Annotated in this window: 119 protein-coding genes, 2 tRNA genes and 1 riboswitch (1 of these 122 running past the window's edge); of the genes, 59 read left to right on the forward strand and 62 right to left on the reverse strand. The window is 69.7% G+C overall.

The features are described from left to right. The 13 genes from ACK4K7_RS00925 to ACK4K7_RS00985 all read right to left on the reverse strand — a co-directional run. Positions 1-517, reverse strand: partial view of a glycosyltransferase family 2 protein gene (locus ACK4K7_RS00925; RefSeq protein ID WP_431863250.1) — the 5' portion only. The gene continues 437 nt to the left of window position 1, outside the view; the window shows 517 of its 954 coding nt (coding positions 1-517); its start codon is at positions 515-517; its stop codon lies off the left edge, out of view. Further along, a complete protein-coding gene (gene rfbD, locus ACK4K7_RS00930) occupies positions 514-1,407 on the reverse strand; it encodes a dTDP-4-dehydrorhamnose reductase (RefSeq protein WP_431863251.1) in 894 nt (297 codons plus the stop codon). Before rfbD ends, ACK4K7_RS00925 begins: the two co-directional genes overlap by 4 nt. An 8-nt stretch (positions 1,408-1,415) precedes the next feature. After that, a complete protein-coding gene (locus ACK4K7_RS00935) occupies positions 1,416-2,480 on the reverse strand; it encodes a hypothetical protein (RefSeq protein ID WP_431863253.1) in 1,065 nt (354 codons plus the stop codon). Continuing rightward, positions 2,477-3,349, reverse strand: coding sequence for an NAD-dependent epimerase/dehydratase family protein (locus ACK4K7_RS00940; protein WP_431863255.1), 873 nt, complete (start codon positions 3,347-3,349; stop codon positions 2,477-2,479). The genes ACK4K7_RS00935 and ACK4K7_RS00940 overlap by 4 nt, the downstream gene beginning before the upstream one ends. Further along, positions 3,349-4,578, reverse strand: a complete 1,230-nt coding sequence (locus ACK4K7_RS00945) for a methyltransferase domain-containing protein (protein WP_431863256.1) — start codon at positions 4,576-4,578, stop codon at positions 3,349-3,351. The genes ACK4K7_RS00940 and ACK4K7_RS00945 overlap by 1 nt, the downstream gene beginning before the upstream one ends. After that, positions 4,575-5,120, reverse strand: a complete 546-nt coding sequence (gene rfbC / locus ACK4K7_RS00950) for a dTDP-4-dehydrorhamnose 3,5-epimerase (RefSeq protein ID WP_431863257.1) — start codon at positions 5,118-5,120, stop codon at positions 4,575-4,577. Before rfbC ends, ACK4K7_RS00945 begins: the two co-directional genes overlap by 4 nt. Positions 5,121-5,124: 4 nt before the next feature. After that, on the reverse strand, positions 5,125-6,189 hold the full coding sequence (gene rfbG / locus ACK4K7_RS00955) for a CDP-glucose 4,6-dehydratase (protein WP_431863258.1): 1,065 nt from the start codon (positions 6,187-6,189) through the stop codon (positions 5,125-5,127). Next, a complete protein-coding gene (locus tag ACK4K7_RS00960; protein ID WP_431863259.1) occupies positions 6,186-6,986 on the reverse strand; it encodes a sugar phosphate nucleotidyltransferase in 801 nt (266 codons plus the stop codon). The genes rfbG and ACK4K7_RS00960 overlap by 4 nt, the downstream gene beginning before the upstream one ends. A 115-nt stretch (positions 6,987-7,101) precedes the next feature. Continuing rightward, entirely contained in the window at positions 7,102-8,304 is a 1,203-nt protein-coding gene (locus tag ACK4K7_RS00965) for a glycosyltransferase (protein WP_431863260.1), read from the reverse strand. A gap of 94 nt (positions 8,305-8,398) precedes the next feature. Continuing rightward, positions 8,399-9,790 (reverse strand): O-antigen ligase family protein, encoded by a 1,392-nt coding sequence (locus tag ACK4K7_RS00970; protein ID WP_431863261.1) that lies wholly within the window; start codon positions 9,788-9,790, stop codon positions 8,399-8,401. Next, entirely contained in the window at positions 9,780-11,006 is a 1,227-nt protein-coding gene (locus ACK4K7_RS00975; protein ID WP_431863262.1) for a tetratricopeptide repeat protein, read from the reverse strand. Before ACK4K7_RS00975 ends, ACK4K7_RS00970 begins: the two co-directional genes overlap by 11 nt. Beyond that, positions 11,003-13,234, reverse strand: a complete 2,232-nt coding sequence (locus tag ACK4K7_RS00980) for a GumC family protein (RefSeq protein ID WP_431863263.1) — start codon at positions 13,232-13,234, stop codon at positions 11,003-11,005. The genes ACK4K7_RS00975 and ACK4K7_RS00980 overlap by 4 nt, the downstream gene beginning before the upstream one ends. A 36-nt stretch (positions 13,235-13,270) precedes the next feature. Next, positions 13,271-13,882 (reverse strand): polysaccharide biosynthesis/export family protein, encoded by a 612-nt coding sequence (locus tag ACK4K7_RS00985; protein ID WP_431863264.1) that lies wholly within the window; start codon positions 13,880-13,882, stop codon positions 13,271-13,273. 335 nt (positions 13,883-14,217) lie between these two features. Between ACK4K7_RS00985 and ACK4K7_RS00990 the strand changes: the two genes are divergently transcribed. From ACK4K7_RS00990 to ACK4K7_RS01010, 5 genes are all read left to right on the forward strand, one after another. Further along, positions 14,218-14,997, forward strand: a complete 780-nt coding sequence (locus tag ACK4K7_RS00990) for a metallophosphoesterase family protein (protein ID WP_431863265.1) — start codon at positions 14,218-14,220, stop codon at positions 14,995-14,997. A 78-nt stretch (positions 14,998-15,075) separates the two neighbouring features. Continuing rightward, positions 15,076-16,074, forward strand: a complete 999-nt coding sequence (locus ACK4K7_RS00995; RefSeq protein WP_431863266.1) for an SDR family NAD(P)-dependent oxidoreductase — start codon at positions 15,076-15,078, stop codon at positions 16,072-16,074. Positions 16,075-16,187: 113 nt separating this feature from the next. Beyond that, complete coding sequence (locus tag ACK4K7_RS01000; RefSeq protein ID WP_431863267.1) at positions 16,188-16,712, forward strand: DUF2062 domain-containing protein; 525 nt, start codon at positions 16,188-16,190, stop codon at positions 16,710-16,712. Positions 16,713-16,745: 33 nt separating this feature from the next. Then, entirely contained in the window at positions 16,746-18,005 is a 1,260-nt protein-coding gene (gene serS, locus ACK4K7_RS01005; protein WP_431863268.1) for a serine--tRNA ligase, read from the forward strand. Positions 18,006-18,036: 31 nt separating this feature from the next. Next, a complete protein-coding gene (locus ACK4K7_RS01010) occupies positions 18,037-18,696 on the forward strand; it encodes an alpha/beta fold hydrolase (protein ID WP_431863270.1) in 660 nt (219 codons plus the stop codon). Positions 18,697-18,705: 9 nt separating this feature from the next. Here the strand turns inward: ACK4K7_RS01010 and ACK4K7_RS01015 are convergent, their stop codons facing one another. Beyond that, positions 18,706-19,095: an acyl-CoA thioesterase gene (locus ACK4K7_RS01015; RefSeq protein WP_431863271.1), complete on the reverse strand. Its 390-nt coding sequence runs from the start codon at positions 19,093-19,095 to the stop codon at positions 18,706-18,708. Positions 19,096-19,217: 122 nt separating this feature from the next. Between ACK4K7_RS01015 and ACK4K7_RS01020 the strand changes: the two genes are divergently transcribed. Genes ACK4K7_RS01020 through ACK4K7_RS01035 form a run of 4 tightly spaced genes read left to right on the forward strand, consistent with a single transcriptional unit; the run spans position 19,218 to position 22,919 of the window. Further along, the gene (locus ACK4K7_RS01020) at positions 19,218-19,976 is read left to right on the forward strand and encodes an NUDIX hydrolase (protein ID WP_431863273.1); all 759 of its coding nucleotides are present in this window, start codon (positions 19,218-19,220) and stop codon (positions 19,974-19,976) included. Between the two features lie 39 nt (positions 19,977-20,015). Continuing rightward, a complete protein-coding gene (locus tag ACK4K7_RS01025; RefSeq protein ID WP_431863274.1) occupies positions 20,016-20,744 on the forward strand; it encodes an extensin family protein in 729 nt (242 codons plus the stop codon). A gap of 25 nt (positions 20,745-20,769) precedes the next feature. Beyond that, on the forward strand, positions 20,770-22,125 hold the full coding sequence (locus ACK4K7_RS01030) for an NfeD family protein (RefSeq protein ID WP_431863275.1): 1,356 nt from the start codon (positions 20,770-20,772) through the stop codon (positions 22,123-22,125). A gap of 11 nt (positions 22,126-22,136) precedes the next feature. Further along, complete coding sequence (locus tag ACK4K7_RS01035; RefSeq protein ID WP_431863276.1) at positions 22,137-22,919, forward strand: slipin family protein; 783 nt, start codon at positions 22,137-22,139, stop codon at positions 22,917-22,919. Positions 22,920-22,922: 3 nt separating this feature from the next. On the opposite strand, the gene ACK4K7_RS01040 is transcribed toward ACK4K7_RS01035, so the two are convergent. Then, positions 22,923-24,257: a methyltransferase family protein gene (locus ACK4K7_RS01040; RefSeq protein WP_431863277.1), complete on the reverse strand. Its 1,335-nt coding sequence runs from the start codon at positions 24,255-24,257 to the stop codon at positions 22,923-22,925. 82 nt (positions 24,258-24,339) lie between these two features. Here ACK4K7_RS01040 and ACK4K7_RS01045 point away from each other — a divergent pair, with 82 nt between their 5' ends. Continuing rightward, positions 24,340-24,759, forward strand: a complete 420-nt coding sequence (locus ACK4K7_RS01045; RefSeq protein ID WP_431863278.1) for a hypothetical protein — start codon at positions 24,340-24,342, stop codon at positions 24,757-24,759. Positions 24,760-24,765: 6 nt separating this feature from the next. On the opposite strand, the gene ACK4K7_RS01050 is transcribed toward ACK4K7_RS01045, so the two are convergent. After that, positions 24,766-25,179: an Hpt domain-containing protein gene (locus ACK4K7_RS01050; protein ID WP_431863279.1), complete on the reverse strand. Its 414-nt coding sequence runs from the start codon at positions 25,177-25,179 to the stop codon at positions 24,766-24,768. A gap of 55 nt (positions 25,180-25,234) precedes the next feature. Then, a complete protein-coding gene (der, locus tag ACK4K7_RS01055; RefSeq protein WP_431863280.1) occupies positions 25,235-26,602 on the reverse strand; it encodes a ribosome biogenesis GTPase Der in 1,368 nt (455 codons plus the stop codon). Positions 26,603-26,721: 119 nt separating this feature from the next. Between der and ACK4K7_RS01060 the strand changes: the two genes are divergently transcribed. Then, complete coding sequence (locus ACK4K7_RS01060; protein ID WP_431863281.1) at positions 26,722-27,186, forward strand: DUF2721 domain-containing protein; 465 nt, start codon at positions 26,722-26,724, stop codon at positions 27,184-27,186. A 55-nt stretch (positions 27,187-27,241) separates the two neighbouring features. After that, a complete protein-coding gene (locus tag ACK4K7_RS01065) occupies positions 27,242-27,874 on the forward strand; it encodes a YbhB/YbcL family Raf kinase inhibitor-like protein (protein ID WP_431863282.1) in 633 nt (210 codons plus the stop codon). Here the strand turns inward: ACK4K7_RS01065 and ACK4K7_RS01070 are convergent, their stop codons facing one another. Together ACK4K7_RS01070 and ACK4K7_RS01075 are read right to left on the reverse strand one after the other, a co-directional pair. Beyond that, a complete protein-coding gene (locus ACK4K7_RS01070; protein ID WP_431863283.1) occupies positions 27,875-28,300 on the reverse strand; it encodes an META domain-containing protein in 426 nt (141 codons plus the stop codon). Positions 28,301-28,488: 188 nt separating this feature from the next. Next, positions 28,489-28,677, reverse strand: a complete 189-nt coding sequence (locus ACK4K7_RS01075; RefSeq protein WP_431863284.1) for a PspC domain-containing protein — start codon at positions 28,675-28,677, stop codon at positions 28,489-28,491. 449 nt (positions 28,678-29,126) lie between these two features. Between ACK4K7_RS01075 and ACK4K7_RS01080 the strand changes: the two genes are divergently transcribed. After that, positions 29,127-30,446 carry an APC family permease gene (locus tag ACK4K7_RS01080; RefSeq protein WP_431863285.1) on the forward strand — a complete coding sequence of 440 codons (1,320 nt, stop codon included), beginning with the start codon at positions 29,127-29,129 and terminating at the stop codon, positions 30,444-30,446. Here ACK4K7_RS01080 and mnmA read toward each other — a convergent pair. Next, positions 30,365-31,480, reverse strand: a complete 1,116-nt coding sequence (mnmA, locus tag ACK4K7_RS01085) for a tRNA 2-thiouridine(34) synthase MnmA (protein WP_431863286.1) — start codon at positions 31,478-31,480, stop codon at positions 30,365-30,367. The two genes, ACK4K7_RS01080 and mnmA, sit on opposite strands and share 82 nt — an antisense overlap. Positions 31,481-31,572: 92 nt before the next feature. Here mnmA and ACK4K7_RS01090 point away from each other — a divergent pair, with 92 nt between their 5' ends. From ACK4K7_RS01090 to ACK4K7_RS01100, 3 genes are all read left to right on the forward strand, one after another. Beyond that, on the forward strand, positions 31,573-31,848 hold the full coding sequence (locus ACK4K7_RS01090; RefSeq protein WP_431863287.1) for a hypothetical protein: 276 nt from the start codon (positions 31,573-31,575) through the stop codon (positions 31,846-31,848). A 96-nt stretch (positions 31,849-31,944) separates the two neighbouring features. Then, on the forward strand, positions 31,945-32,244 hold the full coding sequence (locus ACK4K7_RS01095) for a DUF1153 domain-containing protein (protein ID WP_431863288.1): 300 nt from the start codon (positions 31,945-31,947) through the stop codon (positions 32,242-32,244). 153 nt (positions 32,245-32,397) lie between these two features. Continuing rightward, positions 32,398-32,652: a GlsB/YeaQ/YmgE family stress response membrane protein gene (locus tag ACK4K7_RS01100; RefSeq protein ID WP_431863617.1), complete on the forward strand. Its 255-nt coding sequence runs from the start codon at positions 32,398-32,400 to the stop codon at positions 32,650-32,652. A 73-nt stretch (positions 32,653-32,725) separates the two neighbouring features. Here ACK4K7_RS01100 and ACK4K7_RS01105 read toward each other — a convergent pair whose 3' ends face one another. The 5 genes from ACK4K7_RS01105 to ACK4K7_RS01125 form a co-directional block, all read right to left on the reverse strand. Continuing rightward, positions 32,726-34,492 (reverse strand): hypothetical protein, encoded by a 1,767-nt coding sequence (locus tag ACK4K7_RS01105; RefSeq protein ID WP_431863289.1) that lies wholly within the window; start codon positions 34,490-34,492, stop codon positions 32,726-32,728. A gap of 53 nt (positions 34,493-34,545) precedes the next feature. Then, complete coding sequence (locus tag ACK4K7_RS01110) at positions 34,546-35,274, reverse strand: SIMPL domain-containing protein (protein ID WP_431863290.1); 729 nt, start codon at positions 35,272-35,274, stop codon at positions 34,546-34,548. Positions 35,275-35,404: 130 nt separating this feature from the next. After that, positions 35,405-36,067: a sigma-70 family RNA polymerase sigma factor gene (locus ACK4K7_RS01115; RefSeq protein ID WP_431863291.1), complete on the reverse strand. Its 663-nt coding sequence runs from the start codon at positions 36,065-36,067 to the stop codon at positions 35,405-35,407. A gap of 94 nt (positions 36,068-36,161) precedes the next feature. Then, positions 36,162-36,302: a hypothetical protein gene (locus ACK4K7_RS01120; RefSeq protein WP_431863292.1), complete on the reverse strand. Its 141-nt coding sequence runs from the start codon at positions 36,300-36,302 to the stop codon at positions 36,162-36,164. Positions 36,303-36,374: 72 nt separating this feature from the next. After that, entirely contained in the window at positions 36,375-37,172 is a 798-nt protein-coding gene (locus ACK4K7_RS01125; protein WP_431863293.1) for a response regulator, read from the reverse strand. A gap of 300 nt (positions 37,173-37,472) precedes the next feature. Between ACK4K7_RS01125 and ACK4K7_RS01130 the strand changes: the two genes are divergently transcribed. Together ACK4K7_RS01130 and ACK4K7_RS01135 are read left to right on the forward strand one after the other, a co-directional pair. Further along, positions 37,473-37,679, forward strand: a complete 207-nt coding sequence (locus ACK4K7_RS01130; RefSeq protein ID WP_431863295.1) for a NepR family anti-sigma factor — start codon at positions 37,473-37,475, stop codon at positions 37,677-37,679. A 29-nt stretch (positions 37,680-37,708) separates the two neighbouring features. Continuing rightward, on the forward strand, positions 37,709-39,289 hold the full coding sequence (locus ACK4K7_RS01135) for a sensor histidine kinase (RefSeq protein ID WP_431863296.1): 1,581 nt from the start codon (positions 37,709-37,711) through the stop codon (positions 39,287-39,289). Positions 39,290-39,301: 12 nt separating this feature from the next. Here the strand turns inward: ACK4K7_RS01135 and ACK4K7_RS01140 are convergent, their stop codons facing one another. Next, the gene (locus ACK4K7_RS01140; protein WP_431863297.1) at positions 39,302-39,490 is read right to left on the reverse strand and encodes a hypothetical protein; all 189 of its coding nucleotides are present in this window, start codon (positions 39,488-39,490) and stop codon (positions 39,302-39,304) included. Between the two features lie 353 nt (positions 39,491-39,843). Between ACK4K7_RS01140 and ACK4K7_RS01145 the strand changes: the two genes are divergently transcribed. Beyond that, a complete protein-coding gene (locus ACK4K7_RS01145) occupies positions 39,844-39,972 on the forward strand; it encodes an entericidin A/B family lipoprotein (protein ID WP_431863298.1) in 129 nt (42 codons plus the stop codon). Positions 39,973-40,044: 72 nt separating this feature from the next. On the opposite strand, the gene ubiG is transcribed toward ACK4K7_RS01145, so the two are convergent. After that, a complete protein-coding gene (gene ubiG, locus ACK4K7_RS01150; protein WP_431863299.1) occupies positions 40,045-40,779 on the reverse strand; it encodes a bifunctional 2-polyprenyl-6-hydroxyphenol methylase/3-demethylubiquinol 3-O-methyltransferase UbiG in 735 nt (244 codons plus the stop codon). 62 nt (positions 40,780-40,841) lie between these two features. Between ubiG and ACK4K7_RS01155 the strand changes: the two genes are divergently transcribed. The 5 genes from ACK4K7_RS01155 (at position 40,842) to ACK4K7_RS01175 (ending at position 47,399) form a co-directional block, all read left to right on the forward strand. Next, positions 40,842-42,083: an aspartate kinase gene (locus tag ACK4K7_RS01155; protein ID WP_431863300.1), complete on the forward strand. Its 1,242-nt coding sequence runs from the start codon at positions 40,842-40,844 to the stop codon at positions 42,081-42,083. Then, positions 42,080-43,114, forward strand: coding sequence for an NAD(P)H-dependent flavin oxidoreductase (locus ACK4K7_RS01160; protein ID WP_431863301.1), 1,035 nt, complete (start codon positions 42,080-42,082; stop codon positions 43,112-43,114). Before ACK4K7_RS01155 ends, ACK4K7_RS01160 begins: the two co-directional genes overlap by 4 nt. Before the next feature lie 76 nt (positions 43,115-43,190). Further along, a complete protein-coding gene (gene ptsP / locus ACK4K7_RS01165; protein WP_431863302.1) occupies positions 43,191-45,464 on the forward strand; it encodes a phosphoenolpyruvate--protein phosphotransferase in 2,274 nt (757 codons plus the stop codon). A 92-nt stretch (positions 45,465-45,556) separates the two neighbouring features. Continuing rightward, a complete protein-coding gene (locus ACK4K7_RS01170; protein WP_431863303.1) occupies positions 45,557-46,411 on the forward strand; it encodes a helix-turn-helix domain-containing protein in 855 nt (284 codons plus the stop codon). 70 nt (positions 46,412-46,481) lie between these two features. Continuing rightward, positions 46,482-47,399, forward strand: coding sequence for a YbgF trimerization domain-containing protein (locus tag ACK4K7_RS01175; protein ID WP_431863304.1), 918 nt, complete (start codon positions 46,482-46,484; stop codon positions 47,397-47,399). A gap of 4 nt (positions 47,400-47,403) precedes the next feature. Here ACK4K7_RS01175 and ACK4K7_RS01180 read toward each other — a convergent pair whose 3' ends face one another. The 3 genes from ACK4K7_RS01180 to nagZ form a co-directional block, all read right to left on the reverse strand. Continuing rightward, positions 47,404-48,216 carry an ion transporter gene (locus ACK4K7_RS01180; protein ID WP_431863305.1) on the reverse strand — a complete coding sequence of 271 codons (813 nt, stop codon included), beginning with the start codon at positions 48,214-48,216 and terminating at the stop codon, positions 47,404-47,406. An 86-nt stretch (positions 48,217-48,302) separates the two neighbouring features. Further along, a complete protein-coding gene (locus tag ACK4K7_RS01185) occupies positions 48,303-48,947 on the reverse strand; it encodes a J domain-containing protein (protein WP_431863306.1) in 645 nt (214 codons plus the stop codon). A gap of 61 nt (positions 48,948-49,008) precedes the next feature. Further along, on the reverse strand, positions 49,009-50,007 hold the full coding sequence (gene nagZ, locus ACK4K7_RS01190; protein WP_431863308.1) for a beta-N-acetylhexosaminidase: 999 nt from the start codon (positions 50,005-50,007) through the stop codon (positions 49,009-49,011). A gap of 136 nt (positions 50,008-50,143) precedes the next feature. Here nagZ and ACK4K7_RS01195 point away from each other — a divergent pair, with 136 nt between their 5' ends. Continuing rightward, positions 50,144-50,773: a PilZ domain-containing protein gene (locus ACK4K7_RS01195; protein WP_431863309.1), complete on the forward strand. Its 630-nt coding sequence runs from the start codon at positions 50,144-50,146 to the stop codon at positions 50,771-50,773. 366 nt (positions 50,774-51,139) lie between these two features. Then, positions 51,140-51,733, forward strand: a complete 594-nt coding sequence (locus tag ACK4K7_RS01200; protein WP_431863310.1) for a hypothetical protein — start codon at positions 51,140-51,142, stop codon at positions 51,731-51,733. Between the two features lie 161 nt (positions 51,734-51,894). Here ACK4K7_RS01200 and ACK4K7_RS01205 read toward each other — a convergent pair. Further along, a tRNA-Gly gene (locus ACK4K7_RS01205) sits at positions 51,895-51,968 on the reverse strand. A 200-nt stretch (positions 51,969-52,168) separates the two neighbouring features. Here ACK4K7_RS01205 and ACK4K7_RS01210 point away from each other — a divergent pair. Then, on the forward strand, positions 52,169-52,726 hold the full coding sequence (locus ACK4K7_RS01210) for a hypothetical protein (protein WP_431863311.1): 558 nt from the start codon (positions 52,169-52,171) through the stop codon (positions 52,724-52,726). Next, entirely contained in the window at positions 52,719-53,033 is a 315-nt protein-coding gene (locus ACK4K7_RS01215) for a hypothetical protein (RefSeq protein WP_431863312.1), read from the forward strand. Before ACK4K7_RS01210 ends, ACK4K7_RS01215 begins: the two co-directional genes overlap by 8 nt. Positions 53,034-53,113: 80 nt before the next feature. Here ACK4K7_RS01215 and ACK4K7_RS01220 read toward each other — a convergent pair whose 3' ends face one another. After that, positions 53,114-54,844, reverse strand: coding sequence for a hypothetical protein (locus tag ACK4K7_RS01220; protein ID WP_431863313.1), 1,731 nt, complete (start codon positions 54,842-54,844; stop codon positions 53,114-53,116). A 274-nt stretch (positions 54,845-55,118) separates the two neighbouring features. Between ACK4K7_RS01220 and ACK4K7_RS01225 the strand changes: the two genes are divergently transcribed. The 4 genes from ACK4K7_RS01225 (at position 55,119) to ACK4K7_RS01240 (ending at position 59,124) form a co-directional block, all read left to right on the forward strand. Beyond that, the gene (locus ACK4K7_RS01225; RefSeq protein WP_431863314.1) at positions 55,119-56,054 is read left to right on the forward strand and encodes a lysylphosphatidylglycerol synthase transmembrane domain-containing protein; all 936 of its coding nucleotides are present in this window, start codon (positions 55,119-55,121) and stop codon (positions 56,052-56,054) included. A 66-nt stretch (positions 56,055-56,120) separates the two neighbouring features. Next, positions 56,121-57,059, forward strand: a complete 939-nt coding sequence (locus ACK4K7_RS01230) for a glycosyltransferase (protein ID WP_431863315.1) — start codon at positions 56,121-56,123, stop codon at positions 57,057-57,059. Then, positions 57,056-58,396 (forward strand): FAD-binding protein, encoded by a 1,341-nt coding sequence (locus tag ACK4K7_RS01235; protein WP_431863316.1) that lies wholly within the window; start codon positions 57,056-57,058, stop codon positions 58,394-58,396. Before ACK4K7_RS01230 ends, ACK4K7_RS01235 begins: the two co-directional genes overlap by 4 nt. Next, entirely contained in the window at positions 58,393-59,124 is a 732-nt protein-coding gene (locus ACK4K7_RS01240) for an SDR family NAD(P)-dependent oxidoreductase (RefSeq protein ID WP_431863317.1), read from the forward strand. Before ACK4K7_RS01235 ends, ACK4K7_RS01240 begins: the two co-directional genes overlap by 4 nt. Before the next feature lie 58 nt (positions 59,125-59,182). On the opposite strand, the gene ACK4K7_RS01245 is transcribed toward ACK4K7_RS01240, so the two are convergent. Genes ACK4K7_RS01245 through htpX form a run of 4 tightly spaced genes read right to left on the reverse strand, consistent with a single transcriptional unit; the run spans position 59,183 to position 63,846 of the window. Further along, on the reverse strand, positions 59,183-60,925 hold the full coding sequence (locus ACK4K7_RS01245; RefSeq protein ID WP_431863318.1) for a heparinase II/III family protein: 1,743 nt from the start codon (positions 60,923-60,925) through the stop codon (positions 59,183-59,185). Then, a complete protein-coding gene (gene rpe, locus ACK4K7_RS01250; RefSeq protein WP_431863319.1) occupies positions 60,922-61,584 on the reverse strand; it encodes a ribulose-phosphate 3-epimerase in 663 nt (220 codons plus the stop codon). The genes ACK4K7_RS01245 and rpe overlap by 4 nt, the downstream gene beginning before the upstream one ends. A 49-nt stretch (positions 61,585-61,633) precedes the next feature. After that, positions 61,634-62,899 (reverse strand): RsmB/NOP family class I SAM-dependent RNA methyltransferase, encoded by a 1,266-nt coding sequence (locus ACK4K7_RS01255; RefSeq protein ID WP_431863618.1) that lies wholly within the window; start codon positions 62,897-62,899, stop codon positions 61,634-61,636. After that, entirely contained in the window at positions 62,896-63,846 is a 951-nt protein-coding gene (gene htpX / locus ACK4K7_RS01260; protein ID WP_431863320.1) for a zinc metalloprotease HtpX, read from the reverse strand. Before htpX ends, ACK4K7_RS01255 begins: the two co-directional genes overlap by 4 nt. Positions 63,847-63,914: 68 nt before the next feature. On the opposite strand from htpX, the gene ACK4K7_RS01265 reads away from it, so the two are divergent. Then, a complete protein-coding gene (locus tag ACK4K7_RS01265) occupies positions 63,915-64,088 on the forward strand; it encodes a DUF1674 domain-containing protein (protein WP_431863321.1) in 174 nt (57 codons plus the stop codon). 106 nt (positions 64,089-64,194) lie between these two features. Here the strand turns inward: ACK4K7_RS01265 and ACK4K7_RS01270 are convergent, their stop codons facing one another. Together ACK4K7_RS01270 and tsaD are read right to left on the reverse strand one after the other, a co-directional pair. Continuing rightward, positions 64,195-65,172 (reverse strand): NAD(P)H-dependent glycerol-3-phosphate dehydrogenase, encoded by a 978-nt coding sequence (locus ACK4K7_RS01270; RefSeq protein WP_431863322.1) that lies wholly within the window; start codon positions 65,170-65,172, stop codon positions 64,195-64,197. Then, positions 65,169-66,203, reverse strand: coding sequence for a tRNA (adenosine(37)-N6)-threonylcarbamoyltransferase complex transferase subunit TsaD (tsaD, locus tag ACK4K7_RS01275; RefSeq protein ID WP_431863323.1), 1,035 nt, complete (start codon positions 66,201-66,203; stop codon positions 65,169-65,171). The genes ACK4K7_RS01270 and tsaD overlap by 4 nt, the downstream gene beginning before the upstream one ends. Before the next feature lie 45 nt (positions 66,204-66,248). Here tsaD and hemC point away from each other — a divergent pair, with 45 nt between their 5' ends. The 3 genes from hemC to ACK4K7_RS01290 are packed head-to-tail and all read left to right on the forward strand — an operon-like array spanning position 66,249 to position 68,772. Beyond that, the gene (hemC, locus tag ACK4K7_RS01280) at positions 66,249-67,160 is read left to right on the forward strand and encodes a hydroxymethylbilane synthase (RefSeq protein ID WP_431863324.1); all 912 of its coding nucleotides are present in this window, start codon (positions 66,249-66,251) and stop codon (positions 67,158-67,160) included. After that, positions 67,157-67,849, forward strand: coding sequence for a uroporphyrinogen-III synthase (locus ACK4K7_RS01285; RefSeq protein ID WP_431863325.1), 693 nt, complete (start codon positions 67,157-67,159; stop codon positions 67,847-67,849). The genes hemC and ACK4K7_RS01285 overlap by 4 nt, the downstream gene beginning before the upstream one ends. Next, the gene (locus ACK4K7_RS01290; protein WP_431863326.1) at positions 67,846-68,772 is read left to right on the forward strand and encodes a hypothetical protein; all 927 of its coding nucleotides are present in this window, start codon (positions 67,846-67,848) and stop codon (positions 68,770-68,772) included. The genes ACK4K7_RS01285 and ACK4K7_RS01290 overlap by 4 nt, the downstream gene beginning before the upstream one ends. A gap of 338 nt (positions 68,773-69,110) precedes the next feature. On the opposite strand, the gene ACK4K7_RS01295 is transcribed toward ACK4K7_RS01290, so the two are convergent. Then, entirely contained in the window at positions 69,111-69,839 is a 729-nt protein-coding gene (locus ACK4K7_RS01295) for a metallophosphoesterase family protein (RefSeq protein WP_431863327.1), read from the reverse strand. Next, positions 69,823-70,611 carry a hypothetical protein gene (locus tag ACK4K7_RS01300; RefSeq protein WP_431863328.1) on the reverse strand — a complete coding sequence of 263 codons (789 nt, stop codon included), beginning with the start codon at positions 70,609-70,611 and terminating at the stop codon, positions 69,823-69,825. The genes ACK4K7_RS01295 and ACK4K7_RS01300 overlap by 17 nt, the downstream gene beginning before the upstream one ends. A gap of 82 nt (positions 70,612-70,693) precedes the next feature. On the opposite strand from ACK4K7_RS01300, the gene dinB reads away from it, so the two are divergent. After that, positions 70,694-71,779 carry a DNA polymerase IV gene (dinB, locus tag ACK4K7_RS01305; RefSeq protein ID WP_431863329.1) on the forward strand — a complete coding sequence of 362 codons (1,086 nt, stop codon included), beginning with the start codon at positions 70,694-70,696 and terminating at the stop codon, positions 71,777-71,779. A 71-nt stretch (positions 71,780-71,850) separates the two neighbouring features. Continuing rightward, positions 71,851-72,756: an oxygenase MpaB family protein gene (locus tag ACK4K7_RS01310; protein WP_431863331.1), complete on the forward strand. Its 906-nt coding sequence runs from the start codon at positions 71,851-71,853 to the stop codon at positions 72,754-72,756. A gap of 6 nt (positions 72,757-72,762) precedes the next feature. On the opposite strand, the gene ACK4K7_RS01315 is transcribed toward ACK4K7_RS01310, so the two are convergent. Continuing rightward, on the reverse strand, positions 72,763-73,071 hold the full coding sequence (locus ACK4K7_RS01315; RefSeq protein WP_431863332.1) for a hypothetical protein: 309 nt from the start codon (positions 73,069-73,071) through the stop codon (positions 72,763-72,765). A 57-nt stretch (positions 73,072-73,128) separates the two neighbouring features. Continuing rightward, positions 73,129-73,217, forward strand: a riboswitch (TPP riboswitch). 45 nt (positions 73,218-73,262) lie between these two features. Here ACK4K7_RS01315 and thiC point away from each other — a divergent pair. The 10 genes from thiC (at position 73,263) to ACK4K7_RS01365 (ending at position 80,911) form a co-directional block, all read left to right on the forward strand. Further along, entirely contained in the window at positions 73,263-75,167 is a 1,905-nt protein-coding gene (thiC, locus tag ACK4K7_RS01320) for a phosphomethylpyrimidine synthase ThiC (protein ID WP_431863333.1), read from the forward strand. 34 nt (positions 75,168-75,201) lie between these two features. Further along, positions 75,202-75,612 (forward strand): hypothetical protein, encoded by a 411-nt coding sequence (locus ACK4K7_RS01325; RefSeq protein ID WP_431863334.1) that lies wholly within the window; start codon positions 75,202-75,204, stop codon positions 75,610-75,612. A 72-nt stretch (positions 75,613-75,684) separates the two neighbouring features. Further along, complete coding sequence (locus tag ACK4K7_RS01330; protein WP_431863335.1) at positions 75,685-76,125, forward strand: hypothetical protein; 441 nt, start codon at positions 75,685-75,687, stop codon at positions 76,123-76,125. Positions 76,126-76,128: 3 nt separating this feature from the next. Beyond that, entirely contained in the window at positions 76,129-76,506 is a 378-nt protein-coding gene (locus ACK4K7_RS01335; RefSeq protein ID WP_431863336.1) for a hypothetical protein, read from the forward strand. Positions 76,507-76,672: 166 nt separating this feature from the next. After that, the gene (arr, locus tag ACK4K7_RS01340; RefSeq protein WP_431863337.1) at positions 76,673-77,083 is read left to right on the forward strand and encodes an NAD(+)--rifampin ADP-ribosyltransferase; all 411 of its coding nucleotides are present in this window, start codon (positions 76,673-76,675) and stop codon (positions 77,081-77,083) included. Between the two features lie 40 nt (positions 77,084-77,123). Next, complete coding sequence (locus ACK4K7_RS01345; RefSeq protein ID WP_431863338.1) at positions 77,124-77,621, forward strand: GNAT family N-acetyltransferase; 498 nt, start codon at positions 77,124-77,126, stop codon at positions 77,619-77,621. 128 nt (positions 77,622-77,749) lie between these two features. Further along, a complete protein-coding gene (locus tag ACK4K7_RS01350; protein ID WP_431863339.1) occupies positions 77,750-78,190 on the forward strand; it encodes a hypothetical protein in 441 nt (146 codons plus the stop codon). 278 nt (positions 78,191-78,468) lie between these two features. Then, positions 78,469-79,281 (forward strand): SPFH domain-containing protein, encoded by an 813-nt coding sequence (locus ACK4K7_RS01355; RefSeq protein WP_431863340.1) that lies wholly within the window; start codon positions 78,469-78,471, stop codon positions 79,279-79,281. Positions 79,282-79,343: 62 nt separating this feature from the next. Beyond that, on the forward strand, positions 79,344-79,907 hold the full coding sequence (locus ACK4K7_RS01360; RefSeq protein WP_431863341.1) for a hypothetical protein: 564 nt from the start codon (positions 79,344-79,346) through the stop codon (positions 79,905-79,907). Positions 79,908-80,005: 98 nt separating this feature from the next. Beyond that, complete coding sequence (locus ACK4K7_RS01365; protein ID WP_431863342.1) at positions 80,006-80,911, forward strand: hypothetical protein; 906 nt, start codon at positions 80,006-80,008, stop codon at positions 80,909-80,911. Positions 80,912-80,945: 34 nt separating this feature from the next. On the opposite strand, the gene ACK4K7_RS01370 is transcribed toward ACK4K7_RS01365, so the two are convergent. Next, positions 80,946-81,140, reverse strand: coding sequence for a DUF4170 domain-containing protein (locus tag ACK4K7_RS01370; protein ID WP_431863343.1), 195 nt, complete (start codon positions 81,138-81,140; stop codon positions 80,946-80,948). Between the two features lie 20 nt (positions 81,141-81,160). Then, positions 81,161-82,447 carry an isocitrate lyase gene (aceA, locus tag ACK4K7_RS01375; RefSeq protein ID WP_431863344.1) on the reverse strand — a complete coding sequence of 429 codons (1,287 nt, stop codon included), beginning with the start codon at positions 82,445-82,447 and terminating at the stop codon, positions 81,161-81,163. A 131-nt stretch (positions 82,448-82,578) separates the two neighbouring features. Between aceA and ACK4K7_RS01380 the strand changes: the two genes are divergently transcribed. From ACK4K7_RS01380 to pheT, 5 genes are all read left to right on the forward strand, one after another. Further along, positions 82,579-83,982, forward strand: a complete 1,404-nt coding sequence (locus ACK4K7_RS01380; RefSeq protein ID WP_431863345.1) for a helix-turn-helix domain-containing protein — start codon at positions 82,579-82,581, stop codon at positions 83,980-83,982. Positions 83,983-84,020: 38 nt separating this feature from the next. After that, complete coding sequence (locus ACK4K7_RS01385; protein ID WP_431863346.1) at positions 84,021-84,212, forward strand: type II toxin-antitoxin system VapB family antitoxin; 192 nt, start codon at positions 84,021-84,023, stop codon at positions 84,210-84,212. Continuing rightward, positions 84,213-84,614, forward strand: coding sequence for a type II toxin-antitoxin system VapC family toxin (gene vapC / locus ACK4K7_RS01390; protein WP_431863348.1), 402 nt, complete (start codon positions 84,213-84,215; stop codon positions 84,612-84,614). A 63-nt stretch (positions 84,615-84,677) separates the two neighbouring features. Further along, complete coding sequence (pheS, locus tag ACK4K7_RS01395) at positions 84,678-85,781, forward strand: phenylalanine--tRNA ligase subunit alpha (protein ID WP_431863349.1); 1,104 nt, start codon at positions 84,678-84,680, stop codon at positions 85,779-85,781. Beyond that, complete coding sequence (gene pheT, locus ACK4K7_RS01400) at positions 85,778-88,156, forward strand: phenylalanine--tRNA ligase subunit beta (RefSeq protein ID WP_431863350.1); 2,379 nt, start codon at positions 85,778-85,780, stop codon at positions 88,154-88,156. Before pheS ends, pheT begins: the two co-directional genes overlap by 4 nt. 1 nt (position 88,157) lies before the next feature. Here the strand turns inward: pheT and ACK4K7_RS01405 are convergent, their stop codons facing one another. Genes ACK4K7_RS01405 through ftsE form a run of 5 tightly spaced genes read right to left on the reverse strand, consistent with a single transcriptional unit; the run spans position 88,158 to position 92,052 of the window. After that, entirely contained in the window at positions 88,158-89,219 is a 1,062-nt protein-coding gene (locus ACK4K7_RS01405) for a beta-N-acetylglucosaminidase domain-containing protein (RefSeq protein ID WP_431863351.1), read from the reverse strand. Further along, a complete protein-coding gene (locus tag ACK4K7_RS01410) occupies positions 89,209-89,904 on the reverse strand; it encodes a lysophospholipid acyltransferase family protein (protein ID WP_431863352.1) in 696 nt (231 codons plus the stop codon). The genes ACK4K7_RS01405 and ACK4K7_RS01410 overlap by 11 nt, the downstream gene beginning before the upstream one ends. Then, positions 89,904-90,443, reverse strand: a complete 540-nt coding sequence (locus tag ACK4K7_RS01415; protein ID WP_431863353.1) for a YdcF family protein — start codon at positions 90,441-90,443, stop codon at positions 89,904-89,906. Before ACK4K7_RS01415 ends, ACK4K7_RS01410 begins: the two co-directional genes overlap by 1 nt. After that, on the reverse strand, positions 90,440-91,339 hold the full coding sequence (locus ACK4K7_RS01420; protein ID WP_431863354.1) for a cell division protein FtsX: 900 nt from the start codon (positions 91,337-91,339) through the stop codon (positions 90,440-90,442). The genes ACK4K7_RS01415 and ACK4K7_RS01420 overlap by 4 nt, the downstream gene beginning before the upstream one ends. Further along, positions 91,336-92,052 (reverse strand): cell division ATP-binding protein FtsE, encoded by a 717-nt coding sequence (ftsE, locus tag ACK4K7_RS01425; protein ID WP_431863619.1) that lies wholly within the window; start codon positions 92,050-92,052, stop codon positions 91,336-91,338. Before ftsE ends, ACK4K7_RS01420 begins: the two co-directional genes overlap by 4 nt. A gap of 155 nt (positions 92,053-92,207) precedes the next feature. Between ftsE and ACK4K7_RS01430 the strand changes: the two genes are divergently transcribed. Then, complete coding sequence (locus ACK4K7_RS01430) at positions 92,208-92,969, forward strand: MJ0042-type zinc finger domain-containing protein (protein WP_431863356.1); 762 nt, start codon at positions 92,208-92,210, stop codon at positions 92,967-92,969. On the opposite strand, the gene ACK4K7_RS01435 is transcribed toward ACK4K7_RS01430, so the two are convergent. Next, the gene (locus ACK4K7_RS01435; protein WP_431863357.1) at positions 92,950-94,323 is read right to left on the reverse strand and encodes an MATE family efflux transporter; all 1,374 of its coding nucleotides are present in this window, start codon (positions 94,321-94,323) and stop codon (positions 92,950-92,952) included. The genes ACK4K7_RS01430 and ACK4K7_RS01435 overlap by 20 nt on opposite strands. Positions 94,324-94,373: 50 nt before the next feature. Between ACK4K7_RS01435 and ACK4K7_RS01440 the strand changes: the two genes are divergently transcribed. The 4 genes from ACK4K7_RS01440 to ACK4K7_RS01455 all read left to right on the forward strand — a co-directional run bounded on the left by ACK4K7_RS01440 (position 94,374) and on the right by ACK4K7_RS01455 (position 98,464). Next, on the forward strand, positions 94,374-95,477 hold the full coding sequence (locus tag ACK4K7_RS01440; protein WP_431863358.1) for a 6-phosphofructokinase: 1,104 nt from the start codon (positions 94,374-94,376) through the stop codon (positions 95,475-95,477). Between the two features lie 118 nt (positions 95,478-95,595). Next, positions 95,596-95,682, forward strand: a tRNA-Leu gene (locus ACK4K7_RS01445). Between the two features lie 132 nt (positions 95,683-95,814). Then, complete coding sequence (gene msrB / locus ACK4K7_RS01450) at positions 95,815-96,210, forward strand: peptide-methionine (R)-S-oxide reductase MsrB (protein ID WP_431863359.1); 396 nt, start codon at positions 95,815-95,817, stop codon at positions 96,208-96,210. A 64-nt stretch (positions 96,211-96,274) separates the two neighbouring features. Then, complete coding sequence (locus ACK4K7_RS01455) at positions 96,275-98,464, forward strand: transglycosylase domain-containing protein (RefSeq protein ID WP_431863361.1); 2,190 nt, start codon at positions 96,275-96,277, stop codon at positions 98,462-98,464. A gap of 3 nt (positions 98,465-98,467) precedes the next feature. Here the strand turns inward: ACK4K7_RS01455 and ACK4K7_RS01460 are convergent, their stop codons facing one another. From ACK4K7_RS01460 to ACK4K7_RS01470, 3 genes are read right to left on the reverse strand one after another with little or no spacing between them, the layout of a single operon-like run. Next, positions 98,468-99,205 (reverse strand): M48 family metallopeptidase, encoded by a 738-nt coding sequence (locus ACK4K7_RS01460; protein WP_431863362.1) that lies wholly within the window; start codon positions 99,203-99,205, stop codon positions 98,468-98,470. Further along, positions 99,162-99,590 (reverse strand): YcgN family cysteine cluster protein, encoded by a 429-nt coding sequence (locus ACK4K7_RS01465; protein WP_431863363.1) that lies wholly within the window; start codon positions 99,588-99,590, stop codon positions 99,162-99,164. Before ACK4K7_RS01465 ends, ACK4K7_RS01460 begins: the two co-directional genes overlap by 44 nt. Continuing rightward, positions 99,587-100,195, reverse strand: coding sequence for an SCO family protein (locus ACK4K7_RS01470; protein ID WP_431863364.1), 609 nt, complete (start codon positions 100,193-100,195; stop codon positions 99,587-99,589). Before ACK4K7_RS01470 ends, ACK4K7_RS01465 begins: the two co-directional genes overlap by 4 nt. A gap of 64 nt (positions 100,196-100,259) precedes the next feature. Between ACK4K7_RS01470 and ACK4K7_RS01475 the strand changes: the two genes are divergently transcribed. Further along, positions 100,260-100,856 carry an ankyrin repeat domain-containing protein gene (locus ACK4K7_RS01475; RefSeq protein WP_431863365.1) on the forward strand — a complete coding sequence of 199 codons (597 nt, stop codon included), beginning with the start codon at positions 100,260-100,262 and terminating at the stop codon, positions 100,854-100,856. A gap of 98 nt (positions 100,857-100,954) precedes the next feature. Here ACK4K7_RS01475 and ACK4K7_RS01480 read toward each other — a convergent pair whose 3' ends face one another. The 10 genes from ACK4K7_RS01480 to ACK4K7_RS01525 form a co-directional block, all read right to left on the reverse strand. Continuing rightward, complete coding sequence (locus ACK4K7_RS01480) at positions 100,955-101,449, reverse strand: MmcB family DNA repair protein (RefSeq protein WP_431863366.1); 495 nt, start codon at positions 101,447-101,449, stop codon at positions 100,955-100,957. 105 nt (positions 101,450-101,554) lie between these two features. Continuing rightward, positions 101,555-102,274, reverse strand: coding sequence for a cell wall hydrolase (locus ACK4K7_RS01485; protein WP_431863367.1), 720 nt, complete (start codon positions 102,272-102,274; stop codon positions 101,555-101,557). 162 nt (positions 102,275-102,436) lie between these two features. Further along, the gene (locus tag ACK4K7_RS01490) at positions 102,437-102,781 is read right to left on the reverse strand and encodes a DUF1491 family protein (RefSeq protein WP_431863368.1); all 345 of its coding nucleotides are present in this window, start codon (positions 102,779-102,781) and stop codon (positions 102,437-102,439) included. Continuing rightward, complete coding sequence (locus ACK4K7_RS01495; protein ID WP_431863369.1) at positions 102,778-103,245, reverse strand: PaaI family thioesterase; 468 nt, start codon at positions 103,243-103,245, stop codon at positions 102,778-102,780. Before ACK4K7_RS01495 ends, ACK4K7_RS01490 begins: the two co-directional genes overlap by 4 nt. Beyond that, on the reverse strand, positions 103,235-103,702 hold the full coding sequence (locus ACK4K7_RS01500; RefSeq protein WP_431863370.1) for a PTS sugar transporter subunit IIA: 468 nt from the start codon (positions 103,700-103,702) through the stop codon (positions 103,235-103,237). Before ACK4K7_RS01500 ends, ACK4K7_RS01495 begins: the two co-directional genes overlap by 11 nt. A gap of 69 nt (positions 103,703-103,771) precedes the next feature. Beyond that, complete coding sequence (gene hpf, locus ACK4K7_RS01505; protein ID WP_431863371.1) at positions 103,772-104,353, reverse strand: ribosome hibernation-promoting factor, HPF/YfiA family; 582 nt, start codon at positions 104,351-104,353, stop codon at positions 103,772-103,774. A gap of 51 nt (positions 104,354-104,404) precedes the next feature. After that, entirely contained in the window at positions 104,405-105,112 is a 708-nt protein-coding gene (gene dnaQ, locus ACK4K7_RS01510) for a DNA polymerase III subunit epsilon (RefSeq protein WP_431863372.1), read from the reverse strand. 7 nt (positions 105,113-105,119) lie between these two features. Continuing rightward, positions 105,120-105,716, reverse strand: coding sequence for a dephospho-CoA kinase (gene coaE / locus ACK4K7_RS01515; protein ID WP_431863373.1), 597 nt, complete (start codon positions 105,714-105,716; stop codon positions 105,120-105,122). Further along, positions 105,713-106,516: a shikimate dehydrogenase family protein gene (locus ACK4K7_RS01520; protein WP_431863374.1), complete on the reverse strand. Its 804-nt coding sequence runs from the start codon at positions 106,514-106,516 to the stop codon at positions 105,713-105,715. The genes coaE and ACK4K7_RS01520 overlap by 4 nt, the downstream gene beginning before the upstream one ends. Continuing rightward, on the reverse strand, positions 106,513-107,064 hold the full coding sequence (locus tag ACK4K7_RS01525) for a Maf family protein (RefSeq protein WP_431863620.1): 552 nt from the start codon (positions 107,062-107,064) through the stop codon (positions 106,513-106,515). Before ACK4K7_RS01525 ends, ACK4K7_RS01520 begins: the two co-directional genes overlap by 4 nt. Positions 107,065-107,089: the final 25 nt, after the last annotated feature.

The raw sequence follows: 107,089 nt of genomic DNA on the forward strand, positions 1-107,089 counted from the left end.
AGCCGCCGATCTCCCGCAGGAAGCAGGTGCGCCACATCACGGCGGACGGATTGACGAACCGTCCCTCGGCCATCCAGTCGACGAACAGTTCGGCCGGCCGTTCGGACCGCATGATGACGGTCGGCCCGCGGGCGCCGGTGCTTTCAAACAGCGTCTGCATCGGGCCGAAGCCCAGGTCCGCCCGCTTCTCCGACAGCGCCTCGGCCAGGCCGGCGAGCAGGCGCCCTTCGACGAAATCGTCGGCGTCGAGGAACATGACATATTCGTCCGCCACCTCAGCGAGGCCGCGGTTGCGGGTGAATTGCACGCCGCGATTCTCGTCGTTGACAAGCAGCACGACCGGCGCGTCCGCATAGTCTTGCTTCACGATATTGCGGGTGTCGTCGAGGTCGCCGTCGACGACCACGATGACGGTGGACTCGCAACCCTCTTGGGCAAGGACGCTGTCGATGGCGCGCCGGATCGTCCGCTCCGCCTTGTAAGCGGGTATGACGACGGAGATTTTCGGCGCGGTCATACTGCCCCCCTATCCGCAAGACGGGCGACCGTGGTATTTGCAGAGGCCCGCCAATTTGGAGCTTCGTAGCCGAAGTCCCTCCGGAATTTGACGCAGGAGAGCCGCGAGTTGCGAGGACGGACGGCCTTGGTCGGATAAGCTTCGGTTCCGATCGGCCGGGCGGTCGCCGACGGCAGCCCGTTCCGCTCGCACGCGTCGAAAACGGCCTGCGCAAAGCCGCACCAGCTCGTCTCACCGGTGCCGGCGAGATGATAGGTTCCGCCGAGCCCGGCGCCCGGCCGAGTCCGCCAGGTTCGAAGCAGGGCCAGCAATCCGTCCGCCACGTCCAGCGCGGAGGACGGGTTGCCGTGCTGATCGTCGACCACGCTTACTTCGTCGCGATCCGCGGCGAGGCGCATCATCGTCTTGAGGAAGTTCTTGCCGAACGGGCTGTAGACCCATGCGGTACGCACGATCACATGTTCGGGGTTGGCGCCGCGCACGCGCATCTCGCCGTCGAGCTTTGACTGGCCGTAGACGCCGAGCGGGTTCACCTGCGCGGATTCGTCATAAGCCGCGTCAGAACGGCCGTCGTACACATAATCGGTGGATATCTGGATGATGCGGGCACCGGCCTCCCGCGCGGCGAGGGCGATTTCGCCCGCCGCCGCGCCGTTGATGCGGAACGCGCGGTCCGGCTCGTCCTCCGCCTGGTCGACGGCCGTATAGGCGGCCGCGTTGATCACCACGTCGGGGCACATGTCGCGCACGGCCCGAAAGATGCTCTCGCCGTCTTCCAGATCCAGCGCCGGTCGCCCGAGAGTCGCGAGGCGAAGATCCACTTGGCCCGCCGCGCGTTCGCGAAGGCATTGGGCGAGCTGCCCCGTCTCTCCCGTTACGAGGATCTTCATCGCGCCCGTCATACCCCGAAACCGCTCCTGGCGAAGAGCCGGTCGAACGGCCGTTGGAACGCCTCCAGGTCGTAGGCGGCGAGCGCATGTTCGCGGCCCTGCCGGGCCAGCGCCTCCAGCTCTTCCCCCGGCGCCGAGGCCAGAGCGGCAAGCTGCCTGCCCCATTCTTCCGGCGTGGCGCACACCATGTCGAGCCCTGCCGCGCGCATTGCCCGGCGATAGGCGGGCGTGGGTCCGGCCAGGACCGGCATGCCCAGCTTCCACAGCAGGACCAGCTTGTTCTCCGGCTTGGCGCGGAACATCGAATGGCTGAGGTCCATCGGAACGATTGCAAGATCGGCGGCGGTGATGTGTGCGGAGAAATCCTCCTTCGACCACGGATGGAACCGGATCGGGCATTCGATACCCGCAAGGAGCTCCGTCGCGGACTTGGTTCCGATCCGCCCGTACCAGCGCGGCACCGACGGATCGGTAACGACATGGAGTTCCACCCTGTCCTTCACAGCGTTGAGCGGGGCGCGCAGGGTCCGGATGCTGCGCAGCGTGCCCGCCTGCCCTTCCCAGACCAACTTCAGCCGCCCCTCGCGGCGGAAGTCCTGCTTGGGGAGGCCGAGCTCGCCGTCGAACCAATCGAAGCTGATCTCCACATCGGGGCAATAGCGCAAGATCGTCTCGCGCTGCTCGGGCGTCGAGCAGAACACGCCGTCGGCGGCCCGGCAGGCCTGTTCGAGCGTGCGGCGGAAATCTGGCGAGAGGCGGCTGTCCCGTCCCTCGATGAAGCGGCCGATGCCCTTCAGGATGCGCTCGTCCAGCCTTTTCTGTTCGAAATAGGGGTCGACGAGATCGATGATCAGCGCGAAGCGGTCGCCTTCCCGCCGCTTGCGCTCGGTCCAGCCGGTGAGATCGGCGTTCTGGCTGAGCAGAACGACGTCATAGTCCCTGTCGAGCGAAGGATATTCGTAGGCGATGCCCCGTTGCGCCGCGTAGGCGGAAAAGCGGCGGCGGTCGCCGGGCCGGCTGAAGTCGCGGCTGTAGCCGCCATAGCCGATGCGCGCCGACGACAAGGGCTTCACCGGAGAAGCTCCGCCAAGCCATCCCGGATCGGACGGGTCGCTGGGCTGCCGATCTCCGCCTCGAACCGGGTCATGTCCGCCTCGATGAGATCGGCCTGGCCGCCGCCGGTTCTGTCGTTCACGTCAACCAGGTTCGGTCGGCCGGCAATTTCGGCGGCGGCCGTAAAGATGTCGGCGATCCGTTCGGCGCGGCCGGTGCCGGTATTGACCGCGCCGGTGAGGTCCGAAAGCGCGATTCGCGCGACCTGCCCGGCAAGGTCGTCGACATGGATATAGTCGCGGCGCAGACCGCCGAAGCGGGCGCCGACCCGCTCTCCCTTGGCCAGACCGGCAAGGATCGAGGGCACGAGCCGGCCCGCCCGGTCTCCCGGGCCGTAGACGAAGAAGATTCGCGCCCAAGCGAAGTCACCTCCGGCCTCGGCGAGCCGTTCGTACAGCGCTGTCTTGCAGCGCGCGTAAAGCGTCTCGGGCCGGAGCGGCGTCAGCGCCTCTGAAAAGCGTCCACCGTCGGCGTCCTGATCATATTCGAGACAGGTGCCGAGGCCGACGAAGCGCGTCCCGCCGCCCTCCCTGAAGCCCGCCGCCAGCCTGAGGCTCGCGTCCCGCCAGGCGTGGTTGATGTCGGAAACAAGATAGTCGGCATGGTTGGTGTACCAGGCGGCATGGATGCAGTGGGTGACGCCGGTCTCCTGCGTCAGCCGGGCGACGTCCGCCACGCCGGCTTCCAAGAGATCGAACTGCCGGAACTCCCCCGGGCCCTGCCGCCCCGATCCCGACAGGCAGACCGGATCGTGCCCGTCGGCGCGCAGGCGGCGGACCAGCGCGGCGCCGATGAACCCCCCGGCCCCGGTGACCAGGATCTGCGCCATCAGATCACCGCGAGTTCGGGCACCGCCACGACGAACTTCGCACCCCATTCGCGGGCATGGCCGAGCTGTTCCACGACCTCGTCCCGGATGTTCCAGGGGAAGATGACGATGAAGTCGGGCCGCGTCTCGTCGATCGCCTCGGGCGCCAGCACCGGTATGTGGCTGCCCGGGAGGTACTTGCCCTGCTTGTGCGGCGACAGGTCCGCCACGAAACGAACGAGTTCGTTGCCCTTGACGCCGCTATAGTTGAGCAAGGTGTTGCCCTTGGCGGCGGCGCCATAGCCGACCACCGTCTTGCCGGCCTTGCGCTGCTCCAGCAGGAAGGCGAGGAAATCGGCGCGGATCGTCTCGATGCGGCGCTGGAAGCTCTCGTAGACCTCGCGGCCGGTGAGGCCGGCAGCCCGCTCTTCTTCGAGCAGCGAGCGGACCGCGTCGGACACCGGCCGTGCGTCGTCTTCATGGGTGCCGAACACCCGCAGCGAGCCGCCATGCGTGGTCAGCCGCTCGACGTCGAAGATCTTGAGCCCCTGCGCCGCGAAGATCGCCTGGGTGGCGGTCAGCGACAGGTAGGAGAAATGCTCGTGATAGATGGTGTCGAACTGCGCCTCTTCGATGAGTTTCAGAAGGTGCGGGAATTCGAGCGAGATGACTCCGCCCGGCGCGAGCGCCGCCTTGAGGCCGGCGGTGAAGTCGTTGATGTCGGGCACGTGCGCGTAGACGTTGTTGCCGCAGATGAGATCGCCGAGCCGGCCCTTCCCCGCCAGTTCCTCGCGCGCCAGCCGCTCGCCGAAAAAATCGACGATCGTGTCGATCCCCTTGTCCATCGCCACCGCCGCGGTGTTCGCGGTCGGCTCGACGCCGAGCACGGGGACGCCGGCCTGCTTGAAATATTGCAGCAGATAGCCGTCGTTGGACGCGATCTCGATCACCTGCGAGCGGGGGCCGAGGCCGAACCGTTCGACCGCCGCCTCGGCGAAGCGCCGGCAATGGGCGAGCCACGAGGAGGAGTAAGACGAGAAATAGGTATATTCGGCGCTGAAGATGTCTTCCGCCTTCTTGTGCTCGTCCACCTGGGCGAGGAAACAGCGGTCGCACACTTCGACCACCAGCGGATAATAGACTTCCGGCTCGTGGAGCATGGCCGGCGTCAGCATCGAGTTGGACGGCGGGCAGTTCTGGAGATCGGCGAAGGGAATGAAGCTGTCATTCCCGCAATGGCGGCACTTCATGCGGTCAAGCCTTCGAATGCGTCGTCGACGAGCGGGAAGGAACGGTCCCGCTCCGACAGGTTGGAGGGAGGCAGCGGCCAGCGGATCCCGATCGCGGGATCGTCGTGGCGCACGCCGCCTTCGGCTTCGGGCGTGTAATATTCGCTGTGCAGATAGACGAGGTGGGCCTCGTCGGTCAGGGTCTGGAACCCGTGCGCGCAGCCCTTGGGGATGTGAAAGGCGACGCCTTCGTCCAGCTCGAGCGCCGCCCATTGCAGGTAGGTCGGCGAGCCGGCGCGCAGATCGACGGCGACGTCGAACACCCGGCCATAGGTGCAGCTGACCAGCTTGTCCTCGGCATGGGGCGCGCGCTGAAAGTGGAGCCCGCGCACCGATCCGCGCCCGAGCGTGATCGAATGATTGACCTGGGCCACGCCGGTCATCAGCCCCGCCTCCGCGAAGGCGCGCGCGCAGAAATGCCGCTTGAAGCGGCCCCGGCTGTCGGAGCGCACCTGCAGGCGGATTTCGGCGAGGCCCGCGATGGCGGTGGCGACGATCTCCATCGGCTCAGCCCGCGCGGTCGAGAGCGGCTTGGTAGTCGTCCAGCTGTTCGTCCGACAGCAGCCGACCGCCTTCGTAGAAGGCGCGATACCAGTCGAGCGTCCGCTCGAGCATCTCGCCTTCCCAGACCGGCCGCCAGCCGAGGCGGTTCGCCGCCTTGGACGAATCGAGCTCCAGCAGCCCGGATTCGTGCCGGCCCGCGGTCTCGGGCGCATAGTCGACGCGAAGGCCGGGCAAGCGCTCCTTCAGCAGCTCGACGATCTCGCCGACGCGGACCCGGCGCTGCGCCAGCGGCCCGAAATTCCATCCGCCCTCGATGTCGCCGCCGTCGAGCGTGCGCGCGCCGACCAGCAGATAGCCGGCCAAGGGATCGAGCACATGCTGCCAGGGCCGGGTCGAGTTCGGGTTGCGGATGCTGAGCGTCTCACCGCCATAGGCCGCGCGGATGATGTCGGGGATCAGCCGATCCTCCGCCCAGTCGCCGCCGCCGATGACATTGCCGGCGCGAACGCTGGCGATCCGGGTCTCCCCGCTTCCGCCGAAGGAGCGGAGCCAGGACTCTGTCATGATCTCCACGCAGGACTTGGACGCGCTGTAGGGATCGGCGCCGCCCAGCTCGTCGGTCTCGCGATAGCCCCAGTCCCACTCCTTGTTGCGATAGACCTTGTCGGTGGTGGCGGAGACGATCGCCTGAACCCCGCCCGCGGCACGGCACGCCTCGAACAGGGTCAGCGACCCGATCAGATTGGTGCGGTAGGTCGCGACCGGATCGGTGTATGAGCGCCGCACCAGCGACTGGGCGGCGAGATGGAAGACGATGTCCGGCCTCGCTTCGGCCACCGCGCCTGCGACCGCGTCGGCATCCGCGATGTCCCCGAACAGCGTGCGATAGGGGAGGCCAAGGCGCTCGAAGTGGCTCGGCTCGGTCTGCACCGCGTCGGAGAAGCCGGTGACCTCGGCGCCCAGCCGGCTCAGCCACAGCGCCAGCCAAGAGCCCTTGAAGCCGGTATTGCCGGTGACGAGGACACGCTTGCCGGCATAAGCGGCGCGCAGCCGTTCGGACGCGCTCACCACATCTTCCACTTGGCGGTGCCGTTGTTCCACATGTCGTTGAGCTGCTTGAACTCGCGCATCGTGTCCATCGGCTCCCAGAAGCCGCCGTGATGGAAGGCGGCGAGCTCGCCTTGGGCGACCAGATCGTCCATCGGCTGGCGTTCCAGCATCACGTCGCCATGGCGTTCGGCGATGTCCATGAACTCCCGCTTGAAGACGAAGAAGCCGCCGTTGATCGTGCCGCCGCCGGCGTCCTGCTTCTCCGCGAAGGCGGTGACGTCGCCGCCCGCATTCACTTCGATGTCGCCGAAGCGGCTGGACGGCTTCACGGCGGTGACGGTGCCGATCCGGTCCTTCTCGATCGCGAAACGGGCCAGCGCGTCGATGTCGATATCGGCGACGCCGTCGCCATAGGTGACCATGAAGTGATCGGTGGTCACATATTTGCGGCACAGCGCGATGCGGCGACCGGTTTGGGTCTTGGCACCGGTCTCGGCGAAGGTGATCCGCCAGTCGTTGCTTTCGGGCCGACTGTGGACGTTGATCTCGACGTCGTTGCCGCGCGTCACCAGCTCGAAATCGCAGTCCATCAGCCGGTGATTGAGGAAGTAGCTCTTGATCTCCCAGCCGAGGTGGCCGAGCGCGAGGATGAAGTTGCGATAGCCGAAATGGGAATAGATTTTCATGATGTGCCACAGGATCGGCTTGTCGCCGATCCTGATGAGCGGCTTGGGAACCGCGTCGCGCGAAACGTCGGCGATGCGCGTCCCTTCTCCCCCGCACAGGATGATGACGGGCGTGTCTTTGGGCAACATGGATGATCTCGGAGCTGCGGCGGTTGAAAAAGCGGATTTCCCGCGCGGGCCTCGCGCGTGACTGCGGCCGTTTAGGCTGTGCGCGGCAGGCATGCAACCCGTTCCAATCGCGTCGTCAGGAGACTTCGCGAAGCGCCTGCGCGAAGGTGGCGACGGTGCTGTCGAACGAGAAGTGATCGGTCCCGACCCGTCTTGCGGCCGTCCTCATCCGCTCCCGCGCGGGAAGGACGTCGCGCACGATCCACGTCGCGGCCGCTTCCAGGCCCTGCTCCTCGCTGAAGAACACGCCCCCGGCGATGGCGGGCGCGGTATCACCCACCGCCTGCGTTCCGACGATGGGAACGCCGCAGAGGAGATATTCGGACAGCTTGATCGGCGCCACCGTGGTCATCGAGAAGCTGGGCTGGATGAACATCGTGCCGACGTCGCACGCCGCTAGGTGAAGCGGGACCTCGGCCGCATCAACCCGGGCGAACAGCGATTTCTGCACAAGCTCCGCATCCGCGCCGCAAATCTGGGTGCGTGCGGCCTCCGGGGATCCGCTCAGGACCAGGAGCCGCGTGTCGGGCCGCAGCCGGAGCATGTGCCGCATCAGCTCGCCGACGCGATCCACCCTGTATTTGCCGCCGACCGACCCGAGATAGACCAGCAGCGGAACCTCCTCCGCGATTCCGAATTTCCGCCGCAACCGGTGCCGCTCGGCCTCGGAGAAAGGCTGGTAGAGGGCGGGGTCGCGGCCGTTGGGTGCGACGAAGAAAGGCGGCGCGTCGGCGCGTGGGCCGGCGCGGTCTTCGAGGATCGGGATTGCCGCCGGCGCGCGGACGAGGACCGCGCGCGAGCGCCGGACCGCTTCCGCTTCGACGGCCCTCAACACGCGGTAAATAGGGCTTCGGGGCGACAGCCCGCCAAACTCCACGCGCTCGTCGGCTTCAAGGCCGTCGGCGTCGAAGACCACCGGCCGGGAGCGCCAGGCCCGCGCCGCCAGCATGCTGAGCGCCGGAAGGAGGCTGCGCGGCATGACGATGTCGCTGCCGAAATCCCGGAACGCCGCCCGGACTTCGCGGCCGCCCAGCAAGGCGGAGAGGAACGGGCCGACGGCGGGCGGCCACCGCCTGATGCCGACAGACCGGTAGCCGATCCCCACCGCTTCGCACCGGCTCTGAAGCGCCGCCGCGGCACCGGCGTCGCCCCAGCGGAATTGGAGGACGTCGAAACGATAGCCGTGGCCGCGGAGTGCCCCGAAGATCGGGAGATAGAGGCTTTCGAGGTAGCTGACCTGCGGCCCGTCCCACGTCACGAACAAAACGCGCCGCTGCACTCCCCATCCTCCATATTCTCGAACGATCGGCAGGAAAGCCGTCGCCGCGCTACGCACCGGCCGAAAGCGGCCACCCTATTTCCGACCGGTGCCCTCAGACGGCCTCGACATGCTTCAGCTTCTCTCCGCCCGAACGGCTCCTGGACGATCGACGCGCCGGCGGCGCGGGCGGCGGGACGAGCAGCGCGCACGCCACCGCGAACAGCGCGGCGATCGCCGACGTGCGGATCGGGTAGTCCACCACGCTGTGGAGAAGGACCACGAAGATCACCACCGTCCCGGCGCGGGCGAGGTTGGCGCCCTCGCTGTCGCTTCGCCAAGCGCGCAGCGACATCATGATCCACCAGGCGAAGAAAGCGAGGATCAGCAGGATGCCGGGCAGGCCCAGTTCCAGCGCGACCTCCACATAATCGTTATGGGCGTGGTTCACGAATTCGGAGACCACCCGGTCGGGATCGTCGAACGTCCTATAGACGTCGGCGAAGGAGCCGAGGCCGCTGCCCACCGGAAAATAGGCCGCGGCGGCTTCGAGGGTGGTCGCGGCCATCACCTTGCGGCTGGTCGGGTTGTCGTCCAGCTTGCCGGCCAGCGCCTGATTGTTGAGCGGCCCCGCGAACGCGACCCCCAAGAACAGGACGAACAGCACGCCGAAGGCGCCCACCCACTTGCGAGTGAGCCGGCCGAAGGCGGCGCGGCGGTAGACGAGCAGGGCCGCAAGCAGGACCGGCGCGAGCAGGCCATAGCCGGCCATCGATCCGACGATCCCGATCCCGACGATGAGGAACAGCCCGATGAAGAAGGCCATCGCGATGCCACCGCTCCGTTCCCCGCGATTGCTGCGCCGCGCCGCGGCGCGGGCGCCGAGATAGCCGGCGAACGGAAGCGCGGCGAGCAGCAGCGTCGCCTGGTGGTTCGCGTTGGCGAAGAAGCCGACCGGCGAATCCGAATTGGTGATTTCGTAGAAGCGCAGCGGAGAGCCCGGGCCGCCAAGGAGCTGCGCCGCGCCCAGCCCGATCGACACCGTGGCGATGCCGAGCACCACCCAGGGCAGACGCTGACGCTGCGAGACGCCCATCTGCAGCACCAGCAGGAACATCGCGGCCGGCGGCAGCAAACGCACGACCGATCCGATGCTGTCGCTCGGCGCAAGCGAGGCGGGCAGGCTCGCGCCGTCGATGCCCAGCAGGCCGAAGCCGTGGCTTATGCCGTCGCGCCCCGGCAGCGCCTGCCAGAGGCCGGCAGGCAGCGGGATCAGGGTGAGCAACACCAGCATCGCGAAGGCGCCGCCGATCGCCATCAGGGCGCGGGCCGAGCGCGGCACGGCGGGTCCGGGCATCCAGAGCGCTAGCAGGATGAGCAGGATCGCGAGGCCCTGGAGAATGCCGTTTGCGATCGCGCCCGCCCCGATGCCGCTCGCGCCGCCGAGCAGCAGGCACAAAGCGAGGTAGATGGCCGCGGCCCAGCCCCTGATCCGATCAGTTTTCACGCGCCACCTCGAGATTTGCGAAGCGCGCATCGATGGTCGCGGCCACGTCGCCGGCTTCGCCGATCAACCGCAGGTCCTGCCCCGCGCAACCGACGGGCACTACGAACGACATCTGATGCCGCGCATAGCTGGGCGTGAGCTCGTTCAGCTTCAGCTGGCCGAGCGTGGCTCCGCCCGGCGCGCAGGAGACGTGCCAGATGAGGCTGCCGACGCGCACGCCGCCGTCGCTCATGCCATGGACGCTCAGCCGGTAGCGGCCGGGCGGCAGCGCCAGCAGCTGCTCCGCCAGCGGTACGGTGCGACCGCCGAAATAATGAACGTCGAGATAGGGAGGCGCACCGTTCGGCTGAACCCGTTCCGAGCGGCCCACTTCGTCGTCGCGCAACTGCCAGGCGAAGGGCGGCGGCGCGTCATGCCCCCTGAAGCCGCCGTCGAACAGAAGAGCGCTGGCCGCGCGGCCAGCGGGCGGCAGCATCGCCAGCCACTGTTCGCGCGCACCCGAATAATCCCGGGCCGCGATCAGCGCCTGCATGTGAAGCCCGCGTTCCAGGCCGACGTCGGAGCGCCGCGCCTGGATCCGCCGCAGCAGATCGCCGGTATGTTCCGGCCGGAGATCGAGCCGGGCCGCCGCGGCGAAGAAGTCGCCCCGCCAGGCGCGGTCCTCTGACACCACCGCTGCGAGCGCGGCCCGGCCGTCGGCGTCGCGGATCAGCTTGGCGAGTTCGGGGAGCACGACCTGCCGGACTTCATCGCTCATCCGCAGCGTGTAATCCATTTCGGAGAGAAGCTCCGGAAACCGCCGGGCCTTTTCGTAAGCGGCCATCAGCTGGAGACGAACGAGCACGGAATTGGGCTGCCGCCGCCGGGCTTCCTCGAGCAGGCGGATGGCGTCGTCGATTTGCCCCTGCTGCCGGGCCGTCGCCGCGGCGATGGCGAACGGCTCGTAGGCGAGCGGCGCGCGCTTCGCTCCGTCGCGCGCCAGTTCCGCCATCTCGCCGGTGATGCGCTGGCGTGGATCGGAAGCGAGCATGAGCAGCGGCCGGAGGAGAGGCCGGTAATCGGAGGGCGGCAGGGCCGCGACGGCGGGTGACTGAAGCTCCGCCACGGCCGTGCGAACCGCGAGATAGCCGGCCGGCAGCGCGAGCAAGGTCGCCGCCACCGCCGCCCAGCGTCCGGTTCCCGACCGGCGCCCCCCCTGACGCGCCCCACCCGTCACGAGGTCTTCAGGAGCTCGATCTGCTTCTTGGGAGCCTCGCCCTCGCGGTAGGAATAGGCGTCCCCGCCATAGCCGTAGCCGTAGCCGTAGCCGTAGCCAGCCTTGGTGGCGCTGAACTTGGTCAGGACCGCGCCCATCATGTTGGCGCCGGAGGCACGCAGCCTGTTCACCGCGTTGAGCGCGGCCGCGCGCCGGATCACGCCGGACTCGATGATCATCAGCGTGCCTTCGACCTGCGAGCTCAGCAGCGGCGCGTCGGCAAGGCCGAGCACCGGCGGACCGTCGATCACGACATAGTCGAACATGTCGCGCACCCGGTCGATGACGATGCCGATCCGGCCCGAAGCCAGCAATTCCGCCGGGTTCGGCGGGATCTGGCCGCCGGGCAGCAGGAACAGCCCCTCATAGGAGGTCGGATGGATCGCGCCTTCGATATCGTCCGAACCCGCGAGCAGGTTCGTGAGGCCCTCCGACTGCGCCTTGGGTCCGCGGAAGGTGGGCTTGCGCAGATCGCTGTCGATCAGGAGCACGGTCGAGCCGAGGCTTGCCAGGGTGCGGGCGAGCGCCAGCGCGGAGCTCGACTTGCCTTCGGCCGCCCGGGTGCTGGTGACGAGCAACGTCTTCGGCACGCCGTGATCGGTCGAGAATTGGAGCGCGGCGCGGACCGATTGATAAGCCTCCGATATCTGCGATCGCGCATCCTCCAGCTGGTCCTGCACCACCTCCCCGCGCTCAGGCCGCGGGATGATGCCGATGGGCGCAAGGCCGAGCTTGGCCGTCACGTCGTCCGGTGTCTTGATCGTGTCGTCCATCCATTCGAGACCGAAGGCGGCACCGAAGCCAAGCAAGAGACCCGCGACCAGGCCGATCGCGATGTTGAGCGGCAGATTGGGCTTGAACGGTGCCCGCGGCGTACGGGCCGGATCCACGACCGAGACCGCGTTGGCGCCCACGCCGCCCGCAACGCCCACTTCCTTGTAGCGCTGAAGAAGGGCGTCGTAGAGCGAGCGGTTGGTGTCCACCTCACGCTGCAGGATGGTGTACTGGATGCTGCGCTCGCGCAGGTTCAGCAGCGAATTCTTCAACTGGTCGACGCGGCCCTGGAGCTGGTTTTCGCGCGCGACGGCGGCCGCATATTCGGAACGGAGCGCGCTCGATACGTTGCTGCCTTCCTGCTGGATCGCGCGGGTCAGGGATTCGATGCGCGAGCGAAGCTGGACCATCTGCGGATAGTCCGGCTGGAAGATGCCGAGCTTCTCCTGATACTGGGCCTGGAGTTCGGCGCGCTCCCCCGTCAGCCGCTGGACCGTCGGGTTGTTCAGCACGTCCGTGGTTGAACGGTTCGCCTGCGCCTGACGGAAGCGCTGCTCCGCGGCGATGCGTTCCGCGCGCGCCACCGACAGCGCCTGGTTCATCGCGAGGAGCGAGGAGGCGTCGAGCGTCTGCTCACGCCGGCCGCCTTCGCCGCTGCCGCTGTCGATTTCCAGCGAGATGATCCCCTGCCGCTGCGCGTAAGAGACGAGCTGCCGCTCCGAATCCTCCAGCCGCGCCTTCACGGTGGCGAGCCGCTGCTCGAGGAAGTTGCGCGCATACGAGGTCGCTTCGAACCGGCGCTCCAGATTCGACTGGATGAAGTTTTCCGCATAGGTGTTCGCGACCCGGGCGGCGAGTTCCGGACTGGTGCTCTCGACGTTGAGTTCGATCAGCCGGCTGTCGCGCACCGGAACGACCTCGATCGAGTTGTGCAGCCTGTCGACCGCCATCAGATCGCGCGCGCTGCGGTCGACGCTCTGATCGACGAAAAACTCGTTGTTGGCGAGGTTCAGGCTGCGCGCCACCCGCTCTGCCAGCGCGCGACTGCGCAGCAGACCCGCCTGGGTGGCCATGAATTCGCGGTCGCCCATGCCCATCGGGGCGACCTCGCCCATCTGGACGACCTGGACGCCGCCTTCCCGGTTCACTTCGAGGGTCGCGGTGGCCCGATATTCGGGCCGGACCAACAAAGCCGCGACGATCGCCGCCAGAAGACAGGCAATGGTGATCGCCGCGATCAGCCACCACCATTTCGCGACGACGCGCCACACCTCGCTGAGGCTGAACCCGCTTTGCGTCACGGCGGGCCGGGCCGCGACCACGTCGCGAAGCCCGCTGTGCGCGGGCAGGCGCTCGGAGGCCCCGAATGGCAACACGGCACCTTGGTGCGGGAAGCCCGCGCTTTGATCGTTCATGACGTTGGTCCTGTGCGTCTCAGTGTGTACGCGCCCTTAGAAGGGGCGGAATAGTCCGAGGATGGGAATGGTTGCAAGCGCGTCTCTGAACAGCGCACGTCCCCTGCTTCCGTCGACGACGATGATGTCGTTGCCGTAGATCGGCGGATCTTCGGCCTGGCCGCGGCGGATGTCCTGAAGATCGAAGGCGGCCGCCATGCGCTGGCCGTTGATGGTCCGGAATACGAGCACGCGGCGCGGATTGGCGTCCTCGCTGGTGCCGCGGGCGGCGGCGACCGCCTGGATCAGGCTGCTGGTGCCGCGGATGGTGACGACGCCCGGCTGGCGGACGGAGCCGTCGACGGTGATCGTCTGCTCGGTCGCCTCGAGAATTGCGACCTGAACGTTGGGCGAGCGCAGGTGACGCTCGCCAAGCCGCTGCGCGAGATGCTGCGCGAGTTCGCTGCTGGTCTTGCCCTGCGCGGTCACCTGACCGATCAGCGGATAGTTGATCGTGCCGTTGGCCTCGACGTTGAATTCGCCCGACAGGTCTTCGACCTGGAACACGGTGACCCGGATCTTGTCGCGCGGGCCGATGATCTGCGGATGCTGCGTCGCGGGCAGCGCGACCACGTCCGGCTCGCCGAAGCCGGCGGGATCGTAGGGCACGGGTCCGCCGCGGGTGGCGCATGCGGACAGCGAGAACGCCGCGGCCGATGCCGCGCCCAGCAGCAGAGCCCGCCGCGCGCAAAAAAGCCTGTCATGCCGACGCAATCGCATGTGTCCTCTTCTCCAAAATATGGGGCCGGCCCGTTAGCACCATTCGCTTTTGAGAGCAAAGCCTTTCAACTCACTAGGTTTTTTGCTCTTTAAGCTGGTGCGGCCCGGTCCAATGCCGAAAGCCGGCTTGCGCGTCCCTTAACGGAAAACGCACAGAGTTGCGAGCGCCCTTTCAACAATCCGGCGCAAGCACTATGTGCCAGCCGTCAGTCGGATAAGGTTTCATGGTGCTACGCTTGTTCTTCGGGAAGAAATCGCAACGCGCCGCGCCGCGCGCGCCGGAGGGCTGCCGCGCCTACGCGATCGGCGACATTCACGGGCGGCTCGACCTGCTCCAGGAACTCGTCGCCAAGATCGAGCGCGACAATGCTTCGCGCCCGCCCGTCAAGACCTATCTCGTGACGCTTGGCGACCTCGTCGATCGGGGCCCCGATTCCCGCGGGGTGATCGAATATCTGATCGGCCTTCAGTCCGATTTCACCCGCGTCGTCCACCTCAAGGGCAATCATGAGGAATTCTTTCTCAACGTCCTCGCCCGGCAGGACGGGATGGTCGCCGACTGGCTGACCTATGGCGGCTATGAGTGCTGCGAGAGCTACGGGATCAGCAAGGGCTGGACGCTGAACGTCACGCCGGAGGCGGTGGCGGAGCGGCTCGCGAGCGAAGTGCCGCAACGCCACAAGGATTTCCTCGAGGATCTCGCCGACAGCTTCCGCTTCGGCGACTATCTGTTTGTCCATGCCGGCATCCGCCCCGGCCTGGACCTCTCCGAACAGACGAGCCGGGACCTGCGCTGGATCCGCGATGGGTTCCTCGACGACCGCACCGATCACGGCTTCGTCGTCGTCCACGGCCACACCATCGTCGCCGATCCGGAGCAGCATCCGAACCGGATCGCGATCGACACCGGCGCCTATCGATCGGGCGTCCTCACCGCGATCGGCCTCGAAGGCGCGGAGCGCTGGTTCATCGACGCGCGCGCCGAGGTGCCGACCGCCGCCTGAGCCGCCCGGCTTGGCAGCGGAGGCCGGCGCCGATAAGGGGCGTCGCGACCTCCCCCATCACCTGACAGGGATCCTGACATGACCGTTCTCGTTACCGGCGCCGCCGGCTTCATCGGCTATCATCTGGCCGACCGCCTGCTTGCCCGGGGAGAGCGCGTGTTCGGGCTCGACAACGTCAACGATTATTACAGCGTGAAGCTGAAGCGCGACCGGATCGGCGAGCTGCGCGCGCGGCACGGCGATGCGTTCCGCTTCATCGAAGCCGATTTCGCCGATGCAGCGGCGCTCCGCGACGCGACGATGGGAGAAGAGTTCGACCGCATCGCCCATCTCGGCGCCCAGGCGGGCGTGCGCTATTCGATCGAGAATCCCCACGCCTACGTCCAGTCGAACCTGGTCGGGCATTTGAACCTGCTGGAGCTCGCCCGCCACCGCGGCAGCGCCCATCTCGTCTACGCCTCCTCCTCCTCCGTCTATGGCGGCAACGACACTCTGCCCTTCCGGGTGGAGGACCGGGTCGATCACCCGCTCTCGCTCTACGCCGCCACCAAGAAAGCGGACGAGCTGATGAGCGAGACTTACGCCCATCTCTACCGCCTGCCGCAGACGGGGCTGCGCTTCTTCACCGTCTACGGTCCCTGGGGGCGCCCCGACATGGCGATGTGGCTGTTCACCAAGGCGATCCTCGAGGGCCGGCCGATCGAGGTGTTCGGCGAAGGCGACATGCGGCGCGACTTCACCTTCATCGACGACATCGTGAGCGGCATCGTCGCCTGCCTCGACAATCCGCCGCCGGACGACGGTCAGGAGAAAGCGGGCGGCAGCAAGGGACCGCACCGGCTCTACAATATCGGCAACAACCGCTCGGAAGAGCTCACCCGGATGATCGGCCTCATCGAACAGGCCTGCGGCCGGCCGGCGGTGCGCAACCTGATGCCGATGCAGCCGGGCGACGTGCGCGACACCTATGCCGACATCTCCGCCATCAGCCGCGATCTCGGCTTCCGGCCGACCACGTCGATCGACGTCGGCGTGCCGCGCTTCGTGGACTGGTACCGCGCCTATCACGGCGTCTGAGGCATCCCGGGCCGCCGTGGATCGTTAAGGACGGTGCAAGACGCCTTCCGGTAAGGGAAGCGTACGGCGTACGAGGCGCGGCGGCAGCAGGAGATCGAAGCGTGAGGCGGTGGTTGGCCGCAAGGATTCCCAGCAAGGACGGACTGCTCGGCAGCCGCTGGCTGCGGCCCTTCGCGCACCGGCTGACCCACCCGATCCTGTGGCGTTTCAACCGCTGGAGCGTGTCGCGCGGGGTCGCGCTCGGCTTCTTCGCCGGCCTCCTGCTTCCCTTCGGCCAGACGCCGGTCGCGGCGCTCCTCGCCCTCACCGCCCGCGCCAATCTGATCGTGGCGGCGGTCGCGACCTTCATCACCAATCCGATCACCAACGCGCCCATCTTCTACGGCGCCTACAAGACCGGCCAGGCGCTGCTGCGCACCGATCCCGACAGTGCCTGGGACCCGACGGCGAGCACCCTCGTCAACGCCATCGCCTGGTTCATCCAGGTGTCGGGCCCGACCGCGCTCGGCCTGCTCATCTTCGCGATCGTCGGCGGGCTGGTCGGCTATGCCGGCGCGCAGCTCGGCTGGCGGCTGTGGGTGCAGCGGCGCTGGCTCCGGCGCTGCCGGGAACGGGAGGCCGCGCCCGGCGGCGCTTGATTTTCCGGCGGGCGGGCCGCAGGAGCATCGGCCATGCTCAGCCTCCAGTTCATCCGCGAACATCCCGAAGCCGTCGAACGGGCGATCGCCGCCAAGAATGCGGCGGTCGATCTTCCGCGCCTCCTCGCCCTCGACGGCGAGGTGCGCGAGCTCAAGACCCGCATCGACGAGCTGCGCCGGCAGCGCAACGAGATCAGCGGCCGCTTCAAGGATGCCGCGCCCGACGAGCGGCCGGCGCTCGGCCAGCGCGCCAAGGCGCTCGGCGCCGAGGCCGGCGAGGCGGAGGCGGCGCTCGGCGAGAAGCAGGCGGAACTCGACGCGCTGATGCTGCGCCTGCCGGGCATCCCGTGGGAAGGCGCGCCAGTTGGGCCGGACGAAAGCGCCAATATGGTGGTGCGCACCGAAGGCACGCCGCCCAGCTTCGGCTTCGAGCCCAGGGACCATGTCGCGCTCGTCGAGATGAACGACTGGGCAGATCTCGGCCGCATCACCCAGGTGGCGGGATCGCGCACCTATTGCCTGAAGGGCCGGCTCGCGCTGCTCGAACAGGCGCTGATGTTCTGGGCGCAGCAGCGGCTGCAGAACGAAGGCTTCACCCTGATGACGGTGCCCGCGCTCGCCCGTCCGCAGGCCTTCGTCGCCACCGGCCATTTCCCGGGCCATGAGGAAGAGGCCTATGAGATGGAGAAGGACGGCCTCTATCTCGCGGGCACAGGCGAGATCGCGCTCACCAGCCTCCATTCGGGCGAGATCGTCGAGGCCGACAACCTCCCCATCCTCTATGCCGGCTATTCGCCCTGCTTCCGCCGCGAGGCCGGGAGCGCCGGGCGCGACGTGCGCGGCCTCTTGCGCGTCCACCAATTCTACAAGCTCGAACAATATGTGATCTGCCGCGACGATCCGGAGGAGAGCGCGCGCTGGCACGCCAAATTGCTGGCGGTCGCGGAAAGCCTGCTCAAGGACCTCGAAATCCCCTACCAGGTGGTGGAGACCTCTACCGGCGACATGGGGCTCGGCAAGTTCCGGATGAACGACATCGAAAGCTGGGTGCCCTCGCTCGGCAAATATCGCGAGACCCACAGCTGCTCGACGCTGCACGACTGGCAGGCGCGCCGCGCGAATCTGCGGTGGCGGGACGAGGACCGCAAGGTCCGCTTCTGCCACACGCTCAACAACACCGCGCTCGCCAGCCCGCGCATCCTGGTGCCGCTGCTCGAAAACCACCAGACCGAGGACGGCCGCGTCCGGCTCCCCGCCGCGATCCGCGGCCTGATGGGGGGCGAATATCTCTAGGCGGCCCGACGACCGGGCGCCGCCGGCCTGGATGCGGCTCAAGGAGGCGGGGGCGCTCGCCGCGCGCGTCTATCGCGGGTTCGGACGGCTCGGCGAACGGGGGCCGTCGGACGGGCCCAAACTGATGGTGATCCCCGGTTTCCTCGCCACCGACCGCACCACCCTGGGGCTGCAGCGGGCGCTGGCCGAGGGCGGGTTTCGGGTCAGCGGCTGGGGTCTCGGCCTCAACCGGAGGGTCACCGAGCGCACCGTCGATGCCATCGCCGATCAGATCGCGCGGTTCGGCGCGGGCGAGAAGGTGATCCTGGTCGGCTGGAGCCTCGGCGGCCTCTACGCCCGCGTGGTCGCGCAGGAGCGGCCGGAGCTGGTCGAGAGGGTGGTGACCCTGGGCTCGCCCTTTTCCGGCGACCGGCGGCGCAACAACAATGTCTGGCGGCTCTACGAATGGGTCGCCGGCCACCACGTCAACCACCCCCCGATCGATCGCGATCCCGCGCAGAAACCTCCGGTGCCGACGCTGGCGATCTGGTCGCGCCGCGACGGCATCGTCTCGGTCGACGGGGCGCGCGGCAAGGCGGAGGAGCGCGACGCGGAGCTGGAGGTCGATTGCACCCACATGGGCTTCGGCGTCAGCGGCAAGGCCTATCCGCAGATCGTCGCGGCGATACGGAGCTTCCACTCCGCCGCATAGGCGTCGTCATCAGGAGGACAGGAAGGGCGCCGCGATTTCGGGCGTCACCCGCATCGGCCGGCCGCTGGCGCGGTCGATCATCGCCCAGGTGGTGATCGACCGGACGCGCGGCTTGCCGTCGGCGCCGACGAATTCGATGTGCCGGTCGAACTTGGCGCCGCGCGGCGGATCGGGGATCCAGCTGCGCGCCGTCACCGTCTCGCCCGGCAGGACGGCGCGCAGATAGTCGATCTCGTGCCGGATCACGACCCAGAAATAGGCCGCCTGATGCTCCGGGGCCGCGGCCGCGGCCCAATGCGCCGTCGCGACATCCTGAATCCAGCGCACCCACACCGCATTGTTGACATGCCCCAACTCGTCGATGTCGGCCGCCGTGGCCGTGATCCGCATCTCGAACATCCGCCCTTCCAAGCACAACTTGCCCAGGAAGGGGAGAGGCAGAACCGAAACCCGCCCTGAGGGAGCGGGGTGGCGGCGCTCCCGGCGTTGCAGGGCCTCGGCGGAGGGCCTAGCAGGGCCTCATGTCCGAACTCCCGGAGCCGATTCCCGCCGCGACCCTGGTGCTGATGCGCCGGCTGGCAAGCGGGCCGCCCGAATTGCTGATGATGGAGCGGGCCGGGACCATGGCCTTCGCGGCGGGCGCGCTGGTGTTTCCGGGCGGGCGGATCGATCCCGCCGACATCGCCGCCGCCGCCGCGCTCGCGCCGCATCTGGAGGACGGTGCCGCCCGCATCGCGGCGATACGCGAGACGATCGAGGAGACCGGCATCGCGCCCGCCCTCACTCCCTCCCCCGGCCGCGCGGCCGCGGCGGCGCTCAGGCAGGATCTCGCCGGCGGCGGCGACTTCGCGGCGCTGCTGGCCGGTCACGGCTTCGCCCTCGACCTGGCGGCGCTGACGCCGTTCACCCGCTGGTGTCCGGCCTTCAAGCATCCCCGCCGGTTCGACACGCTCTTCTACCTGGCCGAGGCGCCGGAGGGCGATCCGCGCGCCGTCGCCGACGAGGCCGAGGCGGTGCGCGCCTTCTGGGCAAGCGCGGGCGACGTGCTGGCCGAGCTGGACGCCGGCCGCGCCCATGCCATCTTCCCCACCCGTCGCAATCTCGAGCGGCTCGCCCGCTTCGGCTCGATCGAGGAGGCGCGCGCCGACGCGGCCCGCCACCCGGTCGAGACGATCACGCCCTGGGTTGAGGAGCGCGGCGGACGCCCCTGGGTCTGCATCCCGGAAGGGATCGGCTATCCGGTGACCGCCGAGCCGCTCGACAGCGCGATCCGCGCCTGAGGCGGAACCGGGGCGCGGCGCCGCACGTCCGTTTCCGCGATGCGCATCCTCTCCCTGATCAAGACCCTGATCCTGCTGGCCGTGCTCGGCCTCGCGGCGCTGCTGCTCTATGGCTATGCCCGCAACCACCCGCAGGACATGCCCTGGACCGCGCTCGATCTGTCGCAGCCGGTCGGGGCGTTCACCGGGCGCAAGCTCACCGCGCTGCGCGGCGAGTTCGGCACCTGCCGCCGGCTGCTCGAGGATGCGGGCGTCGCCTTCACCGCGCTGCCGCCGCGCTCCGGCGGGCCGAGCTGCGGCTATGACGATGCCGTGCGGTTCGCGGGCGGCGGCGCGCAGCGCATCCTCTGGCGCCCGGGCGATCTCGGCGTCAGCTGCCCGGTCGCGGCCGGGCTTGCGCTGTGGGAATGGCACGTCGTCCAGCCCGCCGCGCTCGAACATTTCGGAAGCCGCGTCGCCGCGATCGATCATTTCGGAAGCTATTCCTGCCGCCGGCTCTACGGCCGCTCCGAAGGCGCGTTCAGCGAACATGCGACCGCCAACGCGGTCGACATCGCCGGCTTCCGGCTGGAGGACGGGACGCGGATCGGCGTGCTGCGCGACTGGGAGCGCGACGGCCCGCGCGCCGCCTTCCTGCGCGACGTGCGCGACGGCGCCTGCCGCCTGTTCTCGACCGTCCTGTCGCCCGATTACAACGAGGCGCATCGCGACCATTTCCATTTTGATCAGGCCGAGCGCGGCGCGATGGGTTGGCGGGCCTGCCGGTGAGGGGGAAGTTGTGGTAGGAGGCTCCATGCGCGCGATCGCCGGTCTTGCCGCCCTGATGCTGGGCCTCGTCCTCATGTGGAGCCAGAGCGCCGCCCAGGCGCCGGCGCAGCCCGCCGGCCTGGTGCTGCGCGTCGACGGCGCGATCGGGCCCGCGACGCACGATTACGTCCAGAAGGGTCTCGCCCGCGCCGAGGCGGAGGGGGCGCAGCTCGCCATCCTCGTGATGGACACGCCCGGCGGCCTCGAAAGCTCGATGCGCGACATCATCCGCGACATTTTGCGCTCGCCGGTGCCGGTCGTCACCTATGTCCACCCGTCTGGCGGCCGCGCGACCAGCGCCGGCGCCTTCATCCTGATCGCGAGCCACGTCGCCGCGATGACGCCGGGCACCAATGTCGGGGCGGCGACGCCGGTCCAGCTGGGCGGCGGCGGTGGCGGCGGCGGGGACGAAGGCGGCAACGCCCAGCAGACCCGGCAAGGCAGCGCCAGCGACGCCAAGGCGGTGAGCGATGCCGTCGCCTTCATCCGCTCCCTCGCCGAAATGCGCGGCCGCAACGCCGACTGGGCGGAAAGCGCCGTCCGCGACGCGGAGAGCCTGACCGCCACGGCCGCGCTCGGCGCCAACGTGATCGACATCGTCGCGGCCGACATGAACGATCTCCTCGCCCAGCTCGACGGCCGCACCGTCACCGCGGCCAGCGCCGAGCGGCGGCTGGCGACCGCGGGCCTCGCCCTCGTCGAGCACAGCCCCAATTGGCGCAACCGCCTGCTCGCGGCGATCACCAATCCCAACATCGCGCTCATCCTGATGATGATCGGCGTCTACGGCCTGTTCTTCGAATTCATGAACCCGGGCGCGCTCTATCCGGGCACGATCGGGGCGATCGCCTTGCTGCTCGGCTTCTACGCGCTCGCCGCTCTGCCGGTGAACGCGGCGGGCATCGGCCTCATCCTGCTCGGCATCGCGCTGATGGCGGGGGAGGCCTTCAGTCCCAGCTTCGGCATCCTCGGCATCGGCGGGATCATCGCCTTCGTGCTCGGCGCGGCGATCCTGATCGACACCGACATCCCGCAATTCCAGGTGGACTGGGCGGCGATCGCCGGCGTCGCCCTGTTCAGCGCCGGCGCGACGGTGCTGATCGCCCGTCTCGCCCTCGCCTCGCGCAAGCGCAAGGTGGTGAGCGGGGAGGAGCAGCTGATCGGCGCCGCCGGCTATGTGCTCGACTGGGCCGACGGCAAAGGGCATGTCTTCGTTTTGAGTGAACGCTGGCGCGCGGTCGGCGTTGGTCCCCTGGCGAAGGGCGCGCCCGTGCGCGTCTCCGGCATCGACGGTCTCGTGCTCCGGGTGGAACCGCTCCATCCGGAACCCGCCGCCGCCTGAAGGAGGATCGAATGGAATTGCTTGGAAATTTCGGCTTCTACATCCCGCTGATCGTCCTCGCGATCATCTTCCTGACCGCGGCGGTGAAGGTGCTGCGCGAATATGAGCGGGCGGTGGTGTTCACGCTCGGCCGGTTCAGCGGCGTCAAGGGTCCGGGCCTCATTCTCCTCGTCCCCTATGTCCAGCAGATGGTGCGCACCGACCTGCGCACCCAGGTGCTCGACGTGCCGACCCAGGACGTGATCAGCCGCGACAACGTCTCCGTGCGGGTGAGCGCGGTCATCTATTTCCGCGTGATCAATCCCGAGCACGCCACCATCCAGGTGGAGAATTACGTGCAGGCGGTGAGCGAGCTGTCGCAGACCACCCTGCGCTCCGTGCTCGGCAAGCACGAGCTCGACGAGATGCTGGCGGAGCGGGACAAATTGAACGTCGACATCCAGGAAATCCTCGACAGCCAGACCGACGCCTGGGGCGTCAAGGTCGCCAATGTCGAGATCAAGCACGTCGACATCGGCGAATCGATGGTCCGCGCCATCGCCCGCCAGGCCGAGGCCGAGCGCGAGCGGCGCGCCAAGATCATCAACGCCGAAGGCGAGGAGCAGGCGGCGCAGAAGCTGCTCGAGGCGGCCCGCATCCTGGGCCAGGCGCCCGAGGCGATGCAGCTGCGCTATTTGTCGACGCTGAACGTCATCGCCAACGAGCGCAGCAACACGATCGTCTTCCCCTTCCCGAGCGAGCTTGGCGAATTCCTCCGCGCCACGTCGCTGAAGGGCAAGAGCGGCGCCGAATGAGGCCTATTCGGCGGGCAGCGGCGCCGGCGGCGCGGGGCGCATCCAGCGCGGCTTCAGCCGGTTGACGAGGCGCGGGATCGGGCCGTTGCGGTCCATCCATTCGGCATATTCGCGATAGGCCGGGTCGGCGGAGAGGTGCTTCTCCTCCGTCTTGGCGCGCCAGTAATAGACGCCGCTCACCAGCGCGAGCGTGGCGGTGTTGCGGATCATGTCGACCGGATTGCCGGTGGTGACGAGGAACGGCATGAAGGCGAACCACCAGAAGATGTTCTTCGACACATAGGCGGGATGCTTGGTCCAGGCATAAGGCCCGTGGGTGAGGATGCCGCGATGGGTGAGGTTCGAGAAGCGGATGCCGAAGACGATCGTCGCCCAGGCGTAGATGCCGGCCAGGAAGACCAGCCAGAAGCCGACCAGGGTCATCACCAGCGGCGAGGACCCCAGCCAGTGGATCCAGCCTTCCTCGCCATAGGTGCCGTAGCTGTAGTTGAGCGGCCCGCCCGCGCCCATCAGGATGAAGGGCGGATAGCAGATCAGCGCCGCCGCCCAGCCCGCCGCATAAGGATTGGCGGAGCGGATATGCGCGTCGAGCGGCTTCATCGTCAGCACATAGCCGACGGTGGCGAAGGTCACGTCCAGCATGAACATGACGCCGATCAGCCAGCGCGCGAGATTGATCGGGTGCTCCGCGATCCACGCCGCTTCGGGCAGGACCGCGGCCGCGAAGTTGCCCGGTACGATCGAAATCATGAAGGCGAGGAAGAAGGCCTTGATCGTCCAGCAGCGGAAGAAGTCGAACAGCACCTCCCGGTCCACCTCGACCGCGCGGCCGATCAGCAGCTGGCCGAACTGCCAGGCGCCGTCGCGCGGTTCGCGCAGCCGGCGGTCCAGCCAAATGACATAGGGCACCGACAGGACCAGCATCGGGATGGCGGCGAGGCCCAGCGCCTGCATCGCGAACAGATATTGGCCGTCCCAATACCAGCGGGCGATGCAATAGAGGCATCCGATGATGCCCCACACCGCCCACAGGCCGACGATCTTGGAAAGGCTGATGTCGAGGATGTCGGCGATCGGCCGCGGCGGGGCCGACCAGTCGATGCCGGTGGTGGGATTGCGGTGCACCTTGTCGACGAGCAGCGACCAGGCGACCATCGGCAGCCCGCAGGCGAGCAGGCCGCCCATCGCGGCGAGCGGATCGGCAAGGCCGACCGAGCGGCAGAAGACCAGCCAGGCGACGAGCCCGGACAGTCCGGCAAAGCCGACGCCGGCGCTCACGGCGGAGCGGGGGCGCGGGTCGTGGCGCAGATCGGGCGCGATCCTGACTTCGGCGTTCATGGGTGCGAAGCTAAACCAAAGTGGTAAGGAACCGGTGAATGCCGATGCCGGCGCCCCGTGCCGCCGAGGAGGAGAGACGAACATGACCAAGGCCCCCCTGATCCTCGCCGTCCTTCCGGCGCTGCTGCTCGCCGCCTGTGGCGACGGCGGCGGCGGCGGCGAGCCGCGCAACGTCACCAGCATCCGCGTGGAGAACGAACATCATGACGGGCTGCTCGCGCTCAGCGAACCGATGCGCAACCTGGCGCTGATGCGCGCGATTCGCGACAACGGCATGCGCTGCCGCCGGGTCGACAAGGGCGCCTACCAGGAAGACCATCTGAACATGCCGATGTGGGTCGCGCGCTGCGAGGACAATCGCGAATGGCAGGTGTTCATCGCCGCGACCGGCGACCTCCAGGTCCGCAACTGCGCCGAAGCCGCGCAGCTCGGCCTTCCCGAATGCCGCCTCGACGAAGCTTATGAGCGAATGGAGCAACCGGCGGACGGCGCCGCCGGCTGACGCGCCTCAGCGGCGCCCGAACAGCTGCTGCGCGGGCTGGCGGCGGACGGCGAGCGGGTTGCTCTCCGCGTCGAAGGCGGTGGCGGTCTCTTCGTAGAGCGCGCGCAGCTCTGCCACTTGCGGCAGGATCTGGTCGGGGAACAGACGCGCCTCGACCGCGCGGCGGGCTGACATCTCGATCTCCTCGGCGACGTCGCCCAGCCGGTCGGCGCCGAACTGGCGCGCCTCGCTCTTCAGCGTATGGGCGGGAAGCACCAAAGCGGCGGCATCGCGGCCCTGCATCGCCGCCTCGATTCGCGCGACCGCCTTGTCGCCGTCCTCGCGAAAATAGCCGAGGATACGAATGAAGTTGGCGCCAAGCTGCGCGCGCGCGGCGGCGAACTTCGTCCAGTTGACGATATCGGTACGCTTGTCGTCCACATCCGGCTCCGAACAGATTGAACGCCTCTCTAAGCAGGCGCGGGTAAATGCCCGGTTACGAGCGGTCGAAGGGGTTCTTCGGGGCGCGGGTGTGGAGCCGCACCGGAACCGCGCCGAAGCCGAGTTCGCGGCGGAGGCCGTTCACCAGATAGCGCTTGTAGCTTTCCGGGAGCTGGTCGGTGCGGGTTCCGAAGATGACGAAGCTGGGCGGCCGGGTCCCGACCTGGGTGATGTAGCGCAGCTTGATTCGCTTGCCGCCGGGGGCGGGCGGCGGATTGCGCTCGACCGCTTCCTCGAACCAGCGGTTGAGCTCGCCGGTGGTCACCCGGCGCGACCAGATGTCGCGGATGTCGAAGGCGGCGGCGAGCAGCTGGTCCACACCCTTGCCGGTCGCGGCCGACACGGCGAGCAGCGGCAGGCCCCGCGCCTGGGCCAGCCCCTCGTCGAGCGCCCCGCGTATGCCCTGGAACAGGCCGCTCGGATTTTCCGCGACGTCCCATTTGTTGATCGCGACGATCAGCGCCCGGCCTTCCTGCAGCACATGGTCGGCGATCTTCAGGTCCTGCGCCTCGAGCCCGAGCGTCGCGTCGAGCAGCAGCACCACCACTTCCGCGAAATCGACCGCGCGGCGCGCATCGGCGACGGACAGCTTCTCGAGCTTGTCCTGGACGCGCGCCTTCTTGCGCATGCCGGCCGTGTCGATCAGCCGCACCGGCCGCGTCGTTCCATCCGGGGCGCGCCATTCCCAGTCGATCGCGATCGAATCGCGGGTGATGCCGGCTTCGGGACCGGTGATCAGCCGCTCCTGCTCCAGGATGCGGTTGATCAGCGTCGACTTGCCGGCATTGGGGCGGCCGACGATGGCGAGCTTCAGCACCTTCTCGCCTTCTTCGTCGTCGCCGTCGGCGGCGGCCTCCTCGTCCTTTTCGACGAAGGGCTGGAGATGCTCGAACAGGTCGACCACGCCCTCGCCATGTTCGGCGCTGATCGGCACCGGCTCGCCCAGGCCCAGCGACCAGGCTTCGAGGATGCCGGCCTCGCCCGCGCGCCCTTCGGCCTTGTTGGCGGCGAGAATGACGGGGGTGGTTTCGGACCGCAGCCAGCGGCCGATCTCCTCGTCGAGCGGGGTGAGGCCGGCGCGCGCGTCGATCAGGAACAAGGCGACGTCCGCCTCCTGCACCGCCGCCGTCGTCTGGGCGCGCATCCGCCCCGGCAGCGTCTCCGGATCCTCGTCCTCATAGCCGGCCGTGTCGATCACCCGGAATTCCAGGCCGAGCAGGGTCGCCTCGCCCTCGCGGCGGTCGCGGGTGACGCCGGGCCGGTCGTCGACCAGCGCCAGCTTCCTGCCGACCAGCCGGTTGAACAGGGTGGACTTGCCGACATTGGGACGGCCGACGATCGCGACGGTGGGCAGCTTCGGCATGGCGCTCGCCCTGCCGGTTCGGGGCGGGAGGGTCAAGGGCGGGCTGCCCGCCGCACGCCGCCCGCCGCCCGCCGCCCGTCCGCCGTTGACGCCGCGCGCGACGGGCATAGATGTGGTCCATGGACCCCGCCGTACCGGTCACTGCGATCGCGCACCTCATCCAGCTCGCGCTCGCGCCCGTCTTCCTGCTGGCCGGGATCGGCGCCATCCTGAACGTCATGGCCCAGCGGCTGGCGCGGGTGGTCGACCGCTCGCGGGTGCTGGAGCAGGGGCTGGAGGCGGAGGATCTGGAGGAGCGCGGCCGCGCCCAGGCCGAGCTGCGGCTGATCGACCGGCGGATGACGACGGTCCATCTCGCGATCAGCTGCTGCACGGCGAGCGCCCTGTTCGTCTGCTTGGTGGTCGCCACCCTGTTCGTCGCGGATCTCACCAATTTCGCCTTCGGGCGGCCGGTCGCCTGGCTGTTCATCGCGGCGATGCTGCTGCTGGTGCTCGGCCTCTTGCTGTTTCTCGTCGAAATCACGCTGGCGATGCGCTCGCTGCGGCTCCATCGTTCGTTCATACCGCGGGGACGCGCGCGATGACGGCGGGCGCCTTCAGCGGCATTTCCGGTTCACCGGACTGAGGAGGCGCGAGTCGATGCTCGAACATGTTCCCGAATGGCTGGGCAGGGCGCTGAAGGGCGTGCGCGCCGGCGCGGGCAAGCTCACCGTGGCGCAGGCCGGCCTCGCCGCCGGGACGCCCGCTCTGCGGCTCGGCAGCCCCGCCTTCGCCGACGGCGCCGCCATCCCGATCCGCTTCACCGCCGACGGCGAGGGCGTGTCGCCGCCGCTCATCTGGGGCAACGTCCCGCCCGAGGCGGCGGCGCTCGCCCTGATCGTCGAGGATGCCGACGCGCCGCTGCCGCAGCCGCTGGTCCATGCCCTGGTCTGGGGTCTTCCGGCCGAAAATGGCGGCCTGGGCGAAGGCGCGATCCGGCCGGACGGCGACGGCGACGCCGACGGCACCGATGTCGGCCGCAACAGCTTCCTGCGCGAAGGCTGGCTGCCGCCCGATCCGCCGACCGGCCATGGCGAGCATCGCTACGTCTTCCAGCTGTTCGCTTTGTCGGCCGCGGCGATGGGCGGCGAAACTCCGGGCCGGGCGGCGATGATCAAGGCGATCCGCGGCAACGTGCTCGCGGCGGGGCTGCTCACCGGCACCTATTCGCGCGGCCAGCCGGCGATGGTCGGGCCGGCCGCGGCGGTGGCGCGGGCGAAGCTGGCGCGCTGATCAGGGCGCGGCGGCGCGGCGGAAGCTCACCGTCCTGCCGGTCGGCGTCGCCAGGGTCAGCGTGCCGTCCGCCCAGACGGTATAGCGGTCGACTTCGGCCAGCAGGCCCAGGAAGGCGTTCTCCTGGCCGAGCAAGGGCTCGGGGCAGAATCGGCGGGTGCTGCCGATCTCGCTGAACGACAGGGTGCCGCGGCCGACGCGGTAGCCGGCGTGCCAGACGTTGCAGCCCGCCTCCCCGCCGGCGAGGTCCCGGCCCCGCTGCAGGCGAAGGGTGATCGGCCGGTCGCCGACCGGCGCGCGGCCGGCAATGTCGGTGGCGATCCATTCGATGCCGCGCGCATCGGCCTGCCCGGCGGTGCCCCCGCCCCAGCCGGCGCAGGCCGACAGCAGCAGGACAGCGGACAAAGCGGGGACGAGGCTGCGCATAACGATCGGAAACTCCCTCCAAAGCGGCCGGGCGACCGCCTGTCGATGAAGCGCCGGCACGGGCGCCCGGTTCCCGGAAAATCGTGGCGTATGACGGATTTACAAAAATGGAAGGGCGGCCGGCCCGATCGTCGGGCGGCCGCCCTTGCCTGTTGCGGTGGCCATGCCTGGCTCCTTGTCGGGCGGGCTCAGCTTTCGTTCGCGAGCCAGCCGATCAGGAAGTAGAAGAGGACGCCCACCGGCCCCAGCAGGAACAGGGTCAGCGCGACCGCGATCAGGCGAACCGCGAGCGGATCGAGATCGGCGGAGCGGGCGATCCCGGCGCAGACGCCCATCAGCTTGGCATTGTCCTTGTCGAGGTGGAACGTGCGGGTCATTTCAACTTCCTTGTCTTGAACGATGTGCCCCGGCGGGGCCGGTCGCCTGCGATCAGATGATCGGAACGACCGGGCCGACCGCCGCGGAGATGAACAGGCTGGAGGCGACGAGCGCTCCGACGATGGAAAGCGCGAACTGCTGGATGTTGGTGATGGTCATTGTCATTCTCCCTGAAACCCCCCGATCGGACCGCCCGGCCGGGATGTCGGGAAGATTGCAGGGAGCGTGCCAAATGCGAAAATGGCGGGAAACTCCGGATTTTCTCTTTGCGCCGCGCTGAAGCCGCGCTTTCGTCGCGCTGATAGTTCGCGGTGAACGCCAAGCATTCGCACTTTTCGCCACCGAACGATTTTAGTGGCTCCCGGGCCGCGGCGGCGGCAGAGTAGAAGGCGATGACCAGTCTGTCCGATTCCGCACAGAGCGCGCGCCCGTCCGCGGCGGCGGTCGCATGAGCAACGACCCGCCTGCCCTGCGCCGCGACATCGGTTTCGTCGGATCGGCCTTCCTGTCGTTCAACGGCATCGTCGGCGCCGGCATCTTCGCCCTTCCCGCCACGCTCCATCTGCAGTTCGGCGATTTCAGCCCGTGGCTGTTTCCGATCTTCGGCCTGCTCATCCTGCTCGTCGCCTTGCCGTTCGCGCGGCTGGCGGCGCAGCATCAGGGATCGGGCGGGCCGGTCGCCTATGCCGCCGCCTTCGGGCCGCTCGCTTCCTTCCAGGTCGGCTGGATCTATTATGTGGCGCGCACCACCGCGCTCGCCGCCAACGCCAATGTGTTCGCGACCTATGCGGCGACCTTGTGGGCGCCGCTCGGCACCCCGGCCGGCCGCGCCTTCCTGATCGTGGCGTTGATCGGCCTCATCACCTGGGTGAACCTGGTCGGCGTCAAGCGCGCGATCCGGGCGCTCGACGCGCTCACCCTGCTCAAGGCCACGCCGCTCGTCGCGCTCGCTTTGTGGGGCCTCGCCGTCTCGGCCGAAGGCGTGCCGCCGCCCGGCCCGCCGCCGCCGCTCGGCGCATTCGAGGCGGCCGCGCTCGTCATCCTCTACGCCTTCATCGGCTTCGAGAATTCGGTCGTTCCGGCGGGCGAGACCGCCAATCCGCGCCGCAACATTCCGCGCGCGCTCCTCACCACCGTGTGCCTCACGGCCCTGCTCTATTTCCTGGTGCAGCTCGGCTATGCCGCCGCCATGCCGGACGGCGCGCAGCCCGATGCGCCGCTCGTCGCCTTCGCCGAGGCGATGTGGGGACCGATCGGCGGGCTGCTGCTGGTGGCGGCGGCGCTGTCGTCGATCGCCGGCAATCTGATGGGATCGATGACCTCGACGCCGCGCATCACCTTCGCGCTGGCCCGGCAGGGGCTGCTTCCCGCCTGGTTCGGCCGGGTGAGCACGCGCTGGCACACGCCGTCGCGATCGATCCTGTTCATGGGGGCGCTCGGCATCCTGCTCGCCCTCACCGGCAGCTTCGTCTGGCTGGCGGTGGTGAGCACGCTCGCGCGTCTCATCGTCTATTCGGCGAGCATCGCCGCCCTTCCCGCCGCGGAGCGCGCGGCCGGCGGGCGGACGGGCGCGGGCGGGGCCTTGCTGATGTTCGCGGGAATCGCGGTGTGCCTGTGGGCCGCCTTCCAGTCCCGCTTCGACAGCTGGGCGATGCTCGCCGGGCTGCTGGTGCTCGGGCTGCTGCTCTATGCGGTGGCGAGGAGGGCGGCCTCGGCCGGCACCGTCTCTTCGATCCAGCCGCCGCCAAGCACGCGGTCGCCGTCATAGAGCACCGCCGCCTGGCCGGGCGCGACTCCAAATTCCGGCTGTTCGAAGCTGATCGTCCCGCCGTCGAAACGCGCCGGGGCGGGACGCGCCATGGAGCGCACCTTGACGCTCAGGCCTTCACGCTGGTCCTCGCCCAGCCAGTTCACGCCCGACAGATGCGCGGCGCGGACGGCGAGCGCCCGCTTCGGCCCGACGACGACGCGGCGCGCCTCCGGCTCGATCCGGACCACATAAAGCGGTTCGGGCTGGCCGCCGATGTCGAGGCCGCGCCGCTGGCCGACCGTATAATGGACGAGGCCGGGATGGCGGCCGAGCACCCGGCCTTCCAGATCGACGATCTCGCCCTCCGCCCCCGCCTCGGGCCGCACCTTCTTCACCACCGCGGCATAGTCGCCGCCGGGCACGAAGCAGATGTCCTGGCTGTCGGGCTTGGCCGCGACCTCGAGCGCCAGCTCGCGGGCGATGTCGCGAACCGCCGCCTTGGGCAAGCCGCCGAGCGGGAAGCGCAGGAAATCGAGCTGGTCGCGGGTGGTCGCGAACAGGAAATAGGACTGGTCGCGCGCCGGATCGGCGGCGCGGTGCAGCTCCGGCCCGTTCGCCCCGGCGACGCGGCGGACATAATGGCCGGTCGCGAGGCAGTCCGCGCCGAGATCGCGCGCGAGGCCGAGCAGATCGGTGAACTTCACCCCCTGGTTGCAGCTGATGCAGGGGATGGGGGTGCGGCCCTTCATATATTCGTCGGCGAAGCGGTCGATCACCGAATCCCGGAACCGGCTTTCATAGTCGAACACATAATGGGCGATGCCCAGCCGGTCGGCGACCTGCTTGGCATCATAGATGTCCTGGCCGGCGCAGCAGGTCCGCGAGCGTTCCACCGCCGCGCCGTGATCGTAGAGCTGGAGCGTCACCCCGATCGTCTCGGCGCCCGACCGCGCGGCGAGCGCGGCCACGACCGAGCTGTCGACGCCGCCGGACATGGCGACGACGATCCGCGCCCCTTCGAGCGGCCGGTCGAGCTGGAAATCGGCGTGCATAGCGGGCGCTACATAGGGCTTCGTGCCCGCCGCGCCCAGTCTTTGCAGTCTTTTACCCTCGATTCACCCTGTTGCCCTAAGACTCGGCGGCCATGGACATGGGCTTTCATCTGCGCGCCGAGCAAATGCTGGGTCGCCACCGTCCCGCCGAGGTCGAGCATGACGTGCTGATGGCGGCGCTCGGCGCCCGCCAGGCCGCCAGCCCGACCGCCCGCGCCGCTAGGCGCAACCGACCGCCGGAGCCGGGCGCGCCGATCGTCGAGCTGCTGCTCGCCGGCCCCGGCTGGCGCGAGGCGGCGCAGGCCCAGCAAGGCTGCTTCCACCCGTCCGCCCGCGCGGACACGGCCGGTAAACCGAAGTCACCGTAAAATTTACCTTCGCATTTTAGCCTTCTTTCAATGCTCGCGGCCTAGAAGCGGATCAGCCAGTTACGTTTGCCCCGCCCGGGCTTCTTCGAGGTAGGAATGATCGAGAACCAGAAGATTCGTCCCGCTCAGGTGATCGGCCCGCTCGGCGAGCCGCTGACCCTGCAGAGCCTTCCGTCGCCGACCACGACCCGCTGGGTGGTGCGTCGCAAGGCGGAGGTCGTCTCGGCGGTGAACGGCGGTCTCTTGAGCGTCGACGAAGCCTGCGAGCGCTACGGCCTCACCCTCGAGGAGTTCGCCGGCTGGCAACGCGCGGTCGACCGGTCGGGAATGCCGGGCCTGCGCGTCACCCGCATCCAGCACTACAAGTCGCTCTACGAACGGCAGCAGCGTTACTGATCGCTTCGCTACGCCTCCGGAATGATGTAGAACCTGTCCTCGCCTGGGCGGCTCCAGCCCAGGAACAAGACCGCGCGCCGCGCGTCTTTAATCGGATCGCCGCTGTAACCATCCGGTTGGGGCGGCGCTGCGAAACAGGAGGACTTGGACATGATCGGTATCATCATCTGGTTGATCATCGGCGGCATCATCGGCTGGCTGGCCAGCATCATCATGCGCACCGACGCGCAGCAGGGCATCCTGCTCAACATCGTCGTCGGCATCGTCGGCGCCTTCATCGGCGGCATGCTGATCACCGGGGGGTCGATCAACGAAGGCATCAACCTGACGAGCTTCATCGTCTCGCTGCTCGGCGCGATCATCCTGCTCGCCATCGTCAATCTGTTCCGTCGCGGCTCCGTCCGCTGATCATTGGACGAGGGGCCGCGGGAGCGGCGGCCCCTCGCTCCCTGCCCTTGCCGCTCGTTCCCTGACCTGAGACTTAGGCGGAAGCGCCGCGCAGCCCCTCGAGGCGGCTGATCCGTTCGTCGAGCGCGACCAGGGTCGCGGTCAGCGCGACGGCGGTGCGGGAGCGGCGCGCGGTGGCGCGCAGCGCCTGCGCCAGCGGCTCCGCGATCAAAGCGATCGCCGTCCGCTCGTCCCGGCTGTAGGACGCGCCGTCGGTGCGCGGCCCCACCAGCAGCATCGCGACCGCGCCGCCGGAATCCTCCAGCGGCACGCGCAGCGGAAAGGCGCTCCCGGGGGCCTCGGCATCCTCCGCCGCCGCGCCGTGCAGCGCATAGATTTGCGGCGCCGCCCCTTCGGTGCCGATCAGCGCCGCGCTCGACGCGCCGATCCCCTCGACGATCTCGGCCAGCGCCGCCGCGCCGACTTCGCAAGGGTCGTCGCCATGCTGCCATTGGGCGAGCCGCGCCGGCAGGGCGCGGAGCCGCACCAAGGCCGGCTGGAAGCGCCGCTCGGTCCAGCCGAGCACCCGGTCCTTCGCGGGCAGGAAGACGAGGCCGGCGGCGATCGTGCTGACCGCCGTGGTCAGCGCCGGGCCGCCGCCCAAAGTCGCGTCGATCAGCCGGTTGGCCCAGCCCATCGTCACCGCCCAGACGACGCCGACGATCATCGTCACCGCCGCATAGCCGGCCGATCGGCCGATCAGCGCGTCCGCATCGTTGAGGCGATAGCGCATCAGCGACAGCAGGATGCCCGCCGGCACGGTGAACAGGCCGGCGATGGCCAGCAGCAGGACCAGCGCCATGACGAGCACACCGGCCAGCGTCTCCTCCCCCAGCCACTGCGCGGCCACGATCAGCGGCACGGCGGCGGCGAGCATCGCGATGCCGACGACCAGGCCGCCGGCCGCCCATTTCATCTGCTGCCGCTCCGGCCCGCGCGGCGTGCGGCGATAGCGGATGACGAGCGCCGCGAGACCCGCCACCAACAAGCCGGCGATGACGAGATCGGTGAGCTCGGTCGGGAACACCGCCGCCACTTCCAGCAGCGCGGCGAGCGGCGCCAGCACCAGCAGCCAGCGGCCCCAGGCCGGATCGAACCGCCCGTCCGGAAAGGCCGGAAGCGCGATCACCAGCGGAACCACCCAGAAGGCGATCAGCACATTGCCGAACAGCTCCAGCCCGACCCACGTCCAGAAGGCGTAGGGCCCCAGCACCGAGGCCGCCGCGCCGAGGAAGGCGAAGGACAGGAGGATTGAGACCGGCTCGCCGAAGCGGCGGCGGCGCAGCAGCACGGCGGCGGCGAGGTAGATCAGGGCGAGCAGGGCGAACGCGGCGTGGAGGCCGTAGAGGGTCGTCTGGCGGCCCGGCACGTCCATCTCGTCCGCCGCCGCCGCCGACCGGACCAGGGTCACCTCGCGCGCCGCGCCGTCCGGCGGCTGCAGCGTCAGCCGGACCTCGCCGCCGTCCGCGCCTCGAAGCAGAGGCGCAACGTCGAAATGAGAGGCGTCGGGCGCGAGCGGCGCGCCGTCGACGGCAAGGAGCCGGGCGCCCTTCGCCACGCCCGCCGCTTCGGCCGCGGCAAGCGCCGGCGCCACCGTGAAGCCGCGCCCTTCGTCGTCGGCGAAGGCGTCGAGGCCGAGCGCCGCGAAGGCGGGGATCACCTCCGCCCCCTCGCGCGCCGCCATGTGGAGCGTGCCGGCCTGTCCGACCAGCACCAGTGCGAGCAGCGACAGCCAGGCCGCGGAGAGCAGGCGCCGCGCGCGCGGGCCGGGCGGGTTCAGCGCTGAAGGCGGTGTGGGCATCGCATCTCCCCTGCCGCGCCAGATTGACGCGGCGGGCGGGAGACGCGCAAGCCTTATTCGAGCTCGAAGCTGACGGTGAGCGTCACGGCCAGGGTCTGCTCGCCCGGCATGATCTGCGTGCCGGCATCGCCGCCGGTCACCGTGATCGCCATCTCGCGCATCATCGGCTGCGGCGCGAAATGCCCGCCTTCGGAGACGGAGACGATCCGCCGCACCCGCATGCCGAGCGAGCGGGCGTAGAGATCGGCGCGCTCGCGGGCGATCCGGATCGCCGCGATCCGCGCTTCGTCGAGCGCCGGCTCCGGCCGTTCGATCGCGAGCATCGGACCGTCGACATTGTTGGCGCCGGCCTGGACGAGCGTGTCGAGGATCCGGCCGGCCCGCGCCACGTCGCGGAAGCGGACGCGCACCTGGTTGTTGGCGCGGTAGCCGCCGAATTCGGGGGCGGCGCCGTCGCGGGTGTGCCGCCATTCGGGATGGAGGTTGATGGAGCTGGTCTGGATGTCGCGATCGGCGACGCCGGCGCGGCGCAGCGCCTGGCGGATCTGCTCCATCTGCCGGGCATTTTCCTGGATGGCGGCGGTCGCGGTCGGCGCCTGGGTGGTGACGCCGGCATTGATGAAGACGATGTCGGGCGCGCGGCGCACCTCGCCGGTGGCGACCACGTCGAGCCGGGTGCCGCGCACCGATTCGGACCCGGCGGCGGCCACCTGCTGGGCGGCGGACGGCGCCGCGGACAAAGCGAGCGCGGCGGCGGAAGCGAGGATCAGGTGACGAAGCATGGACGATACTCCCGGTACTGTGGGTTGTTCAGCTCCGCACATGATCGCGCGAGGCTGAACGGACCCGAAACGGATCGGGAGTGAAACGCGGGTCGGGCGGCAGAGTTGCTGATCCTGAAGCGCGGACCGCTCAATCCTGCGGGTCGCGGTCCCGGCTCAGCTCGTCCACTTCGCTCATGATCGTCTGCAGCGCCGACTTGTCGGGATCGGTCTCATGCTCGCGGCGCGAGGGCAGCTTGCCTTCCGCCAGGAGATTCTCGAGCGCGACCCGGCCGCGCGCCACCCGGCTCTTGATCGTGCCGACCGCGCAGCCGCAGATTTCGGCCGCTTCCTCATAAGCGAAGCCGCCGGCGCCGACCAGGATCAGCGCCTCGCGTTGCGGCTGCGGCAAATGCAGCAGCGCGCGCTGCATGTCGCCGAGCTCGACGTGCCGGTCCTGGCTCGCCGGAGCGGCGAGCAGCTTGGACGCCGTGATCTCGTCCCATTCGCCCTTGAAGCGCGCGCGGCGCATCTGGCTGAGGAACAGGTTGCGCAAGATGATGAAGGTCCAGGCGCGCATGTTGGTGCCGGCCTGGAAGCGCTTGCGCGCCGCCCACGCCTTGAGCAACGTCTCCTGGACGAGGTCGTCGGCGAGGTCCCGGCTGCCCGACAGCGAGCGGCCGAAGGCGCGCAGGTGTGGAATGACCTGCGCCAACTGGTCCTTGAACTCGTTGTCGGGAAGCGGCGTCGGCTCCAGACTTGCCGCCGCGCCGCTTTCTTCCTCGTCCGTGTCCGCCGGCTTCGCGCCCGCCATCAAGCTTTCCCCGCTCTGTCCGCCGAATCCCAGCGCTTCACTCATACAGGTCGCGGCGCCCGAAGGCGCCCCTTCTCTTTGCCGTCCAGGACGATCACCACATCCAGACGAACAACAGGATCAAGAAAATGATGATCGTCAGGCCAAGCCCCCAGACGAGAATGTAGCGCGTCATGTGGGGCGTGGTGCCCTGCCGCGCCTCGGTCTTGGAGATATGATCGGGGCCGTCGTTCATAAGGTGAGCTCGTCCTCGGGTTCCATTCGTTACAGGCAGGCAACGCGCGCTCGGCGCGCATGTTCCGGCGGATCAGGCCGGCACCGTCGCGCTGTCGAAGAACAGAGCCTGCGCGATCGCCGCCTTCACGGTGGAGCGCTGGAAGGGCTTGGTGATGAGGAAGGTCGGCTCCGGACGCTCGCCGGTCAGCAGCCGTTCCGGGAAGGCCGTGATGAAGATCACCGGCACCTGGAATTCGGACAATATGTCCTTCACCGCGTCGATGCCCGAACTGTCGTCGGCGAGTTGGATGTCGGCCAGCACCAGGCCCGGACGACGGGCCATCGCCTGCTGCACGGCTTCGTCGCGCGTCACGGCGACGCCCGTCACCGTGTGGCCGAGGTCGCGGACGATCGTCTCGATGTCCATCGCGATGATCGGCTCGTCCTCGATGATCAGCACTTCGGCGCGGGTCTGCCGCTCGATTTCGGCGAGCGCTTCGGACACCAGCGACTCGACCTCGTCGGGCGAGGCGCCGATCAGATAGCCGGCATCTTCGGGCGTGAAGCCTTCCATCGCGGTCAGCAGCAGCGCCTGGCGCGACAGCGGCGTGATGCGGGCGAGGCGGGCCTGGGCGATGCCCTCCGGATCGGCGCCGACGCCGGAATGGCCCGGATCCTCTTCGATATTGGCCGACGACCAGATGGCGTGGAAGGTGCGGTAGAGGCCGAGCCGCGCCTCGACGTCGCGGGGGAAATCGTCGGGGGCCGCGACGATCGCCTCGAGCGTCGCCCGCACGAAGGCGTCGCCATGCGCCTGGCTTCCGGTCAGCGCCCGCGCATAGCGGCGGAGGAAGGGGAGATGCGGCGCGAGTTCCTTGCCAAGCGACATGTTCGTTACGACTCCTTCATGTTCTTACAGGCCTGTGTGGGTGGCCCTCCGGCGCAATGCAACCCCTGCGGGATGCCGCGCCGGGGGGACCCGGCGTGCAGAAGAAGTGGCCCGTCCCGCTCCTCACGCGGGGTATGGAACCATCAGCGCAGTTTTTTGTTTCCATGGCCGCGCAGGCATTTTATTTCGCCTGCGGACAGTTGGGGTCTGCCCGGTTCGCGCCACCGGCGAGGATCGGGGCGGCAGGCTATTTTGTTATAACGGCAGCGGGCGCGGCGTGGCCGCGATGGGGTAAGAATTTTGACCTTCAGCATCGACAAGGATGGAGAGACCCGGCGCAAGTCCGAGGATGCGGCGGACGATGGCGGGAACGGTGAAGCCGGCGGCACGCGCCGAAAGCGCGGCGCGGCTCCGGAACTCGGCAACGCCCTTCGCCAGGCCTATGACGAGACGCTGAACGAGGACATTCCGCCGGAAATGCTCGATTTGCTGGGCAAGCTCGGATAAAAGTCCCGCCGCAGGACGTTCGGGACGGCGTGGATCAGGACGAACACAAAGGCTCCATGGCCGCCCGCTTCGCGCGGCTCTCGACCGGGCTGAAGATGCTGATCATCCTCAGCCTCGGCCTTCTGCCGCTCGGCATCGTCGCGATTCTCGCCTCCGTCGACAGCGCGCGCGACAACCGCTCCCGCGGCGAGGTCGAGACCCAGGCGCTGCTGATGGTGAGCGCGCAGCGGCTGACCTCCGCGCTGGCGCGAAGCTCGATCACCATCCGCGCCGCCAGCGACGCGCTGTCGGATACGCCGCCCGGAAGCGGCACATGCGAACGGATGCTGCAGCGTCTCTCCCGCATCCAGCCCTCGCCCGCCCGCTACGCCCTTTACGCCGAGGGCCGGCAATTCCGTTGCGCCACGCCGGGCTTCGCCCCACCCGCGCAACTGTCCAGCCCGAACGGCGCCCGTTCCGACATCGAACTCGACACCGAGCAGCAGGTGCTGCGCTTCACCCTGTTCGGCGAGGATGGTGAGGTGGACGGCGTCGGCGAATTCGGCCGCGACGCGCTGCTGGCGCTGGTCGCGCCGCCGGAAATTGCGGGCGCGCACGATCTGAGGCTCGCCCAGGGGGATCGGTCAATGCTGCTGCGCGAGAATTATCGCGGCGGCCCCTTCACCCGCGAAATCCGGATCGAGCAGCCGATCGCCAGCGGCCGCCTTGCTCTCGACATCCGCGCCGCCTCGCTGCCGATCACGCCGGCCGAGCTGCTGATGATCCTGCTGCCGGTGATGATGTGGGTCGCGGCCGCCGTGATCGGCTGGCTGATCGTCGACCGGCTGCTGCTGCGCCCGCTGGTGCGCATGCAGAAGGTGATCTCGAACTATGAGCCCGGCGACCGCGCGCTCGATCTCCCCACCTTGCGCTCGCCGGCGCGGGAGATCGGCGAACTGGGCCAGGCGTTCGACCGTGTCACCCGGACCGTCGCCCAGCACGAGGCCGAGCTCGAAGCCGCGGTGGAGCGGCAAACGCGGCTGGTGCGCGAGGTGCACCACCGGGTGAAGAACAACCTTCAGGTGGTCGCCTCCCTGCTCAACCTCCATTCGCGCGGCGCCACCAGCGAGGACGTGGCCGCGGCCTATGCCTCGATCCAGCGCCGGGTCGACGCGCTCGCCGTCGTCCACCGCAACCATTATGCCGAGCTGGAGGAAAATCGCGGCGTGGCGCTGAAGCCGCTCATTTCCGAACTCGCCGCAAACTTGCGCGCCACCGCTCCGGCCTCCGCCGCCCACATGCAGATCCGGCTCGACGTTGAGCCATATTATGCGAACCAGGACGTGGCGGTCTCGGTCGCCTTCCTGGTGACCGAGATCGTCGAATTCAGCATGCTGTGCGGGGCAAGCCTGGTGTCGGTGTCGCTGACCGGCGCCGACACGGCGAGCGCCCGCCTCTCGGTCGAGACCGATGCGCTCGCCGGCGAACCTTCCTGCGACGAGCGGCTGATGGAACGGTTCGACCGGATCATCACCGGCCTCGCCCGCCAGCTGCGCTCCACGCTGGAGCGGGACACGCAGACCGGCCGCTATTCGGTGGTGATCGGCGTCGTCGACAAGGCGGAGCGCTGAGGCGAAGCCGCTTCAGGGCGCCGGATCCTCGAGATTGTCCTCCTCGTCCCGATATTCCGGCCGGGCGATGCTTTCCTTCTGGGCGCGGGCGAGGTCGCTTGTGTCCTGGCCGATCTCCGTCGCGACGTCGGTGTTGCGGCGTTCGTCCTCATGCACCCCGTCGAGATCCGAATGGGGCGGGGTTTTAGGCGGCTTCGACATATAGGCTCCTCGCTAGGTTGGAGGATCAACCCGGCGCCCGCATCGCCGGTTGCCAAAAAAAATGCGCGGCCATCAATTTTTTCGGGGATCGGATGGAACCCGCGCTCCCCTTCGTCGTTCAGCACTTCGGATAGTGACCTTTTGCCCCCCCGCTCTCGCTATCCAGAAAATGAGCCCGGACGCGCTAACCTCCCCCCCCCCCCCGGTAGCGCCTCCGGGCTCAACTCTTTCCCGGGGCCTTCCTTCTCTTCAGTCCTGATCGCGACGCCAGCGTTGCCGCTGCGGAACAAGCTCGAACGTCGGCGGGTTTTCCATGCGCGACGTGCGGCTCCGCCGCCTTCAGGAGAGAGACGATGGTACGTAAGCTTCTTGTGACGATGACGATCATGGGCAGCGTGGCCCTTGCCGGCTGCAACACCCTGCGCGGCGTGGGTCAGGACATCCAGTCGGTGCCGGACTGCGTCCAGGGCCGCACCTGCTGATCCGACCTTAATCGGACGAACGGCGGCGCCGCTCCTTCCCGGGAGCGGCGCCGTTTTTCGTCGCGCGGCCCTTCAGCGGGCGCGGCGGGCGGTGACGAAATAATCGAGCGACTTGTCGTCGGTGAGCGCGAAGCCGCGGGTGACGGAGAAGCCGAGGCCGGTCGTGTCGACCACCTCCAGCCCCGCCTCGCGCAGCAGCGCGCACAGCTCCTCCGGCGTCAGGAACTTCTCCCAGTCGTGCGTGCCGCGCGGGATCTGGCCCGTGCCTTCGCCAATCACGATCATCAGCAGCCGCGACAGAGTGGTGCGGTTGGGCGTCGACAGGATGAGGAGCCCGTCCTCGTCCAGGTTGCGGGCGAGGCCCCGCACGAAGGCGGCGGGATCGGCGACATGTTCGATCACCTCCAGCGAGCAGACGAGATCGTAGGGCCCGGCGAGCGCCTCGACCCCGCCCACGCGATAGTCGATCTCCAGTCCCTGACCCGCGGCGTGGATGCGTGCCGCCTCGATATTCTCGGGCGCGGCGTCGACGGCGGTCACCCCGGCACCGAGCCGGGCGAGCGGTTCCGCCAGCAGGCCGGCGCCGCAGCCGACATCGGCCGCCTTGCGCCCCTCGAGCGGGCGGCGGCTGGTCTCGTCGAGACCCCAGTGGCGGTCGAGCTGCGCGCGGATATAGCCGAGCCGCACCGGGTTCAGCCGGTGGAGCATCGCCGAAGAGCCCTTGGGGTCCCACCAGTCGGCCGCCAGCCGGCCGAAATGCGCGGCTTCCCGCGGATCGATCGTGGTCGGGTCGCTTGCATGTGCCATGGGCCGCTCCTATCAGTGCGGCGCCTTCAATCCCACTCCAATCGGACAGGTTCCCCGCGCTTATGCTCCGCATCGTGATGAAGTTCGGCGGCACGTCGATGGCGGGGATCGAGCGCATCCGCCACGTCGCCAATCTGGTGAAGCGCGAAGCCGAGCGCGGCAACCAGGTCGCCGTCGTCGTGTCGGCGATGGCCGGCGAGACCGACCGGCTGGTCCAGCTGTGCCGCGAGGCCGCCTCGCTCTACGACCCGCGCGAATATGACGTCGTGGTGGCGAGCGGCGAGCAGGTGACGAGCGGCCTCCTCGCCATCACGCTGCAGGGCATGGGGCTCAACGCCCGTTCTTACATGGGCTGGCAACTCCCGATCCGGACCACCGCCGCCCATGCCTCGGCGCTGATCGACGGCATCGACGTCGACGTGCTGGAACGCGTGTTCGGCGAAAGCGGGATCGCCGTCATCCCCGGCTTCCAGGGCGTCGCCGCCGACGGCAGCGTCGCGACGCTCGGCCGTGGCGGATCGGACACCTCTGCGGTCGCGCTGGCCGCCGCGATGAAGGCCGACCGCTGCGACATCTATACCGACGTCGACGGCGTCTACACCACCGACCCCCGCATCGTGCCGCGCGCGCGCAAGCTTTCCGCCATCACGTATGAGGAGATGCTGGAGCTCGCCTCGGTCGGCGCCAAGGTCCTCCAGACCCGCTCGGTCGGGCTCGCCATGCGCTACAACATGCCCATTCAGGTCCTCTCCTCCTTCGAGGACCGGCCCGGCACCATGGTCGTCGGCGACGACCGGATCGAGGATTACAAGATGGAACGCCAGCTCATCACCGGCATCGCCTACGACAAGAACGAGGCGCGGATCACGCTGACCGGCGTGCCCGACCGGCCCGGGTCGGTGGCCGCGATTTTCGCGCCGCTGGCCGAGGCGAACGTCAATGTCGACATGATCGTCCAGTCGGTGCCGCGCGCCGGCGAGCGCTCCGACCTCACCTTCACCGTCCCGACCGCCAGCCTCGCCCATTCCAAGGCGCTGCTTGAAGGGGTCCGGGAGGAGGTCGGTTTCCAGGAGATATTGACCGACACCGACGTCGTGAAGGTGAGCGCGGTCGGCGTCGGCATGCGCTCCAACGCCGGCATCGCCGCCCAGATGTTCAAGGCGTTGGCGGGGCGCGGCATCAACATCATCGCCATCACCACTTCGGAGATCAAAGTCAGCGTGCTGATCCCGGAGGAATATACCGAACTCGCCGTGCGCGTCCTCCACACCACCTACGGCCTCGACGCGGAGGCGGCGGAATGAGCGTCTGGAAGGACACGACCGGCCACGACCGCCTCCGCCGGCTGATGGGCCGCGGGGCCGGGTTCCTCGGCTGCGAGGTCGCCGTCATGGGCGGGGCGATGAGCTGGATCTCGGAGCGCAACCTCGTCTCCGCCATCTCCAATGCCGGCGGGTTCGGCGTGATCGCCTGCGGAGCGATGACGCCCGAGTTGCTCGACACCGAGATCGCCGAGACAAGGGCGCGCACCGATCGCCCGTTCGGCGTCAACCTCATCACCATGCACCCGCAGCTGTCCGATCTGATCGACGTGTGCGGCCGCCATGGCGTCGGCCATATCGTGCTGGCGGGCGGCCTTCCGCCGGCGGGGTCGATCGACCGGATCAAGGCGACCGGCGCGAAGCTCATCTGCTTCGCGCCCGCGCTGGCGCTGGCGAAGAAGCTGATCCGCTCCGGCGTCGACGCGCTGGTGATCGAGGGGATGGAGGCGGGCGGTCATATCGGCCCGGTCTCGACCTCGGTGCTCGCGCAGGAAATCCTGCCCGACGTGGCGGCCGACATCCCGGTGTTCGTCGCCGGCGGGATCGGCCGCGGCGGCCTCATCGCCGGCTATCTCGAAATGGGCGCGGCGGGCGTGCAGCTCGGCACCCGCTTCGTCTGCGCCCACGAATGCATCGCCCATCCCAATTTCAAGAAGGCGTTCATTCGCGCCTCGGCCCGCGATGCCGTCACCAGCGTCCAGGTCGATCCGCGCCTTCCGGTGATCCCGGTCCGCGCGCTCAAGAACCGCGAGATGGAGGCGTTCGCCGCCAAGCAGCGCGAAGTCGCCGGCCTGCTCGACGGCGGCCAGGTCGAAATGGCGGAGGCGCAGCTCCAGATCGAACATTATTGGGCCGGCGCGCTGCGCCGCGCCGTGATCGACGGCGACGTCGAAACCGGCTCCGTTATGGCCGGCCAGTCGGTCGGCATGGTGAAGCAGGAACAGGCCACCGCCGACATCATCCAGGAACTGGTCGACCAGGCGGCGCAGGCGCTGGAGCGGCGCGCGGGCTAGGCTCGTCTTTTCAGGCGCTGCCCTCGCTTCATTTTCGCAGTGGCCCCCGCCGCCTCCCATCTGTTAGGCAGCGGCCATGCCGACCAGTTCCGCCGCATCCGCTCGCGAGATCCTGACCGGGCTTCACGACGTCATGGCCGCCAAATCGGGCGCGCAGGCGAAGCTCAACCGGGTGGTGCGCATCATCGCCGAGGCGATGTCGAGCGAGGTCTGCTCCATCTACCTGCTGCGCGACGGCGCGCTGGAGCTGTTCGCGACGGTCGGGCTCAACCAGAGCGCCGTCCATGTCACCAAGCTCGCGCTCGGCGAGGGCCTGGTCGGCACCATCGCCGAGCAGGTGGCGGTGCTGAACCTCGACGAGGCGAGCCGCCATCCCGAATTCGCCTATCGGCCCGAGACGGGCGAGGAGCTGTTCCACAGCTTCGCCGGCGTGCCCATCGTCCGGCGGGAGCGGGCGATCGGCGTCCTGTGCGTCCAGCATGCCGATCCGCGCGCCTATGACGAGCTGGAGATCGAGGCGCTGCAGACGGTGGCGATGGTGCTCTCCGAGCTGATCGCCGGCGCCGGCCTGGTCGACGATGCCGGCGCCGCCGCGCTGTCGAAGAGCGAATCCGGCGCGCTGCGGCTCAACGGGCTGAAGCTGGTGACCGGCATGGGCCGCGGCCAGGCGGTGTTCCATCAGCCCCGCATCGTCATCGAGCATACGGTGGCGGAGGACATCGAGGCGGAGCGCCACCGCGTCTATTCCGCCTTCCGCAAGATGCGCGAGCAGATCGACCAGATGACCAACCTCGCCGAATTCGGCGTGGGCGGCGAGCATCAGGAGATTCTCGAGACCTACAAGATGTTCGCGTACGATGAGGGCTGGTCGCGGCGCATCAACGAGGCGATCGACAGCGGCCTCACCGCCGAGGCGGCGATCGAGCGCGTCCGCCAGCGCACCGCGATGCGGATGCGCCAGATCGACGATCCGCTGCTGCAGGAGCGGATGCACGACCTCGACGATCTCGCCAACCGGCTGCTGCGCATCGTCTCCGGCCAGCTCGGCACGGCGGCACAGACAGGCCTGCCGCACGATGCGATCCTCATCGCCCGCAATCTCGGACCCGCCGAGCTCCTTGAATATGACCGCCGCAAGCTCAAGGGCGTGATCCTGGAGGAAGGGTCGCTGACCGCCCACGTCACCATCGTCGCCCGGGCGATGGGCGTGCCGATGCTCGGCCGGGTGCGCGACATCCGGCGCCGGATCGGCGAAGGCGACGCGCTGCTCCTCGACGGGGGCGAAGGCGTCGCCTTCGTCCGGCCGACCCCGCCGATGGAGGAAGCGTTCGAGGCCAAGCTGCTCGTCAGCCAGAAGCGGCGGGCCGAATATGCGGCGCTCCGCGACGCCGCGCCCGTCACGCGCGACGGCGAGCGCATCACCTTGATGGTGAATGCGGGCCTGCGCGACGACGTGGCGGCGCTCGACGTCACCGGCGCCGACGGCATCGGCCTGTTCCGCACCGAATTCCAGTTCCTGGTGTCTGCGGCGCTGCCGCGCAAGGACAGCCAGTTCCGCCTCTACCGCTCGGTGCTGGAAGCCGCGGGCGACAAGCCGGTCATCTTCCGCACCGTCGATATCGGCGGCGACAAGGTGCTGCCCTACATCAAGGCGGACGAGGCGAACGACGAGAATCCGGCGATGGGCTGGCGCGCGCTGCGCCTGGCGCTGGAGCGCGACGGGCTGATGAAGGTGCAGGCGCGGGCGCTGCTGGAGGCGGCGGCGGGGCGCGAGCTCAACGTCATGTTCCCGATGATCTCCGAGCCCTGGGAGTTCGACGAGGCCAAGGCTTTGTTCGAGAGCCAGCGGCAATGGCTGGCCGAGCGGCGCAAGCTGCTGCCGAGCCAGGTCCGCTACGGGGCGATGCTGGAGGTGCCGGCCCTGGCCGAAGTGCTCGACGTCCTGCTGCCGCGCCTCGACTTCCTGTCGATCGGCACCAACGACCTCACCCAGTTCCTGTTCGCCGCCGACCGGTCGAACCCCAAGCTCGCCGAACGCTACGACTGGCTGTCGCCCGCCATCCTGCGCTTCCTGCGCCGCATCGTCCGCGAGGCTCATGCCCATGAAGTGCCGATCGGCATTTGCGGGGAAATGGGCGGCCGGACTCTGGAGGCGATGGCGCTGATCGGGATCGGCATCCGCCGCCTGTCGATCACGCCGGTCGCGGTCGGCCCGATCAAGGCGATGATTCGCTCGCTGGACCGGCGCGCGGTGATGGCGGAGCTCGACCGCCTGCTCGACGCGCCGAACGGAGAGCTGCGCGCGCAACTCGGCTCATGGGCGGAAAAGAACGGCATATCGATAGGCTGAACCTATTCGCGGCCCGGCGGTTGCCGAGGGGAGCCGCGGTTGACATTGGCGGCGCGCTGCTATGACATGGCCCAAAGCGGGCGCGAGGACGAATGACCGAAGGATTGCGGCCCGAATATCATGACGCGCTGGGGGATGTTGCTTCGATGGCGGAACTGAACGAGGGACCGGTGCCGGGCGACGCCGTTCCGATCGGCGAGCGGCTGCGCCGCGCGCGCGAGGCGAAGGGGATGACGATCGACGAGGTCGCCGCCCAGACCCGCATTCCCACCCGCCACCTCCTCCATATCGAAGACGGCAACTGGCAGGCGCTCCCGGCGATCACCTACAGCGTCGGTTTCGCGCGGGCCTATGCCAATGCCGTCGGCCTCGACGGCGCGCGCATCGGCCTCGAGCTGCGCGACCAGCTGGGCGCGGGGCCGAAGCCCACCGTCCCGCCCGAATATTACGAGCCGGCCGATCCGGCGCGGGTGCCGCCGCGCTGGCTGATCGTCACCGCCGTCCTGATCGCGGCGCTGCTGGTCGGCGCCTATCTGATCTTCCGAAGCAATGTCGGCGCGCTTCCGGACGAGGGCGTCCCGGTCGCCGAGGCCCCCGCTCCCGTCGATCCCGCCGCGCAGGCGCCCGAGCCGGCGGCGCCCGCCGGCCCCGTATTGGGCCAGGACCGCACCGTCACGCTGAACGCGACCGCCCCGGTGTGGCTGCGCATCTCCGATGAAGGCGGCCGCACCCTGGTGGAGCGCACGCTCGCGGCCGGCGAGACTTTGCAGGTGCCGGCGGAGGCGCAGCGGCCGGTGCTGCGCGTCGGCGCTCCGGAGGCGCTGCAGGTGCGCGTCGGGCAGACGCAGATCCCGCAGCTCGGCCCCGGCGGACGCCCGGTCGGCAATGTCAGCCTCTTGCCCGAGGATCTGATCGCCCGCGCGCAGGGCGCCGCGCCGGCGCAGTAAACGCTTAATGCTGGCGACAGCCCACCCTTCCTAATAGAAGGGACGGGAGAGCCATTCGCGGGGATAAGTCATGCGTTTTCATCTTCTTGCCTTGGTCCTGCTTGCCGGGACGGCGGCGCCGGCCGTTGCCCAGTCGCCGGCGGTGGAACGTCGGATCGACCGGCTGGAGCAGGAAATGCGCGCCGTGCAGCGCCGCGTCTTCCCCGGAGGCGCCGGAGCGGTGGTGGAGCCCGAGATCCGGCCGGAGCAGCAGCAGCCGCTGCAGCCGGGCGGCGCGACCGGCAACGCTTTGTCCGCGCTCAATGCCCGCGTCGACGCGCTCGAGGCGCAGCTGCGCACGCTGACCGGACAGACCGAAGAGAACAGCCATCGCATCCGCCAGCTCGAAGAGGCGCTGAGCCGCTTCCAGCGCGACACCGAAAGCCGGCTGAGCGCGGCCGAGCGCGCCGCCGCCGCGCCGGTCGCCCAGGCACCGGTCGCCGCGCCGCCCGCGGCCGGCGGACAGAGCCCTGCCCCGCGCCCGGCCACCAACACGTCCGCCACGAACACGCCCGCGGCGAACGCGCCGGCCGCCGGCACCGCCGCCACGCCGGCCGCCGATCCGGCGCAGGAGGCCTATAATGCCGGCTATCGCCTGTGGGAGCAGCGCCGGTTCCAGGAGGCGCAGCAGGCGCTGGAAGCGGCCGCCGCGGCCCATCCCAACAGCCGCTGGGCAAGCTGGTCGCGCAATCTCGCCGGCCGCGCCTATCTGGACGACAACAAGCCCGCCACCGCCGCGCGCATCCTGCTCGCCAATTATCAGGACAATCCGCGCGGCGAGCGCGCCGCCGACAGCCTGTTCTTCCTCGGCCAGGCGCTGGTCCAGCTCGGCCGCCGGCCCGAGGCCTGCCGCGTCTATGACGAGCTGCAGGAAGTCTATCCGAACATGCGCGACTGGCTGCGCCAGCGCCTGCCCGAAGCCCGCCGCAACGCCCGCTGCACGAACTGAGTAGCTAGCGGCCGCGGGCCGCGCGGAGTTCGGCGATTTCGGCCCGGAGCGCCGCCATCTCCTGCGTCAGTTCCTTGATCGGCAAGGGCGAGGGCGGCTCCTCCCCTTCCGTCATCGCGGTCACGATGATCGCGATGAACAGGTTCAGCACCATGAAGGAAGTGACGAGGATGAAGGGCACGAAGAACAGCCAGGCGTTCGGTTCCACTTCCATCACCGGCCGCACGATGCCCATCGACCAGCTTTCCAGCGTCATGATCTGGAAGAGCGAGTAGAGCGAGGCGCCGATCGAGCCGAACCATTCGGGGAAAGCGGGGCCGAACAGCTTCGTCGCGATGACGGACGACACGTAGAAGACGAGCGCGAGCAGCAGCACCACCGATCCCATCGCCGGGATCGCGCGCAGCAGCCCTTCGACCACCTTGCGCATCGACGGAACGACCGAGATGAGCCGCATCGCCCTCAGGATACGGAGCGCGCGCAGCACGGCCAGCCCGCCGCCCGCCGGCATCAGCGCGATGGCGACGATGATGAAATCGAACCAGTTCCAGCCGCCGCGGAAGAAGCGCCAGCCGTAGGCGAACAGCTTCAGCCCGATCTCCACCACGAAGATGCCGAGCGCGATCCGGTCGAGGAGCATCAGGAACGCGCCGGCCCTGGCCATCGCGGCGGGCGAGGTTTCGAAGCCGATTACCACCGCGTTGACGAGGATGACGGCGATGATGAAATTCTGGAATCGCGCGCTTTCGACCAGCCGCTGGACGCGCGCCCGTAGCGTGCGCCCGGCCGCGCCGGCGTCGGGCATTGGATTGTTCATCGCTGTCGTGGCTCCGGCTTTGGTCGTTCCCCGTCGTCACGCTGATTAGGGAGGGGCTCGGCCCGCTTCAAGAAGGGCGGGGCGGATCAGTAGATATAGCCTTCCCGTTCCCGGAACTCGCGGTCGCCCGAGATGTCGCCGGGCGGTGCGGCGCGCGGCGCGGCGGCCGGGCGCGGCATGGCACGCGGCGCCGCCTTGGGCGGCTCCGGCACGGCGAGGACGGGAGCGGGCGGCGGCACCGCGGCCTGGGCGGGCGGCGCTCCGGCGAGGCCGATCGCGGCGCCGGCGCGGGCGAAGAAGGCCTCGGCCGCGCTCGGCGGCGATTCCGCCATCTCCTCCACCTCGACCGCCAACCCGGGCGGAGCGATCGCGGCGAGCCGGCCGGACGCCACCGCGATCAGCGCGAGGCCGAGCACCAAAGCCGCCGCCCACCCGGTCCAGGCCGCCATGCCGAGCGCGAAGCGGCGCGGCGGCGGGGACCAGGCCTCGCGGATCTGGCCCTGCGCCGCCAGCCACATCCTGTGGTCGTAGTCGGCGCGGCGGGTGGGATCCTTCAGCACGGCATAAGCGGCGTTGATGCGGGTGGCGGCGCGGCCGGCCTGTCCGTCGCCCGCCTGGTCGGGATGATATTTCTTCATCAGCGCGCGATAGGCGGCCTCGATCACCACCTCTTCGGCGCCCGGAGTGACGCCGAGCACATCGTACAGGCTGGTCCCGCCGTGCTTGCTCATCGCAGCTCCGGTAATGGCCGAGACGGCAAGGATTTTCCAGCCAGGAAATGCGCAGCGCCGCTCAGGGCGCCGCCAGCAATGCGTCGCGCCGGGACAGAAGCTCGCCGAGAGGCGGCAGCGCCTCGGCGTCCGGGACCGACGCCGCTCCGAGCCGCGCCGCCGCCTCCGGCCCGATCGGCGGCAGCGCGACGGCGATCGCCTCTGCCTCGTCCAGCCGGCCGGAACAGTGGAGGGCGAGATCGCAGCCCGCCGCCAGCACGCCCCGGGCGCGCTCGGCCGGGGTGCCGGACAGCGCGCCCATGCCGATATCGTCGGAGAGGAGCAGGCCGTCGAATCCGATCGCGCCGCGAATCACCTGCTCGATCACCGCCGCCGACAGGCTGGCGGGCCGCGCCGCGTCCCAACTGGCATAAGCGACATGGGCGACCATGCCGATCCGCGCCCGCGCCGCCAGCCGCCGGAAGGGGAGGAGATCGGCCGCCATCGCCTCTGCGGCGGCGGCGACGCGCGGCAGCTCGCCATGGCTGTCCGCCGTCGCCCGGCCATGGCCGGGCATGTGCTTCATCACGCCCGCGACGCCCGCCGCCGCCAACCCGTCCAGCACCGCCCGGCCGAGCGACGCGGCCGCCACCGGATCGGCGCCGAAGGCGCGGTCGCCGATCACGTCGTGGCCGCCCGCAAGGTCGAGCACCGGCGCGCAGGCGACGTTCAGCCCCGAGCCGCGGAGCGTCGCCCCCATCGCCATGGCGTTGAGCCGGGCCGCTTCGATCGCCGTCATCGGCGCGTGGGCGTAGAGCGCTCCGAAGCGCGCCGGGGCGGGAAAAGCGGGCCACGCCGGCGGCCCGAGCCGCGCCACCCGCCCGCCTTCCTGATCGACCAGGAGGAGGAGCCCGGCGCGGCCGGACAGGTCGCGCAGCGTGTCGGTGAGGGCGCGAAGCTGCTCCGGATCGCGGCAGTTGCGGGCGAAGAGGATGTAGCCGGCCGGATCGGCGGCGCGGAAGAAGGCGCATTCGTCGGCGGTCAGGACCGGGCCGGACAGGCCGAAGATGACGGGAAGCATAGGGGCTCCCTGTAGCAGAGGCCGCCGCCCGCCGTCAGCGGCTTTCCCCAATCGCGGCGTAACCGCTTCTTAAACCGTTCTTCTGCTACAACGACGCTGCCCGAGGGAGGTGGGGAAGGCGATTTCCCCGTGGGCGATGGGGAAGATCATGCAGCCGCGCGAAAGCTCGACCGAGACATTGCCAGGCCCGGAGCCGCACGAGCGGCGCCGCGACAAGCGCTATCTTACCATCCTGCGCGTCGGAACGCTGATCGTGGACGGCCACCGCGAGCTGTGCCTCGTGCGCAACATTTCGGCCGGCGGGCTGATGGCGCATGTCCTCTCGCCGCTGCTGCCCGGCCGCCGCGTCGCCGTCGAGCTCAAGACCAACCAGCAGATCGAGGGCGCCGTCTCCTGGACCCGCGAGCCCTATGTCGGCATCGCCTTCGACCGCCCGGCCGACGTCGCCGAATTGCTGACCAACCCGCCGGTGCTGGAAAATGGCTGGCGGCCGCGCATGCCGCGCGTCGAGATCGACCGGATGGCGACGCTGCGCGCGGGCGCCAGGCTCCACTGGGTGTCGGCGATCGACATCTCGCAGGGCGGCGCCAAGGTGGAGACCGACCAGCCGCTCGAGCCCGGCACCGAAGTGGTGCTCGCCTTCGACCATTTCCGCCCGCTGAGCGGCGTGGTGCGCTGGCGCGCGGACGGCATCGCCGGCATCCGCTTCAACCAGGTGATCCCCTTCGGCGAACTCGCCGCCTGGCTGAAATCCCGCAAGGCCTGACGGACGGCCCGCTTTCGCGCCGCGAAGCGCCGCTTCGCGCGGGCTTCTCCGCCCCTTATCCCGGGCGCGCATCCTTGATGCCGACGTTGCGCCGCTTCTTCGATCGAAAGGCTGGCAGTCTCCCGGGCCCAAGATAGAATTTCAGGCTTTACAGTCGGCATTCTACCACTGACGCTTTAACGCTCCCCCCGATCGGAAGCTTTTACCCCTGAGCGACAAGCCTGTTTAACTCTTACTGACAGATGCGAGGGAGTGGTGAAGCCAACAGACCAAAGCAGGTCTAGGGGGCTGCCTCAGGTGCCCAGACCGCCGAAGCGGCCTTTCTCTTCCCGAAGGGTCTCCGGGTCTTCATCCAATAAGATCGATTTGGAAAAACTGATAAGGGCGATCGTCTCTGAAGTTCGATCCGTCGTCCGCGCCGAGATTGCGGAGAACGAGCTCCGCCTCATTTCCGCCGATTTGAAGACGCTGCAGACAGAAATGGCGCACTATCACGCTGCTCCTCGGGGCGTAGACAGGCTTCATCTATCGACCCGAGCCGCTTCAGATGTGGTCAGTCGTTTGGAGTTGTTCTCACTTGCGGGCCACGCAGGTTACATGGTGGCGCTCTCGACCTACATTCTCGTCCTTCAAGAACGCGCTCGAATGATCGATCGGAGAGAGCGCGCAAACGTCAGGGCCACCTTGGAGCGTGGGATAAAGTACGCGGAAGGAATGAATGCCGCTTGGAAGTCATGGCACGATCGAAGGTACGAAATCAAAAGAACAAGATTGATGCATGCAAGACTATACAAGATCCTTAGAGACGGCGTTCACGTTCAAACCGTTGTTTCGTCTGCCGATGCAGAACGAAACCTCCAGCAGCTTCGGGAACGGGACTGGAACGATGATGTCTACCCCAAACACGTGATGCCTTCCGAGGAGATCATCCGTAAATGGCGGGAGGCGCTCACTTCATGAGACGGAAGGGCGTTTCAACCTAGCAGCGCTTGAACCCGGTTGCTCGGAGCAGAGCGATCCCGCTTCCGTTTTACGAGATGAGACTGCCCCCAAGGCGATGTGCCGACCCGTGCCTCACGCGATGCACTTCTCGGACTCTGCCGGCTGGATAGAAGGGAAGGTGGAGCGGGTAGCGGGAATCGAACCCGCATCACAAGCTTGGAAGGCTAGTGCTCTACCATTGAGCTATACCCGCGATCCCGGCGCTCGGCCGGTCCGCCTGGCTCACTGCCACCTGAAGGGCGGCGCCGTCAACATAGACGGGGCCCCGCCGCCCGATCTTTCCCCGCGCCGCATCGCCCCGGTGAGGCCAACCGTTGCCTATCGCCGCCAGTCCCCCCGAACAAAGCGGGCCGCGCATCGTTGGCAGGGCATGGACACAAGAGGGAGACGATCATGCGAAACAATATAGCGGCCGCCGTATTCCGCGATTCCGACCAGGCCGAGCGGGCGATCCGCGAGCTGCGCGAGGCCGGCGTCCCGGACGACGCCATCTCCACCATCCGGCTGCACGACGGGACCACGGAGACGCGCGACGGCGCCGGCCACCGCACCGAGGTGCACGACCATGGCGACAACAAGGCGACGGGCGCGGCGAAGGGTCTCGCCGCCGGCGGCGTGCTGGGCGCGATCGCCGGCATCGGCGCGCTCGCCATTCCCGGCATCGGCCCGTTCATCGCGGGCGGCGCGCTGGCGCAGACGCTCGGCGCGGCCGGCTCGGCGGCGGTGGTGAGCGGCGCGCTCGGCGCGGCGGCGGGCGGCCTCACCGGGGCGCTGGTCGATTACGGCCTCGATCGCGAGCATGCCGAATATTATGAGAAGGAAGTGAAGGCCGGCGGCATCTTCGTCGCGGTCGACACCTCGTCCGATCCGTCCGCTTATGCCGCCAGCCGCGCGGTGCTGCGCGCCGCCGGCGGGCAGAGCGCGGACGCGGGAGCCGAATCCCATGCGTGACCGGCGCGGGAACGGGCCGCGGAGAATGGCGGCGGCGGCCGGCGCGGCCTTCGCGGTCGCGCTGCTCGCCGGCTGCGGCGGCGACGGCGGCCAGGCGAACGGCGCGGCGGAGACGGGCCAGGGCACCGGCCAGGAGACCGGAACCGCCCAGACCGGCGCGGCGCAGCCCGGCGCGGGCGCGGATCCGGCGACGGCCAATCTGACGTTCGAGTCCGCCCCCGGGCAGGTCGATCAGGCGGTCAACCAGACCGACCGCCAGAGCGGCGTCCCCAACGCCGTCGACGAAGCGACGAACAGCGTCCGCTGACCGGCGCAAAATCAGGGACAGTCCCCATTTTTCCAGCTCGCCCGGAAAATGGGGACTGTCCCTTTTTTTTGGAGAGGGAGCTAGGCGGGGGTTTCTTCCGGGGCCGGCTCGCATGAAGCGGGGAGGCCGCGCGACGGTGCGAGGCCTTCGCGGCGCATCAGGACGGCGACGGTGCCGAAACGGGCGACCTCGCCATAGCGGTCGGCGATGAAGCGGTCGAGCAGGCACACGCCGGAGCTGATCGCGCTTTCGTTCGGCTCCTCGACGTCCGCATAGATGCTGTCGAGCAGGACCCAGCGCACGTCGTTGGCGATGAGGTCGGCGACGATGTCCCTCTGGACCTCCTCCGTGGTCTGGAGCCCCGGTTCCAGATGGTACCAATTGGTCGCCGGGCGCCGGCCGCTGAAGAAATAGAGCGCGACATTGTTGATGTAGATCCGGTCGTGCCGCGCGGCGCCGACGAAGACCGGCTCGTCGGGGCGGCTGTGAGCGGCGAGGAAACAGGCGGCGCGATAGGTGTCGGCGCTGACGACGCCGAGGCCGAGATCGACCCGTGCGGCGCAGCGTTCGTCGCGGAGGGCGGCGGGCGGGCCGCGCAGGACCTGGGACGGAAACGCCGCCTCGAACCCGGAGCGTGCGTCCGCCCTCAGCGCCGAGAGCCCGCTCGCCAGGATCAGCAGCGACGCCGCGCCGAGGACGGCGAGCGTCGGCAGCTGCAGCTTGCGGCCGGCGGTCCGGCTCGCCAGGAACACCAGCAGGATCATCGCCGGTATCAGCGCCAACACCGAGTGAATGAAGGAGACGCGGACGATGCCCTTCAATGCGAACAGCCCGATCATCAGCAGCAAGGCGACGGCCAGAGCGGCGCCGGCGCCGAACCCGGCGCGGCCCGGCCCGCGCGGCTTCGTGCCGAGCAGCCAGGCGAGGCCCAGGGCCGCGGCGAGGAAGGGCACGTATACGATGAGCGGCAGCAGGGAGGACAGGGAAGGGCCCGGCACCGGCCATGGCAGGCTGCGCATGCGGGCATAGTTGGCCGGCGGGAAGGCGACGATGTCGTGGAAGAAGCCGGGGATCGCGCCGACCGCCAGAGCGGCGGCGGCCACCGGCAGGAAGACGATGGAAATGCCGACGCCGTAGACGAAGACCTGCCGCGCCAGCAGGCGGAACGGCGCGCGTTCGGCATAGGCGATGAAGGCGAGCGCCAGGACATGGGCGGCGAGCAGGAAGAATCCGATGTCGTAGCGGAAGAGAGCGGTGACCCCCGTTAGCATGCCGGCGGCGACCGTGCGGCCCGCCCTGGCGTCCCGCATCGCGCCATCATGGAAGAGGAGCAAGGTGCCGGCCAGCGCGCACAGGATAGACGGGTAGACCGGATAGAGGAAGAAGCGGGCGGCGACGAAGACGGCGGCCTGGATCGCCATCACGGCGACGACGAGGCTCGGGCGCAGGCCCATGCGGCGCGCGGCGAGACCGCTCAGCAGCACAATCCCGACCCGGACAGCGATGTCGTAAATGCGGGCGACGGCGACCGATTCCCCGAAAACGGAGAACAGGCCGGACACGACCCAAAGCTGCATCGGACCGTAGATCCAGAAGAAGTCCCGGTGCGGCACCTGCCCCGCGCCGACCTGGACCGCGCCCTGCAGGACGAGCGCCTCGTCGTAGATGCCGACTTCCATATTCATCAGGAGCAGGAAGACCGCGCCGCTGGCGAGCGCCAGCAGGACGATCCAGGTCGTCGACAAGGGTTTGCCGGCGGCCGACAGATAGTCGTCGAGGCGTGCCTTGGCTTGCTTCGCCCGTGTCAGCATTGGCCGATCGTCTCCAGACAGTGCGCGGCCCTGCCGCGAAGCTTTTCTTCCCTCGCGGCGGGGTCCGGGATTCGGTGGCCGCCTAGACGAGGGCGCGGTGGCGGGCAAGCGGCGCGGCCGGGGGGCGGGCGGCGCGGAGGGCTCGCCAAAGCGGTTGCTTTCAGGCGCGCACATGCCCTAGAGGCGTCGCCGACACCTGCCGCGGGCCGGGTCGACACTCCTTTTTTGCAGCCTCTCGGCCCTCGGCGGCGACAGCGGAGGACGGAGCCGCGTTGTGAAAACCGTCATGCTGGTCCTGAAGATCGCGGTCAGCGTGCTGCTGTTGCTGCTGGTGATCAGCTTCGTCGACATCCACGAGATGCGGCTGAAGCTGATGACGGCCGATCCGTTCTGGCTGACTCTGTCGCTGATCGCGCTCGCCTGCCAGTTCGTCATTTCCATGCTGCGGTGGCATGACGTCTGCGCGGCGCTGAGGCTCGACATGTCCTACAGGAACGCTCTGTCGCTGGGCCTGGTGGGCCAGCTGTTCAACCAGATCCTGCCGACCAATCTGGGCGGCGACGGGGTGCGCGTGCTCGCCATGTCGCGGCACGGATGGCCCTGGACCGGCGCGGCGAGGACGGTGCTCGTCGACCGGGCGATCGGCCTCCTGTTCATCATCGGGGTGGCCGCCATCTCGCTGCTGGTCGCGCTCGTCTCGGGCCAGCCGGCGATTCCGCGCGGCGGCCTGATCCTCGCCGTCGTCGGCGGGCTGCTGCTGACCGCGATCGTCCTCATCGCCGTCGCCGCGCCGCACGCGGAGCGGCTCAAAGAGCGGTTCGCCGTGCTGCGGCCGGTCGCCTGGGGGCTGAGCGGGCTGCGCGAAGCGCTGACTTCGCCGAGATGGACGGCGCCGATCCTCGCCAAGGCGCTGCTGGTCCATCTGCTGCTGGTCCAGAGCTTCTGCTTCCTCGCCGCCGCGCTGGGGATGGAGATCAGCCGGGAATTGTACATGCTGATGACGCTGATCATCCTGGCGAGCGCCTTCCCCTTGTCCTTCGCGGGCTGGGGCGTGCGCGAAGGCGCGGCGGTGACCGGCCTGGCGCTGATCGGCGTCGGCGCGACCGAAGCGGTGCTGATCGCCGTCCTGCACGGGGTCGGCCAGATCGTCGTCGGGTTGCTCGGCATCATCTGGGTCCCGTTCTGGCTGTTCGGCAGCCGCGACCCCTGAGCCCGCCGCCGCCTCGACGCTCCCCGGCCCGGAGACTAGAATGACGCCGACCCATCTTTCCTGGACATGCACGTGATGAAGACGCTCAGCATCCTCTGCCCGGTCTATAATGAGGAAGCGGTGATCCCGCTGTTCATGGACCGCGCCGCGCCGGTGATCACCGCGTTGCAGGAGAGGTACGACGTCCGGCTCGTCTTCCTGGACAATCATTCCACCGATGCGAGCAACGCGGTGATCCAGGGGCTGATGGAGGACCGGGACGACATCTACGTCATCCGGATGAGCCGCAACGTCGGCTACCAGAAGTCGCTCGAGACCGGCATCCGCACCGTCGCCAGCGACCTCTACGCGTTCATCGACGTCGATTGCGAGGATCCGCCGGAGATGCTGCTGCGCTTCGCCGAGAAGATCGAGCAGGGCTTCGACCTCGTTTACGGCATCCGCACCGACCGTCCGGAGCCCAGCCACATCAAGCAGATGCGGCGCATGTTCTACCGGGTCCTGAACGGCATGTCGGACGAGGAATCCCTGTTCCTGATGGCGGAATTCTCGATGTTCACCCGGGAAGTGCGCGACAGCGCGCTTTCGGAGAACAATTCCTTCCCGTTCGTGCGGTCCGGCCTGGCGCGGGTCGGCTATAACCGGGTCGGCCTTCCTTATGTCCGCCAGAACCGGATCGCGGGCACGACCAACTACAATCTGGTGGGCATGACGGTGTTCGCGATGGCGGGCATCCTCGCCTCCACGACCCTGCCGCTCCGGCTTCCGGTCTATCTGCTGCCGCTGTGGTTGCTGCTGGTCACGCTGTTCGGCGTGCTGGCGGTGGTGAAGGCGAGCGCCTGGTGGGCGCTGGCGGCATTCCTCCTGTCGGTGGGCTTCATCGGGACGAGCATCGCCTTCATCGCGATGTACGTCGCGCGCACCTACAAGAACGGGCTGGCGCGTCCCAACGCGCACATCCAGCGCCGGCTCAGCCGCCTCCCGCCCGGCGACCCCGCCTGGTGACGCCCTTCCAGACCTGTCGCGACACGCTGGTCAGCTTCGACGGCGGCGAGCGCAGCAGCGTGGAGGTCGCGCGTCCCGACAAGCTGCGCTTCTGGAGCGAGCGGGACTGGCGGGCGATGCCGGCGGCGATTTCGCGGGGCGCCGGGCTTTCCTACGCCGCCGCCTCGTTCGGCGCCGGGGCGGTCAGCATCGAGCATGCTTATTACAACCGCATCCTCGCCTTCGACGAGCGGACCGGCGAGCTGACGGTGGAGGCGGGCGCCGACCTGTGGACCTGCCAGCACTTCCTGCTCTCCCGCGGCTTCTATCTCCCCTGCCATCCGGGGCACGGCCGGATCACGATCGGCGGCTGCGTGGCGGCCGACGTCCACGGCAAGAATCCCTGGCGCGACGGCACCTTCTCCGCCCAGGTGCGGGGGCTGACGCTGCTGCATCCCGATCACGGCCTTCTGACGCTCAGCCGCGACTCGAACGCCGATCTGCTGGCGCTGACCTGCGGCGCCTATGGCCTGACCGGCCATGTGCTGACCGTGACCCTGGCGGCGCGGGCGCTGGAATCGCCGGGCCTGAGGCTCACCCGCCGCGCCTTCGACAGCCTTGCGGAGGCGTTCGACGACCTGCGCCGCGCGGTGCGGACCGCCGACTTCGCTTATTCCTGGCACGACCTTTCGTCCAAGCGGGGCACCCACTTCATCTTCTCCGCGGCCGCCGATCCCGACGCGCCGCCCTACGCGCCCGGCCAGGGATCGGAGCCGCCGCCCTTGCCCGCCGCGAGCCGGCGGCGCTCGCCGGTCGGCTTCTACAACCGGGCGAGCCTCCCGCTGCTGAACGCCGCCTACAAGTGGAAGACGCGCCGCTTCCGGGAAGCGCGGCCGATCGGCATGATCGACGCCCTGTTCCCGATCCACGGATCGGAAATCTATTTCTCGCTCTACGGCCGGAAGGGCTTTCACGAATATCAGGCGCTGGTCCCGCCCGACCGAGCCGTCGCGTTCGTCGAGCGGGTCAGGCGCGGCGCCGCGAAGCGCGGCGTGGCGATCGCCTTGTGCTCGGCCAAGGCGTTCGGCGGAGAGGGGCGGTTCCTGCGCTTCGCCGGAGAGGGCATCGCAATCGCCTTCAACTTCCCGCGCGGCCGCGGCGGGGCGGCGCTGATGGCCGACATCGACGCCGTCGTCATGGAGCTCGGCGGCAAGCCCAACATCGCCAAGGACAGCCGCCTGCCGGCCGACGTCGCCCGGGCCTGCTATCCGGGCCATGAGGCGTTCCGCGCCGAGCTGCTCCGCTTCGATCCCCGGCGGCGCATCCGCTCGTCCTTGTCGGAAAGGCTGCAACTGTGACGGCGGTGGTGGTGGGCGCGAGTTCGGGCCTGGGCCGCGCCTTGTGCGAGGAGCTCGCCGCGCGCGGGCGCGACGTGGTGATCGTCGCCGGCCACATGGAAGATTGCGCGCGGCTGGCGGCCCACCTTCGCCTGCTGCACGGCGTGAAGGCGCTGCCCATCGCGGTCGACGCGCGCGACCCGGCCGCGTTCCGCGAGGGGCTGGCGCGCGGCTTGGAGGGCGTGGGGCCGGTCACCGACCTGTTCCTGCCGATGGGGGCGGCGTCCGACGAGGACCGGATCGGCGAGGCGGCGCGGGTCCTCCAGCCCGTCTGGCAGGTCAACTATGCGGCGGTGGTCGCGGCCGTCGAGCTCGTCCGGCCGCTGATGGCGCCGGGCGGCGGGCGGGTCGTGGGCTTCGGATCGATCGCCGCCGTCCGCGCGCGCAACCGGAACGTGCAATATGCCGCGGCCAAGGCGGCGCTCTCCACCTATTTCGAAGGGCTGCGGCACGCTTTGGCGCCGGAGAAGTGCACGGGGCAATTCTACGTCGTCGGCTACATCGCCAGCGGCCAGAGCTTCGGCAAGACGCAGCTCTTCCCGCCGATGCCGGCCCGCCGCGCGGCGCGCTCCGTCCTGAACGACGGCGCGCGGGATTTCGGGAGCCGTTTCCTGCCCCGCTACTGGGCGCTGGTGGCGGCCGCGCTGCGCTGCCTGCCCTGGCCGCTCTTCTCGCGGATGCAATTCTAGTGACGACGGCGTTCGCGCCGCCGGCCCCACCGGGCAATAAATAGGGACTGTCCCTATTTCAGGCGGCGCGTTTGAAGGTCCAGGAGATGGTGATGCCGTCGGGCGGGGTTTCGCCGGCGACGACGAGCTGGAGGGCGGCGTGGGGGCGCGCGTCGCCGTCCACCCACAAACTGTCCTCCACCGCCAGCCGGCCGCCGCGGCAGCGGAACTGCCAGACCGCGCCGCCGCGGACGCGGAGCAAGGCGCCCTGGCCGTCGGCGGTGGTGGTGACTTCGACCGAGGGATGGAGGTGGAAGCGCGCCGCGAAGGCGAGGCCGGCCGCCTTGCGCCGCCGCCCGGAGGGAATGAGCACGTCGTCCCCCTCCAGCGCGCGGCCGTCGGCCGACAGGCTCAGCCGCCGCTGGTGGACGAGCCCGAAGCGCCGCAGATAGCCGTCATGGCTCGCCTCGATGCGCGGCACGCCGCCGCTCTCGTCGCGCGCCAGCTCGACCTCGGCGACCCCCTTGCCGAGCGATCCGTCCTCGTGGATCGCGGTGGAATTGCGGTCGCCCAGCGTCAGCGTCGAATGGGCGGCGGTGGTGCGCAGGCCGTGCACGAGCTCCGCCGGCAGCGCCGCCTTGGCCGCGCCCACGCCGCCGCAATTGACGACGATGCGGTGCGGCCCGTCGCTGAATTCGAAAGCCAAGGTCGAGGCGCAGCCGCCGGTCATCGCCCGCGCCGGCGGCGGCGGCGCCGCGTCGAGCACGACGATCGCCTGCTTGGCCGCGATCCTCTGATAGCCCCAACCGCGCGCGTGGCGGAGCGGCCGGGTGGTGACTCCCGAGCCTTCGCAGGCTGCGATCACCCGGCGGCGCGAGACGGGGTTGCCGCCCTGCCAGCTCGACAGCGCCTCGTCGCCGAGCGTCACCGCGAGCAGCGCCGCGACCGCGGCGGCGAGCGCGTCGGCGGTGGCTTCGGGCATCTCCCGTCCGCCGGCGATATAGACGGCGCGCAGCTGGCTCAGCAGCTCGACCAGCTGGAGCTGCTCGAACGGCGAGCGGCTGGTGAGCCCGCCATCCTCGTGCAGCGAGGTGGCGAGCGCGCGGGCGAGGCCGGCCTCGCCGGTCTTGAGCCGCGCCGGCCCGCCCTGCACCACCAAGGCGGCGGCGATGACGCCGCTCCAGGCGGCGATGCGGGCGAGGCCCGGCGGGGCCTTGTCGGCGCCGCGCTCGAGATGGCGGGCGCCGCGCGCCAGCGTGTTCAGCACCGCCGAACGGTGGACGAGGTCGGGGCTCGACAGGATGTAGGGCGCGTAAGCGGTCCAGAACAGGATGCGCCGGCCCCACAGGTCCGCCCGCCAGGCGCGCTCGCTCACCTGATCGGCGTAGCACAGGAGCCAGCGCTGCATCAGGCCTTCGGCGAGCTTGGCCCCCCGCTCGCGGGTCGCCGCCGCGGCGAGATCGCGCAGCCAGGCGAAGCTCTGGAGATGGTCCGACGCGTCGGGCGGAAGCGCGGGATCGTTGAAATCGAGCTGGTCGAGCAGCGCGGAATGGCTGGGATGGACGAAGGCGCCGCCGAGCAGCGCCTCGCCCGCCGCCTTGTCGCCGGCGATCGGGTCCTTCGGCACGGCGAGCAGCTTCAGCGGGAACTTGCCGCGCAGCCGCAGCGCGTGGAACGGCGTCTTCCATGCGAGCCGGTGGAGCCGGTAGGACAGACGCTCGCCGAGCGACATGCCGCGGTCGTCGCCCGCCCGGATCAGGCGCTTGCCCGGCTCGATCTCGTCCTCGCGGCCGGTGGCGTCGATCCGTTCGAGGAGGCTCATGCGCCGCGCAGCCCCCGGATATTGTCCGCATAAGCGGCCGGGCCGCCCTTGAAGGTGGCGGTGCCGGCGACCAGAGCGTCGGCGCCGGCCGCGATCACCCGCGCCGCGTTCGACTGATCGACGCCGCCGTCCACTTCGAGGTCGATCGGCTTGCCGATCCTTTCGATCTGCTTGCGGATCGCCTCCACCTTGCGCAGCTGGCTCTCGATGAAGCTCTGCCCGCCGAAGCCGGGATTGACGCTCATCACCAGGACGAGATCGACCTCCTCCAGCACGTAATCGAGCATCTTGGCGGGAGTCGCGGGGTTGAGCGACACGCCGGCCTTCTTGCCGAGCGCCTTGATGCGCTGGAGCGTGCGGTGGAGATGCGGGCCGGCTTCGGGATGGACGGTGATGATGTCGGCCCCGGCCTCCGCGAACGCCTCCAGGAAGGAATCGACCGGCGAGATCATCAGATGGACGTCGAACGGCTTGGCGCTGTGCGGGCGCAGCGCCTTCACGACGGCGGGGCCGATGGTGATGTTGGGCACGAAATGGCCGTCCATGACGTCGACATGGATCCAGTCGGCGCCGGCCGCGTCGATCGCGCGCACTTCCTCGCCGAGACGCGCGAAATCGGCGGACAGGATGGACGGGGAAATGCGGACGGGCTGCTGCACGCCGAATCATTAACCCCCGCCGAGTCGGGGGGCAAGGAAAGGCGGCCCCTTATCCCCCGCTTTTTCGGACGAAGCGCGCCATGAAGAAGCTGTCCGCCCCGCCTTCGGCCTCCAGCGCGCCCGGCAGGATGCGCAGGCGATGCCCGTCGGGGACGAGGCCGGCGGGCAGCAGGTCCGGCGCGATCGGCGCGGGCGCGAGATCGGCGGGGGCGGCGTCGGCCACCCGTTCGCCTTCCTCCGGCTCCAGCGAGCAGACCGAATAGACGAGCGTCCCGCCGGGCTTCAGCCAGGCCGCGGCGCGCGCCAGCATCGCCTTCTGCGCCTCGGCGAGTTCGGCGATGGCGGCGGGGCGCACGCGGTGGAGCACGTCCGGATGGCGGCGGAAGATGCCGGTCGCCGAGCAGGGCGCGTCGAGCAGCACGGCGTCGAACGGGCGGCCGGGCGCCCAGCGCATCAGGTCCGCCGCGACCACCTCCGCCTCGAGGCCGGTGCGGACCAGGTTTTCGCGGAGTCGCGCCAGACGACTTTCGGACAGATCGAGCGCCGTCACCCGCCAGCCGGCGGCGGCGAGCTGCATCGTCTTGCCGCCGGGCGCGGCGCACAGATCGAGCGCGGCGCGCCCCTCGCCGGGGCCGAGCAGGCGGGCGGGAAGGGCGGCGGCGATGTCCTGCACCCACCAGCGCCCGCTGCCGTCCGCCGCCCCCTCGCCATAGCCGGTGAGGCCCGCCACCTGGGTGCGGCGCGGCAGCCGCAAATGGCCCGGCATCAGGCTGAAGCCCTCCGCGTCGCCCGGCGGATCGCCGGCAAGGTCGAGCGGCGGCGGCGCGGCGATCAGGCGCGCGGCGGCGGCGACCGCGTCCGGCCCCCACGCTTTCTCCCAGCGCCGCGCCACCGGGTCCGGCAGGGTGGGCACGTCGGGCAGGCGCGCGCCGCCGCGCATCAGCGCGCCGAACACGCCGTGGACCAGCTTGCGCGGGCCGCCGTCGACCAGCGGCAGCACGGTCGAGATCGCGGCGTGCGGCGGCGTGCCGAGGGCCAGCGCCTGGACCAGAGCGATGCGCAGCGCGAAGCGCGCCTTGGCGTCATGGGGCAGGTTCTGCCGGGTGGCGCCGTCGATCAGGGCGTCGAGATCGGGCAGCCGCCGCAGCGCTTCGGCGGCGATGGCATGGGCGAAGGCGCGATCGTCGCCGCGATCGAGGTCGCGCGCCGCCGTGTCGAGCGCCGCCTCGAGCGGCAGGCCCTTTCGCAGCACCGCGTCGAGCAGGCGCAGGGCCGCGCGCCGCGCGGCCGTACCGGGGGGATCGGCGCGGGTCAGCGGCGGCGGCCGTGCGGATCGAGCGCGCTGGCGCCGCGGCGGCTCTTCGGCACGGCGGTCGGGAGCACGGTCGGTCGGCCGCCGTCCACCACCGGCGGCGGCGAGCCGAGGCCCATCTCGTCGGCCAGCGCCTCGAGCGCGGCGATGCGGTTGCCGGTATCGGGATGGGTGGAGAAGAGATTGTCGCGCCCGGTCCGCGCGCCCGGCACGATGTAGAGCGCCGAGGCGGCCGGGTTGCGCGCCGCCACCGGATTGGGCACCCGCGCGGCGCCCTGCGCCAGCTTCGCGAGCGCGGAGGCGAGCGCGCGCGGATTGCCGTGGATCTCGGCGCCGGCGCGGTCGGCGCTATATTCGCGGGTGCGGCTGATCGCCATCTGCACGATCATCGCCGCGAACGGCGCGATGAACACCGCCGCCAGCGTCGCGATCATGTTGCCGCGATTGTCACCGCCGCGGAAGAACAAGGCGAAATTGGCGAGCATCGAGATCGCGCCGGCGATGGTCGCCGTCATCGTCATGATCAGCGTGTCGCGATTCTTCACATGGGCGAGCTCGTGCGCCATCACCGCCGCCACTTCCTCCTTGTCGAGGATGCCGAGCAGGCCCGTGGTCGCCGCCACCGCCGCATTGTCCGGGTTGCGCCCGGTGGCGAAGGCGTTGGGGTGCGGGGAATCGATCAGATAGACTTTCGGCATCGGCAGCGCCGCGCGGCGGGCGAGGTCGCGCACCATGCCCACGAGCAGGGGCGCGGAGCGTTCGTCCACTTCCTTGGCGCCGTGCATCTTCAGCACGATCTTGTCCGCGTTCCAGAAGGTGAACAGGTTCATGCCGGCGGCGAACAGCAAAGCGATCGCCGCGCCGCCGCTGCCGCCGATCGTATAGCCCAGGCCCATGAACAAGGCGGTCATCGCCGCCAGCAGCATGGTCGTCTTCAGCCAGTTGCCCATCTTGCCTTCACATCCTCCAGACCCGAAATGTGGGTGCGTCGCCCCCTTTTTTCAAACGGAAAACCCTCATGCCCGGCCGCCGCCCCCCGCACCTCGCCCCGCCCGCCCACCTGTCGAAAAGCCCGCCGGTCCCGCAACCCGACCCGGGCCCGGCCGACGTGGCCGAGTCCGGCGGCCCCAAGGGCCGCGAACCCACCCGCTACGGCGACTGGGAGAATAAGGGCATCGCCTGGGACTTTTGACGTTCCGGTCATTGCGATCCGGACGGGCGCGGCAATCCATGCTTCGGAGCCGCGCCAACGCCCGTGGATCGCCGCGTCGCTGCGCTCCTCGCGATGACGGGTGGGGCTAAACGCCTTCGCCGCGCAGCGGGCGGGAGAGGAGGGCTTCGATGACCTCGTCAACCGAGGCCTCTCCACCCAGCAGGGCGCAGACGGCGGCGACGATCGGCATGTCGACGCCGAGCGCGTCGGCGGCGCGCTTCAGCACGGGCGCGGTGAAGGCGCCTTCCGCGACGGTGCGGCGGTCGGCGAGGAGATCGGCGGCGCGGCGGCCCTGGCCGATGCCGACGCCCAGGCTGAAATTGCGGCTGTTGGTGGACGAACAGGTGAGGACGAGGTCGCCGAGCCCGGCGAGCCCGGCCAGCGTCTCGGCGCGCGCGCCCTTGGCAAGGCCGAAGCGGGTCATCTCCGCGAAGCCGCGCGAGATGAGCGCCGCCCGGGCGTTGAGGCCGAGCCCGCGCCCGTCGACCACGCCGCAGGCGATGGCGAGCACGTTCTTGACCGCGCCGCCGACTTCGGCCCCGGCGACGTCGTCGCTGAGATAGGGCCGGAAATTGGGGCGGGCGAGCCGCCGGACCAGCGCGTCGCCGACCGCGGCGTCCTCCACCGCCAGCGTCACCGCCGCGGGCAGGCCGGCGGCGACCTCGTGCGCGAAGGTCGGGCCGGACAGGACCGCGATCGGCGCGCCCGGCTGCGCTTCGGCGGCGACTTCGTGCATCAGCCGCCCGCTCGCTTCCTCGATCCCCTTGGAGCACAGGACCAGCGGGCGACCGCCCGCGTCGAGGCCGGCGAGCACGGCCCCCATATGCTGGGCGGGCGTCACGACGAGCCAGGCGTCGCAGCCCTGAAGATCGGCGAGGTCCGACGTGGCGCGAAGCTTCGGATTGAGCGGGACGCCGGGCAGGAACAGGCGGTTTTCATGGGCCGCGTTCACCGTCTCCGCGACTTCGGGCTCGCGCGCCCAGAGCAGCGCCTCGCCGCCCGCCGCCGCCACCTGCGCCAGCGCCGTGCCCCAGGCGCCGCCGCCGATCACCCCGATCCTCATGCCTTCACCCCCGCGCCGCGCGCCTTTTCCGCATCCGGATCGAGCGGCCAGCGCGCCCGCGCCGGCGCGTCGAGCCCGTCCGTCAGCCCCGCCTCGAACCGCAGCGCGCCGGCCCAGGCGATCATCGCCGCATTGTCGGTGCACAGCCACAAAGGCGGCGCGACGAAGGGCAGGCCGTGCGCATCCGCCAGGCCGGTGAGCGCGCCGCGCACCGCCTGGTTGGCCGCGACGCCGCCCGCCACCACCAGGGCCGTCGCCTCCGGCACCCGGAGGATGGCGCGGGCGGTGCGGTCGACCAGGCAATCGACCACCGCCTGCTGAAAGGAAGCGGCGATGTCCTCGGCGCGATACAGCCCGGAATCGCGCGCCCGCAGCACGGCGCTCTTGAGGCCCGCGAAGGAGAAATGCGGCTCGGCCGATCCGACCAGCGGCCGCGGCAGCTTCACGGCGCGCGGATCGCCCGACCGCGCCGCCGCTTCCACCGCCGGACCGCCCGGAAAGCCGAGGCCGAGCAGCTTCGCGCTCTTGTCGAACGCCTCGCCGGCGGCGTCGTCGATGGTGGTCGCCAGCCGCCGGTAGCGGCCGACCCCGTCGACCGCGAGCAGCTGGCAATGGCCGCCCGACACGAGCAGCAGCAGATAGGGAAAGGCGAGATCCGGATCGGTCAGCATCGGCGAGAGGGCATGGCCTTCGAGATGGTTGACCGCGACCAGCGGCTTGCCGGACGCGAGCGCCATCCCCTTCGCCGTCACCAGCCCCACCATCACGCCGCCGATCAGGCCCGGGCCGGCGGTGGCGGCGATCGCGTCGACGTCGGCGAGGCGCAGATCCGCCTCCGCCAGCACCTGTTCGATCAGGCCGGGCAGGATCTCGACATGGGCGCGGGCGGCGATTTCCGGGACGACGCCGCCGAACGGCCGGTGCGCCGTCTCCTGCCCCGCCACCCTGTGCGCCAGGATGCGCCGGTCGGACGCGACCAGGGCCGCCGCCGTTTCGTCGCACGAGGATTCTATGCCGAGGATCAGCGTCATCCAGCCTTCCCTGCCACCACCTGAGCCGCTAGCACAAGCGCCGCCATGAACCGTCCCCTTCGCATCGGAACCCGCGGCTCGCCGCTGGCGCTCGCCCAGGCACATATGGTGGCGGCCGCGCTGCGTTCAGCCCATGGCTGGGACGAGGACCGGGTCGAGATCGTGCCGATCACCACCACCGGCGACGTGGTGCAGGACCGGCCGCTCGCCGAGATCGGCGGCAAGGGGCTGTGGACCAAGGAGCTCGACCGCTGCCTCGCGGCCGGCGACACCGATCTGTCGGTCCATTCGATGAAGGATGTGGAGACGATCCGGGCGGACAGCCTGGCCGTGGCCGCGATGCTGCCCCGCGCCGACGTGCGCGACCGGCTGATCGGCGCGCCCAGCATCGCCGCCATCGCCCAGGGGGCGGTGGTCGGCACCTCCTCCCCCCGCCGCGCCGCGCAGCTGCTGCGCCGCCGCCCCGACCTCCAGGTCGTGCCGATCCGCGGCAATGTCGAAACCCGGCTGCGCAAGGTGGCGGAGGGCGAGGTCGCGGCGTCGCTGCTGGCCGCCGCCGGACTCGACCGGATCGGGCGGGGCGAGGTCGGGACGCCGGTCGAGGACATGCTGCCCGCGCCTTCGCAGGGCGCGGTCGGGATCGAGGTGTTGGCCGGCAACGCGGCGGTGCGCGATCTCGTCGCCGCGATCGATCACCCTGAGACCCATGCCTGCGTCCGCGCCGAGCGGCGGCTGCTCCTTGCGCTGGGCGGCGACTGCCGGTCCGCCGTCGCCGCGCTCGCCACCATGACGGCGGGACGCGTCACCCTGCGCGCCGAGATCCTGACCGCGGACGGGCGCGAGGTGGAGGCGGGCGAGACCGCCTTCGACCCCGCCGACGGGGACGCGCCGGCGGCGCTCGGCCGGCTGCTGCTCGACCGGGCGAGCCCTGCATTGCGGGCGATGTTCGCCGGATGAAGGTGCTGATCCTCCGGCCGGAGCCGGGCGCTTCGGCCAGCGCGGCGCGGGCGGAGGCGCTGGGCCTCGCGCCGATCAAGGTCCCGCTGTTCACCGTCCGCCCGCTCGACTGGGGGGCGCCGCAAGGAGTGGACGCCCTGCTGCTCACCAGCGCCAACGCGGTGCGCCATGGCGGGCCGGGGCTGGCGGCGCTGCGCGGCCTTCCCTGCTTCGCGGTGGGCGAGGCGACGGCGGCGGCGGCGCGGGAGGCGGGCTTCAGGGACGTGCGGAGCGGTCCGTCGGACGGCGCGGCGCTGCTGCCGATCGTCGCCGCCGCCGGCCACCGCCGCATCCTCCATCTGTGCGGCCGCGACCATATTCCGCTGGCGCATGACGGGCTGACGATCGAACGGCGGATCGCCTACGCCGCCGACGCCGTCGAGGCGCTGCCGGCGCCGGCGCTTGCCGCGCTGGGGGAGGGGGTTCTGGTCCTCGTCCATTCGCCCCGCGCCGGCGCGCTGCTCGCCCGGCTCGCGCCTTTCAAGGCGCGCAACTCGCTCGCCGCGATCAGCGCGGCCGCCGCGGACGCGGCCGGGCCGGGCTGGCGCGCGGTGCACGTCGCCGCCGCGCCGCGCGACGACGCCTTGCTGGAGCTTGCCGCCAAGCTGTGCAACAGTGGCGCCGCAGGGCGGACGGGACAGGATGGATGACGATGGAATATGATCCGGTCGAGGGCCGCGTCCGCGAGGCGCCGCCCACCCTCCCGGAGCGGCCGAAGCGGCGCGGGCTGCTGCCGCTGATGGTCCTGCCGGCGCTCGCCTTCCTGCTCGGCATCGCGGCGATGGGCTGGCTGCTCGCCAATTGGGAAAGCGGCGCCCGCTTCCTGGGCGTCGCGCCCGCCCCGCCGCCGGCCGAGGAAGCGGCCGCCGAACCGGTGCCCGAAATCCTGCCCGAAGAGCCGGCGCCCGCGCCGACGCCTGCCGGCGAGACGCAACGCCTCGTGCTCGATCCGGAAGTCACCCGCCGCGTCAACCGGCTGGAGGAGCGGATCGCCGAGATCGACACCCAGTCCCGCGCCGCCGTCGGCAATGCCGACCGGGCGGAAGGGCTGCTGGTCGCCTTCGCCGCCCGCCGCGCGCTCGATCGCGGCGTCCCGCTCGGCTATATCGAGGGGCTGCTGCGCCAGCGCTTCGGCGACAGCCAGCCGCAGGCGGTCGGCACGATCATCGCCGCCGCGCGCCAGCCGGTAACGCTGGAGGAGCTGAACGAGGGGCTGCAGGAGATCGGGCCGCAGCTGACCGGCGCGCCGCCCGACCAGGACTGGTGGTCGGCGCTGAGGGCGGAATTCGGCAATCTCGTCACCGTCCGCCGCCAGGGCACGCCCTCCACCGTCCCGGGCGAGCGGCTGCGCCGCGCGACCCGGCGGCTGGAGGCGGGCCAGGTCGACGTGGCGCTCGCCGAAGTGCTGCGCATGCCCGGCCGCGACCATGCCGGCGACTGGATCGAGGCGGCCCGCCGCTACGTCGCCGCCCGCCGCGCGCTCGACACGATCGAGACCGCCGCTTTGCTCGACCCCCGCAACCCGCCGCGCGTCGACGGCCCCAACGGCTCCCCCGCCGAACCGGCGACCTGAGGAAGCGTCCTCCCTGGCGCCGAAGGCGATGGGGAGGGGGACCAGCCGCAGGCTGGTGGAGGGGCAAAAGCGGAGCAAGCTTACAGGCGCCGATTGCCCCTCCACCGCGCTACGCGCGGTCCCCCTCCCCATGGAGCTTCGCTCCACAGGGAGGACGGTGAGCGGCCGATGCAGGGAGCCGTCCCCTAGTCCTCCCTGTCCGCGAAGCGGATGGGGAGGGGGACCAGCCGCAGGCTGGTGGAGGGGCAAAAGCGGAGCAAGCTTACGGGCGCCCGTCGCCCCTCCACCACACTACGCGCGGTCCCCCTCCCCATGGAGCTGCGCTCCACAGGGAGAATTTAGATTTCCAGCAGGGCGTAGGGGCGGCCGAGTTCGGCCTGGGTCACGAAGCGGGCGCAATTGTAGACGGGGATGCCGCGGGCCGTTTTGCCCTGGTAGCGGCCGCGATGGGCGTGGCCGTGGACCGCCGCCTTCACATTGTCGAAGCGGTCGATCGCGTTGGCGAGCCGGGACGAGCCCATGAACGGATAGATTTGCAGCGGCTCGCCCTCCACCGTGTCCTCGACCGGGGAATAATGGAGCACCGCCACCGCCCGCTCGGTGCGCAGGGTGCGCAGCGCATTTTCCAGCCGCCGCGCCTCTTCGCGCGATTCGTCGACGAAGGTCTTGATCGCCTGCTCCCCGAAGGCGCCGAGCTCGCCCCGGCCGAAGCCGCCGATGAAGCCCTTCACGCCCGCGAAGCCCACGCCTTCGACCACCACCGCATGTTCGCCCAGCATCCGGACGCCGGCCTGCTGCAGGATGCGGCTCACCTCCTCCGGGCAGCCGCATTCGTAATCGTGGTTGCCGAGCACCGCGACGGTGGGGATGGTGCAGGCGCGCAGCTCCTCGGCCAGGATCTCGGCCTCGCTCACCTTGCCGAAATCGGTAAGGTCCCCGCACAAGGCGAGCACGTCCGCCTGGCCCGATATCTCGGCGAACAGGTCGCGGAAGCTGGTTTCCATATTTTCGGTGACGTGGAGGTCGCCGATCGCGGCGACGGTGATGCTGTCAGTATTTTCGTTCATGCCGCTCCGCAATTCCCTTGCCGACCACGTCGGCGAAGCCCCATTCGCCGATGTCGGTGACATAGTCCCTGGGGCTGAACAGCCGTCCGCGACAGATGTTCATGTCGGACGGCGGCATCTCGGCCTGCGCGCGCAGGCGCTCGATCAGCTCGTCGAACAGCCAGCGCGGGATGAGGTCCCGCTTCGTCGGGTAGATGAAGCGGAAATTGAGCACGTGGATCAGGAGCACTTCCCAATAGAGCTCCATCGCGATCAGCAGCCGCCGCCAGTCGATCTCGGCATGCTTTTTCAGGATGACATGCGCGACGTCCGCCCCGTCATAGCGGTAGCGGTCCTGGAGGAAGAGCTTGGAGAGGATGAATTCGGTCGGCGGCGTGATCCGCACGGTCGAGCCGTACACCTCCACCTCATAGACCTCGCGGAACCAGTCGTCGGTCACCGGGATCGAGGCGGAGGAGATGTTGTAGATCACGTCGAAGAAATGGTCGTCCTGCCAGACCTTGCCGATCCAGCGCTCGTCCTCGACCGCGATCTCGTAGCCCTGGTCCTTGAAGAAGGAGAGGATGCGCGGCGCGTCGGACGCCTTGCAGAACACGTCCAGATCCTTGGTCGGCCGCGAGATGCCGGTGTAGCAGGACAGAGCGTAGGTGCCCGACAGCAGGAACGGAATCTCCGATGCCTTGAGGAGCTTCAGGCTCTCGACATAGAAGTCGATCGCCTCGGGCGGAGGTTCGAACACCGAGGTGTCGAGCGTTTCGAGTTGAATGCTCATGGAACGGGGAGAACGGCGATGATGAAGAAGCGTTCCGGAAACCCCTAGGTTGCGCGCGCCAGCGCCGTTATAAGCACAAAGCGTGAACGATGTGCCCGCACCGCCCATCCGCAAGATCATCCATGTCGACATGGACGCCTTCTTCGCGAGCGTGGAGCAGCATGATTTCCCGGAATTGAGGGGCAAGCCGGTCGCGGTCGGCGGCGCCTCGGCGCGCGGCGTGGTGGCGGCGGCGAGCTACGAGGCGCGCCGCTTCGGCGTCCGTTCCGCCATGCCGTCGGTCACCGCCCGGCGGCGCTGCCCGGACCTCATCTTCGTGCCGCCGCGCTTCGATCGCTACCGGGAAGTGTCGGCCCGCATCCGTGCCATCTTCCTCGAACATACGCCGCTGGTGGAGCCGCTGTCGCTCGACGAGGCCTATCTCGACGTCACCGAGGATCTGAAGGGGATCGGGATCGCCACCCGCATCGCCGAGGAGATCCGCGCCCGCATCCGCGCCGAGACCGGCCTCACTGCATCGGCCGGCGTGTCCTACAACAAGTTCCTCGCCAAGCTCGCCAGCGACCAGAACAAGCCCGACGGCCTGTGCGTCATCACGCCCGCCAAGGGCCCGGCCTTCGTCGCCTCGCTGCCGGTGGCGCGCTTCCACGGCGTCGGGCCGAAGACGGCGGAGAAGATGGCGCGGCTCGGCATCCGCACCGGCGCGGACCTCAAGGCCTGCAGCCTCGCCTTCCTGCAGCAGGCGTTCGGCAGCTCCGGCGCTTATTATCACGATCTCGCCCGCGGCATCTGCCACCGCCAGGTGCGGCCCGACCGCGAACGCAAGTCGATCGGCGCCGAGGACACGTTCATGACCGACCTCAGCGACGAGGCCGCTTTGGTGGCGGAGCTCGACCGCATCGGCCGCCACGTCTGGAAGAAGATCGAGGAGCGGCGCATCGCCGGCCGCACCGTGACGCTGAAGGTCAAATATCGCGACTTCCGCATCGTCACCCGCGCGCGCAGCTTCCCGCGCCCGGTCGCGGACGCCGACGCCTTCGTCGGCGCCGGCACCGCCATGCTCCGCGCCCTCCTCCCGCCGCCGATGGGAATCCGCCTGCTCGGCCTCACCCTCTCCAACCTCGGCGACGCGGCCGCCCCGCCCAGCGAATTGCCGCTGCCGATCTGACAAAGCGATGAAGCACGCACCGGAGCCGAGGCCGGCGCAACCTTTGCCGGGTTCGTCGGTCTAGGCGGGAAATGGGCAAGCCGCTGACGCTTCCCGGCCTGGTCCGGTCGCCGATCGAGGCGATGGCGCGCGATCTGCTGCGTGCCGAGGATTTCGGCGTCGATTTCGCGGCGCCGGCGGGCGCGCCCGCTTTGGTGCCGGCCGACGGCATTTCCTGGCGGGTGTTCCGCAATCCCGTCACCTTGTTCATCGGCGGCGTCGCCGCGGTGCTGCTGGAGCTGGCCGAGCCGCGGGTGCGCCACGGCGTGTGGGACCATAGCGGCTTTCGCGCCGACCCGCTGGCGCGGCTGCGCCGCACCGGCCTTGCCGCGATGGTCACCGTCTACGGCCCCGAAGAGGCCGCGCGGGCGATGATCGCCGGCGTCAACCGGCTCCACGCCCGGGTGTCCGGCCTGACCGCCGCGGGCGTCGCCTACCGCGCCGACGATCCGGAACTGCTCGACTGGGTGCAGGCGACCGCCGCCTGGGGCTTCCTGGAGGCCTTTTGCGCTTATGCCGGGCCGCTGCCGGCGGCCGCGCGCGACCTTTATTATGCCGAAGGCGCGCCGGTGGCGGCGCTCTACGGCGCGACCGGCGCCCCCGCCTCCCAGGACGCGCTACGCGCCTTGTTCGCGCGGATGGGGCCGAAGCTCGAGCCGTCGGCCACGCTCCACGAATTCCTCGCCATCATGCGGCGGGTGGAGGCGCTGCCCGGCGCCGCGCGGCCGGCCCAGGCGCTGCTGGTGCGCGCCGCGGTCGATCTCCTCCCCGGCTCGCTCGCCGACCGGCTGGGGCTCGGCGGCGATCGCCTCGCCGGCTGGCAGAAGCCGCTGGTGCGCGCGCTCGCCGCCGCCGCCGACCGGCTGCTGCTGCCCTCGTCGCCGCCCGTCCAGGCCAGCCGCCGCCTCGGCCTTCCCGACGACTGGCCGTGGCGCTGACCGGGCTCAGAGCCGCTCGGCCGCCTGGGCGCGGATCACGATCTCCTCCTGGCCGAAGCGCTTCTCCAGCCGCGCCCGCAGGCCGGCCCACCAGGCGCGGTCGAGCGTGTCCGCCATCACTTCGAAGATCACGATCTCGTCCCGCGCCACCCCGCCTTCGCCTTCCGCCCACAGGCCCTCGGCCGGGCTGCGGGTGAAGGCGGTGAGCCCGCCGAAGCGGTCGACCAGCTCCGCCCGCAGCCCGGCGAACAAAGCCGCCGGCTGCGGCGTCCCGTCGTTGCGCAGCCGCGGGAGCAGGATTTCGACGATCGTCATGGCCGGCCCAACGCTTCGCGCTTCCGTCCGGCTCCGCTTTCCCCTACAGCGGGCCATCCCCGGGGGAGCGCCGGTCCGCGCTTGAGAGGGGGGCAGGAGCCCCCGACCCGTCGAACCTGATCCGGCTGACACCGGCGTAGGGAGGGCGAAGCGGCACATCCGTTCTCCCTTCCCAACATGGAGAGCGACACATGGCCGACATTCCCGCCCGCACCGAACTAAAGGTTACCACCGGCCCCATTCGCGGCTCGCGGAAAATCCATGTTGGCCCGCTGGGCGTGGCGATGCGCGAGATCGTGCTCGAGCCCTCGTCCGGCGAGCCGCCCTTGCGCGTCTACGACTGCTCCGGCCCCTATACGGACCCCGACGCCCGCATCGACATCATGGCCGGCCTCCCCGAGCTGCGCCGCGAATGGATCCGCGGCCGCGGCGACGTCGAGGAGGTCGCCCAGCGCGAGGTGAAGCCGGAGGACAACGGCCAGCTCGGCCCCGACCGCTCCGGCGGCGTCCAGCCCTTCCCCAACGTCCGCAAGAAGGTGCTGCGCGCCCGGCCGGGCCACAACGTGTCGCAGATGCATTACGCGCGCCGCGGCATCGTCACGCCGGAAATGGAATATGTGGCCGTCCGTGAGAATCTCGGCCGCGAAGCCATCGCGAATGCCATTCGCGATGGAGTCGATTTCGGCGCCGCCATCCCCGATTACGTCACCCCCGAATTCGTCCGCGACGAGGTGGCGCGCGGCCGCGCCATCATCCCCGCCAACATCAACCATCCCGAGACCGAGCCGATGGCGATCGGCCGCAACTTCCTCGTGAAGATCAACGCGAACATCGGCAATTCCGCCGTCGCCTCCGACGTCGCGCAGGAAGTCGACAAGATGGTCTGGGCGATCCGCTGGGGCGCCGACACGGTGATGGACCTCTCCACCGGCCGCAACATCCACGACACCCGCGAATGGATCCTCAGGAACTCCCCCGTGCCGATCGGCACAGTCCCCATTTATCAAGCCCTTGAAAAGGTCGGCGGCGTCGCCGAGGACCTCACCTGGGAAATCTACCGCGACACTTTGATCGAGCAGGCCGAGCAGGGCGTCGATTATTTCACCATCCACGCCGGCGTGCGCCTGCCCTACATCCCGATGACGGCGAGCCGCGTCACCGGCATCGTCAGCCGCGGCGGCTCGATCATGGCCAAATGGTGCCTCGCCCACCATCGGGAGAGCTTCCTCTACGAGCGGTTCGAGGAAATCTGCGAGATCATGAAGGCCTATGACATCGCCTTCTCCTTGGGCGATGGCCTCCGCCCCGGCTCCATCGCCGATGCCAACGACCAAGCCCAGTTCGCCGAGCTCGCCACCCTGGGCGAACTCACGCAGATCGCCTGGAAGCACGACGTCCAGGTGATGATCGAAGGCCCCGGCCACGTGCCGATGCACAAGATCAAGGCGAACATGGACAAGCAGCTCGAAGCCTGCGGCGAAGCCCCCTTCTACACATTGGGTCCGCTCACCACCGACATCGCCCCCGGCTACGACCACATCACCAGCGCGATCGGCGCCGCCATGATCGGATGGTTCGGTACCGCCATGCTCTGCTACGTGACGCCGAAGGAGCATCTCGGCCTGCCCGACCGCTACGACGTGAAGGTCGGCGTCGTCACCTACAAACTCGCCGCCCACGCCGCCGACCTCGCCAAGGGCCACCCGGCGGCGAAGCTGAGGGACGACGCCCTGTCACGCGCGAGGTTCGAATTCCGCTGGCGCGACCAGTTCCACCTCAGCCTCGACCCCGACACGGCCGAACAATATCACGACCAGACCCTCCCCGCCGAAGGCGCCAAGACCGCCCACTTCTGCTCGATGTGCGGCCCCAAATTCTGCAGCATGAAGATCACGCAAGAGGTGCGGGACTTCGCGGCGAAGCAGAACCAGTCGGCCGACAGCTTCCTCGCCGCTTATCCTCCCCGGCACGGGGAGGGGGACCATGCGCAGCATGGTGGAGGGGGCCCCTTGCAGGATGCCGAAGCCGGCATGGCCGAGATGAGCGAGAAATTCCGCCAGAAAGGCGGCGAAATCTACCTCCCGGCGGCGGAGTAGGGCCGTGCACCCCCTCCTCCCCATGCTCCTGGCCGTGGCGCAGCCCCAGGCGGCCGAATCCGTCACGGTCTCCGAGGGTGAGTGCTACGCGATGGTTGCGGCGGACGAAAAGACCGTCCCCACCCGCATCGCCGGCCTGAGCGTGATCGAGCGCACCGGCCGGCCCGGCCCCTTCTCGGCGCCCGAGCTTCCGCCCGGCACCGGCGCTCTCATGTGTCCCCGCTCGACCATCATCCCGGCGCCGAACGACTGGAAGGTGCTCGAGGCCGGCTTCGCGCTCTACATCGTTGAGCGGCGAGGCGAGCCCCGCGACCCCAGAACCGGCGTATTGGAAGTCTCGTCCGGACGGGTGCGCTACCGGCTGGTCAGCGGGGAATTGGCGGAAGGGGAAGAGGAACGGCTTCTGAAGCGCCTGAACCAGCTCCAGGAGGCCCGCCACGACTGACGGTCCCGCGCCTTGTTCGGCGAAAAAGGCGACGAAATCTGTCTTCCCGCGGCAGAGTAGGGAGGGCGCCGCGTGCCCAGGTTCATCTTCAAGGCCAATGACGATGTGCTCTCCTTCTGCGCCTGCGAAGGGGCCCCGGCGATGTCCTCGGGCCAGCTCGACTGCCCGTGGTGCTGCTGCGGCTGGATGATCTCCTGCTCGCAATGCCTGAAATCCTTCGACTTCGCGGAGGTTCGGGAGACCGATATTCCGCTGGTCGTGCTCGGCCGCCGCGAGGTCGCCGCGCGGGGCCTCTCCAACATTTCGGAAGAGCGGATCGCCGAGTGGGCGGAAGGCATGGCCGAAGCGCTTGCCCCCTTCGAACCGGGAGACGTCATTGTCTACCTCGATGGCTCCTACTGGGCCGTCGATGCGACGGATATCCACCTCCGCCTCTCCGCGCGAACCAATCCACCCCGCCCTTCACGCCCCACCTCCGCCCCGCTACAACCCTCGCTCCGGCGGAGGGGATGAAGAATGAGCCCGCTTCTCGCGCAGCGCCTGATCGCGGCGCCGTTCCTGATCCTGGGGGGATGGTGCCTGTTCTTCCCCGCCATGGTGGAGCAGCTCAGCCTGCGCCCCGAATATCGCCATGAAAGCATGACGAGCGCGATCCTGATCGGCTGTTTCGGCGCGCAGGCCGTGCTGGCGGGGCTGTTCGCGGCGTTCAGCCGCTTCACCCGCGCGACCTTCCTCGTCTTCGGGATCGCCTTGCTCCCCTTCTTCGGGTTCAACTACTGGTTCCTGTTCGTCGTGCCGGTGTTCAGCGAATGGATGCTGCTCGATTTCGCGGCGAACCTTGCCATGGTGGCGCTGTGCTTCGCGGGCTACCGCGCGAGCGGCCCTGGCGGCTGACGGGCGGCGCCGGTCCGCCACGCTTCTTGTTCACCTCCGCCTTGGCGAAATGGTGCGGATGGACGCTCGCGAAGCGCGTGGTGTAGATGCGCTGTCCGGCCATCTTTCATCCTCGCCTCGATAGATGCCGCCGGTGCCAGGTAAATTCGGGAAGGACGGCCACTCGATGACCTACGCCGCCGACGCCAAGCCGCCTTTCTATCACGGCACCCGCGCCGATGTGGCGGTGGGCGATCTCCTCCGCCCCGGCTTCACGTCCAATTTCGCGGATCGCAAGCTCTCCTGGATCTACTTCTCCGCCACGCTCGAGGCGGCGATCTGGGGCGCCGAGCTGGCGAAGGGCGCGGGCAGGGAGCGAATCTACATCGTCGAGCCGACCGGCCCATTCGAGGACGACCCCAACCTGACCGACAAGAGATTTCCGGGCAATCCGACCCAATCCTACCGCTCGCGCGATCCGCTTCGCGTCATCGGCGAGGTCGCCGAATGGCAGGGCCACTCGCCCGAGCAGCTCCAGGCCATGAAAGACGGCCTTTCCCGCCTGGCAGCGGAGGGCCGCGATCACATCATCGACTGACCGCTCGTCAGGGGCCGTGGCCCGCGGCTAAGAACTTGCCATGTCCGCCTACACCTTCCGCCCCGTCACCGCGGCCGACCTCCCCCTCCTCCGCCGCTGGTGCGCGCGGCCGCATGTGATCGAATGGTGGGGCGCCCCCGACGACGAGCCGGCCGAGGAGACGCTCGCCGATCCGCGCGTCGCCATGTGGATCGTGGCGCATGCGACGCCCGGCGAGGCGCCGCGCCCCTTCGCTTATGCGCAGGATTACAGCCCGCACGACTGGCCGGACCACCCCTTCGCCCACCTTCCCGCCGGGGCGCGTGGGATCGATCAATATATCGGCGAGCCGGACATGATCGGCCGCGGCCATGGCAGCGCCTTCGTCCGCGCCCACTGCAACCGCCTGTTCGCCGCCGGCACGCCGGCGATCGGCACCGATCCCCATCCCGCCAATGGCCGCGCCATCCGCGCCTACGAAAAAGCCGGCTTCGTCATCGCCTCCGCCCCGCGCGACACGCGCTGGGGCCGCGCCATCCTGATGGAGCGTTGGCCGTAGGCGCAGGTCCGGTCGGAGCCGGCCGGATCGTCCGCGACGCTCACGCGGGGCTGCCCGTCGGTCGCGGAGGAGCGCGGCCTCGCGCTTTCCCACTTGCGCTCTCCCAGCCTGACCGCAATCCTCGACCCATGCCCCGCTCCGCGCCGCAGCTCGCCAAATTCGCCTGCCTCGCCTGCCGCACGGTGATGAAGCGCGCGCCTTTGCTGCCGAGGCATCCGGCCATGCGACGCGCGGCGCCGCGGCCGATCGAGGTGCGGCCATGCGCAAGCTGCGGCGGCGACAGCTATTGGGTGGGGAGCGACTTTCGCGCGCCGCCCAAGGCCGACCGCAAGGCTTGGAACGTGGTCGCCCTGCTGGTCCGCGCCGGCCTGCCCTATTGCAAGATACAGGCGCCGCTCCCCCTCGCCGACCTCGCCGGAACGGGGATCCCCACCAGGAACGTGATCAGCGCCACCTGCACGATCGGTCCGTGGCCCACGACAATGGCCGAGGCGGAGGCCTTCGTCGACCGCTACGGCGGCCTTGGCCTCCCCTTCTGGCGGCCCGGCGAGGCCGCCCCGCAGCCCTAGCGCCTCCGCGCCGCGTCGGCCGCCGCTTGACACCCGCCCCCGCCGACGAAACACTCCCCCCGGGGTTCGACTCCCCGTCGGGCATTTCCCGAACGCGATATCTTGAAAGGGATACGGGCAGCACAAATGGGAAATGCCTTGAGCTGTGGTAGCAAGCGAATCGTAATCGCTCCAACTGAAGCCTTCCGGCGCCGGCCCTCCGGGCAGCCGTGGCGCGGCCATGCGGGCCTCGGGCCCCCGCCGTGCCGCCGCGGCGCCGGAAGGTGAGTGGCGGCGGCATGAACTTTCTGATCCTGCTCGCGATACCGGGCCTCGTCACCGCGGGCGCCTTCCTCTGGCGCGGCCGCAGGGTGACCACCATTTATCCGCCGATGGTCGGCCTCCTCTACCGGAACGGACGGTTCCGGGAGGAGCTGCCGCCCGGCCACTACGTGCACTTCGATCCGCTTGGGCGGACGCGGGTCGTCAAGGTGTCGCTGGCCGAGCTGCCGGCGCAGATCGGCGAGGTCTCCGTCCTCTCCAAGGACCGGTTCTCCTTCCGGATCGGGCTCGCTCCGGTGCTGACGGTCACCGATGCGCGGCTCTACGCGGAATCGCAGGCCGCGGTGGAAGGCAATCCGTGGAGCCAGTTCACGCCGCTGGCGTCGGCGCATGCGGCGCTCCACCCGCTGCTCGCCGCCGCCGCGACCGAGGCGGTCGGGGCACGGACGCTGGCGGACATCCTTTCGGACCAGGCGGCGGTGGCGCAGGAGGTTCGGGCCACGCTCGATCAGGGCATTCCCGGCGCCGCGGTCGAGCGCGTGCTGCTGACCTCGCTCACCCTGCCGCCCGAGACGCGCCGGATGTTCACCGATGTCGAGCGGGCCCGGACCGAGGGGCTGGCCGCGCTGGAACGCGCGCGCGGCGAACAGGCCGCCATGCGGGTCCTCGCCAATGCGGCGCGGCTGGTGACGGACAATCCGGCCTTGGGCCAATTGCGGCTGCTCCAGGCGATCGAAACGTCGAAGGGGGCGACGACCATCGTCCTCGGCGAGACGGCCGCCGCGCTGACCGGGACCGGCAAGCCGCCCTCTTCCCCTCCCGCCGCCTGAATGAGACGAGCTATCCGGCATTCTTAGCGTTATCCTAATCGGCGGCCGTCAGCATCGCCGACATGGGGAAGCAACTCGCCAAGCTCGGCGGCGCCATATTCGGGGGGTCCGCCATCGTGATCGTGGCCTTCGCGCAGTGGCGATACGGAGAGGTGGACTGGAGGCCGGTCCTCGTCTGGTCGCTGTTCGTGACGACGATCGTCACCGGGCGCGCCTTCTTCATCATACGGAGCCGGCGGCGACATGCGGCGGCACGCGCGATCAGGCATCGCCAAATGCTGGAGCTGGAAGCGGCGATCGGGGAGTTGAAGCACTCGATGGCACGCCTTTCCCCCGCGGACTTGTCGATCTACCTGAGCCTGACAAGACGATCGGATGACGACGCGACACCGTGCGTGGTGACGACGAAGGGAAGCCCCAATCATCTTGTCCTGGTGCAGATGACGGATCTGAAGCTCGCCGCTCCAGAGGAATTCCGGACCGTCGGCGAGTCGCCGAACGCACTCACCTGCGTTCGCTACGCCGTGACCCCATTCGGCCGACATTATCTTCTGAAGATCCTGCCGGAAGTCCTGGAGGTCCGAGCGGAACGGCAGGTCGGCGGTCCGGGGCCGGAGCGTTCCTGACCGCCCGGTGGCGCCACTCGCGCGATCCGGGGATGTCGGGACGAACTTGCCCGTCGCGGCCCTCGACATCCGGTCGCTCATCGGGGAGAGAAAGCGGCATGCGCATGTTCGGACCGAGCCTCGCCGTCACGCTCCTCCTCGCCGCCTGCCGGGGCGGAGGCGGGGCGGCCGACAATGGGGCCGCGCCCCCGCCGCCTGAGCCGGCCGGGTCGCCGGCCCCGCCTGTCGCTTCGGCGGGCACCGCCGCCTGGGATCTGGTGGCGAGCGGGGAGGGGACGGCGTTGCGGCTGGGCGGCTCCGGCGGCGGGCGCGCCGCGCTGGCCTTGTTCTGTCCGGCGGGCGGGGCGGAGCTGGTCGTGAACGTGCCCGGCTTCCGGCCGGTCGGCAGCGAGGAACGGATGACCTTCGGCAGCGGCGGCGAGGTGACCACCTTGGTCGCCGACACCGCCGGCGATGCCTTGCGCGGCGGCGTCAGCGGTGCCGGGCCGGTGCCGGCGAACCTCGCGGCGCTGATCGCGGGGCCGATCGGCGTCAATTACGGCGCGCAGAACAGCGGCCCGCATGACGCGCCGCCGGCCGATCTCGCCCGCGGCTTCGCCGCCGCCTGCGCCGATCGGGCCGCGGCCGCCCCCGCGCCGGGGCCGTCGCCCGCCGCGACCGCCGGGAGCGGCGCCAGCGCCTGCCGCGTTCAGGACGGCGCCCGGCTCGACGTTCCGCCGGTCCGCGCGATCGGGACCGAGCCGTTCTGGAACGCGCGGGTGGACGGCCGCTGCGTCACTTATTCGCATCCGGACGATCAGGCCGGCACCCGCGTCTGGACCCGTTATCGCGCGGAGGAGGGCGGCGGGGGCGTCTGGTCCGGGGCGCTCGGCGGCCGCCTGTTCGAGCTGCGCCTGCGCCCGCGCCCCGGCTGCTCAGACGGCATGTCCGACCGCCGCTACCCGATGGAGGCGGAACTGATGGTGAACGGCGAGCGCCGCCGCGGCTGCGCGGAGCCGGCCTGACCGCCGGCCGGCCCCCGCGCCCGATGCACCGCCGTCAGTGGACGGTTTCGCTGGCGATCGAATAGCGCGTGGTGGCGCTGCTGTTGGGGCAATAAGTGAGGCGGATCCATTCGTTGCGCGCCTTGCGCTCGTCCTCGAACGGGCCGACCATCTTTTCCGTGCCGGGGACGATCGCCCGGAATTCGGGGTCGCGATATTCGCCTCCGACGACCCAGTAACGCGTGGCCATGTCGGTTCTCCTCTCTCGTCTCATTCCGCCGCGACGGCGGTGATGAACTGTTCCGCCTCGGTCGATTCGGCGAGGGCGGTGGTGGACGCCTCGCCGCCCGCCAGCGTCTGGGCGACGAGGTCGAAATAGCCGGTGCCGACCTCGCGCTGGTGGCGGGTGGCGGTGTAGCCCGCCGGCTCGGACGCGAACTCCGCCTGCTGGAGCTCGGAATAAGCGGCCATGCCGCGGTCGCGATAGCCGCGCGCCAGCTCGAACATCGCATGGTTGAGGCTGTGGAAGCCGGCCAGGGTCACGAACTGGAACTTGTAGCCCATCGCGCCGAGCTCGCGCTGGAACTTCGCGATCGTCTCCCGGTCGAGCTTGGCTTCCCAGTTGAAGCTGGGCGAGCAATTATAGGCCATCATCTTGCCCGGATATGCCTTCTGGATCGCCTCGGCGAAGCGCTTCGCGTCCTCCAGATTGGGATGGCTCGTCTCCCACCACAGCAGGTCGGCATGTTGGGCGAAGGCGAGGCCGCGCTTTATGCAATGATCGACGCCGGTGCCGTCCTTCAGCCGGAAGAAGCCTTCGGGGGTGCGCTCGCCGGTCAGGAACTCATGGTCGCGCGAATCGACGTCGGACGTGATGAGCTTCGCGCTCTCCGCGTCGGTGCGGGCGACGAGCAGGGTGGGGACGCCGCACACGTCGGCCGCCAGGCGGGCCGCGTCGAGGTTGCGGATGTGGGCCTGGGTCGGGATCAGCACCTTGCCGCCGAGATGTCCGCACTTCTTCTCAGACGCGAGCTGGTCCTCGAAATGGACGCCGGCGGCGCCCGCCTCGATATAGGCCTTCATGATCTCGAAGCAGTTGAGGGGTCCGCCGAAGCCGGCTTCGGCGTCGGCGACGATCGGCGCGAACCAGTCGCGCTGGACGCCGCCTTCCATATGCTCGATCTGGTCGGCGCGCTGGAGGGTGCGGTTGATGCGGCGGCACAGCTCCGGTCCGGCATTGGCGGGATAGAGCGACTGGTCGGGATACATGGCGCCGGCGGTGTTGGCGTCGGCCGCGACCTGCCAGCCGGACAGGTAGATCGCCTTCAGGCCCGCGCGGACCATCTGCATCGCCTGATTGCCGGTGAGCGCGCCCAGGGCGTTCACATAATCCTCGGTCCTAAGCAGCTCCCACAGCCGCTCGGCGCCCCTGCGGGCGAGGCTGTGCTCGATCGCGACCGACCCGCGCAGCCGCTCCACCTCCTCGGGGCCGTAGGGGCGGGAGATACCGTCGAAGCGGCCGGGGGCGGCGGGGACGAGGCGGCTGAAATCGGTCATCGGGTTCCTCGCGGAAAGTGGTCGAACATGCGCCCTAACAACCATGGAGGCGCCGCATCGGCCGAACGAAAAAGGGTCGCGCGGTCACGATGCGACTTGCGACCATTGTAAAAACTTGACAATGTTCCACTATGGCGGAGCGGAAGCTTTACCTCGGCGGCAGGCTGCGGCGACTGCGGCGCGAGCTGGGGATGAACCAGAGCGCGATGGCGGCCGAGATCGGCATTTCGCCCTCTTATCTGAACCATCTCGAGCGCAACCAGCGGCCCGTGACCGCCCAGGTGCTGCTGCGCCTCGCCGATGCCTATGACGTCGACCTCAAGAGCTTCGCCGCGGAGGGCGGGGAAGGAACCGGCGTCGACCAGCTCGGCGAAATCTTCGCCGATCCGATGTTCTCCGATCTCGCCATCCCGCGCTACGAGCTGCTCGAAGTGGCGGACAACGCGCCGTCGGTCGCGGACGCGGTGTCGCGGCTCTACGCGGCCCTGGTCGAGCGGCGGCAGCATCCCGAGGGCGGGGCGCCGGACGAGACGTCGCTGGTGACGCCGGAAGCCTGGGTGCGCGACCATATCCAGGCGCAGCGCAACCATTTCCCCTATCTGGAGGAGGCGGCGGAGACGCTGGCAGGGGCGCTCGGCGAGCCGATCGGCCTGGCCGAAGCGTTGCGGCGGAGGCTGCGCGAGGCGTTCGGCATCGATACGCGCATCGTCCCGCCCGACCTGCTGGACGCCGCCAGCCAGCATTACGATTATCACCGCAAGCGGCTGATGCTGTCGTCTTTGCTCCGGCCCGAAAGCCGCACCTTCGCTTTGGCCTACCAGCTGGCGCTGTTCGAATTCCGGCCGCTGCTCCAGCGCATGATCGAGGCGGCGGCCCCGCCCGACACGCCGACCCGCCGCCTGCTCCACATGAGCCTCGCCAATCATGCCGCCGGCGCGATCATGATGCCTTACGCGCCCTTCCTGGCGGCGGCCGAGCGGCACCGCTACGACATCGACCGGCTGTGCGGCGAATTCGGCGCCAGCGTCGAGCAGGCGGCGCACCGGCTGACCACGCTCGGCCGGCCGGGGGCGCGCGGCATTCCCTTCTTCATGCTGCGGGTCGACGCGGCCGGAAACGTCTCGAAGCGCTTCGCAGGCGAGAGCTTTCCCTTCTCCCGCTTCGGCGGGACCTGCCCGCGCTGGAACCTCCACTCCGCCTTCCAGACGCCGGGCCGGGTGGCGACCCAGATCGTCGAGACGCCGGACGGCCAGCGTTTCTTCACCGTCAGCCGCACCGTCGACCGCGCCGTGCGTCTCGACCCGCGCGAATCGAGCCAGCTCGCGATCGGCATCGGCTGCGACGCCAAATATGCGCCGAAGATCGCTTATGCCGACGGGCTCGACCTTTCCGATCCCTACATCACGCCGATCGGCCCCGCCTGCGGCATCTGTCCGCGCCTGCGCTGCCCGCAACGCGCCGCCGCGCCGGCCGGCCGCACGCTGGCGCTGAACGAGCTTCAGAAGACGATCTCGCCTTACCCGTTCGTGGGGTGACGCTTGTGGGATGTGTATGAATCGGCTAGATCATACACATGCGGACCAACATCGAAATCGACGATGCGCTCGTCACCGAAGCGATGGAGCGAAGCGGCGCACGCACCAAGCGCGAAGCGGTCGATCGCGCATTACGGGACTTCGTCCGGCTCCAACGCCAGCTTGATATCCTGAAGCTCCGGGGCAAGCTGAAGTGGGAAGGCGACCTCGACCAGATGCGCCTCGACTGAATGATTTTCGCCGACTCGGGTGTGTGGATCGACTTCTTCAACGGAGTCCGAACGCCAGAGACCGATCGGCTGGCCCAACTTCTCGCCCGATCGCGGATCGTCGTCGGCGACCTGGTCCTCACGGAGGTTCTGCAAGGCTTCACCTCCGACCGCGATTTCCAGCAGGCACGCGAGGCGCTGACCTCGCTGCCGCTGATCAGCGTCACCGATCCGGCCACCGCTCTGCTCGCCGCGGATCACTACCCGGCGTTGCGCAGGCGCGGGATCACGGTCCGGAAAACGATCGATTGCCTCATCGCGACGCGCTGCATCGCCGTGGGCCTGCCCCTGCTCTACAGCGACCGCGACTTCGACCCCTTTGTCGCGCATCTCGGCCTCAGAAGCGCGCTGACGGTCGATTGAGGCTTTGGCCTCCCGTTCGGAGAAGGTTTATCGCGGCCGCATTCTCCTTTAGAGGGCGCCGCCATGGCTGATATCGACGAGATGAAGAGCGAGTGGCTGGCACGCGTCGACGGCGCGGGCGATCTCGCGGCGCTGGAGCAGGAGCGGGTGGCGGCGCTCGGCAAGCAGGGGGCGGTGACCGGCCTCCTGAAGACGCTGGGCGGCATGAGCCCCGAGCAGCGCCAGGCGGAAGGCCCGCGCATCCACGGCCTGCGCGAGGCGGTGACCGAGGCGATCGCGGCGCGCAAGCGGGCGCTGGAGCAGGCCGAGTTGGAGCGGCGGCTGGCGACCGAGCGGCTCGACCTGTCGCTGCCCACCGACGCCGGCCCGCGCGGCAGCGTCCATCCGGTGAGCCAGGTGATGGATGAATTGGCGGAGATCTTCGCCGATCTCGGCTTCGCCGTGGCCACCGGCCCGGAGATCGAGGACGATTGGCGCAACTTCACCGCCCTCAACATCCCCGAGACCCATCCGGCGCGGGCGATGCATGATACGTTCTATTTCGCGCAAGCGGAGACTCCCCCTCCCACATCAGGCAGGGAGAGGGCGACGCGGATGCTGCTGCGCACCCATACCTCGCCGGTGCAGATCCGGACGATGATGGACCAGGAGCCGCCGATCCGGATCATCGCGCCCGGCCGCACCTACCGGTCGGACAGCGACGCGACCCACACGCCGATGTTCCACCAGATCGAGGGGTTGGTGATCGACCGCGGCATCCATCTGGGTCATCTCAAATGGACGCTGGAGACCTTCCTCAAGGCCTATTTCGAGCGGGACGACATCGTGCTGCGGCTGCGGCCGTCTTATTTCCCGTTCACCGAGCCGTCGGCCGAAGTCGACGTGGGCTACCATATGGAGAAGGGCCGACGCGTGCTCGGCGGATCGGAAAAGTGGATGGAGCTGCTCGGCTCCGGGATGGTCCATCCGAAGGTGATCGCCAATTGCGGGCTCGATCCGGACGAATGGCAGGGCTTCGCCTTCGGCTGCGGCATCGACCGGCTGGCGATGCTGAAATATGGGATGGACGACCTGCGCGCCTTCTTCGACGGCGACATACGCTGGCTGCGCCATTACGGCTTCGCCGCGCTCGACGTGCCGACGCTGAGCGGGGGAGTGGGCGCATGAAATTCACTCTGTCCTGGCTGAAGGAGCATCTCGAGACCGAGGCGACGCTCGAGGAGATCGTCGAGGCGCTGACCCGCATCGGCCTCGAGGTCGAAGGAGTCGAGAATCCGGCCGAGAAGCTGGCGCCGTTCCGCGTCGCCCGAATCCTGACCGCCGAGCGCCATCCGCAGGCGGACAAGCTGCAGGTGTTGTCGGTCGACACCGGCGAGGGCGCGCCCGTCCAGGTGGTGTGCGGCGCTCCCAACGCCCGCGCCGGCATGCTGGGCGTGTTCGGCCCGCCGGGCGCCTATGTGCCGGGCAGCGACCTGACGCTGAAGGTCGCCGCGATCCGCGGCGTTGAGAGCCGCGGCATGATGTGCTCGGTGCGCGAGCTGGAGCTGGGCGAGGAGCATGACGGCATCATCGGCCTGCCCGACGACGCGCCGGTGGGCGAAAGCTTCGCCCGATATGCCGGTCTCGACGATCCGGTGATCGACGTCTCCGTCACGCCCAACCGGCAGGACGCGATGGGCGTGCACGGCATCGCCCGCGACCTCGCCGCCGCGGGGCTCGGGCGGCTGAAGCCGGTCGAGGCGGAAGAGGTGGCGGGCGGCTTCCCCTGCCCGATCGAGATCCGCACCGACGATCCGGACGGCTGCCCCGCTTTCTACGGGCGGGTGATCCGCGGCGTCCGCAACGGCCCCTCGCCGGCCTGGCTGCAGCAGCGGCTGAAGGCCGTCGGCCAGCGGCCGATCAGCGCGCTCGTCGACATGACCAACTATATCATGCTGAGCTACGGCCGGCCGCTCCACGTCTACGATCTCGCCAAGCTGGAGGGCGCGCTGGTCGCCCGCAAGGCGCGCGACGGCGAGGAGCTGCTGGCGCTGAACGGCAAGACCTACCGCCTGACGCCCGACATGACGGTGATCGCCGACGCGGCGCAGGTGCACGACATCGGCGGCATCATGGGCGGCGAACATAGCGGCGTCACCGAGGCGACCCGCGACATCGTCATCGAATGCGCCTATTTCGATCCGGAGAGGATCGCCGTGACCGGCCAGGCGCTCGCCCTCACGTCCGACGCGCGCACCCGGTTCGAGCGCGGGGTGGATCCGGAGTTCCTGGAGCCGGGCCTGCAGATCGCGACCCGCATGGCGCTGGAGCTCGCCGGCGGCGAGGCGTCAGAGGCTGTCCGCGCGGGCACGCCGCCCCGGCTCGACCGGGTGATCGAATATCGGCCGGAACGCTGCCTGCAGCTGGCGGGCGTCGATCTCCCGCCCGTCGACCAGCTCGACATCCTGAAGCGGCTCGGCTTCGGCGTACGCACCGGCGCGACCTGGACGATCGAGGTGCCGTCGTGGCGCCGCGACGTCGAAGGGCCGGCCGACATCGTCGAGGAAGTGATCCGGATTGAGGGGCTGGACGCCGTTCCCTCGACCCCGCTCGAGCGCAGCCCCGGCGTGGCGCGGCCGACCGCGACTCCCGAGCAGCTGCTGGAACGGCGCGCCCGGCGCACGGCGGCGGCGCGGGGCCTGTCCGAGGCGGTGACCTGGAGCTTCATTTCCGAGGCCGAGGCGGACGCGTTCGGCGGCTCCGCCTGGATCCTGTCCAACCCGATCAGCGAGGAGATGAAGGCGATGCGGCCCTCGCTCCTGCCCGGCCTGATCGCGGCGGCGCGCCGCAACCTCGCGCGCGGCGCGGAGAGCGTGCGGCTGTTCGAGCTCGGCCGCCGCTATCTCGCGGACGGCGAGCGGCCGACGCTGGCCGTCCTCCTCGCCGGCGACCAGACAGGGCGGCATTGGCGCACCGGCAAGGCGCGGCCGTTCGACGCCTTCGACGCCAAGGCCGAGGCGCTGGCAATCCTGGGCGCGATCGGGGCGCCGCTGGACAATCTCCAGCTGCTCGACGGTGCCGGGGGGGTCTATCATCCGGGGCGGTCGGCGCGGCTGGGGCTCGGACCGAAGAACCCGCTCGCCGAGTTCGGCGAACTGCATCCGGCGACGCTCAAGGCGTTCGACGCGGCGGGGCCGATCGTGGCGGCCGAAATCTTCCTCGACGCGCTGCCGCAGAAGCGCGGCGCGGCCACGCGGATGCGCAGCGCCTATGCCCCGCCCGCGCTGCAGGCGGTGAAGCGCGACTTCGCCTTCCTGGCGCCCGAGGCGCTGAAGGCCGGCGACCTCATCCGGGCGGTGCGCGGCGCCGACAAGGCGGCGATCGCCCATGTCGGGCTGTTCGACGTCTTCACCGGACCGGGCGTGCCGGAGGGGCGCAAATCGCTCGCGGTGGAAGTGACGCTCCAGCCGGTCGAGAAGAGCTTCGGCCATGACGAGCTGGACGCGATCTCGCAAAAGATCGTCGCCGCCGCGGCCAAGCTCGGCGCGGAGCTGCGCGCCTAGATCACTGGGTCTGGACCTCCTCGTCGGTCACGTTCCAGTGGCCGTCGAGCCAGGCGACGATCTCCCGCGCGGCGGGATGGTCGAAGGCGGCGTAGCGGGCGCGCAGCACCGGCAGACGCTCGCCCAGCCGATCGCGGCCGCGGTCCTGGAGGGTGAGGACATCCTTGGTCACCCGCTCGGCGAGCTCCGGCCCCAGGACGGTGAGCGCGGCATGGGCGAAGGCGGCGCCATATTCGTAGACCTCTCCCGCCGCATAGCTTTCGGCGAGCGTCAGCGCCGGAATGCGTGACAGGAGCGGCTGCGAGGCCGGGTTGACCGCATGGCCGGCGACGTGGCCCGCGATCGCGGCGGGACGGCCGGTGAAGGCGCGCAGGTGCAGATGCTGCGACATGCGCGAGCCGTCGTTGACCGGATAATTGTCCCACAGGAACGGCTTGCGCCCGATCTGCCCGGCGATCCGGTCGAGATGGCCCGGCGTGAATTCGCGGGCGCAGACCTCCTCGCCGGTCCACATGATCTCGATGCCCGCGTCGAGGCGGCGGCCCAGATCCTCAAGATAATGATCGGGGCGGCGGCCGAAGGCGACGTCCAGGATCGGATCGTCGGAATAATAAGAGGGGCAGCACAGGACGCGGCGGGCCGCGCTGCGCTCCGCGGCGAAGTGGACGATGTCGGCCTGGCGCTCGGCGAGGCCGGGAACGTCGCCGCGCATGTCGTCGAACAGGATGGCGAGATCGTCGAAGCCGATCACCGCCAGCGTGTCGAGCCGGGCGGCGAGCGGCGCGCGCCAGTCGCGTTCGGACAGATGAAGCTCGAACGGCGTCAGGCCGATGCCGAAGCGCACTTTGTGGCGGCGGCAATGGTCCCGGAGGCGACAGAGCCTTTCCATCTCCTCCGGCGGATGAGGCTCGCGCCAGCGGCGGCGGAGCCAGGGATCGGCCTTGGGCGCGTAGATATAGAAGGAGAAGCCGTGCGGGGCGAGGAAGGCGATCGTGTCGTGCCGCGCCTCCCAGCTCCAGGGCTTGCCGAAAAAGCCTTCGATGAGGCCGAGCTCAGGCGTCATTGCCGGCCTCCAGCGCGTTGATGGCGGCATGGACCCGCGCCTCGATCTCGCGGCGCGGCAGGCCGGGCGGGATCGGATCGGAGACGCGCATCGTGACCGTGCCGGCGCGCTTCCAGCCCTTGCGCGGCCAGACCCGCCCGCTGTCGAGCGCGATCGCGACGACCGGCAGGCCGAGCGCGCGGTAGAGGCCGGCGAAGCCCGGCTGAAGCGGCGGCGCGGCGCCAGGCGGCACGCGGGTGCCTTCGGGGAAGATGACGATCGGCCGCCCCTCGGCGATCGCCCGCTCGGCCGCCTTCATCATCCGCCGCAGCGCCGCCGCGCCGCCCGCCCGATCCACCGGGATCATGCCGTAGCGGCGCGCCGCCCAGCCCCACAGCGGAATGTCGGTCAGCTCGCGCTTCAGCACCACCGCCGGCCGGTCGAGCAGGACCACCATCTCCAGCGTCTCGTACATCGACTGGTGCTTGGCGGCGACCAGCACCGCGCCGTCGGGCAGGCGGCCCTCGACCCGGGTGCGGATGCCGAGGATCGCCGCCGCCGCCCAGCGGTGGAATCGCCCCCAGAAGCGAACCAGCGGGTGAAGCGCCCCCGGCCCGATCAGGGCGGCGGGCACGGCGGCCAGCACCGCCGCCACGGTGAACGAGTAGAAGACCAGAGCGAACAGGATCGAACGGAGCGCCGCCATCAGATGCCGATCAGCTCCGCCGCGTGACGCAGCAGGAACTTGTTATATTCGGTGAAGAGCTGCCGGAAGCTGGGGCTGGACGGCACCGCGTCGGACAGGATGGCGACGCCCGGCTCCACCCGCCGCGCGATCTCGAAGCGGGCGCGCGGCATGTGCCAGTCGGTGGTGATGAGCCGCATCGAGCGATAGCCGCGCTTCTTCAGCCAGCGCGCGACCTCGTCGGCATTTGACCGCGTGTCGACCGCCTCCCGACCGAGATCGATGCAGCAATCGAACAGCCCGTCCTCGACGTCGTGGGTGGCCTCCAGCTCTTCCGGGCGGACGGTGCGCTGGACGCCGGAGATCAGCATCCGCTCCGCCCGCCCCTCGGCGAGCAGGTCGAAGCCGCGCTGCAGACGGCCGGGCCCGCCGGTCAGCACCACGATCGCGTCGGTGCGCTGCGCCTCCGCCGCCCGCGGCAGCAGCACGACGAACGCGGCATAGCCGAGCGCATAAGCGAGGACGAGCAGGGCGAACAGGCGGACGAGGAAGCGGATCACAGGAAGCGCCCCAATGCCCGGAGGATGGTGACCCGCGCAACCAGCATGGCGAGCAGCACGCCGCCGACCGGAAGCGCGACGAGGACCGCCCAGGCGCCGGCCGGAAGCCCGGCCGAGCCGAGCAGTTCCGAACCGAGCTTTCCCACCCGGTCGCCGATCAGCAGCAGCACCGCCGCGGCGGCGAGCAGGCCGACGAAGCCGCCGAACAAGGCGTCGAGCGCGATCCGGCGCTGGAACAGCCGGGCGACCTGGATGTCGGTCGCGCCCATCAGGTGCAGGACCTCGATCGTCGCGCGGTGGGTGTCGAGCGCGGCGCGGGCGGCGAGCACCACGGTGGCCGCCGTCGCGCCGATCATCAGCAGGACGAGGCCGCCGGCCAACCAGCGCAGCGCCGAGATGAGCCGCGACAGCGGCGCCAGCCATTGCGCATTGTCGTCGACCCGGGCCGACGGCGCGACTTCCGCGACGGCGGCGCGCACTTCGTCGATGCGGCCGTGCGCCTCGGCGCTGAGCTCCGCGTCGATCATCGCGGGCATCGGCAGATCGACCTCCGCCCCGCCGCCGGCGCCGAGCCAGGGTTCGAGCAGGCCCGCCAGCTCCGCGTCCGGGATGCGGCGCAGGGTGACGATGCCGGGCAGCGTCTCCAGCCGGGCGAGCGCCGCCTCCGCCTCCGCCTCGCGGCGGTCGGGATTGGCCTCCACGATCTGGACGGTGATGCGGGTGCCGATCCCGGCGTCGAGCGTCCGCGCGGCCGTGCCGAGCCCGAGCCCGGCGGCGGCGGCGAGCACCGTCAGGAACATCATGATCGCGATCACCCAGGGCATCGGCCCGGCGAGCCGCCCTTCGGGCAGCAGCCGCCGGTCGGCCGCGCCGAACTTGCGGACCCCGCCCTTCACGCTTCCGGCCTGCGCGGCGGGTGGCGGAGCGCGCCGGTCGGATCGGCGATCTGGCCGCGGTCCAGCCGCAGCATCTCGGCGCGGGCGACGCGGGAGAGGAGATGGAGATCGTGGGTGGCGACGACCACGGTGGTGCCGAGCTTGTTCAGGCTGTCGAACAGATGGAGGAGACGCTGCGCCATTTCCGGATCGACGTTGCCGGTGGGCTCGTCGGCGACGAGCAGTTCGGGGCGGGCGATGACGGCGCGGGCGATGGCGACGCGCTGCTGCTCCCCGCCCGAAAGCGTCGCCGGACGGGCCGAGGAGCGGTGGCCGAGACCCACCCAGGCCAGCATCTCGCTGACCGGCATGTCGAGATCCTTGTCCTCCACCCCGGCGACGCGCAGCGGCAGCGCGACATTGTCATAGGCGGACAGGTGCGGGACCAGACGGAAATCCTGGAAGACGACGCCGATCCGGCGGCGGAAGCCCGGCAGGCGCTTGCGCGGCATCGTCACGATGTCCTCGCCGAACAGGCGGATGAGCCCGCGGCTCGGACGCTGGGCGAGATAGAGCAGCTTCAGGAGCGAGGTCTTGCCCGCGCCCGAAGGTCCCGTCAGGAAATAGAAGCCGCCTTCGCGCAGCGAGAAGGTGAGATCCGACAGCGTTTCCGCCCCGGTGCCGTATCGCAGGCCGACATTCTCGAACTGTACGATGCTCGCGCTCGTTGCCAGGTTCCGCCTCCGATCGACCCTTCGCCCCGCCTTCAGATGGCATGGCGGCGCGCGCTTCGCAAAGCAAAAGGCGGCGGAAATTCCGCCATTTGCTTGCAACAAACGGCGCGAACGTGCTTAGCAGTTCCCGCCATCGATGGGGCCGCCCGAACAAGATGATCCTTTCCTGTCCCGCTTGCCAGACCCGCTATGTCGTTCCCGACAGCGCGATCGGACCCAATGGGCGTCAGGTCAGGTGCGCCAATTGCAAGCACAGCTGGCACCAGGAACCGGCCCCGCCGGCGCCGCGTCAGGCGGAAGCGGCCGCCGAACCGGCACCCGTGCCGTCGCCCCCGCCGCCCGCCCCGGCCTTCGCCGCGCCGGTGCGCGAGACGGCGCCGCCGCCTCCACCGCCGAACCGGGATTTCGTCGGCGTCGCGGAGCCGGACGGCTTCGCCGCCGAGCCGCCGTTCCGCCCGCGCCGCAACCGCGCGCGCCTGCTCACCATCCTCGCCGGCGCGGCGGCCCTGCTGATGCTGGCCGCGACCGCCGCCATCGCCTGGTTCGGCCTGCCGACGATGGGCGAGCGGCTGGGCATGGGCGGCGGCGGCGGCGAGCTTCCGCTGGTGATCGAGGGCGCGGCCGAGCGGCGGCAGCTGAGCAGCGGCAACGAGCTGTTCACCGTCACCGGCCGCGTGCGCAACGCATCGGAGGAGACGCAGCCGGTGCCGCCGATCCGGATCGAGCTGCGCGACGCGCAGGGGCGGATCATCTACGAATGGTCGATCAGCGCGCCGGTGTCGGAGCTGGTGCCCGGCCAGATCGTGACCTTCAACAGCGCCGAGGTGGACGTGCCGCGCGGCGCCCGGCGGATGCACCTGCGCTGCAACCTGTGCCGGCCCGCCGACGCGGGCGAGGTCACCCCGCCGCAGGGATGAGGCGGCCGCCGCGCCGCAGCACCCAGGCGAGCCGCGCGAACTGCAGGGCGGCGCAGACCAGCATCCCCGCCCCCGCGGCGTAAACGAGCCCGTCCGGCCCCCAGCCGCCGCGGACCAGCAGCCAGCCGAGCCCGCCGGTCACGAAGAAGAAGGAGATGACTCCGTTCACGCCCGCCGCCACCTGCTCGCCGAGCGAGCGCAGCGCGCCGGTGAACACATATTGCAGCCCGTCGAACAGCATGAAGGGCGCCATCAGCACCAGCATCGCCGCGGCGAGCGCCCGCACCTCCGCGTCGCCGGAAAAGGGCCCCACCATCGTTCCGGCGAACAGCGCGAGGAAGAGCGCGAAGGCGCCGAGCACCAGCGCCGACAGGCCGGCCGCGATCATCGCACGCGGCCAGGCATGCTCGATCTCGCCCGCCCCCACCGCATTGCCGACCCGCACCCCCGCCGCCGAGCCGAAGCCCATCGACAAGGCGAAGACGACATTGTGGAGCGAGAACATCGCCTGGAAGGCGGCCGCGGGCACGAGGCCGAGCTGGGTTGAGAGCGCGATGAGCCAGGAGAAGCCGGCCAGTTCCAGCCCCGCGGCGATCGCGGGGACGAGCCCGAACCAGGCGAGCGCCGGGACCCCGCGCAGCGCCCGCTTCAGCGCCGGCCGGGACAGGTCGCGCACGCCGCGCGCCTCGGCCCGCGGCAGCACCCAGCACAGGATCAGGATCGCCGCCGCGCCGCCGATCGAGGCGATGGTGGTGGCGAGCGCCGCCCCGACCGCGCCGAGCGCGGGAAAGCCCCAATGGCCGTTCACCAGCAGCCAGTCGAGCAAAGCGTTGACCGGCAGCATGCCCAGATTGACCGCCATCACCCGGCGCGGGCGGCTGATCCCTTCCAGGAAATAGGAGGCGGCGGCCATCACATATTGGGCGGGATAAGCGAGCGCGATGGCGCGGATCACGGCGGCGCCCGGCGCGTGCAGCTCCGGCGCGACGCCGATCGCGGCGAGCAACGCCTCCGCCCACAGCATCAGCACCGCGAAGGCCGCGAAGCCGAGCAAGAGGGCCAGCATCACGCCCGAGCGCAGCCGGTCGCCGGTGTCGCGCAGCCGCCCGGCGCCGTCGTCCCGGGCCGAGAAGACGAGCACGCCCGACAGCGCCGCCAGGCCCATCACGATCGAGATGAAGGTGAGCGCCCGGCTGGCGGCGAGCGCGCCCAGCTCCGCGGTGCCGGCCTGACCGACCATCGCGACGTCGATCAGCTGCATCAGTGTCCAATTGAGGCTGGTCAGCATGATCGGCCAAGCGAGCGCCAGGATGCGCCGCCCCTCCGCGATCGTTTCTGCCCGGTTGTACCTCATCGACGCCGCCGATAGACGAGGGGGCGACAGCGCGACACCCGGAGATGCGAATGCGGATCGGAATCCTGACCGGCGGCGGCGACGTGCCCGGCCTCAATCCCTGCATCCGATCGGTCACACTGTCGGCCGACGATCTCGGCTGGGACGTGATCGGCTTCCGCCGCGGCTGGGAAGGCGTGATGGCGATCGACCCGGACGACCGGGCGAGCGTCGCCGCCAACACCTTGCCGCTCACCCGCGAAGGTGTGCGCGGGATCGACCGGACCGGCGGCACGATCCTCCACACTTCCCGCTCCGACCCGCGTCGCCACAAGGACGGCGATGGGACCCAGCATGTGCTGAAGGTGCTCGACCGGCTCGGCATCGACGCGATGGTGACGCTGGGCGGCGACGGCACCTTGCGCTTTTCGGCCCATCTCGCGGGGCAGGGGATGCGCGTCATCTCCGTCCCCAAGACGATGGACAATGACGTGTTCGGCACCGATTACTGCATCGGCTTTTCCACCGCCGTCAGCCGCTCGGTCGAGGCCATCAACGCGCTCCGGACCACCGTCGAGAGCCACGAGCGGATCGGCGTTATCGAACTGTTCGGGCGCAGGAGCGGCGAGACGGCGTTGCTGTCCGGATTCCTCGCGCAGGTCGACCGCACCGTCATTTCCGAGGTGCCGGCCGATCTCGACCGGCTGCTGCCGCTGCTCGACGAGGACAAGAGTTCCAACCCGCAGCATTACGCCATGTGCGTCATTTCCGAAGGCGCGCAGATCGGCGGCGAGGATCTGGGCGAGGACGACCAGAGGTCGCTGTCCAACAGCCAGCGGGTGGAAGTGGGCGTCGGCCGCCGGCTCGCCTCCCATATCGAGGCGCGGCTCGGCCACGGCACCGTCATCCAGGAATTGGCCTATCTGATGCGGGCGGGCGAGCCGGACGCGATGGACCGGATGGTGGGCCTCGCCTTCGGCGGCCTCGCCATCCAGCTGCTGGAGCGGGGCGAGGATGCGCGGATGGTGACCCTGTCCGACGGCAATTACAGCCATGTGCCGATCGACACCCTGCTGCACGGCACCAAGAATGTCGACGTGACGGCGCTTTACGACCGCAACCATTTCCGCGCCCGGCTGATGCGGGTCGAGGGAATGCCCATGTTCCTCTATTGAAAGGCGCAATCCGCGGGCCGCAGAAAAGCGCGGTCTGCGGCATTGCGTCGCGCGGGCGGCTTTGCTAGAGGCCCGGGCCTGCCAGACGCCGGGGCCTCCCGGCGGTCAATCAAAGCGTGCGGTCGTGGCGGAACTGGTAGACGCGCAGCGTTGAGGTCGCTGTGGCCGAAAGGCCGTGGAAGTTCGAGTCTTCTCGACCGCACCACTTTGATGATCCGGGCGCCCGGCCCCGCCGGGGAAGTCGCGCGAGACGACTTCGGCGCCCGCTCTCCTCCGTTCGGCGCAGCCCCGCCGCCTCGCTATTGACCCTGCGGGGGCGCCCGCCCACATCCCCGCCATGGAGCGGGAGCGGGACATGTCGGATCGCGAATGGCGGGAGCGCCTGTCGCCGGAGCAGTATCACGTGCTTCGGGAAGGCGGCACCGAGCGGGCCTTTACGGGCCGCTATTGGGACAATCACGAGGACGGCGAATATCGCTGCGCCGGCTGCGGCGAGCCTTTGTTCGACAGCGCCGCCAAATATGACAGCGGCAGCGGCTGGCCGAGCTTCACCGCGCCGGCCGCCGGCGATGCGGTGACCGAGCATGTCGACGCCAGCTACGGCATGCGCCGGGTGGAAGTGCGCTGCGCCCGCTGCGACGGGCATCTGGGGCATGTCTTCCCCGACGGCCCGGGCCCGGAGGGCCTGCGCTACTGCATCAACTCCGCGGCGCTCGACTTCGAGGCCAAGTAAGCGCGGGTTCATCCCCGCTGCTGTTCTTGTTGCGCCGACCTTCCGGCCCTAACACCAGGATAGAATGGCCAGCCAAGCTCCGTCGCGGGTCGGGAAAACCCTGATCGCTCTCATCAAGATCGGCCTTTACCTGTTCGTCCTGGCGCTGGTCGCGCTGGTGGTGGCGGTGTCGGTCGCCGTCAGCCAGCTGCCGAGCTATCAGGAGCTCGTCCGGCGCGACGATCTCGGCCAGATGATCCGGGTGCGCGCCGCCGACGGTTCGGTGATCCATTCGATGGGGCCGAGCTTCGGCGAATGGCTGTCGCACGACGAAATCCCGGCGATCATGCGCGACGCCATGATCGCGGTGGAGGACCGGCGCTTCCATTATCATCCCGGCGTCGATCCGATCGGCATCGCGCGCGGCATCTGGGTCGGCTGGACCCGGGACGACCGGGTGCGGGGCGTGTCCACCATCGCCCAGCAGCTCGCCCGCAACATCTTCCTCACCAACGACCGGTCGATGGGCCGCAAGATCCGCGAGGGCATCCTCGCCCTCGCGCTCGAGCGGCGCTTCTCCAAGGAGCAGGTGCTGGAGCTCTATCTGAACCGCGTCTATTTCGGCGGCGGCGCCTATGGGATCGACGCGGCGTCGCGGCGCTTCTTCGGCCATTCGGCGACGGAGCTGAACGCCGGCCAGGCGGCGATCATCGCCGGCCTCGTCAAGGCGCCGTCCAATTATTCCCCCACCGCCGACGCCGAGGCCGCCCGCGCGCGCGCCAACATCGTCCTCCAGCTGATGGTACGCGAAGGCGCGATCAGCGAGGCGCAGGCGCGCGCCGCCAATCCGCAGCAGGTGGAATTCGTTCGCACCGCCGAGCGGCACAACAGCGCGCGCTACTTCACCGACTGGGTGCTGCCGCAGCTCGAGACGCTGATCGACGAGACGGTGCAGCCGATCGACGTGTGGACCACGCTCGACGTCGGGCTGCAGCGCGCGGCGGACGAGGCGCTGAACGCCAACGCCCCCTCCGCCCAGGCACAGGGCGCCCTGGTGTCGCTGGACCGGGACGGCGCGGTGCGCGCCCTGGTCGGCGGCCGCGACTATGTCGATTCGATCTACAACCGCGCGACCCAGGCGACCCGCCAGCCCGGTTCGGCCTTCAAGCTGTTCGTCTATCTCGCCGCGCTCGAGACCGGCTACACGCCGACCAGCACGGTGGTGGACGAGCCGGTGACGATCAACGGCTGGAGCCCGCGCAACGACAATGGCCGCTACCAGGGGCCGGTGTCGCTGCGGGCGGCGCTGGCGCTGTCGATCAACACGGTCGCCGTCCGCATCGCCCAGGATGTCGGCACCCGCACCGTCGCCGACATGGCGCAGCGCTTCGGCATCACCACGCGGGTGGACACCAATCCGTCGATGGCGCTCGGCACGTCGGAGGTGCGGCTGATCGACCTCACCCGCGCTTATGCGTCGGTCGCGCAGCGCGGCGTGGCGGTGGTGCCCTACGGCATCCGCCGGGTGACGACCGCCGACGGCACCCTGCTCTACCAGCATCGCAGCGACGAAAGCCGGGTGCTGGTCGCGCCCTGGGTGGCGGCGCAGATGACCGATCTGCTGCAGGCGGCGGTGATGACCGGCACCGGCCGCGCCGCCCAGCTCGGCCGACCGACGGCGGGCAAGACCGGCACCACCAGTTCCAACAAGGACGGCTGGTTCGTCGGCTTCTCGTCCGGGCTCACCACCGGCGTCTGGTACGGCCGCGACGACAATCGCGCGCTGCCGGGCCTGGCCGGCGGACGGGCGCCGGCGCGTGCCTTCCACCAATATATGGCGCGCGCCGTCGCCAATCGCCCGGTCGAGAATTTCGAGATCGAGGTGGCACTACCCGACTGGCAGGTCGAGCCGGACGCGGAGAGCTGGTACGGCGCGCCGGACGATTATCAGCTCGTCGATCCGGACGGCAATCCGATCCAGCCGGTCGAGGACGGCCCGCCGCCCCCGCCGCAGCCGCGCGAGCCGGGCAGCGCCACCACCGAGGAATTGAACCAGGAGTGGCTGGACCATGCGATCGGCCGCAACCGGGCGCCGCAGGCCGTGCCGCAGGAACGGCGCGGGCCGCCGCCCGATCGCGGCCCGCCGCCGCGCCGCCAGCAGCAGGAGGTGATGCCGCCACTGCCCGGCCAGCGGCAGAGCGCTCCGCCGGTGGTGCGGCCGACCGAGACGCCCCCGCCCACCATCCGCCCCCGCGCGCCGGGAACGGCCGAGTAGGACCTAGCGGAACAGGCGGTGGAGCGTGGCGCCTTCGCGGCGCAGCCAGTCGCGCGCCGGCTTCGGATCGGCGCCGAGCAGATCCGCCACCAAGGCGTGGAAATCCGGGCCGTGGTTCATATGCACCAGGTGCGCGACTTCATGCGCGACCGTCGCGCGGCGCACGAAATCGGGCGCGAGGATCAGCCGCCAGGAATAACGCAGCGTGCCCGTCGAAGAGCAGCTGCCCCAGCGCGACAGCGTGTCGCCCACCCTCACTTTGGCGACCTCCAGGCCGCGCGGCGCCGCGAAGGCGCGGCTTTCCCGCTCCAGCACCGCCTGCGCGTGGCGCTTCAGGCCGCGCAGCACCCGTGCCTCCAGCCCCTCCAGCGGCCCGCCGACCAGGATCCGGCCATCGTCGGCGATGTGGACGGTGCGCGGCCGCTCCGGCGACCAGTCGAGCAGATGCGGGCGGCCGTGGAGCGGAATCGTCATGCCCGGCCGGATCGGCTCCGGCGCCGGCACCGCGGCGAGCGCCGTTTCCACCCATTGCCGCTGCCCGGCCGCCCATTCGAGCGCGCGGCGGCGGGAGACGCGGCGCGGCACGGTGAGGAGCACGGCGCCGGTGCGCGGATCGACCCTAAGGCGCATCACCCGCGCGCGCGGCGAGACTTTCAGCGTCAGCGGCGCGCGCCGCTCCCCGGCCGAAAAGACGAGCTCAGAGCTCACGATCGACGAGATGATGTTCGAGATCGCCCGCATCGTCCTCCGACACTGTCCAGCCGCGCACCGACATGCCGGCGCGGTGCACCGATTCCGGATCGCCGCTGACCAGATAATGCCAGGCGGGCAGCGGCTTGCCCTCCGACCGCAGCCGATAGGCGCAGGTCGAGGGAAGCCAGGCCAGCCGGTCGACCGCGTCGGGCGTGAGCCGCACGCAATCCGGCACCAGGGCGCGGCGCGCGCGATAGTTGGAGCAGCGGCAGCTCTGCCGGTCGAGCAGGCGGCAGGCGATGTTGGTCGGGTGGATCTCGCCCGACAGATCGTCCTCCACCTTGTGGAGGCAGCATTTTCCGCAGCCGTCGCACAGCGCTTCCCACTCCGCGCGGCTGAGCTGGTTCAGCGGCTTTTCCCAGAAGGCGCTCATCGCACCCAGCGCTGGAGTTCGGCGACGATCGCGTCCGGCCCCTGTTCGTGCGGGAGGAGGACGATCGGCTGGCCCTCCGGCCCCATCAGCACCGCCATGCGGCTGTGATCGACCAGATAGTCGCGCGAGGCGGCATCGCCCTGGCGCGCATAATACACGCCATAGGCGCGGGCGACGCCGGCGATTTCCTCCGGGCTGCCGGTGAGGCCGACGAAGCGGGGATGGAAGGCGGAGACGAACTGGCGCACCGTCGCGGGATCGTCGCGCTCCGGATCGACCGAGATGAAGATCGGCTGCACTCTGGCGGCGCGGTCCGGATCGCTCTGCTCCAGCCGCCGCATCGCCGCGCCGATCGCCTGCATGTCGGTCGGGCAGACATCGGGGCAATAAGTGAAGCCGAAATAGATCAGCCGGTAGCGGCCGGCGAAATCGGTGTCGCTGACCTTGGCGCCGGTCTGGTCGGTGAGGGTGAACGGCCCGCCGATCCGCGCCCCTTCGAGCGGCGGGCGGGCGCCGTCGCCGCCTTGTCCGCAGGCGGCCAGCAGCAAGGCGGCGAGCAGCGCCAGGAGGGCGGGCAGGCGGGAGGGTGCTGACAATTCGTTCATGGCGGGGCCAGCCTTGCTTTGCTAAGGGGCGGGGATCAAGCGCATATCTGGGGATCGATCGGTGATGAAGAAGGTGCGGGGCGGTCTTCTGGCCGCGGCGGTGGCCGCGTTGGTCGCGATTCCGGCGGGGGCGCAATTCTCCGAAAGCTACAGCTTCCTGAAGGCGGTGAGGGACCGCGACGGCAACAAGGTGACGAGCATCGTCAGCGCGCCGGGCTCCACCGTCATCAACACCCGCGACCAATCGACCGGCGAGGGCGCGCTCCATTATGTGGTGCGCGACCGCGACACGCGCTGGCTGAGCTTCCTCTTGTCGCGCGGCGCCCGCGCCGACATCGCCAACAACCAGGGCGCGAGCCCGCTCACCCTCGCGGCGCAGCTCGGCTGGGTCGAAGGCGCGGAACTGCTGCTGCAGCGCGGCGCCAACGTCAATCACGCCAACAGCCGGGGCGAAACCCCGCTGATCCTGGCCGTCCAGACCCGCGACGTGGCGATGGTGCGCCTGCTGATGCAGAACGGCGCCAATCCGAACCTGACCGACAATGTCGCCGGCTTTTCCGCGCTCGATTATGCCCGCCGCGACAACCGCGCCCAGGCGCTGCTGCGGGTGATGGAAAGCACGAACCAGCCCGCCCGCCCGGCCCAGGGCCCGCGCCTCTAGAGTCATTGCGAGGAGCGAAGCGACGCAGCAATCCATGGGCCTCCGAAGCCGCATGGATTGCTTCGCTCCGCTCGCAATGACGGACCTGCCCTAAGGCTTCAATCCAGCCCCGCGAGTCCGGGATCGAGGTCGCCCGCGAGGCGGCGGGCGGCGCGGCGGGCGAAGCGCAGGGTTTCCGCCTTGCGCCGGGCCGGCGCGAGCTTGCGCCACGGCGCGTCCCTGAACACCGCCGCGTCGTAGCGGTCGGCGACGATCAGGCCGCTGCAATCCGGCCCGAGCGCCTCGCCGTCGAAATCGACCAGCGGAAAGCCGGCCGGCACCGCCCAGAAATAGCGGTCGCAATAATCGAGATAGTCCGGCCATTTGCGGTCGCCGAGCAGATCGGCGCGGGACACCTTGATCTCGACGATGGTGATGAGGCCCTTGCCGCAGATCGCCACCATGTCCGCGCGCCGCCCGTTGGGCAGCGGCACTTCGCACAAGGCGAACAGATCCTGCCGGAAGAACATCCGGGTGACGCCGCGCGCCACGTCCTGGGCGGCAACGGGCGCGCCGTCGAAACAGGCGGCGGCCGAGTCGGGGAGGGAAGCCATGCGGCAGATTAGAATGAAAGGGGAACGCGGAACAAGTCCGCGAAGAAACGGGCCCGCTCCCGGGGGGGCGTGGGAGCGGACCCGTTTCGGTCGCCGGAGGGCGACTTAGCGGTAGAAGACGTGATTGCCGACCGACGCGACGCGGGTGAGGTTGCGCCAGCCCGGCGAAACGCGGCGGGCGTGGAAGAACAAAGCGCGCGGCGCGGCGCCTTCGGCAAGATCCTCGATCGCGATGTGCGAGATCGCCACCGCGGTGCGCCACGCCTCGGAGCTGCGCGGAGGGGTCGGCAGGCGGCCGCCGCGAACGAAGGAGAACTGGCTCGGCTGCTTCACGACGCCGCAGATGGTCGACGGGAAGCGGCCGGAATCGGCGCGGTTCAGGATCACTTCGGCGACGGTGAGCTGGCCGGCGAGCGGCTCGCCCTTGGATTCGTAATAGACCGCGGTCGCGAGGCATTCGAACTCGCTGTCCGGCGTCTCGGAACCCGCATAGTCGCGGACGAGCTGGGCCAGCGAGCGGCCCTTGCGGTCGCTGTCGCGATCGATCACCGCCGGCTGGACGCGGGCGGCGGCGGGCTCGACCTCGGCGACGGCATGCGCCGCGACCGGAGTGGAGAAATCGACGTCGTGCGCGAGCTGCGCATTTTCTTCGGCGCGGTTGAGGCCGAATTCACCCGGCGTCTCGAACGACGCGGCGGCATGTTCGATATAGTGGACCGCGGGAGCGGTCTCAGCTTCGTAAGCCAAGGACGGCGCGACGGTCGCGCCGATCGCCAGCGTTACGACAGCCGCAGTGAAACCTACGGCACGTTTGATGCGTTTCATTAAAACTCTGATCTGTGCGGTCGGTCGATCCTGGCCTGGATGCTGGGCATCCGCCGATCTCCGCCCGTCTCGCGTTGGCCGCTGCCTTGTTGGCATTGCTGGCGGCCCCCCGCTCGTGCGCTAAAGTGCTGTGGAGCCGGCTATGCGGGTCCCCGGCGGGGGTCAACCGATCAGCTTCATTTCAGCGGCGAACCGTTCGGCGGACGCGATATCCAGTTCCAAAACCCACATATCCGGGTCGAATTTCCGCCTCCGGGCGAGGAACTTTTCAACTTCTTCTTCGTTTTCAGCGGCTTGAGGGAGAACGTCCTCCCACTCATAGCGGCCGTCCGGATGGAGGAGCCGCTCCAGAATCCGCAGTTTTCTGCCCTTTTCGGCGAGAATCACGGTCACCGCGCCGGACATCGGATCGCCCTTGGCGAGCACGGCGCCGAACCCCCCTTGCGAATCGACTCGCCGCAGCAGCGCGCCCACCAGGACATTGCTGGCGAGCCGCGGCTCCGTCATTCGGCCCGGTAGCCGGGAAGGCCGGACAGCGGGATGTGGGAGCGCATGAAGGTGCCGGTTCCGCGCGCCGCTTCCTCGCCGTCGGCGTCGATCAGCCGCGCCTCGGCCACGAACACCCGGCGGCGCCCGCTCACCCAGCGTCCCTCCGCCACCACCGGCCCGCTCTTCAGCGGCCGGGTGAAATTGAGGTTGAAGGCAGTGGTCAGGAGGAAGCGGTCGCTCACCAGGCTGTTGCAGGCGTAGAAGGCGGCATCGTCCATCATCTTGAAATAGAGCGTGCCGTGGGCCGCGCCGGCGGCGTGGAAGAAGCGATCGGCCGCTTCGAAGCGGATGCGGGCGACGCCTTCGTCCACGATTTCGAGCCGCGACTCGAACAAAGCGTTGATCGGAGCGTGGCGGTAGAGCGATTCCAGCGCCCGGAAATGCGCCTCGGCCCCGGCCGCGCCCGCCGCTTCAGGCGGCATCCGCCTTTTCCTCGCCGCACAGCAGCGCGTAGATGGCGTCGCGCGAGCGGGCGCCGCGGAGCTTCGCGACGCAGGCCCGGTCCCGCAGCAGCCGGCTGACGCGGGCGAGCGCCTTCAGATGCTCCGCGCCCGCATCCGGCGGCGACAGGAGCAGGAAGACGAGATCGACCGGAAGGCCGTCCACCGCCTGGAAGTCGATCGGGGCGGACAGGCGCGCGAAATAGCCGACCACATGGTCCAACCCCTCGATCTTGCCGTGCGGGATGGCGACGCCGGCGCCGAAGCCGGTGGATCCGATCTTCTCGCGATCGTTGAGGCTGGCGACGATCTCGCGCGCGTCGATGCCGGTCAGCTTGCCGGCGGCGGCGCCGAGCTGCTGGAACAGCGCCTTCTTGTTGGCGCAGCCGAGCGACGCATCGACCGCGTCGGTCGCCAGGATGTCGGCAAGATCGTTCATCACATGCACCGGACGGGGCCGGGAGCCCCTGGAAAGAAGGATATAGGTGGGCGTGGGCCCGTCGGGAAGTCAGTCGGCCTGGGGTTCCACCCAGCCGACCGTGCCGTCATTTCGTCGGTACACCATATTGTAGCGCCCGGTGCCGCTGTTGCGGAACAGAAGCGCGTTGGTGTTGCGCAGATCGAGCAGCATCACCGCGTCCGAAACGCTCGCATCGGGAATGTCGACCTTGGTCTCGGCGACGATCGGCGGATGATCGGCCGCCTCCTGCTCCTCGTCGCCCGGATCGAACACGACATAGCTGGCATTCCAGGCCGCATCAGCCATTGCCTCGGCATGCGAGGCGGCGGCGTGGCGGTCCTTCAATCGCCGCTTGTAGCGGCGCAGCTGCTTTTCGATCCGGTCGGCGGCCTGGTCGAAGGCGGGATGGGCTGCGGCGGCGCGGCCGCTTCCCTTCAGCACCACGCCGTTCGGCACATGGGCGACGATGTCGCAGGTGAAATGATGGTCGTGCGGTCCCTTGCCGAACGTCACCTGCGCGGAAATGGCGCGGGCGAAGAATTTGTCGGCCATCGCGCCCAGCCGGTCCTCGACCTGACCGCGCAGCGCTTCTCCCAAATCGACCTGATGTCCGGAGACCCGGATGTCCATTGCGCTCTCCAACACTCGCGGCGGCGGCTTAGGCCCGCCGGTCCACCGCCGTCAACCGCGGCTTTCGACCCGGTGCCAGATCGGATCGGTGATGCCGGCGAGGAAGCTGGCATGGGCCGCGAGCTCCTCCTCGCTCGGCGCGTGGGGCCGCGGCGGCCGCACGGTCGCGGTCAGCGGGGCGGAGCCGAGCGGCGCCGTCTCGACCAATTCGACCTCGATCGTCTCTTCGACCAGCGACAGGCCGATCTGGCGGCCGCCGGTCAGCTCGACATAACATTGGGCGAGCAGCTGCGCGTCGATCAGCGCGCCGTGCTTGATCCTGAGCGACCGGTCGACGCCGTAGCGGGTGCACAGCGCATCAAGGCTGTGCTTGGCGCCCGGATGCTTCTGGCGCGCGAGCACCAGGGTATCGACCATCCGCGTCATGCAGACGAGCGGCCGGCCACACAGGCCGAGCTCGTGATTGAGAAAGCCGAAATCGAAGCCCGCATTGTGGGCGACGAGCGGGCAATCGCCGAGAAAATCGAGCAATTCCTCGCACATGTCGCCGAACGGCGGCTTGTCGGACAGGAAGGCGTCGGACAGGCCGTGCACCGCCTCCGCCTCGCTGGGCATCGGCCGGCCGGGATTGAAATAAGCGTGGAACGTGCGGCCGGTCTCGACCTTGTTGACGATCTCGACGCAGCCGATTTCGACCATGCGATCGCCGCCAAGCGGACTGAGGCCCGTGGTTTCGGTGTCGAAGACGATTTCCCGCATGCCGACCTTATGAATCTGCCGGCCGCCCGAGGCAAGCGACGATGCGGCGAACCGCCGCGCGCGTTTCTTCGAACGAGCCGCCGGTGGGGATCACGAAATCGGCGCGGGCGCGTTTTTCGGCATCCGGCATCTGGAGGGCGAGGATGCGGGCGAACTTCTCTCCGGTCATGCCCGGCCGCGCGAGGACGCGGGCGCGCTGGATATCTTCGGGCGCCGACACCACCGCGATCCTGTCGACCCGATCCGCCCCGCCCTTTTCGAACAGCAGCGGGATGTCGAGGAGGACGAGCGGCGCCCCTTCATGCGCTGCGATGAAATCCTCCCGCGCCCGCGCCACCGCCGGATGGATCAGCGCCTCGAGCCGGCGCAGCCGCTCCGGTTCGCCGAGCACCGCTTCGGCGAGGCTGGTGCGGTCGACGCCGTCCGCGCCGGTGGTACCCGGAAATTCGGCCTCGATCGCCGCGACCAGGGCGCCTTCGGGTCCCTGCAGCCGGTGGACCTCGGCATCGGCGTCGAACACCGGCACGCCTTCGTCGGCGAACATGCGCGACACCGTCGTCTTGCCCATGCCGATCGAGCCGGTGAGGCCGAGAATCACGGTCATGACGTCACAAGCTCGCGCAGCTCGGCATCATGCGCGCCCGGCGGTTCGGCCCCGTAGAAAAGGGCGAAGGAGAAACGGGCCTGCCCGATCAGCATGGCGAGGCCGTCGATCGCGTCGAGACCGGCGGCGCGCGCATTGCGGAGCAGCGCCGTATCCAGCGGGTGATAGACCATGTCGAGGACGGCGCCGCCGGGCCGCATCGCCGAAAGATCGATGTCCAGCGGCGGATGGCCCGCCATCCCCATCGCGCTGGCATTGATCAGAAGGTCCGCGGCCGGGGCCGGTCCGATCGGCCGCGCCTCGCCCGCGCATCCGAACTCGGCGAGCAGAGCCTCGGCTTTCTCGACCGTGCGGTTCATGACGACGAGGCGTCGCGGACGCGCCCGGCGCAGCTCTTCCATCGCCGCGCGGGCGGCCCCGCCGGCACCGACGAGCACCACATCGCCGTCGGCCGTCCGGTCGCCGAGCGCGAGGTTCAGCCCGGCGCGGTCCGTATTGAGTCCGAGCAGATGCTCCCCGCGGCGGTGCACCGCATTGACCGCGCCGATCCGGCGGGCGAGCGGATCGACATCGTCGAGTTCGCGCGCCACCAGCTCTTTGAGCGGCATGGTGACGTTGCAGCCGCGCCAGGCGGGATCGGCGCGGCGGCGGGCGAAATAGTCGGGGAGCTCGGCCGCCGTGACGCGCAACGCGCGATAGGCGCCGGCAAGGCCCAGCTTCTTCAGCCAGAATCCGTGGATCAGCGGGCTCTTCGAATGTTCGATCGGATCGCCGATCAGCTCAGCATAAGGGACGCTCATGCCGCGAGCACCCCGCGTTCCCGCAGGACGGCGAGCAGCGGCAGCAAAGGCAGGCCCAGGATGGCGAAGTGGCTGCCGTCGATCGCCTCGAACAGCTGGGCGCCGAGCCCCTCGATCCGGTAGCCGCCGACATTGTGGCGGATCGCCTCATATTCCCGGTCGAGATAGGTCTCGAGAAAGGCGTCGCTGAACGGCCGCATGGTGAGGGCCGCGGTCTCGCAGGCCCGCCACACGGTTTCTCCCTCCCGCACGAGCGCGGCGGCGGAATGGAGACGGTGGGTCGATCCAGACAGGCCGCGCAACTGGCGGAAGGCCTCGCCGCGCGATCCGGGCTTGCTCAGCATGTCGCCGTCCGCGGTCTCCAGTGTCTGGTCGCAGCCGAGCACCAGCGCACCCGCCGCCGCCTCGACGCTCTTCGCCTTCAGTTCGGCCAGCATCTCGGCCAGGCCGCGCGGGTCGAAACCGGCGCCGGCCAGCCCCGCCTTCGCCTCCTCTTCGTCCAGCGGCGCCGGGACCGCTTCGAACGGCACGCCGGCCGCGTCCAGCATCCTGCGGCGCGTGGCGCTCCGCGAG

It is taken from the genome of Allosphingosinicella sp. (assembly GCF_046295735.1).
Classification (GTDB): domain Bacteria; phylum Pseudomonadota; class Alphaproteobacteria; order Sphingomonadales; family Sphingomonadaceae; genus Allosphingosinicella.

What these genes read in the sequence shown, in the direction of transcription:
- ACK4K7_RS01365 (WP_431863342.1), top strand. Translation starts at nt 80,006, where the DNA reads ATGCGCATGTTCGGACCGAGCCTCGCCGTCACGCTCCTCCTCGCCGCC.
- ACK4K7_RS01475 (WP_431863365.1), top strand. Translation starts at nt 100,260, where the DNA reads ATGAAGAAGGTGCGGGGCGGTCTTCTGGCCGCGGCGGTGGCCGCGTTG.
- thiC (WP_431863333.1), top strand. Translation starts at nt 73,263, where the DNA reads ATGGCCGACATTCCCGCCCGCACCGAACTAAAGGTTACCACCGGCCCC.
- ACK4K7_RS01210 (WP_431863311.1), top strand. Translation starts at nt 52,169, where the DNA reads ATGCGAAACAATATAGCGGCCGCCGTATTCCGCGATTCCGACCAGGCC.
- ACK4K7_RS01170 (WP_431863303.1), top strand. Translation starts at nt 45,557, where the DNA reads ATGACCGAAGGATTGCGGCCCGAATATCATGACGCGCTGGGGGATGTT.
- ACK4K7_RS01350 (WP_431863339.1), top strand. Translation starts at nt 77,750, where the DNA reads ATGCCCCGCTCCGCGCCGCAGCTCGCCAAATTCGCCTGCCTCGCCTGC.
- ACK4K7_RS01465 (WP_431863363.1), bottom strand. Translation starts at nt 99,590, where the DNA reads ATGAGCGCCTTCTGGGAAAAGCCGCTGAACCAGCTCAGCCGCGCGGAG.
- ACK4K7_RS01410 (WP_431863352.1), bottom strand. Translation starts at nt 89,904, where the DNA reads ATGGCGGCGCTCCGTTCGATCCTGTTCGCTCTGGTCTTCTACTCGTTC.
- serS (WP_431863268.1), top strand. Translation starts at nt 16,746, where the DNA reads ATGCTCAGCCTCCAGTTCATCCGCGAACATCCCGAAGCCGTCGAACGG.
- ACK4K7_RS01110 (WP_431863290.1), bottom strand. Translation starts at nt 35,274, where the DNA reads ATGCTTCGTCACCTGATCCTCGCTTCCGCCGCCGCGCTCGCTTTGTCC.
- ACK4K7_RS01500 (WP_431863370.1), bottom strand. Translation starts at nt 103,702, where the DNA reads ATGAACGATCTTGCCGACATCCTGGCGACCGACGCGGTCGATGCGTCG.
- ACK4K7_RS00995 (WP_431863266.1), top strand. Translation starts at nt 15,076, where the DNA reads ATGACCGTTCTCGTTACCGGCGCCGCCGGCTTCATCGGCTATCATCTG.
- ACK4K7_RS01360 (WP_431863341.1), top strand. Translation starts at nt 79,344, where the DNA reads ATGGGGAAGCAACTCGCCAAGCTCGGCGGCGCCATATTCGGGGGGTCC.
- ptsP (WP_431863302.1), top strand. Translation starts at nt 43,191, where the DNA reads ATGCCGACCAGTTCCGCCGCATCCGCTCGCGAGATCCTGACCGGGCTT.
- ACK4K7_RS01355 (WP_431863340.1), top strand. Translation starts at nt 78,469, where the DNA reads ATGAACTTTCTGATCCTGCTCGCGATACCGGGCCTCGTCACCGCGGGC.
- vapC (WP_431863348.1), top strand. Translation starts at nt 84,213, where the DNA reads ATGATTTTCGCCGACTCGGGTGTGTGGATCGACTTCTTCAACGGAGTC.
- ACK4K7_RS01030 (WP_431863275.1), top strand. Translation starts at nt 20,770, where the DNA reads ATGCGCGCGATCGCCGGTCTTGCCGCCCTGATGCTGGGCCTCGTCCTC.
- ACK4K7_RS01290 (WP_431863326.1), top strand. Translation starts at nt 67,846, where the DNA reads ATGACGATGGAATATGATCCGGTCGAGGGCCGCGTCCGCGAGGCGCCG.
- ubiG (WP_431863299.1), bottom strand. Translation starts at nt 40,779, where the DNA reads ATGGCACATGCAAGCGACCCGACCACGATCGATCCGCGGGAAGCCGCG.
- ACK4K7_RS01385 (WP_431863346.1), top strand. Translation starts at nt 84,021, where the DNA reads ATGCGGACCAACATCGAAATCGACGATGCGCTCGTCACCGAAGCGATG.
- ACK4K7_RS01310 (WP_431863331.1), top strand. Translation starts at nt 71,851, where the DNA reads ATGGGCAAGCCGCTGACGCTTCCCGGCCTGGTCCGGTCGCCGATCGAG.
- mnmA (WP_431863286.1), bottom strand. Translation starts at nt 31,480, where the DNA reads ATGCACGCCGATTTCCAGCTCGACCGGCCGCTCGAAGGGGCGCGGATC.
- ACK4K7_RS01105 (WP_431863289.1), bottom strand. Translation starts at nt 34,492, where the DNA reads ATGCCCACACCGCCTTCAGCGCTGAACCCGCCCGGCCCGCGCGCGCGG.
- ACK4K7_RS01525 (WP_431863620.1), bottom strand. Translation starts at nt 107,064, where the DNA reads ATGCTGGACGCGGCCGGCGTGCCGTTCGAAGCGGTCCCGGCGCCGCTG.
- arr (WP_431863337.1), top strand. Translation starts at nt 76,673, where the DNA reads ATGACCTACGCCGCCGACGCCAAGCCGCCTTTCTATCACGGCACCCGC.
- ACK4K7_RS01075 (WP_431863284.1), bottom strand. Translation starts at nt 28,677, where the DNA reads ATGACCCGCACGTTCCACCTCGACAAGGACAATGCCAAGCTGATGGGC.
- ACK4K7_RS01125 (WP_431863293.1), bottom strand. Translation starts at nt 37,172, where the DNA reads ATGTCGCTTGGCAAGGAACTCGCGCCGCATCTCCCCTTCCTCCGCCGC.
- ACK4K7_RS01060 (WP_431863281.1), top strand. Translation starts at nt 26,722, where the DNA reads ATGGACCCCGCCGTACCGGTCACTGCGATCGCGCACCTCATCCAGCTC.
- ACK4K7_RS01470 (WP_431863364.1), bottom strand. Translation starts at nt 100,195, where the DNA reads ATGAACGAATTGTCAGCACCCTCCCGCCTGCCCGCCCTCCTGGCGCTG.
- ACK4K7_RS01520 (WP_431863374.1), bottom strand. Translation starts at nt 106,516, where the DNA reads ATGAGCGTCCCTTATGCTGAGCTGATCGGCGATCCGATCGAACATTCG.
- ACK4K7_RS01180 (WP_431863305.1), bottom strand. Translation starts at nt 48,216, where the DNA reads ATGAACAATCCAATGCCCGACGCCGGCGCGGCCGGGCGCACGCTACGG.
- der (WP_431863280.1), bottom strand. Translation starts at nt 26,602, where the DNA reads ATGCCGAAGCTGCCCACCGTCGCGATCGTCGGCCGTCCCAATGTCGGC.
- ACK4K7_RS01025 (WP_431863274.1), top strand. Translation starts at nt 20,016, where the DNA reads ATGCGCATCCTCTCCCTGATCAAGACCCTGATCCTGCTGGCCGTGCTC.
- ACK4K7_RS01145 (WP_431863298.1), top strand. Translation starts at nt 39,844, where the DNA reads ATGGTACGTAAGCTTCTTGTGACGATGACGATCATGGGCAGCGTGGCC.
- ACK4K7_RS01220 (WP_431863313.1), bottom strand. Translation starts at nt 54,844, where the DNA reads ATGCTGACACGGGCGAAGCAAGCCAAGGCACGCCTCGACGACTATCTG.
- ACK4K7_RS01160 (WP_431863301.1), top strand. Translation starts at nt 42,080, where the DNA reads ATGAGCGTCTGGAAGGACACGACCGGCCACGACCGCCTCCGCCGGCTG.
- ACK4K7_RS01270 (WP_431863322.1), bottom strand. Translation starts at nt 65,172, where the DNA reads ATGAGGATCGGGGTGATCGGCGGCGGCGCCTGGGGCACGGCGCTGGCG.
- ACK4K7_RS01245 (WP_431863318.1), bottom strand. Translation starts at nt 60,925, where the DNA reads ATGAGCCTCCTCGAACGGATCGACGCCACCGGCCGCGAGGACGAGATC.
- dnaQ (WP_431863372.1), bottom strand. Translation starts at nt 105,112, where the DNA reads ATGCGGGAAATCGTCTTCGACACCGAAACCACGGGCCTCAGTCCGCTT.
- ACK4K7_RS01185 (WP_431863306.1), bottom strand. Translation starts at nt 48,947, where the DNA reads ATGAGCAAGCACGGCGGGACCAGCCTGTACGATGTGCTCGGCGTCACT.
- rfbC (WP_431863257.1), bottom strand. Translation starts at nt 5,120, where the DNA reads ATGGAGATCGTCGCCACCGCCATCGCGGGCCTCGCCGAAATCCGCCTG.
- ACK4K7_RS01485 (WP_431863367.1), bottom strand. Translation starts at nt 102,274, where the DNA reads ATGAAACGCATCAAACGTGCCGTAGGTTTCACTGCGGCTGTCGTAACG.
- ACK4K7_RS01495 (WP_431863369.1), bottom strand. Translation starts at nt 103,245, where the DNA reads ATGCCGCCTGAAGCGGCGGGCGCGGCCGGGGCCGAGGCGCATTTCCGG.
- ACK4K7_RS01370 (WP_431863343.1), bottom strand. Translation starts at nt 81,140, where the DNA reads ATGGCCACGCGTTACTGGGTCGTCGGAGGCGAATATCGCGACCCCGAA.
- msrB (WP_431863359.1), top strand. Translation starts at nt 95,815, where the DNA reads ATGGAGCGGGAGCGGGACATGTCGGATCGCGAATGGCGGGAGCGCCTG.
- ACK4K7_RS00960 (WP_431863259.1), bottom strand. Translation starts at nt 6,986, where the DNA reads ATGTTGCCCAAAGACACGCCCGTCATCATCCTGTGCGGGGGAGAAGGG.
- ACK4K7_RS01440 (WP_431863358.1), top strand. Translation starts at nt 94,374, where the DNA reads ATGCGGATCGGAATCCTGACCGGCGGCGGCGACGTGCCCGGCCTCAAT.
- ACK4K7_RS01300 (WP_431863328.1), bottom strand. Translation starts at nt 70,611, where the DNA reads ATGAGCATTCAACTCGAAACGCTCGACACCTCGGTGTTCGAACCTCCG.
- ACK4K7_RS01345 (WP_431863338.1), top strand. Translation starts at nt 77,124, where the DNA reads ATGTCCGCCTACACCTTCCGCCCCGTCACCGCGGCCGACCTCCCCCTC.
- ACK4K7_RS01010 (WP_431863270.1), top strand. Translation starts at nt 18,037, where the DNA reads ATGCGGCTCAAGGAGGCGGGGGCGCTCGCCGCGCGCGTCTATCGCGGG.
- ACK4K7_RS01045 (WP_431863278.1), top strand. Translation starts at nt 24,340, where the DNA reads ATGACCAAGGCCCCCCTGATCCTCGCCGTCCTTCCGGCGCTGCTGCTC.
- ACK4K7_RS00980 (WP_431863263.1), bottom strand. Translation starts at nt 13,234, where the DNA reads ATGAACGATCAAAGCGCGGGCTTCCCGCACCAAGGTGCCGTGTTGCCA.
- pheS (WP_431863349.1), top strand. Translation starts at nt 84,678, where the DNA reads ATGGCTGATATCGACGAGATGAAGAGCGAGTGGCTGGCACGCGTCGAC.
- tsaD (WP_431863323.1), bottom strand. Translation starts at nt 66,203, where the DNA reads ATGACGCTGATCCTCGGCATAGAATCCTCGTGCGACGAAACGGCGGCG.
- ACK4K7_RS01035 (WP_431863276.1), top strand. Translation starts at nt 22,137, where the DNA reads ATGGAATTGCTTGGAAATTTCGGCTTCTACATCCCGCTGATCGTCCTC.
- ACK4K7_RS01405 (WP_431863351.1), bottom strand. Translation starts at nt 89,219, where the DNA reads ATGACGCCTGAGCTCGGCCTCATCGAAGGCTTTTTCGGCAAGCCCTGG.
- ACK4K7_RS01215 (WP_431863312.1), top strand. Translation starts at nt 52,719, where the DNA reads ATGCGTGACCGGCGCGGGAACGGGCCGCGGAGAATGGCGGCGGCGGCC.
- ACK4K7_RS01460 (WP_431863362.1), bottom strand. Translation starts at nt 99,205, where the DNA reads ATGCGGGCGATCTCGAACATCATCTCGTCGATCGTGAGCTCTGAGCTC.
- ACK4K7_RS01175 (WP_431863304.1), top strand. Translation starts at nt 46,482, where the DNA reads ATGCGTTTTCATCTTCTTGCCTTGGTCCTGCTTGCCGGGACGGCGGCG.
- ACK4K7_RS01380 (WP_431863345.1), top strand. Translation starts at nt 82,579, where the DNA reads ATGGCGGAGCGGAAGCTTTACCTCGGCGGCAGGCTGCGGCGACTGCGG.
- ACK4K7_RS01295 (WP_431863327.1), bottom strand. Translation starts at nt 69,839, where the DNA reads ATGAACGAAAATACTGACAGCATCACCGTCGCCGCGATCGGCGACCTC.
- ACK4K7_RS01435 (WP_431863357.1), bottom strand. Translation starts at nt 94,323, where the DNA reads ATGAGGTACAACCGGGCAGAAACGATCGCGGAGGGGCGGCGCATCCTG.
- ACK4K7_RS01285 (WP_431863325.1), top strand. Translation starts at nt 67,157, where the DNA reads ATGAAGGTGCTGATCCTCCGGCCGGAGCCGGGCGCTTCGGCCAGCGCG.
- ACK4K7_RS01140 (WP_431863297.1), bottom strand. Translation starts at nt 39,490, where the DNA reads ATGTCGAAGCCGCCTAAAACCCCGCCCCATTCGGATCTCGACGGGGTG.
- ACK4K7_RS01155 (WP_431863300.1), top strand. Translation starts at nt 40,842, where the DNA reads ATGCTCCGCATCGTGATGAAGTTCGGCGGCACGTCGATGGCGGGGATC.
- ACK4K7_RS01480 (WP_431863366.1), bottom strand. Translation starts at nt 101,449, where the DNA reads ATGGCTTCCCTCCCCGACTCGGCCGCCGCCTGTTTCGACGGCGCGCCC.
- htpX (WP_431863320.1), bottom strand. Translation starts at nt 63,846, where the DNA reads ATGGGCAACTGGCTGAAGACGACCATGCTGCTGGCGGCGATGACCGCC.
- ACK4K7_RS01115 (WP_431863291.1), bottom strand. Translation starts at nt 36,067, where the DNA reads ATGGCGGGCGCGAAGCCGGCGGACACGGACGAGGAAGAAAGCGGCGCG.
- ACK4K7_RS01020 (WP_431863273.1), top strand. Translation starts at nt 19,218, where the DNA reads ATGTCCGAACTCCCGGAGCCGATTCCCGCCGCGACCCTGGTGCTGATG.
- ACK4K7_RS01230 (WP_431863315.1), top strand. Translation starts at nt 56,121, where the DNA reads ATGCACGTGATGAAGACGCTCAGCATCCTCTGCCCGGTCTATAATGAG.
- ACK4K7_RS00990 (WP_431863265.1), top strand. Translation starts at nt 14,218, where the DNA reads ATGGTGCTACGCTTGTTCTTCGGGAAGAAATCGCAACGCGCCGCGCCG.
- ACK4K7_RS00945 (WP_431863256.1), bottom strand. Translation starts at nt 4,578, where the DNA reads ATGAAGTGCCGCCATTGCGGGAATGACAGCTTCATTCCCTTCGCCGAT.
- aceA (WP_431863344.1), bottom strand. Translation starts at nt 82,447, where the DNA reads ATGACCGATTTCAGCCGCCTCGTCCCCGCCGCCCCCGGCCGCTTCGAC.
- ACK4K7_RS01065 (WP_431863282.1), top strand. Translation starts at nt 27,242, where the DNA reads ATGCTCGAACATGTTCCCGAATGGCTGGGCAGGGCGCTGAAGGGCGTG.
- ACK4K7_RS01195 (WP_431863309.1), top strand. Translation starts at nt 50,144, where the DNA reads ATGGGGAAGATCATGCAGCCGCGCGAAAGCTCGACCGAGACATTGCCA.
- nagZ (WP_431863308.1), bottom strand. Translation starts at nt 50,007, where the DNA reads ATGCTTCCCGTCATCTTCGGCCTGTCCGGCCCGGTCCTGACCGCCGAC.
- ACK4K7_RS01080 (WP_431863285.1), top strand. Translation starts at nt 29,127, where the DNA reads ATGAGCAACGACCCGCCTGCCCTGCGCCGCGACATCGGTTTCGTCGGA.
- ACK4K7_RS01090 (WP_431863287.1), top strand. Translation starts at nt 31,573, where the DNA reads ATGGACATGGGCTTTCATCTGCGCGCCGAGCAAATGCTGGGTCGCCAC.
- ACK4K7_RS01455 (WP_431863361.1), top strand. Translation starts at nt 96,275, where the DNA reads ATGGCCAGCCAAGCTCCGTCGCGGGTCGGGAAAACCCTGATCGCTCTC.
- ACK4K7_RS01265 (WP_431863321.1), top strand. Translation starts at nt 63,915, where the DNA reads ATGCCCGGCCGCCGCCCCCCGCACCTCGCCCCGCCCGCCCACCTGTCG.
- coaE (WP_431863373.1), bottom strand. Translation starts at nt 105,716, where the DNA reads ATGACCGTGATTCTCGGCCTCACCGGCTCGATCGGCATGGGCAAGACG.
- pheT (WP_431863350.1), top strand. Translation starts at nt 85,778, where the DNA reads ATGAAATTCACTCTGTCCTGGCTGAAGGAGCATCTCGAGACCGAGGCG.
- ACK4K7_RS01070 (WP_431863283.1), bottom strand. Translation starts at nt 28,300, where the DNA reads ATGCGCAGCCTCGTCCCCGCTTTGTCCGCTGTCCTGCTGCTGTCGGCC.
- ACK4K7_RS01430 (WP_431863356.1), top strand. Translation starts at nt 92,208, where the DNA reads ATGATCCTTTCCTGTCCCGCTTGCCAGACCCGCTATGTCGTTCCCGAC.
- ACK4K7_RS01490 (WP_431863368.1), bottom strand. Translation starts at nt 102,781, where the DNA reads ATGACGGAGCCGCGGCTCGCCAGCAATGTCCTGGTGGGCGCGCTGCTG.
- hpf (WP_431863371.1), bottom strand. Translation starts at nt 104,353, where the DNA reads ATGGACATCCGGGTCTCCGGACATCAGGTCGATTTGGGAGAAGCGCTG.
- ACK4K7_RS01040 (WP_431863277.1), bottom strand. Translation starts at nt 24,257, where the DNA reads ATGAACGCCGAAGTCAGGATCGCGCCCGATCTGCGCCACGACCCGCGC.
- ACK4K7_RS01015 (WP_431863271.1), bottom strand. Translation starts at nt 19,095, where the DNA reads ATGTTCGAGATGCGGATCACGGCCACGGCGGCCGACATCGACGAGTTG.
- ACK4K7_RS01335 (WP_431863336.1), top strand. Translation starts at nt 76,129, where the DNA reads ATGAGCCCGCTTCTCGCGCAGCGCCTGATCGCGGCGCCGTTCCTGATC.
- ACK4K7_RS00940 (WP_431863255.1), bottom strand. Translation starts at nt 3,349, where the DNA reads ATGGCGCAGATCCTGGTCACCGGGGCCGGGGGGTTCATCGGCGCCGCG.
- ACK4K7_RS01120 (WP_431863292.1), bottom strand. Translation starts at nt 36,302, where the DNA reads ATGAACGACGGCCCCGATCATATCTCCAAGACCGAGGCGCGGCAGGGC.
- ACK4K7_RS01095 (WP_431863288.1), top strand. Translation starts at nt 31,945, where the DNA reads ATGATCGAGAACCAGAAGATTCGTCCCGCTCAGGTGATCGGCCCGCTC.
- rfbD (WP_431863251.1), bottom strand. Translation starts at nt 1,407, where the DNA reads ATGAAGATCCTCGTAACGGGAGAGACGGGGCAGCTCGCCCAATGCCTT.
- hemC (WP_431863324.1), top strand. Translation starts at nt 66,249, where the DNA reads ATGAACCGTCCCCTTCGCATCGGAACCCGCGGCTCGCCGCTGGCGCTC.
- ACK4K7_RS01315 (WP_431863332.1), bottom strand. Translation starts at nt 73,071, where the DNA reads ATGACGATCGTCGAAATCCTGCTCCCGCGGCTGCGCAACGACGGGACG.